This window comes from Brevundimonas sp. TSRC1-1 (genome assembly GCF_049898245.1).
Taxonomy (GTDB): domain Bacteria; phylum Pseudomonadota; class Alphaproteobacteria; order Caulobacterales; family Caulobacteraceae; genus Brevundimonas; species Brevundimonas mediterranea_A.
In genome coordinates this window covers 1-110895 of sequence record NZ_JAFCXI010000004.1, presented here as the reverse complement: position 1 = coordinate 110895, position 110895 = coordinate 1, and the positions used below count along the sequence as shown (strand labels likewise).

At 68.4% G+C, this 110895-nt stretch carries 107 protein-coding genes and 1 tRNA gene; 45 read left to right on the top strand and 63 right to left on the bottom strand.

Annotated features, from left to right (window positions below; genetic code table 11):
* Positions 1–749: 749 nt before the first annotated feature.
* Complete coding sequence (gene hslU / locus ACP7CK_RS14070; protein ID WP_426026429.1) at positions 750–2051, top strand: ATP-dependent protease ATPase subunit HslU; 1302 nt, start codon at positions 750–752, stop codon at positions 2049–2051.
* On the opposite strand, the gene ACP7CK_RS14065 is transcribed toward hslU, so the two are convergent.
* On the bottom strand, positions 2041–3345 hold the full coding sequence (locus ACP7CK_RS14065) for a YihY/virulence factor BrkB family protein (protein WP_426026428.1): 1305 nt from the start codon (positions 3343–3345) through the stop codon (positions 2041–2043). The two genes, hslU and ACP7CK_RS14065, sit on opposite strands and share 11 nt — an antisense overlap.
* Positions 3346–3438: 93 nt before the next feature.
* Here ACP7CK_RS14065 and prmC point away from each other — a divergent pair, with 93 nt between their 5' ends.
* Positions 3439–4353, top strand: coding sequence for a peptide chain release factor N(5)-glutamine methyltransferase (prmC, locus tag ACP7CK_RS14060; protein WP_154726881.1), 915 nt, complete (start codon positions 3439–3441; stop codon positions 4351–4353).
* A 217-nt stretch (positions 4354–4570) separates the two neighbouring features.
* Here the strand turns inward: prmC and ACP7CK_RS14055 are convergent, their stop codons facing one another.
* The 5 genes from ACP7CK_RS14055 to ACP7CK_RS14035 form a co-directional block, all read right to left on the bottom strand.
* A complete protein-coding gene (locus ACP7CK_RS14055; RefSeq protein WP_426026427.1) occupies positions 4571–4945 on the bottom strand; it encodes a GIY-YIG nuclease family protein in 375 nt (124 codons plus the stop codon).
* A gap of 825 nt (positions 4946–5770) precedes the next feature.
* Entirely contained in the window at positions 5771–6490 is a 720-nt protein-coding gene (locus ACP7CK_RS14050) for a hypothetical protein (RefSeq protein WP_426026426.1), read from the bottom strand.
* On the bottom strand, positions 6491–9079 hold the full coding sequence (gene clpB, locus ACP7CK_RS14045) for an ATP-dependent chaperone ClpB (protein WP_426026425.1): 2589 nt from the start codon (positions 9077–9079) through the stop codon (positions 6491–6493). It abuts the gene before it with no gap.
* Positions 9080–9281: 202 nt separating this feature from the next.
* A complete protein-coding gene (locus ACP7CK_RS14040; RefSeq protein ID WP_292150626.1) occupies positions 9282–9425 on the bottom strand; it encodes a hypothetical protein in 144 nt (47 codons plus the stop codon).
* A 29-nt stretch (positions 9426–9454) separates the two neighbouring features.
* Positions 9455–9925: a LysE family translocator gene (locus tag ACP7CK_RS14035; RefSeq protein WP_426026424.1), complete on the bottom strand. Its 471-nt coding sequence runs from the start codon at positions 9923–9925 to the stop codon at positions 9455–9457.
* Positions 9926–10048: 123 nt separating this feature from the next.
* Between ACP7CK_RS14035 and ACP7CK_RS14030 the strand changes: the two genes are divergently transcribed.
* A complete protein-coding gene (locus ACP7CK_RS14030; RefSeq protein WP_426026423.1) occupies positions 10049–11956 on the top strand; it encodes a BCCT family transporter in 1908 nt (635 codons plus the stop codon).
* 50 nt (positions 11957–12006) lie between these two features.
* A complete protein-coding gene (locus ACP7CK_RS14025; protein WP_426026422.1) occupies positions 12007–13653 on the top strand; it encodes a serine hydrolase in 1647 nt (548 codons plus the stop codon).
* 4 nt (positions 13654–13657) lie between these two features.
* Here the strand turns inward: ACP7CK_RS14025 and ACP7CK_RS14020 are convergent, their stop codons facing one another.
* The 3 genes from ACP7CK_RS14020 to ACP7CK_RS14010 all read right to left on the bottom strand — a co-directional run bounded on the left by ACP7CK_RS14020 (position 13658) and on the right by ACP7CK_RS14010 (position 16306).
* Complete coding sequence (locus ACP7CK_RS14020; RefSeq protein ID WP_426026421.1) at positions 13658–14401, bottom strand: DUF4893 domain-containing protein; 744 nt, start codon at positions 14399–14401, stop codon at positions 13658–13660.
* Between the two features lie 55 nt (positions 14402–14456).
* Positions 14457–15146, bottom strand: a complete 690-nt coding sequence (locus ACP7CK_RS14015) for a DUF4893 domain-containing protein (protein ID WP_426026420.1) — start codon at positions 15144–15146, stop codon at positions 14457–14459.
* A gap of 128 nt (positions 15147–15274) precedes the next feature.
* Positions 15275–16306 carry a DUF4167 domain-containing protein gene (locus ACP7CK_RS14010; RefSeq protein WP_426026419.1) on the bottom strand — a complete coding sequence of 344 codons (1032 nt, stop codon included), beginning with the start codon at positions 16304–16306 and terminating at the stop codon, positions 15275–15277.
* 355 nt (positions 16307–16661) lie between these two features.
* On the opposite strand from ACP7CK_RS14010, the gene ACP7CK_RS14005 reads away from it, so the two are divergent.
* Together ACP7CK_RS14005 and ACP7CK_RS14000 are read left to right on the top strand one after the other, a co-directional pair.
* Positions 16662–17885 (top strand): NAD-dependent epimerase/dehydratase family protein, encoded by a 1224-nt coding sequence (locus ACP7CK_RS14005; RefSeq protein WP_008259673.1) that lies wholly within the window; start codon positions 16662–16664, stop codon positions 17883–17885.
* Positions 17886–17893: 8 nt separating this feature from the next.
* A complete protein-coding gene (locus ACP7CK_RS14000; protein ID WP_426026418.1) occupies positions 17894–18805 on the top strand; it encodes an SDR family NAD(P)-dependent oxidoreductase in 912 nt (303 codons plus the stop codon).
* A gap of 65 nt (positions 18806–18870) precedes the next feature.
* On the opposite strand, the gene ACP7CK_RS13995 is transcribed toward ACP7CK_RS14000, so the two are convergent.
* From ACP7CK_RS13995 to ACP7CK_RS13975, 5 genes are all read right to left on the bottom strand, one after another.
* Positions 18871–19479, bottom strand: coding sequence for a DUF1134 domain-containing protein (locus tag ACP7CK_RS13995; RefSeq protein WP_292150166.1), 609 nt, complete (start codon positions 19477–19479; stop codon positions 18871–18873).
* A gap of 558 nt (positions 19480–20037) precedes the next feature.
* Positions 20038–22476 (bottom strand): phenylalanine--tRNA ligase subunit beta, encoded by a 2439-nt coding sequence (gene pheT, locus ACP7CK_RS13990; RefSeq protein WP_426026417.1) that lies wholly within the window; start codon positions 22474–22476, stop codon positions 20038–20040.
* Complete coding sequence (locus ACP7CK_RS13985; protein WP_154726387.1) at positions 22473–22862, bottom strand: hypothetical protein; 390 nt, start codon at positions 22860–22862, stop codon at positions 22473–22475. The genes pheT and ACP7CK_RS13985 overlap by 4 nt, the downstream gene beginning before the upstream one ends.
* Before the next feature lie 4 nt (positions 22863–22866).
* Positions 22867–23943 (bottom strand): phenylalanine--tRNA ligase subunit alpha, encoded by a 1077-nt coding sequence (gene pheS, locus ACP7CK_RS13980; protein WP_426026416.1) that lies wholly within the window; start codon positions 23941–23943, stop codon positions 22867–22869.
* A gap of 63 nt (positions 23944–24006) precedes the next feature.
* A complete protein-coding gene (locus ACP7CK_RS13975; protein WP_426026415.1) occupies positions 24007–24984 on the bottom strand; it encodes a polysaccharide deacetylase family protein in 978 nt (325 codons plus the stop codon).
* Positions 24985–25144: 160 nt separating this feature from the next.
* Between ACP7CK_RS13975 and ACP7CK_RS13970 the strand changes: the two genes are divergently transcribed.
* A complete protein-coding gene (locus ACP7CK_RS13970; protein ID WP_426026414.1) occupies positions 25145–26755 on the top strand; it encodes a response regulator in 1611 nt (536 codons plus the stop codon).
* A 106-nt stretch (positions 26756–26861) separates the two neighbouring features.
* On the opposite strand, the gene rplT is transcribed toward ACP7CK_RS13970, so the two are convergent.
* The 7 genes from rplT to ACP7CK_RS13935 form a co-directional block, all read right to left on the bottom strand.
* On the bottom strand, positions 26862–27215 hold the full coding sequence (gene rplT, locus ACP7CK_RS13965) for a 50S ribosomal protein L20 (RefSeq protein ID WP_008258832.1): 354 nt from the start codon (positions 27213–27215) through the stop codon (positions 26862–26864).
* Positions 27216–27269: 54 nt separating this feature from the next.
* Positions 27270–27467, bottom strand: coding sequence for a 50S ribosomal protein L35 (gene rpmI / locus ACP7CK_RS13960; protein WP_003166435.1), 198 nt, complete (start codon positions 27465–27467; stop codon positions 27270–27272).
* A 164-nt stretch (positions 27468–27631) separates the two neighbouring features.
* Positions 27632–28930, bottom strand: coding sequence for an MFS transporter (locus ACP7CK_RS13955; protein ID WP_426026413.1), 1299 nt, complete (start codon positions 28928–28930; stop codon positions 27632–27634).
* Between the two features lie 65 nt (positions 28931–28995).
* Complete coding sequence (locus tag ACP7CK_RS13950) at positions 28996–29175, bottom strand: alpha/beta hydrolase family protein (protein ID WP_426026412.1); 180 nt, start codon at positions 29173–29175, stop codon at positions 28996–28998.
* Between the two features lie 20 nt (positions 29176–29195).
* Positions 29196–30962, bottom strand: coding sequence for an alpha/beta fold hydrolase (locus tag ACP7CK_RS13945; RefSeq protein WP_426026411.1), 1767 nt, complete (start codon positions 30960–30962; stop codon positions 29196–29198).
* Between the two features lie 173 nt (positions 30963–31135).
* On the bottom strand, positions 31136–31657 hold the full coding sequence (infC, locus tag ACP7CK_RS13940) for a translation initiation factor IF-3 (RefSeq protein ID WP_035309352.1): 522 nt from the start codon (positions 31655–31657) through the stop codon (positions 31136–31138).
* Positions 31658–31781: 124 nt separating this feature from the next.
* Positions 31782–32744 (bottom strand): glycosyltransferase family 9 protein, encoded by a 963-nt coding sequence (locus tag ACP7CK_RS13935; protein WP_426026410.1) that lies wholly within the window; start codon positions 32742–32744, stop codon positions 31782–31784.
* A gap of 71 nt (positions 32745–32815) precedes the next feature.
* On the opposite strand from ACP7CK_RS13935, the gene ACP7CK_RS13930 reads away from it, so the two are divergent.
* Positions 32816–33556, top strand: a complete 741-nt coding sequence (locus tag ACP7CK_RS13930) for an alpha/beta fold hydrolase (protein WP_426026409.1) — start codon at positions 32816–32818, stop codon at positions 33554–33556.
* A gap of 65 nt (positions 33557–33621) precedes the next feature.
* Here ACP7CK_RS13930 and aguB read toward each other — a convergent pair whose 3' ends face one another.
* From aguB to ACP7CK_RS13905, 5 genes are all read right to left on the bottom strand, one after another.
* Positions 33622–34485 carry an N-carbamoylputrescine amidase gene (aguB, locus tag ACP7CK_RS13925; protein ID WP_426026408.1) on the bottom strand — a complete coding sequence of 288 codons (864 nt, stop codon included), beginning with the start codon at positions 34483–34485 and terminating at the stop codon, positions 33622–33624.
* Entirely contained in the window at positions 34482–35501 is a 1020-nt protein-coding gene (locus ACP7CK_RS13920) for an agmatine deiminase family protein (protein WP_426026407.1), read from the bottom strand. Before ACP7CK_RS13920 ends, aguB begins: the two co-directional genes overlap by 4 nt.
* Positions 35502–35661: 160 nt before the next feature.
* A complete protein-coding gene (locus ACP7CK_RS13915; RefSeq protein ID WP_426026406.1) occupies positions 35662–38022 on the bottom strand; it encodes a TonB-dependent receptor in 2361 nt (786 codons plus the stop codon).
* 181 nt (positions 38023–38203) lie between these two features.
* Positions 38204–39430, bottom strand: a complete 1227-nt coding sequence (locus ACP7CK_RS13910; RefSeq protein WP_426026405.1) for a capsular biosynthesis protein — start codon at positions 39428–39430, stop codon at positions 38204–38206.
* Positions 39431–39860: 430 nt separating this feature from the next.
* Positions 39861–41006, bottom strand: coding sequence for an outer membrane beta-barrel protein (locus tag ACP7CK_RS13905; protein WP_426026404.1), 1146 nt, complete (start codon positions 41004–41006; stop codon positions 39861–39863).
* Between the two features lie 285 nt (positions 41007–41291).
* Here ACP7CK_RS13905 and ACP7CK_RS13900 point away from each other — a divergent pair, with 285 nt between their 5' ends.
* Positions 41292–42494, top strand: coding sequence for an acetyl-CoA C-acyltransferase (locus tag ACP7CK_RS13900; RefSeq protein ID WP_426026403.1), 1203 nt, complete (start codon positions 41292–41294; stop codon positions 42492–42494).
* Positions 42495–42539: 45 nt separating this feature from the next.
* Here ACP7CK_RS13900 and ACP7CK_RS13895 read toward each other — a convergent pair whose 3' ends face one another.
* Genes ACP7CK_RS13895 through ACP7CK_RS13885 form a run of 3 tightly spaced genes read right to left on the bottom strand, consistent with a single transcriptional unit; the run spans position 42540 to position 44289 of the window.
* On the bottom strand, positions 42540–43127 hold the full coding sequence (locus tag ACP7CK_RS13895; protein WP_035310313.1) for a demethoxyubiquinone hydroxylase family protein: 588 nt from the start codon (positions 43125–43127) through the stop codon (positions 42540–42542).
* A gap of 4 nt (positions 43128–43131) precedes the next feature.
* The gene (locus ACP7CK_RS13890) at positions 43132–43674 is read right to left on the bottom strand and encodes a disulfide bond formation protein B (protein ID WP_426026402.1); all 543 of its coding nucleotides are present in this window, start codon (positions 43672–43674) and stop codon (positions 43132–43134) included.
* A gap of 39 nt (positions 43675–43713) precedes the next feature.
* The gene (locus tag ACP7CK_RS13885; RefSeq protein WP_008258849.1) at positions 43714–44289 is read right to left on the bottom strand and encodes a YqaA family protein; all 576 of its coding nucleotides are present in this window, start codon (positions 44287–44289) and stop codon (positions 43714–43716) included.
* Positions 44290–44397: 108 nt separating this feature from the next.
* Between ACP7CK_RS13885 and ACP7CK_RS13880 the strand changes: the two genes are divergently transcribed.
* Positions 44398–45033 (top strand): exopolysaccharide biosynthesis protein, encoded by a 636-nt coding sequence (locus tag ACP7CK_RS13880; RefSeq protein ID WP_372705586.1) that lies wholly within the window; start codon positions 44398–44400, stop codon positions 45031–45033.
* Positions 45034–45041: 8 nt separating this feature from the next.
* Here the strand turns inward: ACP7CK_RS13880 and ACP7CK_RS13875 are convergent, their stop codons facing one another.
* Entirely contained in the window at positions 45042–45380 is a 339-nt protein-coding gene (locus ACP7CK_RS13875) for a hypothetical protein (RefSeq protein ID WP_154726928.1), read from the bottom strand.
* A 138-nt stretch (positions 45381–45518) separates the two neighbouring features.
* Here ACP7CK_RS13875 and hppD point away from each other — a divergent pair, with 138 nt between their 5' ends.
* Together hppD and ACP7CK_RS13865 are read left to right on the top strand one after the other, a co-directional pair.
* Positions 45519–46631: a 4-hydroxyphenylpyruvate dioxygenase gene (gene hppD, locus ACP7CK_RS13870; RefSeq protein ID WP_426026668.1), complete on the top strand. Its 1113-nt coding sequence runs from the start codon at positions 45519–45521 to the stop codon at positions 46629–46631.
* The gene (locus ACP7CK_RS13865; protein WP_372705587.1) at positions 46632–46814 is read left to right on the top strand and encodes a hypothetical protein; all 183 of its coding nucleotides are present in this window, start codon (positions 46632–46634) and stop codon (positions 46812–46814) included.
* A 41-nt stretch (positions 46815–46855) separates the two neighbouring features.
* On the opposite strand, the gene ACP7CK_RS13860 is transcribed toward ACP7CK_RS13865, so the two are convergent.
* A complete protein-coding gene (locus tag ACP7CK_RS13860; protein WP_426026401.1) occupies positions 46856–47401 on the bottom strand; it encodes a GNAT family N-acetyltransferase in 546 nt (181 codons plus the stop codon).
* Between the two features lie 228 nt (positions 47402–47629).
* Here ACP7CK_RS13860 and ACP7CK_RS13855 point away from each other — a divergent pair, with 228 nt between their 5' ends.
* The 6 genes from ACP7CK_RS13855 (at position 47630) to ACP7CK_RS13830 (ending at position 51771) form a co-directional block, all read left to right on the top strand.
* Positions 47630–48631: an isoaspartyl peptidase/L-asparaginase family protein gene (locus ACP7CK_RS13855; RefSeq protein ID WP_426026400.1), complete on the top strand. Its 1002-nt coding sequence runs from the start codon at positions 47630–47632 to the stop codon at positions 48629–48631.
* Between the two features lie 212 nt (positions 48632–48843).
* A complete protein-coding gene (locus tag ACP7CK_RS13850) occupies positions 48844–49110 on the top strand; it encodes a hypothetical protein (RefSeq protein WP_267514499.1) in 267 nt (88 codons plus the stop codon).
* Between the two features lie 57 nt (positions 49111–49167).
* A complete protein-coding gene (locus ACP7CK_RS13845) occupies positions 49168–49887 on the top strand; it encodes a hypothetical protein (protein WP_426026399.1) in 720 nt (239 codons plus the stop codon).
* 46 nt (positions 49888–49933) lie between these two features.
* Entirely contained in the window at positions 49934–50953 is a 1020-nt protein-coding gene (locus ACP7CK_RS13840) for a fumarylacetoacetate hydrolase family protein (protein ID WP_426026398.1), read from the top strand.
* A 49-nt stretch (positions 50954–51002) separates the two neighbouring features.
* On the top strand, positions 51003–51539 hold the full coding sequence (locus ACP7CK_RS13835; RefSeq protein ID WP_426026397.1) for a DUF1453 domain-containing protein: 537 nt from the start codon (positions 51003–51005) through the stop codon (positions 51537–51539).
* Positions 51540–51686: 147 nt separating this feature from the next.
* Positions 51687–51771: transfer RNA gene (locus tag ACP7CK_RS13830), tRNA-Leu, on the top strand.
* Between the two features lie 202 nt (positions 51772–51973).
* Here the strand turns inward: ACP7CK_RS13830 and ACP7CK_RS13825 are convergent.
* Positions 51974–52825: an alpha/beta hydrolase gene (locus tag ACP7CK_RS13825; RefSeq protein ID WP_426026396.1), complete on the bottom strand. Its 852-nt coding sequence runs from the start codon at positions 52823–52825 to the stop codon at positions 51974–51976.
* A 63-nt stretch (positions 52826–52888) separates the two neighbouring features.
* Positions 52889–54925 carry an AsmA family protein gene (locus tag ACP7CK_RS13820; RefSeq protein ID WP_426026667.1) on the bottom strand — a complete coding sequence of 679 codons (2037 nt, stop codon included), beginning with the start codon at positions 54923–54925 and terminating at the stop codon, positions 52889–52891.
* Positions 54926–55123: 198 nt separating this feature from the next.
* On the opposite strand from ACP7CK_RS13820, the gene ACP7CK_RS13815 reads away from it, so the two are divergent.
* Positions 55124–55438, top strand: coding sequence for a hypothetical protein (locus ACP7CK_RS13815; RefSeq protein ID WP_008264222.1), 315 nt, complete (start codon positions 55124–55126; stop codon positions 55436–55438).
* Positions 55439–55496: 58 nt separating this feature from the next.
* Here ACP7CK_RS13815 and ACP7CK_RS13810 read toward each other — a convergent pair whose 3' ends face one another.
* A complete protein-coding gene (locus ACP7CK_RS13810) occupies positions 55497–57620 on the bottom strand; it encodes a prolyl oligopeptidase family serine peptidase (RefSeq protein WP_426026395.1) in 2124 nt (707 codons plus the stop codon).
* 111 nt (positions 57621–57731) lie between these two features.
* On the opposite strand from ACP7CK_RS13810, the gene ACP7CK_RS13805 reads away from it, so the two are divergent.
* The 10 genes from ACP7CK_RS13805 (at position 57732) to ACP7CK_RS13760 (ending at position 68726) form a co-directional block, all read left to right on the top strand.
* Positions 57732–57977, top strand: a complete 246-nt coding sequence (locus ACP7CK_RS13805) for a type II toxin-antitoxin system Phd/YefM family antitoxin (RefSeq protein ID WP_035309809.1) — start codon at positions 57732–57734, stop codon at positions 57975–57977.
* Positions 57974–58360, top strand: a complete 387-nt coding sequence (locus ACP7CK_RS13800) for a type II toxin-antitoxin system VapC family toxin (RefSeq protein ID WP_154726864.1) — start codon at positions 57974–57976, stop codon at positions 58358–58360. Before ACP7CK_RS13805 ends, ACP7CK_RS13800 begins: the two co-directional genes overlap by 4 nt.
* Before the next feature lie 40 nt (positions 58361–58400).
* Positions 58401–59255, top strand: a complete 855-nt coding sequence (locus ACP7CK_RS13795) for a GNAT family N-acetyltransferase (protein WP_426026394.1) — start codon at positions 58401–58403, stop codon at positions 59253–59255.
* Positions 59252–59710 carry a tRNA (adenosine(37)-N6)-threonylcarbamoyltransferase complex ATPase subunit type 1 TsaE gene (gene tsaE, locus ACP7CK_RS13790; RefSeq protein WP_426026393.1) on the top strand — a complete coding sequence of 153 codons (459 nt, stop codon included), beginning with the start codon at positions 59252–59254 and terminating at the stop codon, positions 59708–59710. Before ACP7CK_RS13795 ends, tsaE begins: the two co-directional genes overlap by 4 nt.
* The gene (amgK, locus tag ACP7CK_RS13785) at positions 59697–60794 is read left to right on the top strand and encodes an N-acetylmuramate/N-acetylglucosamine kinase AmgK (protein ID WP_426026392.1); all 1098 of its coding nucleotides are present in this window, start codon (positions 59697–59699) and stop codon (positions 60792–60794) included. Before tsaE ends, amgK begins: the two co-directional genes overlap by 14 nt.
* Positions 60791–61507: an N-acetylmuramate alpha-1-phosphate uridylyltransferase MurU gene (gene murU, locus ACP7CK_RS13780; protein ID WP_426026391.1), complete on the top strand. Its 717-nt coding sequence runs from the start codon at positions 60791–60793 to the stop codon at positions 61505–61507. Before amgK ends, murU begins: the two co-directional genes overlap by 4 nt.
* On the top strand, positions 61504–64599 hold the full coding sequence (addB, locus tag ACP7CK_RS13775; RefSeq protein WP_426026390.1) for a double-strand break repair protein AddB: 3096 nt from the start codon (positions 61504–61506) through the stop codon (positions 64597–64599). Before murU ends, addB begins: the two co-directional genes overlap by 4 nt.
* A complete protein-coding gene (addA, locus tag ACP7CK_RS13770) occupies positions 64596–68015 on the top strand; it encodes a double-strand break repair helicase AddA (RefSeq protein WP_426026389.1) in 3420 nt (1139 codons plus the stop codon). Before addB ends, addA begins: the two co-directional genes overlap by 4 nt.
* Positions 68016–68131: 116 nt before the next feature.
* A complete protein-coding gene (gene trxA / locus ACP7CK_RS13765) occupies positions 68132–68467 on the top strand; it encodes a thioredoxin (RefSeq protein ID WP_008259544.1) in 336 nt (111 codons plus the stop codon).
* Positions 68468–68540: 73 nt separating this feature from the next.
* Entirely contained in the window at positions 68541–68726 is a 186-nt protein-coding gene (locus ACP7CK_RS13760) for a hypothetical protein (protein WP_008258864.1), read from the top strand.
* 176 nt (positions 68727–68902) lie between these two features.
* On the opposite strand, the gene ACP7CK_RS13755 is transcribed toward ACP7CK_RS13760, so the two are convergent.
* From ACP7CK_RS13755 to ACP7CK_RS13700, 12 genes are all read right to left on the bottom strand, one after another.
* On the bottom strand, positions 68903–70189 hold the full coding sequence (locus tag ACP7CK_RS13755; protein ID WP_426026388.1) for a bifunctional folylpolyglutamate synthase/dihydrofolate synthase: 1287 nt from the start codon (positions 70187–70189) through the stop codon (positions 68903–68905).
* Between the two features lie 5 nt (positions 70190–70194).
* Positions 70195–71085: an acetyl-CoA carboxylase carboxyltransferase subunit beta gene (locus tag ACP7CK_RS13750; protein ID WP_008263130.1), complete on the bottom strand. Its 891-nt coding sequence runs from the start codon at positions 71083–71085 to the stop codon at positions 70195–70197.
* A gap of 10 nt (positions 71086–71095) precedes the next feature.
* Positions 71096–71938 carry a tryptophan synthase subunit alpha gene (gene trpA / locus ACP7CK_RS13745; RefSeq protein ID WP_426026387.1) on the bottom strand — a complete coding sequence of 281 codons (843 nt, stop codon included), beginning with the start codon at positions 71936–71938 and terminating at the stop codon, positions 71096–71098.
* Positions 71939–72239: 301 nt separating this feature from the next.
* Positions 72240–72704, bottom strand: coding sequence for a hypothetical protein (locus ACP7CK_RS13740; RefSeq protein WP_426026386.1), 465 nt, complete (start codon positions 72702–72704; stop codon positions 72240–72242).
* Positions 72701–73903: a tryptophan synthase subunit beta gene (gene trpB, locus ACP7CK_RS13735; RefSeq protein ID WP_426026666.1), complete on the bottom strand. Its 1203-nt coding sequence runs from the start codon at positions 73901–73903 to the stop codon at positions 72701–72703. The genes ACP7CK_RS13740 and trpB overlap by 4 nt, the downstream gene beginning before the upstream one ends.
* 77 nt (positions 73904–73980) lie before the next feature.
* A complete protein-coding gene (locus ACP7CK_RS13730; RefSeq protein WP_426026385.1) occupies positions 73981–74622 on the bottom strand; it encodes a phosphoribosylanthranilate isomerase in 642 nt (213 codons plus the stop codon).
* Positions 74619–75032: a type II toxin-antitoxin system VapC family toxin gene (locus ACP7CK_RS13725; protein WP_040349200.1), complete on the bottom strand. Its 414-nt coding sequence runs from the start codon at positions 75030–75032 to the stop codon at positions 74619–74621. The genes ACP7CK_RS13730 and ACP7CK_RS13725 overlap by 4 nt, the downstream gene beginning before the upstream one ends.
* Positions 75029–75292 (bottom strand): type II toxin-antitoxin system Phd/YefM family antitoxin, encoded by a 264-nt coding sequence (locus tag ACP7CK_RS13720; RefSeq protein WP_050771588.1) that lies wholly within the window; start codon positions 75290–75292, stop codon positions 75029–75031. Before ACP7CK_RS13720 ends, ACP7CK_RS13725 begins: the two co-directional genes overlap by 4 nt.
* A 27-nt stretch (positions 75293–75319) precedes the next feature.
* Positions 75320–76054: a pseudouridine synthase gene (locus tag ACP7CK_RS13715; protein WP_426026384.1), complete on the bottom strand. Its 735-nt coding sequence runs from the start codon at positions 76052–76054 to the stop codon at positions 75320–75322.
* A gap of 34 nt (positions 76055–76088) precedes the next feature.
* A complete protein-coding gene (locus ACP7CK_RS13710) occupies positions 76089–77000 on the bottom strand; it encodes a class I SAM-dependent methyltransferase (protein WP_426026383.1) in 912 nt (303 codons plus the stop codon).
* A gap of 47 nt (positions 77001–77047) precedes the next feature.
* Positions 77048–77848, bottom strand: a complete 801-nt coding sequence (locus ACP7CK_RS13705; RefSeq protein ID WP_426026382.1) for an undecaprenyl-diphosphate phosphatase — start codon at positions 77846–77848, stop codon at positions 77048–77050.
* Positions 77849–77886: 38 nt separating this feature from the next.
* Positions 77887–79059: a citrate/2-methylcitrate synthase gene (locus tag ACP7CK_RS13700; RefSeq protein ID WP_426026381.1), complete on the bottom strand. Its 1173-nt coding sequence runs from the start codon at positions 79057–79059 to the stop codon at positions 77887–77889.
* Between the two features lie 155 nt (positions 79060–79214).
* On the opposite strand from ACP7CK_RS13700, the gene ACP7CK_RS13695 reads away from it, so the two are divergent.
* Positions 79215–80240, top strand: coding sequence for a cation diffusion facilitator family transporter (locus tag ACP7CK_RS13695; RefSeq protein WP_426026380.1), 1026 nt, complete (start codon positions 79215–79217; stop codon positions 80238–80240).
* 60 nt (positions 80241–80300) lie between these two features.
* On the top strand, positions 80301–80987 hold the full coding sequence (locus tag ACP7CK_RS13690; protein ID WP_426026379.1) for a glutathione S-transferase family protein: 687 nt from the start codon (positions 80301–80303) through the stop codon (positions 80985–80987).
* A gap of 14 nt (positions 80988–81001) precedes the next feature.
* On the opposite strand, the gene ACP7CK_RS13685 is transcribed toward ACP7CK_RS13690, so the two are convergent.
* Positions 81002–81337, bottom strand: a complete 336-nt coding sequence (locus tag ACP7CK_RS13685; RefSeq protein WP_292150287.1) for a GIY-YIG nuclease family protein — start codon at positions 81335–81337, stop codon at positions 81002–81004.
* A gap of 58 nt (positions 81338–81395) precedes the next feature.
* On the opposite strand from ACP7CK_RS13685, the gene ACP7CK_RS13680 reads away from it, so the two are divergent.
* Both ACP7CK_RS13680 and queG read left to right on the top strand, forming a co-directional pair.
* Positions 81396–81938: a DUF2239 family protein gene (locus tag ACP7CK_RS13680; protein WP_426026378.1), complete on the top strand. Its 543-nt coding sequence runs from the start codon at positions 81396–81398 to the stop codon at positions 81936–81938.
* Positions 81939–82746: 808 nt separating this feature from the next.
* Entirely contained in the window at positions 82747–83862 is a 1116-nt protein-coding gene (queG, locus tag ACP7CK_RS13675) for a tRNA epoxyqueuosine(34) reductase QueG (protein ID WP_426026377.1), read from the top strand.
* Between the two features lie 33 nt (positions 83863–83895).
* Here the strand turns inward: queG and ACP7CK_RS13670 are convergent, their stop codons facing one another.
* Positions 83896–84411 carry an FKBP-type peptidyl-prolyl cis-trans isomerase gene (locus ACP7CK_RS13670; protein ID WP_426026376.1) on the bottom strand — a complete coding sequence of 172 codons (516 nt, stop codon included), beginning with the start codon at positions 84409–84411 and terminating at the stop codon, positions 83896–83898.
* Positions 84392–85594 (bottom strand): threonine ammonia-lyase, encoded by a 1203-nt coding sequence (locus tag ACP7CK_RS13665; RefSeq protein ID WP_035310878.1) that lies wholly within the window; start codon positions 85592–85594, stop codon positions 84392–84394. The genes ACP7CK_RS13670 and ACP7CK_RS13665 overlap by 20 nt, the downstream gene beginning before the upstream one ends.
* Before the next feature lie 215 nt (positions 85595–85809).
* Here ACP7CK_RS13665 and ACP7CK_RS13660 point away from each other — a divergent pair, with 215 nt between their 5' ends.
* From ACP7CK_RS13660 to ACP7CK_RS13650, 3 genes are all read left to right on the top strand, one after another.
* Complete coding sequence (locus ACP7CK_RS13660) at positions 85810–86331, top strand: hypothetical protein (protein ID WP_426026375.1); 522 nt, start codon at positions 85810–85812, stop codon at positions 86329–86331.
* Between the two features lie 102 nt (positions 86332–86433).
* The gene (locus ACP7CK_RS13655) at positions 86434–86946 is read left to right on the top strand and encodes a BA14K family protein (RefSeq protein WP_426026374.1); all 513 of its coding nucleotides are present in this window, start codon (positions 86434–86436) and stop codon (positions 86944–86946) included.
* A 129-nt stretch (positions 86947–87075) separates the two neighbouring features.
* Positions 87076–87270, top strand: a complete 195-nt coding sequence (locus tag ACP7CK_RS13650) for a hypothetical protein (RefSeq protein ID WP_035309794.1) — start codon at positions 87076–87078, stop codon at positions 87268–87270.
* A 19-nt stretch (positions 87271–87289) separates the two neighbouring features.
* Here ACP7CK_RS13650 and ACP7CK_RS13645 read toward each other — a convergent pair whose 3' ends face one another.
* The 3 genes from ACP7CK_RS13645 to rplU all read right to left on the bottom strand — a co-directional run bounded on the left by ACP7CK_RS13645 (position 87290) and on the right by rplU (position 88931).
* Entirely contained in the window at positions 87290–87823 is a 534-nt protein-coding gene (locus ACP7CK_RS13645; protein ID WP_035309793.1) for a GNAT family N-acetyltransferase, read from the bottom strand.
* 167 nt (positions 87824–87990) lie between these two features.
* Positions 87991–88278, bottom strand: a complete 288-nt coding sequence (gene rpmA, locus ACP7CK_RS13640) for a 50S ribosomal protein L27 (RefSeq protein ID WP_035309791.1) — start codon at positions 88276–88278, stop codon at positions 87991–87993.
* 98 nt (positions 88279–88376) lie between these two features.
* Positions 88377–88931, bottom strand: a complete 555-nt coding sequence (rplU, locus tag ACP7CK_RS13635; RefSeq protein WP_292150744.1) for a 50S ribosomal protein L21 — start codon at positions 88929–88931, stop codon at positions 88377–88379.
* A gap of 208 nt (positions 88932–89139) precedes the next feature.
* Here rplU and ACP7CK_RS13630 point away from each other — a divergent pair, with 208 nt between their 5' ends.
* On the top strand, positions 89140–90468 hold the full coding sequence (locus ACP7CK_RS13630; protein ID WP_426026373.1) for a class I SAM-dependent methyltransferase: 1329 nt from the start codon (positions 89140–89142) through the stop codon (positions 90466–90468).
* 5 nt (positions 90469–90473) lie between these two features.
* Here ACP7CK_RS13630 and ACP7CK_RS13625 read toward each other — a convergent pair whose 3' ends face one another.
* Both ACP7CK_RS13625 and ACP7CK_RS13620 read right to left on the bottom strand, forming a co-directional pair.
* Complete coding sequence (locus ACP7CK_RS13625) at positions 90474–91007, bottom strand: phosphoribosyltransferase (protein ID WP_426026372.1); 534 nt, start codon at positions 91005–91007, stop codon at positions 90474–90476.
* Positions 91000–92022, bottom strand: coding sequence for an MJ0042-type zinc finger domain-containing protein (locus ACP7CK_RS13620; RefSeq protein WP_372705608.1), 1023 nt, complete (start codon positions 92020–92022; stop codon positions 91000–91002). The genes ACP7CK_RS13625 and ACP7CK_RS13620 overlap by 8 nt, the downstream gene beginning before the upstream one ends.
* A 72-nt stretch (positions 92023–92094) precedes the next feature.
* Between ACP7CK_RS13620 and ACP7CK_RS13615 the strand changes: the two genes are divergently transcribed.
* Genes ACP7CK_RS13615 through ACP7CK_RS13595 form a run of 5 tightly spaced genes read left to right on the top strand, consistent with a single transcriptional unit; the run spans position 92095 to position 95879 of the window.
* The gene (locus ACP7CK_RS13615; protein ID WP_426026371.1) at positions 92095–92814 is read left to right on the top strand and encodes a cell division ATP-binding protein FtsE; all 720 of its coding nucleotides are present in this window, start codon (positions 92095–92097) and stop codon (positions 92812–92814) included.
* Positions 92811–93707, top strand: coding sequence for a cell division protein FtsX (locus ACP7CK_RS13610; protein ID WP_008258898.1), 897 nt, complete (start codon positions 92811–92813; stop codon positions 93705–93707). The genes ACP7CK_RS13615 and ACP7CK_RS13610 overlap by 4 nt, the downstream gene beginning before the upstream one ends.
* 2 nt (positions 93708–93709) lie before the next feature.
* Positions 93710–94336, top strand: coding sequence for a YdcF family protein (locus tag ACP7CK_RS13605; RefSeq protein ID WP_291753167.1), 627 nt, complete (start codon positions 93710–93712; stop codon positions 94334–94336).
* Positions 94337–95068 (top strand): lysophospholipid acyltransferase family protein, encoded by a 732-nt coding sequence (locus ACP7CK_RS13600; protein ID WP_426026370.1) that lies wholly within the window; start codon positions 94337–94339, stop codon positions 95066–95068.
* A gap of 25 nt (positions 95069–95093) precedes the next feature.
* The gene (locus tag ACP7CK_RS13595) at positions 95094–95879 is read left to right on the top strand and encodes a MipA/OmpV family protein (protein WP_426026369.1); all 786 of its coding nucleotides are present in this window, start codon (positions 95094–95096) and stop codon (positions 95877–95879) included.
* A gap of 278 nt (positions 95880–96157) precedes the next feature.
* Here ACP7CK_RS13595 and hisC read toward each other — a convergent pair whose 3' ends face one another.
* Genes hisC through ACP7CK_RS13570 form a run of 5 tightly spaced genes read right to left on the bottom strand, consistent with a single transcriptional unit; the run spans position 96158 to position 102431 of the window.
* A complete protein-coding gene (gene hisC, locus ACP7CK_RS13590) occupies positions 96158–97255 on the bottom strand; it encodes a histidinol-phosphate transaminase (protein ID WP_426026368.1) in 1098 nt (365 codons plus the stop codon).
* Positions 97256–97287: 32 nt separating this feature from the next.
* Entirely contained in the window at positions 97288–97974 is a 687-nt protein-coding gene (locus ACP7CK_RS13585) for a hypothetical protein (protein WP_426026367.1), read from the bottom strand.
* Positions 97974–99026 (bottom strand): DUF2125 domain-containing protein, encoded by a 1053-nt coding sequence (locus ACP7CK_RS13580; protein WP_426026366.1) that lies wholly within the window; start codon positions 99024–99026, stop codon positions 97974–97976. Before ACP7CK_RS13580 ends, ACP7CK_RS13585 begins: the two co-directional genes overlap by 1 nt.
* Before the next feature lie 56 nt (positions 99027–99082).
* Positions 99083–99556, bottom strand: coding sequence for a Cys-tRNA(Pro) deacylase (gene ybaK, locus ACP7CK_RS13575; RefSeq protein WP_426026365.1), 474 nt, complete (start codon positions 99554–99556; stop codon positions 99083–99085).
* Between the two features lies 1 nt (position 99557).
* Positions 99558–102431, bottom strand: a complete 2874-nt coding sequence (locus ACP7CK_RS13570; protein WP_426026364.1) for an ATP-dependent DNA helicase — start codon at positions 102429–102431, stop codon at positions 99558–99560.
* A 49-nt stretch (positions 102432–102480) separates the two neighbouring features.
* Here ACP7CK_RS13570 and ACP7CK_RS13565 point away from each other — a divergent pair, with 49 nt between their 5' ends.
* The 3 genes from ACP7CK_RS13565 (at position 102481) to ACP7CK_RS13555 (ending at position 107624) form a co-directional block, all read left to right on the top strand.
* Positions 102481–104985 carry a ligase-associated DNA damage response DEXH box helicase gene (locus ACP7CK_RS13565; RefSeq protein ID WP_426026363.1) on the top strand — a complete coding sequence of 835 codons (2505 nt, stop codon included), beginning with the start codon at positions 102481–102483 and terminating at the stop codon, positions 104983–104985.
* Positions 104982–105734 (top strand): ligase-associated DNA damage response endonuclease PdeM, encoded by a 753-nt coding sequence (gene pdeM, locus ACP7CK_RS13560; RefSeq protein ID WP_426026362.1) that lies wholly within the window; start codon positions 104982–104984, stop codon positions 105732–105734. Before ACP7CK_RS13565 ends, pdeM begins: the two co-directional genes overlap by 4 nt.
* A gap of 96 nt (positions 105735–105830) precedes the next feature.
* Entirely contained in the window at positions 105831–107624 is a 1794-nt protein-coding gene (locus ACP7CK_RS13555) for a hypothetical protein (protein ID WP_426026361.1), read from the top strand.
* 93 nt (positions 107625–107717) lie between these two features.
* Here ACP7CK_RS13555 and ACP7CK_RS13550 read toward each other — a convergent pair whose 3' ends face one another.
* The 4 genes from ACP7CK_RS13550 to ACP7CK_RS13535 all read right to left on the bottom strand — a co-directional run.
* Entirely contained in the window at positions 107718–108794 is a 1077-nt protein-coding gene (locus ACP7CK_RS13550; RefSeq protein WP_008262249.1) for a protein-glutamate methylesterase/protein-glutamine glutaminase, read from the bottom strand.
* Between the two features lie 4 nt (positions 108795–108798).
* Complete coding sequence (locus tag ACP7CK_RS13545) at positions 108799–109653, bottom strand: CheR family methyltransferase (RefSeq protein WP_426026360.1); 855 nt, start codon at positions 109651–109653, stop codon at positions 108799–108801.
* Positions 109654–109687: 34 nt separating this feature from the next.
* Positions 109688–110197: a chemotaxis protein CheW gene (locus ACP7CK_RS13540; RefSeq protein ID WP_035308074.1), complete on the bottom strand. Its 510-nt coding sequence runs from the start codon at positions 110195–110197 to the stop codon at positions 109688–109690.
* The coding region (locus ACP7CK_RS13535; protein WP_426026359.1) for a methyl-accepting chemotaxis protein at positions 110197–110895 on the bottom strand (699 nt) is incomplete at its 5' end. The genes ACP7CK_RS13540 and ACP7CK_RS13535, both read right to left, overlap by 1 nt.

The window sequence follows — 110895 nt, the reverse complement described above, 5'->3', positions numbered from 1 at the left end:
GGCAGTTGCTATGGGAGCCGCTGGCTCGGCAGCATGTGGCTGGCCGAGATGCGTGCGACAGACAAGGCGAGGCTGTCATTTTCGCGACAGGCCCAAGTTACCTCAACTCATCGCTCCAGGCAAAGTCGATGCGTTCTGGCAAGCCGATGTCCGCACTTCACCCTTTGCCGACCTTCAGCATATCCGCTTTCGGCGTCGGACGGTCTTTTCTACAATGATCTATCTCCGTCATTCAGGGGGAAAGTCGGGGAGCCCAGCAGCGCGCCAGTGGGCGACCCGAAGGCCGGCGCGGAGCAACCAACCTGTCGCGGACTCGATCGTCCAACGGCAGGGGCTAGAGGCGCACGAGGGGTTTCGGACCTCCGCCGTGCTCGCACGTCGGCGAAGACACCAGCCATCCTAATTCCGAAAATATGCTGTCGGCAAAACAACCGCCTGACTGAAAAGTCAGCTCCCAACCACCCGCCCGTTCCCGCGGGCCTATACTCCCGGCTGTCGGTAGCGAAAGGGAGGCCCGTTCATTGCACCATTGTACACGCAGCACGGTTTCGCGGGCGTAGTGCGACTTCCCCCGGCCCCGATTTCAGACAATTCATACTATTCAGACGCTGTTTTTTCGCCGCGCCGTCTGAAATCCTCCGCCGCCTCCGGGACAATCGACGAAGGGGGATGGAGTCTGGTCTCGCCCCGGAACGCCCCGTCGGCCCCGCCCCCTCCCGCTCGGCTTCCCGACCCCCTATCTGCATCCCATGACTGACCTCTCCCCCCGCGAAATCGTCTCCGAACTGGATCGCTATATCGTCGGCCAGGACGACGCCAAGCGCGCCGTGGCCGTGGCCCTGCGCAACCGCTGGCGTCGCAAGCGCGTGTCCGAGGATCTGCGTGATGAGGTGACGCCCAAGAATATCCTGATGATCGGCCCGACCGGCGTCGGCAAGACCGAGATCGCCCGGCGGCTGGCGCGGCTGGCCGGCTCGCCCTTCCTCAAGGTCGAGGCGACCAAGTTCACCGAGGTCGGCTATGTCGGCCGCGACGTCGATCAGATCATGCGCGACCTCGTCGAGAGCGCCCTGGTCATGGTGCGCGATCGCCGCCGCGGCGAGGTGCGGGCGCGGGCCGAGGGCGCGGCCGAGGACCGGATACTGGACGCCCTGGTCGGCCCCGGCGCCGGGCCGACGACGCGCGACAGCTTCAGGAAGAAGCTGCGGGCCGGCGATCTGGACGACAAGGAGATCGAGATCGCCCTGGCCGACACCGCCTCGCCGATCCAGGGGCTGGATATTCCCGGCGGCGGCGCCGTGGGCCTGCTGAACCTGTCGGAGATGCTGGGCAAGATGGGCGGCGGCCGGACCAAGACGGTCAAGCTGACCGTCCGCGACACCACCGCCCCCCTGATCGCCGAAGAGGGCGACAAGCTGCTGGATCAGGACAGCCTGACCAAGGAGGCCCTGATCCTGGCCGAGAACGAGGGGATCGTCTTCCTGGACGAGATCGACAAGGTGGCGGCGCGCCAGGGGGCCTCCGGCGCCGACGTCTCGCGCGAGGGGGTGCAGCGCGACCTGCTGCCCCTGATCGAGGGGACCACCGTCTCGACCAAATACGGGCCGGTGAAGACCGACCACGTGCTGTTCATCGCCTCGGGCGCCTTCCATGTCGCCAAGCCCTCGGACCTGCTGCCGGAGCTTCAGGGGCGGTTGCCGATCCGGGTCGAGCTGAAGGCCCTGACGCGCGACGACTTCAAGCGAATCCTGACCGAGCCCGAGGCCAATCTGATCCGTCAGAACCAGGCCCTGCTGGCCACCGAGGACGTGACCCTGACCTTCACCGACGACGCGATCGAGGCTCTGGCCGATGCGGCGGTGGCGGCCAACTCCGCCGTCGAGAACATCGGCGCGCGGCGGCTTCAGACCGTGCTGGAGCGGGTGCTGGAGGAGACCAGCTTCAAGGCCTCGGACCTGGCGGGCCAGACCGTGAACTTCGACGGGGCGGCGGTGCGCGACAAGCTGAGCCTCCTGACCAAGGACGTCGATCTGAGCCGGTTCATTCTTTAGCGGCGGCCTCGCGCTCGCGGCGGTCCCGGCGGCGCATCAGCCGGTCGGCGACCGCCTCGGCGTGGCGCTGGGTGAAGGCCAGGGCGGCGGGATTGCCGCGCTTGGCGCCGATGCTGTCGGCCACCTTGGCGCCCCGCTCGCCGATCGGCATGGCCTTGCCCGTGGTGGTGTCCAGGGCCGTCTGATGCTCGATCTCGGCGTTCAGCTCGGCCCCCATCAGGATCACCTGGACCGACAGCCAGGTCCACAGCAGGAAGCCCATCATGGCCGCCAGCGGGCCGTAGGAGTCGGTGCGGACGAAGTTGGTCAGGTACCAGCTGAACACGAACGAGACCGTCAGGCTGACCACCGCCGCGAAGATCGCCCCCGGCGTCAGCCAGCGCCAGCGCGCCTTCTGCCGGCACGGGCCGAACCGGTAGATCAGGGTCAGGGCGGCGACATAGCCGACCAGCAGCAGGGGCCAGCGCAACAGGGCCAGCAGGCCCCATTCCTCCTGCAGTCCGAACAGCCCCACCACCACCGGCACCCCCACCACCAGCAGCGAGCTGAACAGGACGGCGGCCACGGCCCCCAGGGTGAAGCCCATGCACAGCAGGTTGTAGCGGACGATATTGCGCCGCTCGACCTCATGATAGGCGATGTTCAGCCCGTAGAAGAGCACCTTGACCGCGCCGTTGGCCGTCCACAGCGACAGGGCCAGGGTCCAGATCAGGGTGAAGGTCAGCTGGCCGTTCGAGTTCGCGGCCAGCCGCTCCATCTCGCCGCCCAGGAAGGCGGCGATGCTGCTGGGCATGACGCCGTACAGGAACTGGAGCCGGCTCCAGGCGTCGGCCGGGTCGGCGAACAGGCCGTACAGGGTGACGAACGTCCCCAGCAGGGGAAACAGCGACAGCAGGGTGAAGAAGGTCACGCCCCCGGCGACGAAGCCGACCCGGTCGCCGAAGTAGGAGGCGCCGGTGCGCCACAGGATGTCGCTCCAGCCCTTGTGCGGGATCTGTTCGGGCCGTTTGGCCAGGCGGCCGCGACCGGGCTCCCTGAGGTCGTAGTCCTCGGGCGTCGGCGGGGCCGGCGGGGCGGGTTCGGGACGGGGCGGGCGCAGCTCCAGCCCGACCTTGTGGCCCTGGGTGTAGAGCAGATGGGCGGCGCCGGCGCCGGCGGCCAGGCCGCCCGCCGTCGCGGCCACGAATTTCCACAGGCGGCCCAGCCCCCCGGCAGGGCGCCCGCGCCGCGCCTGCGGCCGGGCGGCGATCAGGCGGCGAAGGGCGGCGGCGGCGGACGGCTTGGGCTTGGACATCAGGAGGCCAACGGCGAAGCTGGCGCGACGTTCCCGAGGCGCCGAAAATCGGCTGCGCTTGAAATCACGGCCGCGAAGGGCCAATCACCCGAAATGACCACCGAGCCCCTCTCCCCCAAGCCGTCCGACGGCGCCGCGACCCTGCTGACCGTGTGGAAGGCCGCCCAGGCCCGCCTGAAGGGCGGCCGCATCGACAGCCCCGCCATCGACGCCCGCCTGCTGCTGGAAGCCGCCGCCGGCGCCAGCCGCATGGACATTCTGACGGACCCCTACCGCGTCGTCACGCCCGAACAGCACACGGCCTATGAGGCCATGATCGACCGCCGCCTGAAGCGCGAGCCCGTGTCGCGCATCGTCGGCAAGAAGGGCTTCTGGAAGATCATGCTGAACGTCACCCCCGACGTCCTCAGCCCCCGCCCCGACACCGAGACCCTGATGGACGTGGCCATGCTGGCCTTCGCCAAAACCCAGGCCTTCAGCGCCATCGACCTGGGCACCGGCTCGGGCGCCATCCTGCTGGCCCTGCTGGCCGAGCGGCCGGCGGCCCACGGCGTGGGCACCGACATCTCGACCGAGGCCCTGGCCGTGGCCAAGGAGAACGCCGCCAACCTGGACCTGAACGACCGCGCCGCCTTCCTGCGCACCGAATGGGCGGCGGGCTTCGGCGACGCCAGCTTCGACCTGGTGCTGTCCAACCCCCCCTATATCCCCACCGACCATATCCCGACCCTGGACCCCGAGGTCCGCGACCACGACCCGCACCTGGCCCTGGACGGCGGCCCCGACGGGCTTCAGGCCTATCGCGACCTGGCCCCCGAGGTGAAGCGAATCCTCAAGCCCGGCGGCGTCTTCGCCGTCGAGATCGGCTGGGACCAGGGGCCCCAGGTCAAGGCCCTGTTCGAGGCCCAGGGCTTCGCCGACGTCAAGGTGATCAAGGACCTGGGCGAACGCGACCGCGTCGTCACCAACGGCCCGGACCCGAGGACCAATCCGATCCCGCAGGAGTGAGATTTCAGACTCGCACCGAAAAAACAGTGTCTGAATAGTCTGAATAGTCTGAAATCCGCCCTCCCGCCGACGCCGCCCGCCCGATGCGGAGGCGCGGCGTCATCATCCCACGGTTTCGAACCCTGGTAGGGAAACCGGCGTGAATTTTTGTCAGAGCTTTGAAAACCAACGGGTTCGTCGGCGGAATTAGGGGCGCTGGCGCCTGTGCGGCGTCCCGTTACCCTTCGGGCTGCGAAGCGGAACCGGGGAAGCCCTCATCCTCGACGGGCGGCGTCCAGCTCGGGTCATTGACCGGATACCAGCCCTCGGCCAGATCGCGCCAATCGGGGTTGGCGGCCTCGATCAGCTTCAGCTTCCAGTCCCGCAGCCACTTCTTGAGCCGTTTCTCGCGGCGAATGGCCTCCACCACCCAGGCGTGCTGCTCGAACCAGACCAGCCGCGTGCAGCCATAGGCCTTGCCGAAGCCGTCGAAGGCGCCGGTCCGATGCTTCCACACCCGCTCCGTCAGGTTCGCGGTCATGCCGACATAGAGCGTCCCGTTCCGCCCGCTGGCCATGATATAGGTGGCGATGAAGGTGCGATGGGTCGGCATTCGCACAACCTATACGACGTATGACCTTTCGTCATCCACGCCCCTCTCTCTTTCGTCATCCTCCGGCGCGCGTGAGCGCGAACCTGTCGCGAACCAGGTGTTCCCGCATCGTGCGGCGGAGAGATTTCGCCTGACGGCGCCGCTGGGTCCCCCGGTCTGCGCCGCGAAGACGCGGCTTGCCGGAGGATGACGAAAGGTGTGGGATTAAAGGGCCGTCATCCGGGCAACGAAATGCCCCGTGTCCGGTTCGAAGTACTCGATTATCCAAGCCGCCTTGCGCAACTCAGGCTTCCAGGGGTCTGCGTCCCCATAGCCGTGGCCAGGTTGGCCGGACACCAACACGACATCGATCCGCCCGCCCAGTTCATCGACCGCGCGCTGGACATGTCGCAAACGCTTTTTGAAGCCCGGTTTGTGATTCCAAGTGTCAATCGGCATTGCGTCATGACGGGTGTCAAACGCCCCCTCGCCTCGCCCCCACCTGATCTCGCGAGACCAAAGGGACAGGCAAACACCGTTTTCGCGCTCAGCGCTCCAATCCGTCCTAGGCGACGTGAGTTCATAGCCAAGGGCCGCAAAGGCGTATGTGAATTTCATTGACCCAGCCCTCTACCCGAAAGTGGATGCTATCCCGCGCAAATCATTTCGTCATCCTCCGGGCCGCGAAGCGGAACCGGGGGACCCAGCGGCGCGCGTGAGCGCGAACCTGTCGCGGACCAGGTGCTCCCGCATCGTGCGGCGGATGGATTTCGCCTTCGGCGCCGCTGGGTCCCCCGGTCTGCGCCGCGAAGACGCGGCTTGCCGGAGGATGACGAAAGGTTCAGGTCAAGAACGCACAGTCGCCTTAACATCCCCGAGAGGAACACCAACAAGGCGCGGGATCCATGACGCTATGGCGTCGAAGCGCGTGCTAAAGCCAACACTATTATGGCCGCTTGCAGTCTCCTCGCCAATGTAACCGCCAAACGCCCGCCAAGGCCCGGGGGTTCGCTGCCGCTTGATAACAGGCGCGCCTGAACAACACGAACCAGCGACTTCGCTTAGCTCGTAAAAGCACTCTCCCGTATAGACCGACACCGGCATCGGCTGACTGATCCGCCGCCGTACGTAACCTTTATTGTAGATTAGATCAGGCCTGACTGCATTAGCGGCGTCTTCCGCATTTCTTGCAGATGATCGGATCTCATGAGCGACACGCTCGGGGTATCCCCAAAGCTCATACTCACAAGACGCATTCTCCGATGCTACCGAGACTTCGATGATCGAGTGCCAACTTCCTTCTAGCTTGATTACAGCAACATCTTCGTTCGGATGCTGCTCGAAATCCAATACACGAATAGGAAAAAACCCATTTTCGGTTGCAAAAAGCGCCACGGGATCGTTTCCCGTAGCCAAATCGCGACACACGTGACCAGCGGTTACGGCAACACCATCGCCGCCTATGAAAAATGCGGTGCCGTTTAGTGTAAACAGGCCGTTCTCCACAGTTCCGATTGGGAACACGAAGTCCCTTACGCTTTGAGTTTTAATGTCTTGGGCAAACATCTAATGCACCTGCGCCTTCCCGATCTCCAACCCGCCCTCGCCGGCGGTGACGGCGATCACCCCGCCGTCCTCGATCTCGCCGGCCAGCAGTTTGCGCGCAATCGGGTCCACCAGCTCCTTCTGGATCACCCGCTTCAGCGGCCGCGCCCCATAGGCCGGGTCGTAGCCGCGGTCGGCCAGCCAGGCCAAAGCCGCGTCGTCCAGGGACAGGTTCAGGCGGCGGTCGGCCAGCAGTTTCTCGAACCGTGACAGCTGGATCCGCACGATGCCGCCCATCTGTTCGCGGCCCAGGCGGTGGAACAGGATGATCTCGTCGATCCGGTTCAGGAACTCGGGCCGGAAGTGGGCGCGGACGGCGTCCATGACGAAGGGTCGGACGGCCTCGACGTCGTCGCCCTCGCCCTGTTCGGCCAGATACTGGCTGCCCAGGTTGGAGGTCATGATGATCAGGGTGTTGCGGAAGTCGATGGTGCGGCCCTGACCGTCGGTCAGGCGGCCGTCGTCGAGCACCTGGAGAAGCACGTTGAAGACGTCGGGGTGGGCCTTTTCGACCTCGTCGAACAGGACGACCTGATAGGGGCGGCGGCGCACGGCCTCGGTCAGGGCGCCGCCCTCGTCATAGCCGACATAGCCGGGAGGGGCGCCGATCAGGCGGGAGACGCTGTGCTTCTCCATATATTCGGACATGTCGAGCCGGGTGATGGCCGCCTCGTCGTCGAACAGGAACTCGGCCAGGGCCTTGGTCAGTTCGGTCTTGCCCACGCCGGTCGGGCCCAGGAACAGGAAACTGCCCAGGGGACGGTTGGGGTCGTTCAGGCCGGCGCGGGCGCGGCGCACGGCGTCGGAGACGGCGGCCAGGGCCTCGTCCTGACCCACCACGCGGCCGCCCAGGGCCTCTTCCATCTTCAGCAGCTTCTCGCGCTCGCCCTCCAGCATCTTGTCGACCGGGACGCCGGTCCAGCGGCTGACGACGGCGGCGATCTGTTCGGCGTCGACGACTTCTGGCGTCAGGGGGCCCTTGCCGGAGGTTTCATTGGCCTCGGCCTCGGCCAGTTGTTTTTCGATCTGGGGGATCTGGCCGTAGGCGATTTCGGAGGCGCGGCCGAGGTCGCCGGCGCGTTGGGCGTTGGTCAGTTCCAGACGCAGGCGGTCCAGGGTTTCACGCAGCTGGGCGCCCTGGCCGACCTTGTCCTTTTCGGCCTTCCACTGGGTGGTCAGGTCGTCGGACTGGCCTTCCAGATCGGCGATCTCGTCCTCCAGCTTTTCCAGCCGGTGCTGGGAAGCCTGGTCGGTCTCCTTCTTCAGAGCCTCGCGCTCGATCTTCAGCTGGACCAGGCGGCGGTCGATCTCGTCCAGGGACTCGGGCTTGGAGTCCACGGCCATGCGCACGCGGCTGGCGGCCTCGTCGATCAGGTCGATGGCCTTGTCCGGCAGGAAGCGGTCGGTGATGTAGCGGTTCGACAGGGTGGCGGCGGCGACGATGGCGCTGTCGGAGATGCGGACCCCGTGGTGGACCTCGTACTTCTCCTTCAGGCCGCGCAGGATGGAGACCGTGTCCTCGACCGTCGGTTCGGAGACGAAGACCGGCTGGAAGCGGCGGGCCAGGGCGGCGTCCTTTTCGACGTGCTTCCTGTATTCATCCAGGGTGGTGGCGCCGACGCAGTGCAGTTCGCCGCGCGCAAGCGCCGGTTTCAGCAGGTTGGAGGCGTCCATGGCGCCGTCGCCCTTGCCGGCGCCGACCAGGGTGTGCATCTCGTCGATGAACAGGACGATGCCGCCCTCGGCCGCCGAGACCTCGGACAGGACGGCCTTCAGCCGTTCCTCGAACTCGCCCCGGTATTTGGCGCCGGCGATCAGGGAGCCCATGTCGAGGGCCATCACCGTCTTGTCGCGCAGGCTCTCGGGCACGTCGCCGTTGACGATGCGCAGGGCCAGGCCCTCGACGATGGCGGTCTTGCCCACGCCGGGTTCGCCGATCAGGACCGGGTTGTTCTTGGTGCGGCGGGCCAGGACCTGGATGGTGCGACGGATTTCCTCGTCGCGGCCGATGACCGGGTCGATCTTGCCGTCGCGGGCGGCCAGGGTCAGGTCGCGGGCGTAGCGTTTCAGGGCGTCATAACCGTCCTCGGCGGCGGCGCTGTCGGCGGTCTTGCCCTTGCGCACCTCGGCGATGGCGGCGTCCAGCTTGTCGGCGGTGGCGCCCGAGGCCTTCAGCACCTCGGCGGCGACCCCGCCCTCGCGCGCCAGGGCGGCCAGCAGGCGTTCGGTGGTGACGAAGGCGTCGCCGGCGGATTTCGAGGCTTCCTCGGCGGCGGCGAAGACGCGGGCGGTGTCGCCGTCCAGATAGAGCTGGCCCGAGCCGCCGGTGACCTGGGCGCGCTTCTTCAGCGCGGTCTCGGTGTCGGCCTCGGCGCGTTTGGCGTCGCCGCCGGCGGCGGTGATCAGGTTGCGGGCCAGGCCGTCGCGCTCCTCCAGCAGCACCTTCAACAGGTGTTCGGGGGCGAACTGCTGGTGGCGGCGGGCCAGGGCCAGAGACTGGGCGGACTGGACGGCCTGTTTGGCGCGGTCGGAGTAGAGATCGAGATTCATCGTGTCGTGTCCCCTCGTGAGGCGGAAATGGTCCGACGCGCCCTCTGGAGCAAGCGACGCGTCCGTTCGCCAGAGGAAGTGGGTGTGTTGAACCGGCCACACAAGAGCCCCCGACGGTCGAGGGTTCGCCTTGACCGGAATCAATTGCGGCGGCGCCGTCTGTCGTCCCTGGCCGACGGCCGGGCCGCAGACGCGAGCCGGCCTAGAGCCGCGTCTCCCAGGCCGTCCAGGCCGCGATCAGCACCAGCCCGCCCGCCATCAGGGCGCGGCCGCCTGCGCCCTGGTTGACGGCGCCCAAACGGCTCACGCGGGCTGCGGTGACGACGATCAGGCCGTGAATCGCCACGCTGACCGCCACATGCATCCCGCCCAGGGTCAGCGCCTGGGCAGGGCCGGGCCGTAGTCCTGACGCATGAAGCCCGGCAGCAGGGCGATATAGAACAGCGCCGCCTTCGGATTCAGCAGATTGGCGGTCAGGCCCCGCAGGAAAAGCGCTCGACGACGATCACGCGTCTGGGGCGCCGGGCGGGCCGGACCGCCCTCGCCCTTCCAGGCTTCCCAGGCGAGCCAGAACAGAAACCCCACGCCCGCCCACCGAATGGCCTGATACAGGGCCGGCCAGGCCAGCACGATCTCGGTCAGGCCGAAGGCGGCGGCCAGCATCCACAGGGTCAGGCCCAGGGTGATGCCCACCACGGCCGCCAGCCCCGCCGTGCGGCCCTGCGACAGGGACACCCGCGCCAGCCAGCCCATGTTGGGACCGGGCGTCAGCTCGATCAGGACGACCGCCGCCAGAAACGGCAGGATCACGCCTGGATCGACCGGCCCGTTCGTCAGAAATCCCATCCATGCCTCCGGCCCGAGGCCTAGGCCGCCTCGGGGGGCGGGTCCAATCGCGGGGCGTTCGCCGCCGGTCGCCTTCCGCGCGGCGGGGCTGGAACCTCCAGCTTCGCCATACGCTTTCAGCCGATGCTGAGATCCAAGATGAACCCGCGCGTCTTCTGGGGCGCGAGCGCCATAGCCGGGGCCCTGCTGCTGGTCGCCCTGGTCGCGCCCGGCGCCTCGGACCTGTTCTTCGGCCGCGCTCAGGCCTGGGTGATCGACACCTTCGGCTGGTTCTATGTCGCCTCGGTCGCCGGCTCCCTGGCGGTGGCGGCCTATCTGGCCCTGGGGCCGATGGGGCGGCTGAAGCTGGGGCCCGACGACGCCGAGCCCGACTTCCCCTATGTCTCCTGGCTGGCCATGCTGTTCGCCGCCGGCATGGGCATCGGTCTGATGTATTTCGCCGTCGCCGAGCCGATCCAGCATTACGCCGCCCCGCCCGAGGCCGCGCCCGGCACCCTGGACGCCGCGCGCGAGGCCATGGTCATCACCTTCACCCACTGGGGCGTCCACGCCTGGGCCGTCTATGCCATGGTGGGGCTGAGCCTGGCCTATTTCGCGCACCGCAAGGGGCTGCCGCTGACGCTGCGGTCCGGGCTGTCGCCGTTGCTGGGCAAGCGGATCAACGGGCCGATCGGCGACGCCGTCGACATCTTCGCCATCTGCGGCACCCTGTTCGGCATCGCCACCTCGCTGGGCCTGGGCGTGTCCCAGATCAACAGCGGCCTGAACTATCTGACCGGCCTGCCCAATACGCCCTGGATGCAGGTGGGGCTGATCGCCCTGGTCATGGCGGCGGCGACCGCCTCGGTCCTGACCGGGCTGGACAAGGGGGTGCGGCGCCTGTCGGAGCTGAACCTGGTCCTGGCCGTGCTGCTGATGCTGTTCGTGCTGGTGGTCGGGCCGACGGGCTTTCTGCTGAAGGCCCTGGTGCAGAATTTCGGCCTGTACCTGGACCATTTCTTCGTCCGCACCTTCAACCTCTACGCCTATGAGCCGCGCGGCTGGATGGCCAACTGGACCCTGTTCTACTGGGCCTGGTGGATCGCCTGGTCGCCGTTCGTCGGTATGTTCATCGCCCGAATCTCGCGCGGCCGGACAGTGCGGCAGTTCATCATCGGCGTGCTGCTGGTCCCGACCGGCTTCACCTTCCTGTGGATGACGGTGTTCGGAAACACGGCCATCAGCCTGGACATGGGCCAGGCGGCGGGCGCGATTTCGCAGGCGGTGCAGACCGATCTGTCGACCGCCATCTTCCACTTCCTGGAGAACCTGCCGGGGGCGGCGATCACCTCGACCCTGGCGGTGCTGCTGGTGGCGGTCTTCTTCGTCACCTCGGCCGACAGCGGGTCGCTGGTGATCGACACCATCGCCTCGGGCGGGGCGGACGACACGCCGCGCTGGCAGCGGGTCTACTGGTGCACGCTGGAGGGACTGACGGCGGCGGCCTTGCTGCTGGCGGGCGGGCTGAGCGCGCTCCAGGCCGCCACACTGATGGCCGCCCTGCCCTTCACCGTCATCATCATCCTGCTGTGTCTGGCCCTGATCCGGCAGATGAACGCCGACCTGAAGGGCGAGACGGTCGAGACCGAGACGCCGCCGCTGGGCGAGCGGTTGAAGCGGATCTTCGCCCCGGCCAGCCGCCGCGACATCGCCCGCCAGATGCAGCGTCACGGCGTCCCCGCCCTGACCGAGGTGCGCGAGGCCCTCGTCGCCGAAGGCCTGGACCAGAGCCGGGTCGAGGCGGACGAACAGGCGGTCTGGCTGGTCGTGCCCCACGCCGAGGGCCGCGACTTCCTGTACCGACTGGGCGCACGGTCGCGCCCCCTCCCCGCCATCACCCCCTTGGACGCGCCGGAGGGGCGCCGCGCCATCGAGTGGCGCATGACGGCCCAGACCGGAGAGGGGACCCGGCCGCGCGACGTGACCGGCTTCACCCGCCACCAGATCGTCGCCGACGTGCTGGACCATCTGCAGGCCTGGCGGCTGGTCTAGAGGGGAAAGGCGCGTTAGCGTCACGGCAGTCTTCGCCGGAGCCTTTCCTGATGTCCCTTCGCCTGTCGCGCCGTTCCCTGTTCGCTTCCGGAGGCGCGGCGGCGCTGGCGGCCCAAGCCGCCGGCGGTCCCGTCTGGGCGCTGGCGGCCAATGACGATGCGGGTCTGGCCGAGGCGGTGGACGCCTATGTGACCCAGGCCATGGCGGCCTGGCCCGACCAGCCGGCGTTGGGGATCGCCGTGGTCAAGGACGGAACGCCGGTGCTGACGCGCGGTTACGGCGTGAAGCTTCAGGGCAAGCCCGCCCGTGCGGACGAACACACCCTGTTCGCCATCGCGTCGAACACCAAGAACGTCACCGCCGCCGCCCTGGCCATCCTGGTCGACGAGGGCAAGGTGGCGTGGGACGCGCCCGTTCGCACCTATCTGCCCGGCTTCACCCTGTCGGACCCCTATATCGGCGAACACATCACGGTGCGCGACACCCTGAGCCACCGCGCCGGGTTCGGCCTGGGCGCCGGCGACCTGCTGTTCTGGCCCAACAGCGACCGGACCCGCGCCGAGGTCCTGGCCCAGGCCGCCTTCGTGCCCATCGAGGACGGGTTCCGGGCGCGCTATCACTATTGCAACCTGATGTTCGTGGTCGCCGGGGCGGTGATCGAGGCGGTGTCGGGCCTGACCTGGGAAGACTTCATCCAGACCCGCATCCTGGACCGGGTCGGCATGAGCGAGACCGTGCCCCTGGCGCGGCTGGCCGATCCGGCCAGGTCCGCCCTGCCCCATGGCCGGGTCGGACCGCCGCTGCGTTATCAGGGGGCGATGACGCCGATCGCAGACTCGATCGTCGAGGTGTGGAACTGGGATTCGGCGGCGGCGGCGGGCGGAATCTGCACCACCCCGACCGACTGGGCCAAGTGGATCGCCGTACGGCTGAACGACGGCCTGCTGCCCGACGGAACCCGGCTGTTCTCGGAAGCGGCGGCGCGCGAGATGTTCAAGCCGAACATCATCGTCGGAAGCTCGCCCGGACCGACGGCGGAACTGCCGAACCGGGCCATCGCCTCGACCTATGCGATGGGGTTGCAGGTTCAGGACTATCGCGGCGAGCGACTGATCAGCCACGGCGGCGGCTCGCCCGGCGGGATTTCGGCCACGGTGCTGATCCCCGGCCGCAAGACCGGTTTCAGCATCTTCTCGAACGCCGAGGAAAGCTTCCTGCTGCGCGCCCTGCGGTCGGGGATCGCCGACCTGTGCATGGGCAAGGTCGATGTGGACTGGATCGCGGACTCCAAACGGCTGGAGGCCGAGGGCAATGTGAAATCCATCGCCGCCGCCGCCGAGATCGACGCCAAACAGGCGGCGGGCGCGGCGCCGAGCATGCCGTTGGAGGCCTATGCCGGAACCTGGCGCGATCCTTGGTACGGCGACATCACCATCGTGCCGAAGACTCGCGGGAGGGGCCGCGACCGGAAGCCTGGCCTGTGGCTGACCTTCACCCACACCCCGGCGCTGCAAGGCTGGCTGGAACCCTATGACGGCGAAACCTTCCGCACCCGGTTCCCGGACAAGCGCGAGGAGGACGCCTTCGTCACCTTCAACATCCAGACCGCCAAGCCGGCCACGGCGACGATGAAGGGCGTGTCGCCCGACATCGACTTCTCCTACGACTACCAGGATCTGAAGCTGACGCGGGTCTAGCCGATCAGCGCGTGATCTCGACCAGCTCCAGCTTGGCGTCCTGCCTGGGCCAGGGCAGGACCAGCCGCCAGCGGTTCTGGCCGATCCGTTCCAGCACCCCGACCTGGTCGCGTGCGGTGTCTTGGCCATAGGCGGGCACGGTCTTCTGCGCCTCGCCCACGGCCTGGGCTCCGACATAGACCAGGCGACGATCCGTATCCGGATAAAGCAGGCCGCGCATCCGCTGCGCCCCGGCGGTCTTGGCCAGGATCAGATCGCCGCCGGGGGTCATCTCCACCGAACAGGCGGCCCAGGGCTGTTCGACAAAGGCGGCGCCCTGGCCCTCGGCGTGGCGTCCCAGCTTGATTGTGCGACAGCGGTAGTCGCCGGGCGCGGGCTGAAGCTGGCCCGTCTGGGCGGCGTTGGGATCGACCAGAGGCCCCAGGGCCTCGACCTGACGGGCGAAGCCGGCCGTTTCCGCCTCGGCGCGGCTCATGCGCCAGGCCTGATCGAGCCGCCCCAGCAGGCTGGCGTCCCCCGGCGTAGAGACGCTGCGCCAGTTGTCGGTCCCGCCCTGGACCCCGCCGGTCGGGGTCGCCGCCTGCTGTTCGGGCGTCGCCCGGGCGGGCGGCGCGGCGCGGGCCGGCACGCCTGCGGCGGGTTCGGAGACGGCGGGGGAAATCTCAGCCGCGCTGTTCGGGCTGTTTTCACCACAGGCTGCAAGGGCGGCGGTGGCGGCGAGGGCGAAGACGAGCGGGGTGCGGCGCATGATCGAGCTTCCGTGGGATACGCCCCCCTAACGGCCGAGCCGCCGCAAGGTTCAGTCAGCCGCCGCTGGCGGGGACCAGTTCGATCAGATCCAGATTGGACTCATACTGCGGCCAGGGCAGGACCAGCCGCCAGCGCGCCTCGCCGATCCGTTCCAGCACGGCGACCATGTCGCGGTCGGGATTGCGGCCGTAGGAGTTGGCGGCCGGCTCCTGGGCCAGGGCCATGGAGCCGAGCAGCAGCATGTGGCGGTCGTTCTCGGGGAACAACAGGCCCGACGGACGCTGCGACCCCGTCAATTTGGTGAACTTCAGGCCGCGCGAGGTCTGTTCGATGCGGCAGGCGAACCAGCCGTAGATCACATAGCCCAGACCATCCTCGCCGCCCTGGGAGCCCAGTTTGACGGTGCGGCAGCGGTAGTTTCCGGGCGGCGGCGCCACGTCGGCGCGGCCGGCCCTGGGATCGATCAGATCGCCCAGACTGTTCAGATCGCCGGATCCACGCTGGCGAGCCGCCTGTTGCAGGGCCAGGGTCCAGGCGGCGTCGCGACGCTGATACCGGTCGCGGTCCGCCGCGGTGATGACGCCGCGCCAGTCCATCAGCACCGCGCCGGAGCCGCCGGGCGGCGGCGGGGGCGGTGGAGGCGGCGGGGTCGAGGCGCAGGCCGCGACGGCGACCACGGCGGTCAGGGCGAGACCCCGGACGAGGGTGCGGACGGTCGGGCGAGACTGAACGAACTGACGCATCAAAGCTTCCCTTAACGCTGGTCGGGCCCGACGCTCTGGAGGGCCGGGCCTTATGGCGAAGTCGTCCCTTTAGGCGCCGTATGGGCGGCCGCCGTCAAGGCCGCACGCCCATCGGATCAGGGCGCGCCTCAGTCTTCGCCGTCGGCGACAGCCTCGACCTTGCGGCGCGGGGCGCGGCGACGCGGCGCGGCTTCGGCGTCCGCGGCCGCCTCGGCGGCGGGCGCGGGGGCGGACGAACGGGTCAGGAAGCCCGGCAGGGCGGTCGGGGCGTCGTCATCCGAGGCTGCGGCGGCGGCGGCCGGACGACGGGTGCGGCGAGCGGGCCGCTCCTCTGCGGCCGGACCCTCGACGGCAGGCGAGTCGACCACCGGCTCGGCGCGCTCGGCCACGGGCGCGGCGTCCTGCTTGACGCCGTCGGCGGCTTCGTCCGAACCTGCATTCTCCTGGCCTTCGAAGCGGCGGTTGCGTTCCTCGCGGCGACGCTCCCAGCGTTCGCGACGGCTCTCGCGGCGACCGCCCTCGCCCTCGGCGCGGGCCTCGCCGTCTTCGCGCGGCTCGCGGGGTTCCCGCGGCGGCTGAGCGTCGCGGTTCTGGTCGCGGTCGCGATCACGGTTCTGATCACGGTTTTGGGTCTGATCCCGGTCACGATCACGATCCCGGTCGCGATTCTGGGATGGGTCGCGGTCGCGGTTGAAATCGCGATCCCGGTTTTGGTCCCGGTCGTTGCGGTCGCGGTTCTGGGTCTGGTCGCGCTCGGCGCCGTCCTGGTTCTGACGGTCGGCGGCCTGCTGGGCGGCGACGAAGGCGGCGGCCTGGGCGCCGGATTCGTCCTCGAAATCGATGTCGAAGCCCTGGTTCGACTGTTCGCGCGCGGCGATGTCGGAGAAGGACCGCTGCGGCTGAAGCGCGCGCAGGACGCGGTAATAGTGTTCGGCGTGCTGCTGATAGTTTTCGGCCAGCACCCGGTCGCCGCCGGACGAGGCGTCGCGGGCGAGCTGCTGATAGCGCTCATACACGGTCTGGGCGTTGCCCCGGACCTTGATGTTTTCGGGGCCTTGCGAGTCCCACGAACGATTCGGATTGGCGCTGTTGGCGTTTGAGGCGCCCGCCTTGTTCCGATTGCGTCCGCGCTGACGCTTCATGCCCTTGAAATCTCTCATTCGCGCTACCGTGTGCAGGGATGGAGCCCAGGCCAGCGGCCGGGTCCGTCCGTTTCGTGGTTCCGTCTCGCTCGGGGCCGATCCCCGATTGTCGAACTGTCGGAATGCCTTGTCGCCCGCATGGTGCGCCGGTCCTTTCGGGACCGACCGTCATGATCGGCTCAAGCCGCGAACAGACGGGTGTAGGCCCGGAAAGCTGCGTTTGAGTGGGAGACGAAGGAGACTTAGCCTGTGCGCCGTCCCATTCCAAGGGGTTTTCGTCAAAGCGTCGCACCCCACGCCTAACAGCCCCGCTTTGCCGATGGCCCTCCGCTGGGCTAGGCATGACCTTTGCGACGACGACGAGGCTTTTTTCATGCGCGTTCTGGTTCTGGGCGGCGACGGTTTCTGCGGCTGGCCGACGGCCCTGCACCTGTCGGCCAAAGGTTGGGACGTGACCGTCGTCGACAACCTGAGCCGGCGCAACATCGACAACGAGCTGGAGGTCCAGTCCCTGACGCCGATCCGCACCATGGGCGAGCGGATCAAGGCCTGGAAAGAGGTGTCGGGCCGCGACATCGGCTTCGTCAACATGACGGTCGGCAAGGAGTTCGACCGGCTGGTCGCCCTGATCCGCGACCTGGCGCCCGACAGCGTGGTGCATTTCGCCGAACAGCGGGCGGCCCCCTATTCGATGAAGTCGGCGCGGCACAAGCTCTACACCGTCGACAACAACATCAACGCGACCAACCACCTGCTGGCCGCCATCGTCGAAAGCGGGCTGGACGTGCATCTGGCCCACCTGGGCACCATGGGGGTCTATGGCTACGGCACCGCCGGCCTGCGCATCCCCGAGGGCTATCTGAAGGTGACGGTGGACACCGACCACGGCCCCGCCGAACAGGAGATCCTGTTCCCGCCCAATCCGGGCAGCATCTATCACATGACCAAGACGCAGGACGCCCTGCTGTTCCAGTTCTACGCCCGCAACGACGCCTTGCGGATCACCGACCTGCACCAGGGCATCGTCTGGGGGACGCAGACGGTCGAGACCAAGCTGGACGAGCGGCTGATCAACCGGTTCGACTATGACGGCGACTATGGCACGGTGCTGAACCGATTCCTGATGCAGGCGGCGGTCGGCTATCCGCTGACGGTCCACGGATCGGGCGGCCAGACGCGGGCCTTCATCCATATCCAGGACACGGTGCGCTGCGTCGAACTGGCCCTGAAAAACCCGCCCAAGCGTGGCGATCGGGTCAAGATCCTGAACCAGATGACCGAAAGCCGCCGGGTCCGCGACCTGGCCGCCATGATCGCCGACAAGACCGGCGCCGTGGTCCACAACGTCGCCAATCCGCGCCAGGAGGCCGACGAGAACGACCTGGTCGTCGCCAACGACCAGTTTCGCGACCTGGGGCTGAAGCCCATCACCCTGGCCCAGGGCCTGATGGACGAGGTGACGGAGATCGCCCGCCACTACGCCGACCGGGCCGACCTGACGCGGGTGCCCTGTGTCTCCGCCTGGAACCAACGCCGGGCCGAGGCGCTGGAAAATGAAGCGCGGCCGTATGCGCCGCCCCAAGTCCTGTCTGCCTGAGTAGATCGATGCCCGACGCCGCCCCCGCTCCTTCGTCCGGCCGCGAGCCGTGCCTGCTGGTCTTCGGCGGCGGCTATCTGGGCCGGGCGGCGGCGCTGGAGGCGATCCGGCGCGGCGGGCGGGCCGTCGCCACCTCGCGCGACGCCGAACGCCGCCGGTCCCTGTCGGCCGAGGGGATCACGGCGATCGACCCCGCCGATCCCGAGGCCCTGAAGACCGCGCTGGAGGCCGCCACGGCGGTTCTGGTCACGGCCGCGCCCGACGCCCACGGCTGCCCCGGTCTGCGCGCCCTGGGGCCGGTGGCGTCCCAGGCCTGGCCCGACTGGATCGGATACGTCTCCTCGACCAGCGTCTATGGCGACCGGGCCGGGGGCTGGGTGTTCGAGGACGGACCGCTGAACGCCGCCAGCCTGGAGGGCGCGCGGCGGGTGCGGGTCGAGCGCGACTGGCTGGACGGCGGTCAGGGCATGGGGCTGACGGTGCAAATCTTCCGCCTGCCGGGCTTCTATGGCCCCGGCCGCAGCGTGGTCGAACGGCTGCGCGACGGGACGGCCAGACTGGTGCGCAAACCGGACCAGGTCTTCAACCGCATCCATGTGGACGATGTGGTCTCGGCCCTGTTCGCCTCGATGGACCGGCCGCGGCCCGGCGCCGCCTACAATCTGACCGACGACGAACCCGCCGCAGCCGATGTGGTGGTGGAATGGGCCGCCGCGAAAATGGGCCTGCCGCGCCCGCCCGAGATCGACTGGACCGACGACAGCGTCAGCGAGGCCATGCGGCGCTTCTATCTGGATTCCAAACGGGTCTCGAACGCCCTGGCCAAGGCGGAACTGGGCTGGCGTCCGAAATATCCGACCTGGCGCGAGGGGCTGGCGACGATGCTGGAGACGCCGCCGCCGTTGCGATTGGTGAGTTGATCACGCCGTCATCCTCGGGTCGAGCCCGAGGATGACGGGTGAATGCGGTCGCGCGCATAGCGCGCTTAAAACGGCAGCAGGTTGCGCTGACGGCTGTAGCTCATGGTGCCGACATTGGCGCCCAGACGCAGCCCGACGCCGGTGCGGATGGGGGCCAGGACGATGCCGTCGGCCTGCTGATAGTTCACGCCCAGGCCGGCGATCAGATAGGCCGAACCTTCGACCCCCGGATAGCGACGATAGATCATGTCGGGGTGATACAGGCCGTACACCAGGGTGAAGACCCGGCTGGCGTTGCCGCCCCAGTCCCAGCCGATCGAAGCCCCCTGCCAGAACACCTCCTGCGAGGCCGACAGGTCCTTCATATGCAAAGCGCCCCGCCCATAACGCGCGCCCACGACCACGGCGCCGGACCCTTCTTCGCCGGCGATATAGGCCGTGGGGCGGTCGCCCTGGTCGGCGAAGACCCGCTCGATGGCGCCGCCCACGACCTCGGCCGCGATGCCCAGCTCCTTGGACCCGGCCGCGACCAGTTCGTCGAAGCTGTAGGCCGGCGCCGTATTGTCCGAACGGATCGGATAATTCGGGTTGGCCGGAGCCGTGGCGCAGGCCCCGACGGACGAGGCGCCGGCGGCGGTGGCCAGGCCGGAAAGGATCAGTTGGCGGCGATGCATGGGGCGCTCCTAGAGGCGGCGAGGGACAGCCAGCGGGGACGCCGGGCTTTGTGACAGAGTCCCCGACCTTTGCGGCAGCCTTGCGGCTTCAAGGTTAACGGGGACTTACGGGGAGGGCCGCCTGCGGGAAGGTTAGGCCGGGAGACGCAACAGCTGGCCGGACAGCGTCCGCTTGGCTATCGTCGGTCTTATGCCCCCCAAGACGCCACGCCGAGCAGTTTCCCCGTGGATCACGGTTCCAGTCGGGATCGCCGTCATAATCACCCTCGCCTACTTTCTGAACCAGCCCGCAAGAACGAGGCTGGACGCCGCCCGGCGCGACCTCGCCGAGGCCGGCTACCCTGGCGCCCGTGTCAATCGGGCTCAGACACCGAGCAACATGCGTCGCTGCGGCGTCGGTCAGATTCGAAACAAGGGCTATGCCTATGATTGGAAGACAGACGCCCACAGCGGTGTTTTTTGCCAGCCTGAAGACGGCCGCCCGGTAAGCGTGCTTCTCGATCAATAGGCGGGAAACAGCCTACGGCGGTTATCCGAAGGCCGCCTCAATCCGCGAAACTACGCCCGCAGCCTGCCGCCCTGCTTCTCCACCGCCGCCACGATCTTGGCGGTCAGGGCTTCGATCTCGGCCTCGGCCAGGGTCGCCTCGCGCGGCTGGATCACGACTTCCAGGGCGACGGACTTGAAGCCGTCGTCCACGCCCTTGCCGCGATAGACGTCGAACACCCGGACATCGGCGATCAGGGCCTTGTCGGCGCCGGCCGTAGCCCGGACCAGATCGCCGACCGGCTTGGCGTCCTCGACCACGAAGGCGAAGTCGCGGGTCAGGGGCATGAAGGCCGACAGGTCGGCCGATCCCCGCGCCTTGCCCGACTTGCCACGCGGCTCGGGCACGGCGTCCAGCACGATCTCGAAGCCCAGCATCGGGCCGTCGGCGTCCAGCGCCTTCAGCACGCGCGGATGCAGTTCGCCGAACTCGACCATCACATTCTTCGGCCCCAGTTGCAGCCGGGCCGAACGGCCGGGATGCCACCAGTCGCGGTTCTGGCCCTGGGCCAGTTGCAACGAGGCGACCGGAGCGCCGATCTCTTCCAGCAGGGTGGTCAGATCGGCCTTCAGGGCGAACAGGGCGTCCTCACCGGCGCCTGCCCAGTGACGGGCGGCGTGTGGGGCGACCAGGGCGGCGATGACCGTGCGCTGATCCTTCGGGCCGTCGCCCAGATAGATGGGGCCGATCTCGAACAGGGCGGCGTCGTCGAAACCGCGCGCGGCGTTGCGCGCCGCCGCCTGGATCAGGTTCGGCAGGGCCGAGGGGCGCATGCAGTCCAGATCGGCCGCAATCGGGTTCTCCAGCACCAGCCGGTCATCCCCGCCGCCGAACAGGGCCGCGGTCGATTGCTTGGTGAAGGACCAGGTGACGGCCTCGGCGTAGCCCAGAGCGGCAAGGGCGCGACGCGCCGTGCGGACGCGGGCCTGGCGCGGACTCAGCACCCCGCCGGCGGGACGGGCGACCTCGGGCAGGGGCGTGTCGGGCAGGCTGTCGAAACCCTCGATCCGCGCGACTTCTTCGACCAGATCGGCCCGGCCCTCGACGTCGCGCCGCCACGACGGCGGGGTCACGGTCCAGGGTTCGGCCTGACCGGCTGGGGCGGCCGTGACGAGGAAGCCGAGCTGGCCCAGGATGGTGCCGATCCGGTCGTCGTCCAGGTCCATGCCCGTCAGGCGCTTCACATAGGCGGGGTCGAAGGCGAAGGGCGCCGGGCTGGCCGGGGGTGCGCCGACGAAGACGATCTCAGACGGTTCGCCGCCGCACAGGTCCAGGATCAGGCGGGTGGCCAGCTCCAAGCCGGGCGTGACCGAGACCGGATCGACGCCGCGCGCGAACCGGTACTGGGCGTCGGAATGGATGCCGAGCGCACGGCCGGTCTGGGCGATCACCAGCGGATCGAACCAGGCGCTTTCGATGAAGACGTCGGTCGTGGTTTCGTCGCAGCCGGTGCTTTCGCCGCCCATGACGCCGCCCAAGCCGATGGGGCGCTCGCCCCCGGCGTCGGCGATGACGCAGTCGGCGGCGGAGGCCGTATAGGTCTTGCCGTCCAGGGCGATCAGATGCTCGGGCTCGCCGCCCTCGATATGGGCGGTCCCGGCCGAGACCTGTCCGCCGCGCACCACGATCTCGGTCCCGACCAGCTTGGCCACGTCATAGACGTGCAGCGGGCGGGCGCGGTCATAGGCGATCAGATTGGTCACATCGACCAGCCGATTATGGGATTTGACGCCGATGGCGGTCAGGCGTTTCTGCAGCCAGGCCGGCGACGGCCCGTTCTTGACGCCCCGGATCACCCGGCCGGCGAAGACCGGACACATCTCGGGCGCATCCAGCCGCACGGTGATCGGCGACGGGAAGGCCCCGCGCACCACGGCGATGTCGAAATGCTTCAGCTTGCCGACGCTGGCGGCGGCCAGATCCCGCGCGATGCCGGCGACGCCCAGCCAGTCGGGCCGGTTCGGCGTCACTTCGAAGTCGATGACCGGCTCGGCGCCGAACAGGCCGGCGACCGGGGTTCCGACCGGGATTTCCGGCGGCAGTTCCTGGATGCCGTCGCTCTCATCCGCCAGCTCCAGCTCCGAGGCCGAGCACAGCATGCCGTTCGACACCACGCCGCGCACGGGCTTCTCGACCAGGGTCACGCCCAGGCCGGGCACATAGGCGCCGATGGGGGCGTAGATGGTGGTCAGGCCCGCCCGTGCGTTCGGCGCGCCGCAGACGATCTCTTTCACGCCATCGACCGTCTCGACCTGACAGACCTGCAGCCGGTCGGCGTTGGGGTGACGTTCGGCCGACAGGATCCTGGCCACGGTGAAGGGCGCCAGCTTGGCGGCGGGGTCGAGAACCTCCTCGACCTCCAGCCCGGCCATGGTCATGGCCTCGGCGATCTGATGGACGTCGGCCTCGGTCTCGAGGTGATCCTTGAGCCAGGAAAGGGTGAACTTCATGCTGCGGCCCCGCCCAGACCGGCGATCATCTCGTCAAGGAAGCTCTGCGGCCCGGTAAAACCGACGCCCAGGAAGCGGCAGCGAATGAATTTGCAGTCCCTGATCGCGACCGTGCCGGTCACCCGCTCGGAGCCTACGGGCTTGAGCATCAGGCTGCGAGGGTCGCCCTGAGCGTCGCCCATATTGCAGCCGTCGAAGTTGCAGCCCGACAGGGGAAGCAGGACGGCGGGGCCTTCAATCAGGCATTCGATGAAGGTCCGGCCCTCGATATTCGCATGGCCGGCGCGGCGGGTTTCCAGAAACAGCTGCGGCAGCCAGATCGAACCGTTGCGATATTCCGGCCCGGGGCCGATGGCGTCGAGGGTGATGGCGTGTGTATCGGTCATTATATCAGCTCAGGCCCGAGGCCGGATTGGGGGCGGCGAAGGCCGAGAAGCCGTAGTGGGCCAGCCAGCGCGTATCGGCGTCGAACATGGGGCGCAGGTCCGGCACGCCGTATTTCAGCATGGCCAGGCGATCCACCCCCATGCCGAAGGCGAAGCCCTGATATTCGTCCGGGTCGATGCCGCAGTTCCGCAGCACATTGGGATGCACCATCCCGCAGCCCAGGATCTCCAGCCAGTCGTCGCCGGTGTTGAACACCAGTTTCCCGCCCGACCGGTCACAGCGAATATCCATCTCCGCCGAGGGCTCGGTGAAGGGGAAGTGATGCGGCCGGAACCGCGCCTGAACCTCGTCCAGCTCGAAGAAGCGGGCGATGAAGGTCTGAAGCGTCGTCTTCAGGTGGCCCATATGGATGTCGCGGTCGATCACCAGGCCTTCGATCTGGTGGAACATCGGCGTGTGGGTGGCGTCCGAGTCCTTACGGAAGGTGCGACCCGGCGCGATGATGCGGATCGGCGGCGTCTGGCTCATCATGGTGCGGACCTGCACCGGCGAGGTGTGGGTGCGCAGCACCTTGCGCTCGCCCGTCTCGGGATCGGGCTTCAGGAAGAAGGTGTCGTGCATCTCCCGCGCCGGATGCTTAGGCGGGAAGTTCAGGGCGGTGAAATTGTGGAAGTCGTCCTCGATGTCCGGACCTTCCGCCACGGCGAAGCCCATTTCGGCGAACAGGGCGATCATCTCGTCCATCACCTGCATGGTCGGGTGGACCCCGCCCTTGCGACGCGGCCGGGCCGGCAGGGTCAGGTCGACGCGCTCGGCCTGAAGCCGCGCGTCCAGTTCGGCGGCCTCCAGTTCGGCCTTCTTGGCGGCGATGGCGGCGGACACGCGGTCGCGCAGGCCGTTGATCATCGGCCCCTGTTCGCGGCGTTCGTCGGGGCTCATGGCCCCCATCCCCTTCAGCAGCCCGGAGACGGAGCCGGACTTGCCCAGGGCGGCGACGCGCACCTCTTCGAGGGCGGCGACGCTCTCTGCGCCGCCGATGGCGTTGATCAGGTCGAGTTCGAGTGTGGCGAGATCGGTCATTTGGCCCGTGCATTAGCGGGCCGGGGCGCGTTCGTCACCCTTGAAGGCGCGCGGCAGGACTGATCAGGGCGCGGAGGCGATGGCGGCAAGCTGGTCGGCCGGCGCCTTGTTCGCCGCGACGATCCAGGCGGGCGGTTCCGGCTCCCAGCGGATGGGCCTTCCCTCGGTGCTGGTCCAGCGGTGCAGCCAGGAGATCCCGTTGGCACGGACATAGCGATCTTCATGAGCATAAATCGGGTCCGACAGGGCCTGTTCCAGCGTCACGAACCGGTAGCCGCGCGCCAGATAAAGGGCGTGGATCCGCGGATAATAGGCCTGGTTCAAGCTGTTGGCGTGCAGCAACAGGATCTGGGCCGGCTCGCGCCCGCCGGTCAGCTCGGCGCTATAGGGTTCGAAGAAGTCCAGCACCGTGGTCATATGGGCCACATAGGCCTCGCCGATCCGCCGTTTCAGCGCCTCGTCGCCCAGTTGCTCGGCCTTGCGATAGACGTCGCCGAACATCCAGTCGTTGTTGTCGATCGTGACGGGGGCGACCGTATAGCCGCGCTGGGCCAGGCCGGCGGCGATGGCGTCATGCTTCTCCTGGGTCTCTCCGGTGAACAGATAGGGATGACGGAACCAGCGCAGGGTCCGCCCGCGCGTCTCCAGCGCGGCGCGCGTGGTCGGGGCGCCGGCGTCCACATCGGCCAGATAGGCCTCGGCCGTCTTACGGTGGATATTGATGTGGCTGAAGCTGTGGTTGCCCAGATCCAGCCCCCCGTCCAGCCAGACGCCCAAGGCTGTCGGCAGGGTCGAGACGCGGGTCGGTTCGCACACCCTGCCCTCGTTGACGAAGGCCGTCCCCTGCGTGTCCAGCGGCTTCAGCATGGCCACGAGATCCGTGGTCAGCCGCATCAGTTCGGCGGGATCGCACAGCGCCGTCTCCGACGCCTGATAGGGCAGGTCGTCGAAGGTCACGGCGATGCGGCGGTCCTGAGCCGCCGCCGGGAAGGCCAGGGCGGCGACCGCCGCAAGACCGCAGATCAGGATACGTATCGCCATGAGGCCAGACTAGTCCGGACTTCCGCGCATGGGAACCGGCGCTGTTATCGTCCGTTCACGGATCAACTGTCCGCAACGCGCCGCGAAAGGTTCATGATCGGCAAAGCGGTTGTTAAATATCACTGGTTAAGCCCGCCCTCGTGGACATAAGGGGGGCCGAATGCCGCTGATCGGTGATTTCGTTGAGTTGATCGCGCCGGTGGCTCCGTCCACGCCGGGCGCCGAGGTGTTCGAACGTTTCCAGACCGAGCCGAACACCCTGGCCCTGGCCGTCGTGAACGATGACGGGCGCCCGGTCGGCATCATCGAGCGCAACGCCTTCACCCTGCGCATGGCGGCCGAGTTCGGGCGCGCCCTTTACGCCAAGAAGCCGGCCGAGAGCCTGATGGATCGCAACGCCCCCATTGCGGAGGCCAGGACCAGCGCCGAGGCCTTCTTTCAGGCCTATGGCGCGGCGGAACTGGGCGCCCTGCTGGGCGGCTTCATCGTCGTGGCCGAGGGACGTTATGTCGGCGTCGGCACGGCTCTGCAGGTCGTCCAGGCCGGCGCCGCCCTGCACCGCCAGCGGGCCGAGGAAATGGGGGCCCTGGCGCGGGACCTGGCCATAGCCGAGGCCGAAGCCGTCGCCTCCAGCCGCGCCAAGTCCGAATTCCTGGCCGTCATGAGCCATGAGATCCGCACGCCGTTGAACGGGGTCCTGGGCGTCGCCGCCCTGATGGAGCGGAAGCTCGAACAGGAAGAGCTTCGCCCCTACGTCCGCACCGTCATCGATTCCGGCCAGAGCCTGCTGCGGCTGCTGACCGACGCCCTGGACATGTCGCGCGCCTCGGCCGGGATGCTGACCCTGGAGGAAGAACCGCTGGACCTGTCCGCCGTCGCCTTCGACATCGACGCTCTGTGGCGGCCGCGCGCCGAGGAGAAGGGCCTGAACCTGACCGTCCGCACCGACCTCGAGGCCGGTCCCTGGGTCCTGGCGGACGGGATGCGGGTGAAACAGCTGCTGAACAACCTGGTCGGAAACGCCCTGAAATTCACCCAGACCGGCGGCGTGGCCGCCACCCTGGTCAGCCGCAGTTCCGACACGGGCCTGAGCGTCGAACTGACCGTGGACGACAGCGGCCCCGGCGTGCCGGAGGCGGCGGCCGCGACCATCTTCGACCCCTTCAATATCGGCAAGGCCGGACGCGAGGGCGCCGGCGCCGGACTGGGGCTGGCCATCTGCCGTCAGATCGCCGAACGGATGGGCGGCGGCATCAGCCTGGGCGTCTCGCCGATGGGCGGGGCGCGGTTCCAGGTCCGGCTGCCGCTGAGCGCCTGCGCCGCCGACGCGGGGGCCGTCGGTCCGGTCATGGCCGAGCCGACGCCGCACGAAACCCTGCATGTGCTGGTGGTCGACGACAACGCCACCAACCGCTTCGTCGCCGCCAAGCTGCTGGAGATGTTCGGCTGCACCGCCGAAATGGCCGAGAACGGCCAGGAGGCGCTGGACGCCGTCCAGGCTCGCCCGTTCGATCTCGCCCTGATGGACATCAAGATGCCGGTGATGGACGGGGTCGCCGCCACCCGCGCCATCCGCGCCCTGTCCGGCCCGGCCTCGCGCCTGCCGATCCTGGCCCTGACCGCCAACGCCGAGGAAGGCGACGAGCTGGACTATATCGCCGCCGGCATGAACGGCGTGGCCCAGAAGCCGATCCAGCCCGACGCCCTGCTGAACGCCATCCGCCTGGTGCTGGCGGCGGCTCAGACCGCCCCCGTGCCGCAAGCCGCCTGAGTCCGCCCCGAACCGGGCTTGAGGCCTGAAACGAAGAACGCCCGCCCCGGAAGACCGGAGCGGGCGTTGATCTTTTCGAACGCGGACGGGCCTTGGCCCGGCGCCCTTAGGCCAGGGCGGCGCGAACCTTGTCGGCCACGGCCTTGAAGCCCGCACCGTCGGCGGCGATCGAGGCCAGGACCTTGCGGTCCAGTTCGATGCCAGCCTTGTTCAGGCCGTTGATGAACTGGCTGTAGGTGAAGCCTTCGATACGCGCGGCGGCGTTGATGCGCTGGATCCACAGGGCGCGGAAGTTGCGCTTCTTGGCGCGACGGTCGCGATAGGCGTATTGCCCGGCGCGATCGACGGCGGCCTTGGCCGTGCGGATCGTATTCTTGCGGCGGCCGGAGAAGCCCTTGGCCTGCTCCAGAACCTTCTTGTGCTTGGCGTGCGAAGTTACGCCACGTTTAACGCGAGCCATGTCGCTATTCCTTCAAATTCTTTGGGTTGAGATCTGTCGTACAGCGCGCGCCGATCAGGCGTACGGCATGTAGGACTTGATCTTCTTGGCGTCGGCGTCGGCCATGACCGAGGTGCCGCGGTTCTGGCGGATGTATTTCGAGTTGTGGCTGATCAAGCGGTGACGCTTGCCCGCAACCCCGGCCTTGACCTTGCCAGTGGCCGTGAATTTGAAGCGCTTCTTGGCGCCCGACTTCGTCTTCAGTTTCGGCATTTCGATCTCCTTGTTGGAGGGGCTACCGTCCTTCGGACTACTTGAGCCCGTTGGATGAGGTGTCTCTCCAGAGTTATGAACCGCCTAGGCATGCCTGTTCGCCCGGCGGTTCGGTACGCGAAGGCGCGGCTTGTAAGCGAAGACGCCGGCCGACGCAAGATGAGTCAGGACAAGGACGTGGCGGGCGCTTCTGCAGCGACCTGACCCCGGCGGATCGCCCGCCCGGCGTTGATCGCCATCACCGCCGCCGGGATGGTCAGCAGGGCCCCGACCAGGAAGGGCCAGTCGTGCCCCAGGCCCGAGAACAGCGCCCCGGCCACCATGGGTCCGAAGATCCGCGCCACCGAGCTGGAGGCCATGTTCAGGCCCAGCATGGCGCCCTGCCGGTCGGGCGGAGAGGCGCGGCTGATCATGGCCGAGATATTGGGCATGGCCAGGGACATGCCGCAGGCGCCGACGGTCATGACCAGGGGAATGACCCAGCCCTGGACCAGGGGGATCATCAGGCCGCCCAGCTCCAGCCGGGTCGCGGGGAACCAGGCGACCGGCGCCAGGACCTGAAGCACCAGCGAGGCGCCGAACAGCAGCATCCCCGTCGCCAGCACCCGCGCCTCGCCGAACCGCCGCGCCAGACGCCCGGCGAAGAAGCCCTGGTTCAGCGTGGATATCACGCCGACGATCATGAAGCTGAGCCCCACCTCGCGCGCGCCCCAGGCGTAGCGGCTCTCGGACCACAGGCCGAACACGCTCTCCATCGCCGAAAAGCCGGCCATATAGACCAGGGTCACGACCAGGACCCGCGACACCACCGGATTTGTCCGCGCGTCCTTCAGCCCCGCCAGGAAGGGCGGACGCGCCGCCGCAGGATCGGCCCTGGCCCGGCTCTCGCGCAGGAAGACGATCACCCCGACCGCCGCCAGGGCCGCCAGGGCCGCAGCCAGGAAGATCGGCAGTTGATAGCCCAGCCGTCCCAGCTGCGGCTGGGTCAGCAGGCCGCCCAGCCCCGGCCCGACGATAAAGCCCAGGCCGAAGGCCGCGCCGATCAGCCCCATCCGCCCCGCCCGCTGCTCCGGCGGCGTGACGTCGGCGACATAGCCCTGGACGGTCGAGATATTGCCCGCCCCCAGTCCGGTGAACAGGCGCACCGCGATGGCCAGCCAGATATTGGGCACGAAGGCCAGCATCAGATAGCCGACGGCATTGGCCGCCAGCGTCGCCAGCAGGACGGGCTTGCGCCCGATCCGATCCGACAGCCGCCCCCAGAAGGGTTCGGCGAAGAACTGGCCCAGCGAATAGGCCGAGAACATCAGGGTGATCTGCCAGGCCTCGGCCTTCAGGCTCTGGGCGAAGAAGGGCAACAGCGGCACCACCAGGCCGAACCCGACCAGATTGATGAACACCACCGAGAACAGGACCGCCAGGGCAGGCGCGCGAACGGCGGGAGGCGAAGGCGTCTGGATCATGTCCCACGCTTAGCGCGACGCTTGGTCCGCGAGAAGCGCCCTCGCGTCGCCGCCCACTCGACCGCTCAGTTCGGCCCGACGGGGTTGTTCGCTTCCAGAAACCGCACCGTCTCGCGCAGCATCTGCTGGCGGGTGTCGGCGCGCGACAGCCAGTGGTCCTCGCCCTGCAGTTCGATGAACTCCACCGGCTTGCCGGCCCGGCGCATGGCCTCGGCCATGACCCGGCTCTGTTCGATGGGCACCACCGTGTCGTCCTTGCCGTGAATCAGCAGCAGGGCCGGTCGACCGTCTCGGCCAGCCGGGCCGGCGACAGGGCGTCCAGCGCCCGGTCGTTCAGTCGCGCCGCCCCCATGAACCGGTTCCAGTAGCGCACCGTCTGGCTGTCGTTGCGGCCCTCCTGCCGCGCCTCCCAGTTGACCATGCGGCGCAGGTCCGACACCCCGGCGACGGCCACGCCGCAGCGATAGACCCCGGCGTCCAGCGTCAGGCCCGCCATGGCCGCATAGCCGCCGTAGCTGGCGCCGACGATACAGACCCGTTCGGGATCGATGATCCCCTCGGCCGCCAGCCAGCGCACCCCGTCCGACAGATCGGTCTGCATCTTGCGGCCCCATTCGCCGTAGCCCGCTTCCAGGAAGGCCAGGCCATAGCCGGTGGACCCCCGGAAATTGGCCTGAAGCACCGCATAGCCCCGTGAGGCCAGGGCCTGGGCCCACCAGTCGAAGCCGGCCTCGTCCTGCGACGCCGGCCCGCCGTGCGCCAGCACGATCAAGGGCAGGCCAGACGGCGCCTCAACCCCCGGCGGCAGGGTCAGATAGCCGGGAATGTCCAGCCCGTCGGCCGCCGCATAGTGGATCGGACGCATCTCGCCGACCAGATCGGTCGGTATGGTCGGATAGGCTTCGGCCAGAACATCGGCCTTGCCACGCGTGAAGTCGACCAGTTGGTACAGCCCCGGCTCCCCGATGTCGTTGAACACGACGATCAGATTCTGCGCGTCATTCCAGGATGTCAGCACCGGTCTCTTGCCAGCGAAAGCCCGCTCGATGGCGCCCCACCGCCGCGCCGCAGCCGGATCGACGAACTCATAGTGCGTGCCGTCCTCCTCCATGCGACCGCCGCCGACCAACAGGCGCGTGCGCGGATGATGGACCAGGAAATCGGGATGATGCTCGAACGGCAACCGGCTCCATTCGCCGGTGTCCACATTGACCTCGAACAAGACGTCGGCCGTCTCCGAATCCTCGTCCTCGGCGGCCAGATCCGGCCGGTCCGCGCCGACGATGATCGTACGCGGCGTCCGCCCCATGCCCATAAGGCTGGGCGTATCAACCGGCGCGTCCACCGCCCAGGACTCGCTGAACCCATGCCCCTTGGGCAATCGCAGCGACCACCGCCCGCCGCGCTCGACATAGCGGGCCATGGCGATCACCTTGCCGTCGCCGTCCAGCACATAGTCCTCGATCTCGCGATCCATGGATTCCACCGACCGCCCGCGGCCGGTGGTCAGGTTGATCCGGTGCAGGTCGATCTGGCCGGTGGTGATATTGAACCCCCGCGCGAACAGGGTCGGCCCCTCTTCGGTCCGGCGGATCGAAGCCGGGCCGATCAGAACGGCCAGGACGTCCGGCGTACGATCCAGCACCTGAACCAGTTTCTTCTTCTCGAGGTCCAGCACCTGACCGAAGAACAACTCCCGGCGCGACACGCCCAGCAACGGGATGCCTTGCGTCTGCGAGGTCACGACCAGCACATGCCCCTCGCCGATCCAGCGCAGATCGCGAACCTTGGCGTCGCCGATGGCCGCGGCGAACAGATGCTCCCCTGTGGTCATCCGCGTCACCGCGATGGCGCGGATTTCGCCCACGACAGTGATCCGGGCGATCAGATCGCCGCTCGGCGAAACCTCCATGTATTCGACCGCCGGCGTGGCGCTGTAAGCCTCCAGGGGCGGCGGCGGCGAGGGTTCAGCAGCGTCCGGCTGAATCCGCGCCGCCGCACTGCCTCCGCACAGAACCATCGCGATCGCCACGGCGACCGCCTTCCCCACCGAACTCAACACCACGCACGTCCTCCCCCGAGTCGAACCTCCTTTTCGGACGCCCCGCCCGCAAGTTGCAAGAGGTCCGCGCCCCACGCGCAAAAAAAAGAAAGCCCCGACCGGGTCCGGTCGGGGCTTTCCAGATCAGCGATGGATCGTGCCGATCAGCGCGGCGCCAGGATCATGATCATCTGGCGGCCTTCCATCTTGGGCGCGAACTCGACCTTGGCGATTTCATCGAAATCGGCCTGGACCTTGTTCAGCAGCTTCATGCCCAGTTCGGGGTGGGCCATTTCACGGCCGCGGAAGCGCAGCGTGACCTTGACCTTGTCGCCCTCGTCGAAGAAGCGGTGCATGGCCTTGGCCTTCACCTCATAATCGTGGGTGTCGATGTTCGGACGGAGCTTGATCTCCTTCAGCTCCACGACCTTCTGGCGCTTGCGCTGCTCGGCCTTCTTCTTCTGTTCCTGGAAACGGTGCTTGCCGTAATCGAGGATCTTGGCCACCGGCGGTTCGGAGGTGGAGACGATCTCGACCAGGTCCATCCCGGCTTCTTCGGCGGCTTCGAGCGCGGAAGAGGTGGGCATGACGCCCTGTTTCTCACCGTTCTGATCAATGAGCAGAACGCGAGGGGCGCGGATATCCTGGTTCATACGCGGCCCGTCTTTCACGGGTGGCGCTTGCATGGGACGGCGAATGGGCGTCGTTTCCTTATGTGGTCAAAGAAGGCGTGTGTCGTGATGAGCGAATGTACGCGGCTGTCGCCACGTTCCCCTCATGACGGCAATATGCGCCCAGAAGCCCGGTTTTTCAAGGCTTGGCGGGCGTTTCGGCGATATAGGCGTCGTGCAGCGCCAGCACCGCTTCGAAGACATGATCGACGCTCAGAGCCTCGATGGGGGCGAACTCCCCGCGCGTCTCGTTCGAGGCCGCCGTGCGCGTCTTCGGCCCCCAGGGACCATACAGCCACCATTCCGTCGGCCCGAACAGGCCCAGCGTCGGTCGCCCCAGCGCCGCCGACACGTGCATCAGGCCGGAGTCATTGCCGACGAACAGATCGGCCCGGTCGATGGCGGCGGCCGAAGCCAGGATGTCGCCCTTGCCCACGAAGTCGATCCCGCGCGCGCCTGCGGCCACCAGCGCCGGCGTCGCCGGCGGCCGGTCGCCCAGCCCGCCCACGGGCATGAAGCGCCAGCCGTCGAAACGCGGCTCGGCCTTCAGCTTCTCGACCAGGGCGCCCCAGCGGTCTGCGGGCCAGCTCTTGCCCGGCTGGTGCGCGATGGGGGCCAGGGCGATGATGGGACCAGGGCCGGCGCCGCCCGCCAGCTGCGGATCGATGACGGCGGCGGCTTCGGCCCGCGCCTGATCGTCCAGGAAGATTTCAGGGTCCAGCGGCGTCGGCGATCCCATCAGCCGCGACACCATCTCGACCTTGCGCAGCCCCGTCTCCCACGAGCGGTTATAGACGACGCGTCGCTTGGCCGGGATCAGATAGGCCAAGGCCGAGCCCCGGATGTCGACGACCAGATCCCAGCGGGTCGAACGCACCTGTTTCCACAGATCGACCCAGTGTCCGGCCCTCTTCTTCTTGTCGAGCACGATGGTGCGCACGACGCCGGGCGCATTGCGGAAGAAGGGCGCGGGCGGCCGGCCGCAGGCGACGGTGATCTGCGCGCCCGGAACCTGACGTGAAATCTCGCGGATCACGCCCGAGGAGATGACGCAGTCGCCGATGCGATTGGAGGTGACGAACAGGACCTGGGGTGCGGACATGGGCCTGTGTTCCGCCATCGCGCGGCGCGGTCAAGGGTGACGGCGAAGGAAAGTCCGGGCAGAACGCCCCCATGACCGACATCCAGCACCTGTCCCGCCCCGACGGCGAAACCCTGGCCTTCAAACGCATCGAGGGCGGCGGCCCGACCGTCGTCTGGGTCGGCGGCTTCCGCTCCGACATGGAGGGGACCAAGGCCCTGGCCCTGGACGCGGCGGCGCACGACCGCGGCTGGAGTTTCGTCCGCTACGACCATTTCGCCCACGGCCAGTCCTCCGGCGACTGGCGCCGGGCCACCATCGGCCGCTGGCGCGAGGATGCGGTCGCCCTGATCGACAGCCTGTCCGGCCCGATCATCCCGGTCGGCTCGTCTATGGGCGGCTGGGTCGCCCTGCTGGCGGCCCTGGCGCGGCCGGAACGGATCAAGGGCCTGGTCCTGGTCAATCCGGCCCAGGACTTCACCGAACGGCTGATGTGGCCCGGCCTGGCCGATCACGAGCGCCAGGCCATCCTGCGCGAGGGCGAGACCCTGATCGTCGAGGCGGGCCTGGGCGAATACGTCCTGACCCGACGCATGTTCGAGGAGGCGCGCGACTGGCTGCTGCTGGACGGCGTCATCGACATCGCCGCCCCGGTCCACATCCTCCAGGGCCGCGCCGACGACGTGGTCCCCTGGCGCCATCAGGTCGAACTAATCGAGCGGCTGAAGGGCGGCGACGTGCGCCTGGACTTGATCGACGGCGGCGACCACCGGCTTTCGACGCCGGCGGACCTCGACCGGCTGGTGGCGGCGGTGGAGGGGATGCGGGGCTAAGCCCCCCCCGCGCCCCCTCGCTTCGTCACCCTCGGGCTTGACCCGAGGATGACGAAGGTTTGTGGCTACTTCCCCCCCGTCAACACCCCATACAGATCCGTCCGCCGATCGCGGAAGAAGCCCCAGGCGGCGCGATACTTGTCCAGTTCATCCAGGTCGAAGCGGTGCACCAGCACCCCCTCCTCCTCGGCGCCCAGGCTCTCGACCAGATCGCCCTGCTGATCGGCGATGAAGGAATGGCCGTAGAAGGTCTGGCCGACCTCGGTCACGCTCTCATGCCCGATCCGGTTGGCCCCGACGACGGGAACCGCGTTGGACACGGCGTGCCCCTGCATGGCGCGCCGCCACGGCTGGGCCGTATGCAGGGTCGCGTCATGCGGCTCGGTGCCGATGGCGGTCGGATACATCAGCACGTCGGCGCCCATCAGCATCATCGCGCGCGCGGCTTCCGGGAACCACTGGTCCCAGCAGATGCCGACCCCGACCTTGCCGAAGCGCGTCTTCCAGACCTTGAAGCCCGTATCTCCCGGCCGAAAATAATACTTCTCCTGATAGCCGGGACCGTCGGGAATATGGCTCTTGCGATAGACGCCCAGCGCCTCGCCGTCCGCGTCCAGCATGACCAGCGAATTGTAATACTGCGGCCCGTCCTTCTCGAAGATCGAGACCGGAATGGCCACGCCCAGTTCCCTGGCCACCGGCGCCATGGCCGTGACGCACGGATGCTCGCGCCATTCATAGGCCTGGCTGAACCAGTGCTCCTCCTGCGACACGCAGAAATACGGCCCCTGGAACAGTTCCGACGGCAGGATCACCTGCGCGCCCTTGCCCGCCGCCTCGCGCACGAGGTCGATCGTCTTGGCGATGTTCGCCTGCATGTCCTCGCCATAAGAGGTCTGGATGCCGGCGACTGTGATGGTGCGGGTCATGCGGGCTCCTGCTGGGAGATGCAGTGGAACGAGCCGCCGCCGGTCAGGATGGCCTTGGACGGCAGCGGAATGATCTCGCGATCAGGGAAGGCGTCCTTCAACGCTTTGCACGCCATATCGGCTGCAGCGTCGTCGCCGTAGGTGGGCACCACCACGGCGCCGTTGGCGATCAGGAAGTTCATGTGGCTGGCCGGAATCGGGCGTTCGTCCTCGTCCAGCACCAGGCCCGGAGACGGGATTCGCAGTACACGGAGCTTACGCCCTGCCGCGTCGGTCATGCCCGACAGATCGCGCGCCGTGGCGTCATAGACCTCGGCGTTGGGGTCGTTCCGCCCCCAGGCGATGGGACAGGCCACGACGCCCGGCGCGACGAAGCGGGCCAGGTTGTCCACGTGTCCGTCTGTGTGGTCGTTCAACAGGCCGTCGCCCAGCCAAAGAACCGCCTTGGCGCCAATGGCCGTCTCCAGCGCGGCGGTCGCGACCGCCTCGTCCTGGTTCCAGGCCGGGTTGCGGTTCGGGTTCAGCAGGCACTGGCGGGTGGTCAGCACCGTCCCCTCCCCGTCATGATCCAGCGACCCGCCCTCCATGACGAAGTCGTTCCACGTCAGCGCCACGCCCGCATGTTCGCCGATCTGACCGGCGACCCGTTCGTCGCCCGGCATGTCATATTTCCCGCCCCAGCCGTTGAACTTGAACGCCGCCGCCGTCTTCGACCCCTCGCCGAAGATCGGCCCGGTGTCGCGCAGCCAGATGTCGCCGAACTCGCCCGGCACGACTTCGACATTCTCGACCCCGGCGAAGCGCGCCCGGGCGTCCGCCAGCACCTCGGCCTTGCCGACCATAAGCTTGACCTGTTCACGCCCCGGCCCGGCCAGGGCCCGCACCAGCCCCTCGACCTCGTCCTGCGCCTGTTCCAGCGCCTCGAACCAGTATTCGGCATGGCTGGGCCAGCCCACCCACATGGCGCGGTGCGGAGCCCACTCGGCAGGAATGGCGGCGGAGATGGGAGCGGTCATCGGCGGGCAGGTCCTGTCTGGGGTCCAACGGAGCGGGCGGGCGACCCGCGAGCCGCGCCATATGGCCCCAACCGCCCCCGACTTCAACGGCGGGCTTTACGCAAAGAAAAAGGGCGGCCCGCGAACGGACCGCCCTTCGTCGTTTCAGTCTGGCTAAGCCTTAGAAGGCGGCGCGCAGGGTCACCATCGCCGTGCGCGGGGCGCCCAGCTGATAGCTGGCCGTGCCCGTGGTCGAGGTGGAGATGTCAGCCAGGTATTCCGTGTCGAACAGGTTGATCACGTTGAACTGGATGTACGAAGACCCGTTGCCGACGCTCGCCAGGTTGTAGCGGACGTCGAGATCGAAGGTCGTGTAGCCGGGAGCCACTTCGGTGTTGACGTCGTTCGAGAAGCGGTCGCCGACGCGCTTGCCCTGCAACCCCAGATCGAACGGACCGACGGTATAGGCGACCCGCATGCCATACTGCCACTCCGGCGTTTCAACCAGTTGATTGCCGGCGGTTTGGATGAAGACCGGCACGCCGTTGACGACGCCGTTGGGCAGATTGCTCTTAACTTCGCTGTCCGTGTAGGTCACCGAGCCGGTGATGTTGAACTTCTCGAACGGCGACCAGCCGAGTTGGCCGTCGAAGCCCTGAAGCGTCACATCACCGACGTTGCGGGTCAGGAACAGGTTCGCCGCCTCATCAAAGGTGCGCACGATGCGGTTCGAATAGTCCGTCTTCCACACGGCGATCGAGCCGAGCAGGCCCGGAGCCTGGTAGCGATAGCCGATGTCGTAAGACTTGGTGCGCTCGGGCTCGGGGTTCACGTCGACCTTGTCGTACAGGTCGTCCGTCCGCGGCGCAGAGAAGCCCTCGGCATAGCTGGCATAGACCGAGTTGTTATCGGCGAAGCGCCAAGTCACGCCGCCGTTCGGCAGGACCGCATCATAGCTCTTGCTGAACGAACGGGGCTTGCCGTAGCTGTTCGACGCGCTGCTGTTCATCGACGAGGCCGGGAAGGTGACCAAATCCGTGCCGGCGACCGGCGTGCCGACTTGGGTGGTGCAGTAGGCGTTGAAGGTGTCGCGCTGGTAGCAGTAGTTGTTCAGCTCACGGTCGAAGTAGGGCGCACGAACGCCCAGGTCCAAGCTGATCGCGTCGTTGAAGAAGTTGCCGCGATATTCGGCGGCGATCTGGTTCAGCTTGGCGTAGGACAGACGATCCCGACGACGGAGGATGGTGCCGTCGTCGAGCTTGACCGGCGTGCCGTTACGGCCGGCGAAGGGGTCTTCCGGCTTGCCGTTGGCGTCGATGTAACCGAACTGGCCCGTCTGACGGTGACGACCATTGTCGTAGGTGTAGGCGACGCGCAGACGGTTGTTGTCGTTGATGTCCCAGATCAGCGAGCTGGTCAGGGCGTAACGGTGCGTGTTGGTGATGTTCGGGCGGAACAGGGTGACGCGCGTGGCGCCGTTGATCACGCCGTCGCGGTTCAGATCAGCGCCGGCTGCGGAAGAGTTGCCGATCAGCTGCGGATCCGTCTCGCTCATCGTCTGAGTGCCGCCGCCGTGCGCCAGAACATACTGGAAGGACGGGTCGATCGTCAGGACCAGATTGTCACGCAGCGTGAAGCGCGAGGCGCCACGGATGTTGCCCGTGTTCGACGGATTGATGTTCACCAGGGTGGACGGCAGCGAGTTGCCCGAGTTGTAAGCGACGCCGTCGTTGAACTGTTGCAGCGTCTTACGGGCGATGAAGCTGTTGCGGTTCTCGTTGTAGTTGGCGGTCAGCGACAGGAAGTCGCCGTTGTCTCCAAGCGCCTGGTAAATACGGCCGTTGTACTGGGTCTTATCGACGCCGCCGGCGCCGATGAAGTGGTCATATTGGGTTTTCGACGCCGAGAACCAGGCGGTCGTGCCCCAGGGCCCGAAAGCGCCAGTGTCCACCAGGCCGAAGAAGCGACGATAGCCGGTTTCGCCGATCGAGGGCTGCAGCATGAAGCCGAACTTCTCTTCCGGACGACGCGTGGAATAGTTCACGGTGCCGCCCGTCGCCGAAGCAGTCGGGCTGTCAACGTCGGTCGTGCCGAGGTTGACCGTCGCGCGGCTGATCAGTTCCGGATCCAGCTGCTGGTTCGAATAGATGGCGTAGTTGCCGGTGTCGTTCAGCGGAACGCCGTCCTGGGTCAGCGAAATGCGCGCCGAGTCGAAACCGCGGATCGTCAGATCGCCGCCGGACGAACCGAAGGCGTCATTGTTGGTGAAGTTCACGCCGGGCAGCAGGTTGATCGAGTTCAGGATCGTTTGGCCGGGAGCCTGGGTCGAAATATATTCTTCGGTCACGGACGCCCGCGACTTGGACACGGTTTCAGCCACGATAGCGCCGTCGATGTTGCGCGGGCCGCGCTGACCAGTGACGACGATATCGCCCAGTTCGGCGGCTTCCGTGCCGGTCGATTGTGCGGAGGCGGCGCCGGCGCCGGCCAGCGTGCCGACGATGGCGGTGGTCGCCCAGAAGAGGCGCTTGCGGTTGATCATTGCATCTATCCCCAGATGAAGGCCGGACAGGCCCCTAAAGGCGACAGGCGGGGTCGCCTGCCGAAATCTGGCCCCATCTACGTCGGGTGTTGCAATGTCAGGCGACAGTTATATGACAGCGATATGACAAGGCCCAGCTGTGGCCCCTTCGCAACATTCATGCCGCCCTACGGGGGATTGCTTAGAAAATCCGCTCAAACATGTCGGCGACGCCTTGCGCTGTCCGCCCGATCGCCCGGGGTTCATGGAAATTGCCGTTCACCTGGCTCTGGGCGATCACATGGGCGCGGAATCGGGTGAACAGGGCCGTATCCGGCGCCTGGGGCGCCGACCAGAAGTCGTCCAGCGCCTGCTGGTCGGTCAATCCGTCGAAGTCGAAGAAGGCGTCGCCCAGAACCTTGACCGGCGTATGGAAGCCCAGGGCGGACAGGGCGGCGCTGGAATTGTTCACCACCATGCCCTGAGAGGCGCGACACAACTGGGCCAGATTTCCGCCATCGATGAAATCGACCCGGCCTTGCAGACCGCGCTCTATGACGAGACGCCGCGTCACCGCCGAAAGATCGATCAGACCCGGATCCAGCGGATGGTTCTTCACCACCAGCCGCGCGTTCCGTGGCGCATGGGCCGCAAAACTGGTCATGACCTCGGCGAGGAAGGCGGTGTTGTCGGCGTATCGCGAATAGCGAAGCAGTTGCGCGTCGCCTTCACGCTGGAGACAGACGATGAAGAATTCGCCCCGCGCGGCGATGACATCGACGTCGTTCTCCGACGCACGCCGCATAGCCAGGCCCAGATAGCGCCGCACATGGCCCAGGCACTGGCTCAGGGGCGAGGCCGTGTAATGGTTGGCGTGCAGCGGAAACAGGAAGGCGCCCAGCGTCTGGGCCAGATGGTAGGCGGTTATGTTGACCACATGGTGAGGCAGAATCCGGCCCACGGGGACAGGATCCGGCAGGACGGGTTCCGGCGCGGGATAGCCGTCGCGAAAACGGGGAAGGCCGCTGGACGCATTGACGCCGTTCAACTCGACCGTGATCCAGTCTGGGCGGAAATATCCATTCTCGAGCACCCAGACGCGGGCATCGAGCGCTTCGGTCGCCGACAGGACCGCGCGATTATAGGGGCCGCCTTCGCCAAACAGGAGGAGATCGGTGAAATCGGCCGCCACCTCCGCCAACCGTTCGGCCCAGACTTCCGCTGCGGCCTTGAACACCACGCCGCCGGCGCGGCGCCAATTCATGGCGTCGCCGGCGTTGAAAATCATCCGCTGAACCGTCGCGCCCCGCGCCTCCAACGTCCGCGCCAGAGCGACGCCGAATCCGCCGAACGGCGCCGACACGATCAGGAATCGTCGGCCGGACAGGCTTTGACTGTGGTGACGGACGCCGACAGGCAGGATGGTCACCTCGCCGCCGTACGCAGGCGTCGGGGGCGGTGCGCGAAGCCGCGATTGGACGGTCGGGGGGCTGTCCGCCCGAAGCCGGTACCGCCGCCGTCGGCGTCCCGTGACCTGTCGATGCGACTGGCGAAGATCAACCATTTTACAGATCCCCAATGCGCTTCAAGCGGCGCGACGGGTCAAGGAACGACTCTTCGCCGATGCAATCGGGGCGTTTGGCGGAGACTGTGAGCATTGGGCTTTATCTCGCTCGCTCCAGAGGTCGGATCAACCCAAATTCCATAATGCGGCGCGATTTCGACCAACCGTTACCGTCTCTCCACATAGAAAAACCGCCATCCTCTAACGAAGACGACGGTTTCTGATCCGTCCGATAGACGTACCTCAATGTCCCGCGCCCCCGACCCGACTTTCGTCGGGCCGGAGGTCATAGGTCTTAGAAGTTGATGTCGATCGTCGCGCGACGGTTGAGCGGCTCACGCACGCCGTCAGCGGTCGGCTTGGCCAGGGCGGTTTCACCCTTGGCGTCCAGGGCGATGACGCCGCCGTTGACGCCTTGGGCGACCAGGGCGTCCGCGACGGTGCGCGAACGACGGTTCGACAGGCCGAGGTTATAGGCGGCCGAGCCCGAGGTGTCGGTGTAGCCGACGATCAGGACGCGCGTCGGACGACCCGACTTGGCGTAGGAGGCGGCCTGGCTGACCACCGAACGGGCCTCCGTCGTCAGGTCCGAGCGATCCCAGTCGAAGTAGACGACGAACTGGCGAGCGACCGGAGCCTGGGCCACCGGAGCCGGGGGCGGCGGCGGGGGCGGGGGAGGCGGGGGGGGCGGAGGCGGCGGGGGGGGCGGGGGCGGTGCAGCTTCTTCAGCGCCGAAGCTGTAACGCAGACCCAGGGTCACGGTGTGCGACTGATCGTAGTCGCCGTCCCACTCGCCGAACGAAGTCCCGCCCACCGTGGTCGAGGCGAACGAAGCGTCGCCCGTCAGATAGCGGTAGGTCAGGTCGATATTGGTGCGGTCGCCCACAGCCCAGGCCAGACCGGCGATCGCCTGAGCGGCGAACTTGGTCGAGTCGTCATCGGCGGTGAAGGTGGCGCCGCGGTTGGCGCGCAGGTTGCCGTTGGTGTCGGTGGTGACGCGGTTCACGCCGGCGCCGAGACCGACGAAGGGACGGATGCCCCAGGCTTCATAGCCGAAATCATAGATGACATTGGCCATCAGGGTGGCCGACTCGATGTCGCCTTCCGGAGAGAAGCAGCCGCCGGTCGCCGGGGTCAGGTTGCACAGGCCCTGGGTGCCGGAGACGGCGCGCACGGTGCCGATGTCGCCCGAGCGGTAGCCGCCTTCGAGTTCAACGCGCCAGTTGGGGTTGAAGCGATAGCCGAGACGGGCGAAAGCCGCCCAGCCGTCGTTCACTTCATAGTTCCAGTTGGCGCCCGTCGTCGACGATTCGGCGTTGATGTCGTCGATCATGTGGTAACCGGCGTCGATCGCGCCGTACCAACCGTTCGGTTCCGCCGAGGCCGCGCCAGCTGCGAACAGCCCTGCGACGGCGACGGAGGCGAGAAGTTTGAGCTTCATAGCTTCCTCAATCTGTAAAATGCCTGAAGCCGAGCTGCTGCCCGACGTTCCCGAGCCAAACGGCATCGCTGGCCGGTTGTTCCGCCCGCCTGAGATGAATGTGGCGACTGTGGCGCCGTTTCAACACAATGAGCGAACGAGGGTCGGGAAACCGCGCCTCTCGTGCCGTGTCCCGGCTTGCGTTGACGCCACGTGAGGGGCCTAAGTTCGTCGCAGAGGAAACCGTTCTGGTCCAAGTCGCGCGTAAGGCGCGACAGGCCCGCCCAACACAGAAGGATCTCCGTCATGCGCGAAGCCGTCATCGTCTCCACCGCCCGCACTCCCATCGGCCGGGCCTATCGCGGGGCCTTCAACGACACCCAGGCCCAGCAGCTGGGCGCCCATGCGGTGAAACACGCGGTCCAGCGCGCCGGCGTCGATCCGGCCGAGATCGAGGACGTGATCATGGGCGCGGCCCTGCAACAGGGTTCGACCGGCACCAACGTCGCCCGCCAGATCGCCCTGGCCGCCGGCCTGCCCTCTTCGGTTCCGGGCATGAGTCTGGACCGCCAGTGCGCCTCGGGCCTGATGGGCATCGCCACGGCGGCCAAACAGGTGATGTTCGACCAGCAGAAAATGGCGGTCGGCGGCGGGCTCGAAAGCATCTCCCTGGTCCAGAACCAGTACATGAACCTGTACCGGGCCAAGGACGAGGCCCTGCTGAAGCTGGCGCCCCACATGTATATGTCGATGCTGGAGACGGCCGAGGTCGTGGCCCGCCGCTATGACATCAGCCGCGACCGCCAGGACGAATACGCGCTTCAGTCCCAGCAGCGCACGGCGGCGGCCCAGGCGGCAGGCCGGCTCGACGCCGAGATCGTGCCCATGACCACCACCATGCTGGTTACGGACAAGGCGACCGGCGAGACCACCTCCCGGGAGATCACCCTGTCGAAGGACGAGGGCAACCGGCCTGAAACCACCCTGGAGGGGCTGAAGACCCTGAAGCCGGTCTTCGGCGGCGGCGAGGAGGTCCAGCAGGGCGAATATATCACCGCCGGCAACGCCTCCCAGCTGTCGGACGGCGCCTCGGCCTGCGTCATCATGGAGGCCGGCGAAGCGGTGAAGCGCAATCTCCAGCCGCTCGGCGCCTATCGCGGCATGGCGGTTGCGGGGGTCGAACCCGACGAGATGGGCATAGGCCCGGTCTACGCCGTGCCCAAACTGCTGAAACGTCACGGCCTGACGGTCGACGACATCGGCATCTGGGAGCTGAACGAGGCCTTCGCCGTCCAGGTCCTCTACTGCCGCGACACCCTGGGAATCCCGGACGAACTGCTGAACGTCTCGGGCGGCGCCATCTCCATCGGCCACCCCTACGGCATGTCCGGCGCCCGCATGACCGGCCACGTCCTGATCGAGGGCAAGCGGCGCGGCGCAAAATACGGCGTCGTCACCATGTGCATCGGCGGCGGCATGGGCGCGGCGGGGCTATTCGAGATCTTCTGAGGTTCCCGTCTCCTCCCTGTCGCGTAGCGATGGGGGAGGAGACGTCTAAACCTTCTCGCTGACCTTGATCGCCACCCGGCAGCCGGCCTTGATCACCCCGCTCAGCAGCCGATAGGCCGGGGCTTCGCGGCTGCCGTGTTCGATGGCGTGATCGTGGTGGGCCAGTTCCTCGTCGCGGAACTGTTTCAGTTCGGCGGCCAGCGCGGGATCGCGCTCGCCGATCTCGGCGATCTGTTCGGCATAGTGTTTCTCGATCACGCTCTCGACCGCCTCGGTGCAGGCGTGCGCCGCCTTCTCGCCCATCAGGGCCGTGCCCGCGCCCAGGGCCGAGGCCGCGATCCGCCACAGCGGCGTCATCGCCGTGGGCCGCACCCGGCGCTCGTTCAGCAGCCGCTCGAACCGGGCCAGGTGCACGGCCTCCTGATCCTGCATCTCGCCCAGGTCGCGCACCATGCCGCCGTGCGCCTTGCGGCCCTCGAACACGGCCTTCTGGGCGCGATAGATCAGGACCGCCGCATATTCGCCGGCGTGATCGACCCGCAGGATCTCATCCATCCGCGCCTTGTCGGCGCCGCGGCCTGGCCGGGGCAGAGGGGGACGAGGCCGGGAGTCGGGGGTCGCCGCGTCGGTCATGGCGTCAGGCCTTTTCGATCCGGGGGGCGCGGGCGTCCTTGGGGCGTTTGGCCGCCAGCAGGCTGAACCCCGCCAACGCGAGGGAGAGGAGGGCGTTCCAGCCGGCCATGGACAGGCCCAGCCAGCTCCAGGCCACGGAATCGCACATGGCCACCCTCTGGGCCGGCCCTGTGCCGAGCGCCAGGGCGGTCAGGCTTTCCAGATCGACGCCGCCCCCGCCCATGCAGGTCGCGGGCAGGCTCCACCACTTGTACTCGCCGCCCATGTGGAAGACGGCGGTGACGGCGCCGGTGGCGAAGACGGCGGCCAGCAGGAAGGCGGCGATCCGGGGCGTGCCGCGCCGGCTGCCGCTCAGCAAGGTCCAGGCGGTGGCCACCGCCGCCACGGCGACCGCGCCCCAATAGACCTCGCGCTGTTTGAGGCAGAGGTTGCAGGGCGCCAGGCCCGCGAACCGCTCGAAGGCGTGGGCCGCGCCCAGCATGGCCAGCGACGCGGCCAGGGCGAAGGCGGTCCACCAACGGGTCATCAGGCGATAGATGTCTCTCATCGTGCAGCGGTCTTAACCCGCCAAGGCGTCGCCGTCGACTTACAGAAGCTTCAGCATCACGATCAGGGCGATCAACACCACCAGGCCGATCCCGGACCACAGCGCCAGGCGTTTCTCGACCTGGGCCAGCATGGCCGCGCCCCAGCGCTTCAGGATCCAGGCCTCGAGGAAGAACCGGCCGCCCCGGGTCACGACCGACGCCCCCATGAAGACCGGGAAACTGAAGGCCGCCAGGCCTGAGGCGATGGTCACCAGCTTGTAGGGAATGGGGGTCAACCCCTTGATCAGTATGACCCACAGCCCCCACTGGGCGAACCATTGGCGGAAATGATCCAGCCCGTCCGAATGGCCGAGAACCCGAAGGATCGCCAGGCCGAGATCGGTCAGGAAATAGCCGATGGCGTAGCCGAGAATCCCGCCCAGGACAGAGGCCAGGGTGCAGACCCCGGCGTAAAAATAAGCCTTCTCCGGCCGGGCCAGGATCATCGGCGCCAGCATCACGTCGGGCGGGATGGGGAAGAAGGAACTCTCGGCGAAGGCGACCATGGCCAGGGCGGGCGTCGCGTGGCGGCCTCGCGCCAGATTGAAGACGCCGTCATAGAGCTTGCGAAGCATGGAAATCCCCTGGCAGGGGCGACGCCCTAGCAAGACCTGCGTCCGACGTCACGCGCCGCGACATCGAAGCCCTCGCCGTCCGTTCCCGACGCCTCTAAAGGAGGCGGCATGACCCTCCCCTCTCCGTCCGGCCACGCCGACGACGTCAGCCACGACATCGCTCGCCTGTTGCGTCGGCTGTCCGACGACGGGGGCGAGGCCGGCCTGACCCTGGAAGAAATTCGCGACCGCCTGGACGAGCGCGCCTATGGGCTGCTGATCCTGCTGCTGTCGATTCCCTGCCTGGTCCCCGGCCTTTACGGCGTGCCCCAGGTGGTCGGGGTGGCCGTCATCCTGCTGGCCGGCCAGATGCTGGTGGGCCGGGAAGAGCCCTGGCTGCCGCGCTGGCTGCTGAAGCTGCGCGCCAGGGGTTCGTGGCTCAAGGCCATGGCCGATTTCGCCGAGTCGAAACTGGGCTGGATCGACCGGTTCTCCCGCCCCCGCCTGCGTCGCTTCGCCGATGGACCGGGCGAGAAGCTGGCGGCGGTCTTCATGATCCTGGCCACCCTGACCATCGTCCTGCCGATGACCAACACCATCCCCTCCGTGGCCCTGGCGCTTCTGTCGGTCGGCCTGATCCAGCGCGACGGCCTGTTCGTGATCGCCGGCGCGGCGGTGACGACGGCCTGGCTGACGCTCCTGGGCGTGGTGGCGACCGGCCTGCTGCTGGGCGCCGAATGGGCGACGCGGCTTCTGCCGGGCTGACCCCCTTCTTAAACGGAGGCGGGTTTTGGCAGTGCGATCCGGACGCCCATCCACAACAGGGCGCCGATAGCCGATATTCCGGCGTTGATGACCAGTCCGACGACCAGAAGAAACAGGAGAACGCCGACCGCCTGCACAGGCGAAGTGGCCGGAGCGCCGTTCATGAAGAACAGACCAGGCGACAGAAATGCGAGAAGTAGTCCCAACAGGGCCATCAGCACCTGAAACGTCGCCGCCACCGTGAATGTGACCAGGAACAGTCCGCCAAACGGTGCGCGTTTTAGATAGTCCATGTCTGTCTCCCCCAATGGCCACCCATCTGACACGCCAGGATTGCGGATGTCCATCAGAACTCCCTCCCCCATCACGACCCCGTGGGACCGCCTTGGCTCTGTCGTCATCCGCGACTAGGTTCCGCGCCAATCGGCGGCCCCTTTCGGTTAAGCCCGCCACAGAAGCTACGCGGGAGACGCGCCATGAACGACATGACCCCCACCTCTGATCAGGCCCCTGCCCAGACGACGGCGGAACAGATCAACCTGGAAAACCCCCTCGGCGTCGACGGATTCGAATTCGTCGAATTCACCGGCCCGGAACCCAAGGCGATGATTACGCGCCTTGAACTGATGGGCTTCACCCAGACCCACGTGAACCCGAAGACCGACGTCGTACGCCTGAAACAGGGCGACATCTCCTTCCTGGTCCACCGCACGCCCAACGGTCAGGCCCAAGCCTTCGCCGCCGACCACGGCCCCTCGGCCAACGGCATGGCCTTCCGCACCAGCGACGCCAAGGCCGCCTACGAGGGCGCGCTGGAACGCGGCGCCGTGGCGGCGACCGATGCGAACGGCGGGGCGCTGGGCGACTATCCCTATATCCTCCAGGGCATCGGCGGTTCGCTGCTGTACGTCATCGACCAGTATGGCGACGCCGGCTCGCTGTATGACGCCTGGGACGAGATCGAGGGTTGGGAAGAGGCCGAGCGCAAGAACTCCATGGGTCTCGAGATCCTCGACCACCTGACCCACAATGTCCGTCGCGGCCAGATGCGGACCTGGTCGGGCTTCTATGGCTCGGTGTTCAATTTCGAAGAGCAGAAGTATTTCGACATCAAGGGCAAGGCGACCGGCCTGTTCTCGCAGGCCATGATCGCGCCCGACCGCGCCATCCGCATCCCCCTGAACGAAAGCCAGGACGACAATTCCCAGATCGAGGAATTCCTGCATCGCTACAACGGCGAGGGCATCCAGCACATCGCCCTGACCACCGAGAACATCTTCGAGACGGTCGAGGCCATGCGCGCGCGCGGCGTCGATTTCCAGGACACGATCGAGACCTATTTCGAGCTGATCGACAAACGCCTGCCCAACCATGGCGAGGACGTGGAGCGGATGCGCAAGAACCGCATCCTGATCGACGGTTCGGACGAGGAGGGCCTGCTGCTGCAGATCTTCACCCAGGACACCTTTGGCCCGATCTTCTTCGAGATCATCCAGCGCAAGGGCAACGAAGGCTTCGGCAACGGCAATTTCCAGGCCCTGTTCGACTCCATCGAACTGGACCAGATCCGTCGCGGCGTCATCAAGGTCGACGCCTGAATGCGGATGCGGCCGCCGACCTGGCTGCCCTGGCTCGGCCCGGTCCTCGCGGCCGGCGCCGGGGGCGGGGTCGGCTACTGGCTGGAAATCGGCTTCTGGCCGACCCTCGCCGTCGCCCTGGTCTGCGGCTTCGCCCCGATCATCGCCTACCGCCTGTGGAAGCGACTGCATCACAGGCGGTAGGCCTGTGCGGAGACGGGCGGAAAGCGCTCCCCCCGATCGGCTCAGGGTTCCGACCCTGCCGTCCGCATGATCTTCTCGAACTGGAACGCATCCCCGTCTCCGGGAAGGTCGTCCTGCGCCCCGGGATGATTGGGATCGGGGTGATATCTGTTGAAAAACTCGATGATCCGGAAGCCGCACTTGTTGACGTAGAAGTGGATGTTTCGCTTCTCGAAATACGGGGTGTGCGTCTGCCAGGCGATCGTCTCGGGAAAGCGCTCCTCGATGGCGCGCCAGGCCTTGAGGCCCAGCCCCCGCCCCTCCTCGCCAATCTTCAGAAAAAACAGGTCGAGAGAGTTACGATGGGTCACGGGGTCGATTGTGACGACGGCGCCGCCGACCTTCCGGCCATCGCACACGATGCGCAGAACCACGGCGCCAGGCGCCCTGGCGGCGCCGTCCAACACCTCGTCCGGGGGAATCGGCTCATCCGGCTCGTTGCCGAACTCATCGACGACCGCGACGGCGAACGCGGCCTGCAACTCGGTCTTGAAGATCGCGAACTCGGCGGGATCGGAGTCGGCAAGAGTGACGGTTTCGCTGGTCATCGGGGAGCCATACACGGCACAGGCCTGCAATTGGAGCCCGCCGGGGGTCGAGGCGGACGCGCGGCGAGGGCCTGATTTCGACGGTTTTCCAACACCCCTGCCAAACCGGGCTATACTCCCGTCTGCGTTTCCCGAGGCGAAAGAGGTATGTCCATGTCATCCAGACGATACGCACACTTCCGCCACGCGTTCTTAGTCGTTTTCGCGGTTTTCGGACTCTCAAACCCTGTGCTGGCCCAGACCCCCGCGGCCCCCCGCTGGTCTCTCGCCATCCACGGCGGCGCCGGGACCATCGAGCGCGACCACATGACCCCGGCTCAGGACGCCGCCTATCGCGCCGCCCTGCAACGGGCGCTGGACGCCGGATCGGCGGTCCTGTCACAGGGCGGCTCGGCGCTGGACGCCGTCCAGGCCGCCGTTCAGGTCATGGAGGACGATCCCCTGTTCAACGCCGGGCGGGGCGCCGTCTTCACCGCGGCCGGCCGCAACGAGCTGGACGCCGCCGTCATGAACGGGGCGGACCTGACCGCCGGCGCCGTCGCCGGGCTGACCACCACCCGCCACCCGGTCGCCGCCGCCCGCGCCGTGATGGAACAGTCGCCCCACGTCATGCTGATCGGCCCCGGCGCCGACGCCTTCGCCGCCCAGGCCGGGCTGGAACAGGTCGATCCGGCCTTCTTCTTCACCGAACGCCGCTGGCAGGGCCTGATCAAGGCCCTGACCGAGGCCGGCTTGCCCCTGCCCGCCCGTCCCGCCGACGTATCGACGCCGGGAGCCCAGGCCGCCGTCGCCCCGCCGCTGAACGAGAGGAAGTTCGGCACCGTCGGCGCCGTGGCCCTGGACAGTCGGGGCCGCCTCGCCGCCGCCACCTCGACCGGCGGCATGACCGCCAAACGCTGGGGCCGGGTGGGCGACGTGCCGATCATCGGCGCCGGAACCTACGCCTCCAACGCCGACGGCTGCGCCGTCTCGGCGACCGGCTCGGGCGAGTATTTCATCCGCTCCACCGTGGCCCGCGACATCTGTCGCCGCACCGCCGACGGCGCGACCGTCCAGGCGGCGGCCGAAGCCGAGATCGCCGACGTCGGCTCAATCGGCGGCGACGGCGGCGTCATCGTCATGGGTCTGACCGGCGCCCCGGCCTTCGCCATGAACACCTCGGGCATGTATCGGGGGGCGGTGTCCTCGAATACGCCGCCCCACGTCGCTATCTATGCCGACGAAGACTGACCTCCTCTTTCGTCATCCTCCGACAAGCCGCGCAGCGGCGCAGATCGGGGGACCCAGCGGCGCGCGCGAGCGCGAACCTGTCGCGGACTCGCCCCTTAGCGTTCTTGCGGCGGATGGATTTCGCCTCCGGCGCCGCTGGGTCCCCCGGTTCCGCTTCGCGGCCCGGAGGATGACGAAAGCAAAAAGCCGTTCCCTCCTGTAAGACTGACCCCATGACCCCGACCGACGACGAACTGACCAAGATGGCCGAGGAAGAGCTGGACGCCGCCTGCGCCATGCCCTTTGTCGAGCTGAAGAAGATCACCCCCTGGGGCGACTCCTATGTCGGCTTCGCCCCGTCCGGCCGCGAGGTCGAGGTGGAGCGCCGCTATCTGTGGGCGGTCGAACCCGCAGGCGGGGTGGTCGTCGAGGTCGAGGTGCGCGACCCCGCCGCCCGCGCCGGCGCCGAGGCCAAGGCCCTGCTCACCGAACATCGTTAACCTTTCACTTGGCCCAGCTTCGCCGCTGCGGCATGATGTGGCGAGTGGGGGATGACAATGCTGCCGACACAAACCGACTTTCCCGCCGAGGTTGTTGCGACGCCCGTGATCTGGGACGGCGCGACCGCGTTCATCCTTTCGATCCTGAGCGCCGTGGCGGCGGCCGTCATTGCGAACTGGCTGGGCGTCAACGGAGAGCGCCGGCGACAGGAAGTCGTCCTGGTCACGATCATCAAGCGCAAGTACGAGATCATTCTGCAAGCGTCAGAACGCGCCATTCGCGCGGTCGGCGACGGAGAGCCGGCGGCGCGAGAGCTTGTGGCGACCGTCCGTCGCGAACTGGGATTTGTTCTGACCATCTGTTCTGGTCTTCCGCTCAAGAAGCTGGATGACGCGCTGGAGGGCAAGGCGGCCGACAAGCCCAAGCCGAAGCCCCCGGAACCGAGCCCGCCCCCTGTGCGACCGGTCCCGATCAGCTACAAGCTGGAAGAGGCGAAGGTTCTCACGTCCGGCCTCTGCGGAACGGGCGTCGAGGACGGCTATGTCGTGACGGAGGCCGCGCCGCCCCCTCCGCCCGCGCCCCCGCCCTGCCCGTCCCCCCAGGAGCTTGTGGCGGCCCATCGCATCCAGATCCGACAAGCGGTCGAGGCGTTCCACATTTACTGGAGCGATCGCGCCAGCCGGATTTCAGAACTCTCGGCCCTCCAGCGCGCCTTCGCAACGACCCTGCCGCCCAAGGTGGAAAAGGACGACGCCCCGCCCCTCCCCCGTCACTGACCGCCCCTCTGTTCCCCCCGGCGCGAAATCGGTCTAGGCCTTGGGCATGAAACTCGCCTCGCTCAAGCACGGCCGCGACGGCCGCCTCGTGGTCGTCTCGCAGGACCTGCACTGGTTCACCGACGCCTTCCTGATCGCCCCCACCCTCCAGGCCGCGCTGGACGACTGGGACCGCTGCGGCCCCCGGCTCCATGCCCTGGCCGAGAGCCTCGAGCACGAGGCCGTGCCGCGCGGCCGTTTCCACGAACGCGACGCCGCCTCCCCCCTGCCCCGCGCCTATCAGTGGGCTGACGGCTCGGCCTATGTGAATCACGTCGAGCTGGTGCGCCGCGCCCGGGGCGCCGAGATGCCCGCCAGCTTCTGGACCGATCCCCTGATGTACCAGGGCGGCTCCGACGGCTTCCTGGCGCCCCGCGATCCCATCCCCCTGGCCGACCCCGCCTGGGGCTGCGATCTTGAGGCCGAGATCGTGGTGGTCGTCGGCGACGTGCCCCAGGGCGCGACGCGCGACGAAGCCCTGGCCGCCATCCGCCTGGTCGGCCTGGTCAACGACGTGTCGCTTCGCAACCTGATCCCGGCCGAACTGGCCAAGGGTTTCGGCTTTGTCCAGTCCAAGCCCGCCAGCGCCCTCTCGCCCGTCTTCGTGACGCCGGATGCGCTGGGCGACCGCTTCAGGGACGGCAAGCTGCACGGCGAACTGACCGTCCAGCTGAACGGCCAGCCCTTCGGCCGCGCCGACGCGGGCGTGGACATGACCTTCGACTTCGGGACCCTGATCGCCCATCTGGCCAAGACCCGCTCGCTGTCGGCCGGGACGATCATCGGTTCAGGCACGGTCTCCAACCGCGACGCCGACGGCGGCCCCGGCAAGCCGGTCGCCGAGGGCGGCCTGGGCTATTCCTGCATCGCCGAGGTCCGCACGGTCGAGACGATCCTGCGCGGCGCCGCCGAGACCCCCTTCCTGGCCCATGGCGACACGGTCCGGATCGAGATGATGGACGACCAGCATCGTTCGATCTTCGGGGCCATCGAGCAGACGGTGGAGCCGCTTCCGCGCGACGCCTGACCACGCCAGATTGACCGATGTCGGCCTCGGGGGAGGCCTGGAGAACGACATGCCGCCCGAGAAACTCATACCGCTGCTGGTCTTCCCGGCCGTGCTGGTCCTGGTGCTGCTGAAGAACCGGCGCAAGCGGCCGTTGAAGCCGCAGTTCCTGTGGATCATGCCCGCCATCGTCGTGCCCCTGATCGGGCTCGGCATCTGGGGCTCGACCTATAGTCCTCGCGCCGTCCACGCGCCGTTCGGCCCCGGCGCCTGGGCCGTGCTGGCCATCGGCGCCGTCCTGGGCGGCCTGGCCGGCTGGTATCGCGGCAAGACCGTCACCATAGAGAAGGAGCCGGACGGTTCGCTGATGGCCCAGGCTTCGCCGCTGGGCCTGATCCTGCTGGTCGTGCTGTTCGCGGGCCGCGCCGGCCTGCGCGACCTGATCGAGACCCACGCCGCCGACTGGCGTCTGAACGCCATGGCCGTCACCGACGCCTTCCTGGTCTTCGCCATGGGACTGATCGTCCTGCAGCGGGTCGAGATGTACATCCGCGCCCGACGGGTGCTGGCCGGCGGGACCGACAGCCATGTGGAGGTGGCGGCCTGATCGGGCCCCATCATTGCAGCGATCCCGAAATCCGCCTGCGGCGCTCGGCTGCGCCCCGCACAGGACGGCCGTCCGCGTAAACTTCATGATGCGGTGAAGACCCTCTGGACCCGGCTCATGCCCTTGTGGCATGAGACCGGCTCCGCTGCGGGCGTGGTGGAATTGGTAGACGCGCTGGACTCAAAATCCAGTTCCGAAAGGAGTGCCGGTTCGACCCCGGCCGCCCGCACCATCCTTCCTGTCGGTGAGTCTTCCCGCCGCCATATGGCGCGGAAACGAAGACGGCCCGCCCCGGAGCCAGCAGGTTCGGCACGCGTGGGCGCCGGAGCCAGACAGGTTCGGAACGGGCCGTGAATGATCGGTACGAATACTAAAATCCGACCAGCCGACATATTGGCATTAAGTCGCATTCTTGAAAAGTCCCCGCTCGGCGATCAGCCCAGTTCGCGGTGGAAGAAGCCGGTCACATCGGCCAGAATCGTCGCCTTCTTGCGGAACAGGGGCGAGAAGGTCGCGATCAGGTCGGCGTGGTCCAGACCCGGATAGAGCTTCGCCTCAGACCGACCGCCGACCGCTTTCATTCTCTGGTCCAGAACGGTCGTGTCCTCGGCGTGAACCACGACGTCGGCCGTGCCGTGACCCAGCCAGATCGGCGGCGCGTCGGGGCGCACGAAGGTGACGGGCTGGGTCAGGGTCGGATCGGGGGCGCGGCCGAAGGCGTTCCGGGACGCCCCCACGTCGAACGGCAGGAAATCATAGGGGCCCGCCAGACCCGCCGCCGCCCTGATCAGTCCAGGGCGGTCGACCGCCTGCATATAGCGGCGGTCCAGACTGATCATCAGGGCCAGATGGGCGCCGGCCGAATGGCCCAACACCCCCACTCGTTCCGGATCGCCGCCATAGGCTGCGGCGACATCCGCCGCCTTGGCCGTGGCGACGGCGGCGTCTTCGATGAAGGCCGGAAAGACCACCTGGGGCACGACGCGGTAATCGGGCAGGGCCACGACGAACCCCTGGGCGGCCAGGGCCTGGGCCGCCCAGCCATAGAGGTCGCGCGACCCTGAATCCCAGCCGCCGCCATAGAAGAAGACGAGGACCGGATAGGTCCCCGGCGCGGTCGGGGCGTACAGGTCCAGCCTCTGGCGGGGATCATCGCCATAGGCGATGTCGCGCGCCACCCGTCGCACGCCCCCGTCCCTCGGCCCCAGACTGTTGAGCAGGCCCAGGGGTGAACAGGCGGCCGCCATCAGGCCCGCAATGGGCGCCAACAGGCCGCGCCGGGTCATGCGATACAGTCCATGGCTTCCAATACGTCGTCGCCCCTCGCTCGGCCCAGACCCTTCGCAGATTTATCGCGCCCCGGCGATCAGCCGGCCGCAGTTCGCATCCTCGGCCAGGCCCGGATCGACGAAGGCGAACAGGGCCGTGACCGGCGCCACCACCGCGCTCAGAAGACCGGCGACCCCGCCCTGGCCGACCAGGGCGCGGACATCGACGCCGACCTGGGGGGCGGTCAAGGCCCCTTTGACCGTGATGGGCGCCCAGACCCGCAGCAGGCGCGGCTTCTTGGATTCGCCATCCACACGCAGGTCCAGGGTTTCGGCCCCCAGGTCGATCGTGCCTGTGCCCTGGGCCAGAACCACATCCGTATCGATGACCAGGGTCTTGACCGTCGCCGCGCCGCCCCGCACGTCGAAATCGGCGACGGCGCACCGGATCTGGGCCGTGGACTGGTCTCCGCGCAACAGTTTCAGCAGGCCGGCGCTGGCGTTGATGCCCAGCAGTTCGGCGAAGGCCGACCGCATCTGACCGTCGGGCACCACAAGGCTGAGCGAGCCCTTGGACGCCGCTGCGAAATCATGGATCGAGGCGCCGGGTCCTTCCAGCCGCGCACGGCCCAGAGCGCGCCCGGTCAGGGGCGCAGTTCCGTCGCGCGCGGGAATGATGGATTCCAGCGGATAGCCGGCCAGACGGAAATCGACGACGCTGTAGGGGATGTCGCGCGTCGCATTGATCCGGGCCGTGCCGTTCAGTTCGCCCCGATTGAAGTTGAAACTGACGGGATCGAGATCAAGGACGCCGTCCTTCAGTTCCGCGCCCAGGTTCACCGCCCGCACATCCAGGTCATTGGCCTTCACCGCGACCGCCCGATAGCTCAGGCTTCCGTCCATCGCCCGCAGCCGCTCGGTCTGCAGCGGCGCGTCGGGCAGCAGCTTGCCGCCGACGGCCACGGGCGCCTCGGTATTGGATCCCGCCGCATTCGTCACGGTCCGGGCGCCCAGGACGGCGGCCAGGTCGTCGATGTCGAGGCGGCGCGACGTCAGTTCCGCATCGACCCGCAACCGTTTCGCCGCATCGACCCGCACATCGCCGGACAGGTCCGAGGCCCCGACCCGGCCGTCGAAATCACTGAAGGTCCAGATATTCTCGTTCCGCTTCAACGCGCCCTTCAGCCGATAGGGCGGGGTGTTGGGCAGGGCGACCCCCGTCAGCAGATACAGGTCCGACAGGTCGCGCCCCTGCAAGCTCAGGGTGGCGTCGAACCGGCCCAGGTCGAACGGCCGCGTCACGGCCCCCTTGGCGGTCAGGCTGGAGCCCGCGCCGCTGACGCTCGCCTCGAAGTCATAGGGTCGATCACGACGGATATTGATGAAAGGGCCGCCCCGGACGCGGAGCGTCAGCGGCGAGCCATTGACCTCGCCCTCGCCGTCCAGCACGAAACCGGCGTCGTCACCCTGCCCCTCGCGCGCATCGACCGTCGCCTCCAGTTTCAGACCGCGTCTCCGCTCGTCGAAGACCAGGCTGCCGTCGGTGATGACCAGCTGCTGGATGACCGGCAGTTTCATCCCCTCGCCCGTGTCGGGCCTTTCGGGGTTCAGGTCCCAGCTGTTGCGGCCGTCCTTGTCGGTGATCAGCACCAGCCGGGGGCGGGTGAAGCTGAGCAACGGCATTTCGATCTGGCCGGCGAACAGTTTGCGCAGCCGCACCGAGGCGCGGATTTCGTCCACATCGGCCGTATCGCGATCCCGCGCCCACTCCGGCCCGCCGATCTTGAGACCCCGCACCACCGCCGAAGGCGTCCAGCTGAACAGATGGACGTCCAGGTCGCCCTGAAGCGCAATGTCGCGATCATACGCCGCCGAGGCCCAGCGTCCGATGGGTTCGCGCACCATGTTCCAGTCGAACAGGATCAGAGCCAGAACGGCCAGGCCGATCAGAAGAAGGCCGACGCTCCCCGCCCAGGCCTCGGCGCGACCGGGCCGTCGGACGGCGGCGTACACCGGGTCATTCCGCCGCACCCAATCGTGAAAGCTTCGCGCGCGAGCCACAGCCGGATCTATGCCCCTGCGACGCAGGTCCGACCACAATTCGTTCCACTTCAGCATCTTGGCCAAACAATCGGCTCCGTGAGCCAGACAGAACGCGCAAGTCGCGGTTTGGAGCCGCCCGGTCCCCTCCGACCTCTCCCGGCCTAAAATTTTGTCAGTTATGCGCTCAGTTGTCGCAAAAACTTTACAACGCGAAAATTCGGCGCATATTTCATCAGAGCCCTGATCTTAATTCAGGCCACAGGAGGATGCCCGATGACCCGCTCAATGACCCGATTTGCATCGCCCGCGCTGGTTCTCGCCGCCATTGCGGCGACCGCGACCCCCAGCCTGGCCGAGACGTCCAAGCCGCAGCGCGCCGAATCCCAACAGATCGTCATGATCTGCGCGACCGATGCGGCCACCCGTCGCGCCTACCAGCGCGAGTTCGGCGTTCAGCCGGTCTTCGTCAGCGCGCGCGAAACCTTGAACGCCCGCTCGAACGGCGAAACCTGGTCCACGCCGCGCTGCATGACGGCGCGCGAATACGCCCGTCTGAACCAACTGGCCGAGACCCGCGCAGGTCTCTAACGAAAAAGGGCGCGGCCTTGCGGCTGCGCCCTTCCTTCGTTTCTGCGGCGCCCCGGCCCTATTGGGCGGGGGTCAGATACTTGTTCAGCCAGCCGAACACCTCATTGTGCCATTGCAGGCTGTTGGCCGGCTTCAGCACCCAGTGGTTCTCGTTCGGGAAGACGATCAGGCGGCTGTCGATTCCCCGGCGCTGCAGCGCCGTATAGGTGGACAGGCCCTGGGCCGTCGGAATGCGGAAGTCGTGGTCGCCCTGCACCACCAGCATCGGCGTCTTCCAGTTCTCGACATGGTTGGCGGGGTTGAACTTCTGATAGCCTTCCGGCTTGTCCCACGGCGTGCCGCCGTATTCCCACTCGGTGAACCACAGCTCCTCGGTCGAATAGCCCATGCCGAAGGTGTCGAAGACGCCGTCGTGGTTGACCAGGCATTTGAAGGCGTTCGACCAGTTGCCGGCGATCCAGTTGATCATATAGCCGCCGTACGAGGCACCCAGGGCGCAGGCGTTGGAACCGTCCAGGAAGCCGTACTTCTGCTGCGCGGCGGCCCAGCCCTTTTGCAGATCCTCCAGCGGCCGGTCGCCCCAGTGCTGGCTGATGGCGTCGGTGAAGGCCTGGCCGTAGCCGGTCGAGCCGTGGAAATCGATCATCACCACCGCATAGCCTGCCCCGGCGTAGGTCTCGAGGTTCCAGCGATACGACCAGCCGTCCCCGAACGAGCCCTGGGGCCCGCCGTGGATCAGGAAGGCGACCGGATATTTCTTCCCTTCCTCATAGCCGACCGGCTTGATGACGTAGCCGTGGACCGTCTCGTTGTTCCAGCCGGGGAAGCTGAACTGCTCGTATTCGCCGAAGGCCTTGGCGTCGAAGGCCGGGTTGGCCTGGGTCAGGCGACGCGGCATTTCACGACCCAGATAGGTCTTGAAATACAGATCGCTGGGTGACTTCAGACTGTCCTGGGCGAAGACGAAGCCCGACGGCGTCTGCTGGAAGGCCGAGACATGGCCGGGGCCGGTGACCGGGGTGACGACGCCGTTGCGCGTGTCCACGGCGAACAGCCTGGTCGAACCCACGTCGCCGGCGGTCGTGTACAGGGTCTGGCCGTCGCGCGACCATTGCAGGGTGTCGGCCGAACGGTCCCAGTTCGACGCGATCTCGCGCTTCTGGCCCGATTGCACATCCATCAGCACGATCTGATAGCGATCGGCCTCGAAGCCCGGACGCGCCATGGCGCGATAGGCCAGGGTGCGGCCGTCCGGCGAAAACACCGGCCCCGCGTCCCAGGCCGGATTGTCCTGGGTCAGGTTGGTGAAGGTCCCGTCGCCGGTCAGGCCGTTGGTCTTCCACAGGTCGAAATTGGTGCTCCACGGCTCGGTCTTGCCGGCCAGGCGCGCCGAGAAGACGATGGAATCGCCGGCAGGAGTGAAGACGAAGTCGCTCTCGTCGCCGAACGGCTTGGACGGAGTGTCGCCGTCGAAGCCCTTGGTCACCCAGGCCGGAGTTCCGGTCGCCTGACCGTTGCGACCGATCGACTGGACGAACAGATGGTTCTGGGTGTGGTCGTTCCACGTATCCCAGTGGCGGACGAACATCCGGTCATAGACCTGGCCGGTTGTTTTCCGCTCGGCCATGGCCTTGCCCATCTCGACCGAGGCGTCCAGATCGGCCGCGTCCGGATAGACGGCCAGGGACACGGCCACCTTGTCGCCCGAGGGGCTGATCCGATAGGCGTTCACGTCCAGCGGCAGATTGGTCACCTGCACCGGCGTCGCCGTGGGCGAGGCCACGCGCCAGACCTGGCTGGCGCCCGACTTGCCCGACAGGAAATACAGATTGCCGTCCCCGCCCCAGCGGGCGGTGTTGGCGCCCTGGTCCGAGATAGCCAGTCGGCGCGGCGCCACGTCCGGCGTCTCCAGATCCAGCATCCACAGGCTGCCGGCGCGGCGGTTGGCCTCTACATCCGTCGTCGTCACCGAATAGACGACGTAGCGCCCGTCCGGCGACACCTGCGGATCCCCCAGCCGGTTGGCCGTGATCATATCCTTATAGGTGAAGGCGTCAGGCGTCGCGGGCGCAGCCGGAACCGGCGCGGGCGGAACCTGGGCCAGGGCCGGAGCGGCGCTCATCAGGGCGCCCGACAAGGCAATTCCCGCGCAGGCGGCGGACAAGAGAGAACGGTGGCGCATGGGGCATTCCTCGCAAAACTTGCAGCGGCGAGGCGTAGCACCACCGTTCGCCGGGCGAAAGTTGCTGACAGCTCAGAAGTTAGCTAAGTTACTTGGACCAAGGAGCGCGACATGACCACTGTCACCGTCCACCACGCCAAGACCCATCTCTCCAAACTGATCGCCGCCGCCGAACGCGGCGAAGAGGTCGTCATTGCGCGCGGCGACAAGCCCGCAGTACGGATTGTGCCCTTCCAGCCGGCGGCCAAGCCCGAGCGCAAGCCGGGTCGGCTGAAGGGCCTCGTCGCCATGGATGATCGTTTCTTCGACCCCCTGCCGGAAGACGAACTGCGTCTGTGGGAGGGCCGAGGCGAATGAGGCTGCTGCTCGACACCCACGCCCTCATCTGGTGGATGTCGGGGGAAGCCGGGCTCAGCCGCGCCGCAGAGGCCGCGATAAGGGACGGCGACGCCCATGTCTTCGTCAGCGCTGTGTCAGCCTATGAGATCGCCCTGAAACACGGCATGGGCCGACTGCCCAAGGCTGGGCTGCTGGCCGAACGGTTCGAGGCCGAGGTCGATCTCGAAGGTTTTGACATCCTGCCGATCACCGCCCGCGAGGCGTCCCACGCCGGCCGGCTGGACCATACGCACCGCGACCCGTTCGACCGGCTGCTGATCGCCCAGGGCCTGATCAACAACCTGACGCTCGTCTCCAATGAACAGGTGTTCGACAGCTTCGGCGTGGCGCGCCTCTGGTAGGCTTGCTCCCTTTCGCCGAACCGGCGACAAGCGGACGTCCATGAATTCCGCCGCCCTTCCCGTCCGCCGCTCGCCCCATATCGTCGATGTCCTCATCGCCGAGCGCGCCCCGCGTCTGACCGCCTCTCCCTTCTGGCCGGTCGTGCGGCCGGCCCTGTATTCCGTGCTGAACTACAGGGCGGCGGTGCGGATGGCCGACGCCATCCAGAACCTGTCAGGCGCCGAAACCCTGGACTATGTCTCGGACCTGCTGAACCTGAAGGTCTCCACCGCCCATCTGGACCGTTTGCCCGCGACCGGCCGGTGCGTCGTGGTCGCCAATCATCCCACCGGCATCGCCGACGGGGTGGCGGTCTATGACGCCGTCCGACAGCGCCGCCCCGACGCCATCTTCTTCGCCAACGCCGACGCCCTGCGCGTCTCGCCGCGACTGGCCGAGACAGTGATCCCCGTCGAATGGGTTCACGACAAGCGCACCCGCGAAAAGACCCGCGCCACCCTGAACGCCGCCAAGGAGGCCTTCGAGGCCGAACGCTGCGTCGTCATGTTCCCCGCCGGCCGTCTGGCCCGCGAGCAGAACGGCGTCCTGACCGATCCCGAATGGGCGCCCACCGCCGCCTCCCTGGCGCGCAAATATGGCGCTCCGGTCATTCCCATGCACGTGACCGGCCCCTACAGCCGGCTGTTCCACCTGTTCGACAAGATCTCGCAGGAACTGCGCGACGTGACCCTGTTCCACGAACTGCTGAACAAGGCGGGCAAGCCCTTCGGCGTCGTGGTCGGTCAGCCGATCCCGCCCGAACGCCTGGACGTGGACGCCGTCAAGGCCACCCTGGCCCTGAAACAGTTCACCGAACGGACCCTGGCCGCCGATCCCGACGCGGTGTTCCCATGAAGATCGAACTTCCCGACGCCGAGGCCACTACTCGTCTGGGCCACGCCATCGCCCCTCTTCTCGCGCCGGGCGACAGCCTGCTGCTGTACGGGCCGCTGGGCATGGGCAAGTCGACCCTGGCGCGCGGCCTGATCCGCGCCCTGACCACGCCGGACGAGGACGTGCCCAGCCCGACCTTCACCCTGGTTCAGTTCTACGAGAGCGACCCGCCCGTCGCCCATTTCGACCTCTATCGCCTGACCCGGCCGGAGGAGGCGTTCGAGATCGGCCTGGACGAGACCCTGGACGAGGGCTGCGCCATCATCGAATGGCCCGAGCGTCTGGGCGAGGCGCCCGAGCGGTTCCTGGGGCCGGACCGGCTGGTCATCGAAATTTCCGAACACGGCGACGGCCGTGTTGCGACCGTTTCCGGCGCAGGCCGGTGGGAAGACCTGATCGACCATGTCCGTTTCTGACCGCGAACAGCTTCGCCTCGACTTCCTGGCCTCCGCCGGCCTGGCCCAGGCCGCCCGCGCCCCCTTGCCCGGCGACGCCTCGACGCGGCGCTACGAGCGGCTGACCCCGGCCGACGGCCCCAGCCTGATGCTGATGGACCAGGCCCCGGCGGCCGAAAGCCCCCCCGCCGACCCGGCCTGGACGCCGCAGCAGCGTCAGGCCGCCGGCTGGAACGCCGTCGCCCGTCTGTCGGCCGGACGGATAGAGGCCTTCGCCGCCGTCGCCGCCCATCTGAAGGCGCTGGGCCTGTCCGCCCCTGAAATCCCGGCCCTGGACGCCCCCAACGGCCTGGCGGTGCTGGAGGATTTCGGCGACACCCTGTTCGCCCGGGTGATCGAGGACGGCGCCGACGAGACGCCGCTGTATCTGACCGCCATCGAGGCCCTGGCCGCCCTGCACGACGCCGGAAACCCGCCGCAGACCCTGCACGGCCCCGGCGGCGACTGGCCCCTGCTGACCTATGACGAGACGGCGCTTCAGGGCGGGGCCGACCTGTTCGTCGAATGGCTGCCCCGTCTGGACGACCGCGTCGCCTTCGACGCCGCCGCCGCGATGGCGTGGCGCGAGGCCTGGGCGCCCCTGGTCGCCTCGGGCGCAGGCGGCGCCTCGGTCATGGCCCACCGCGACTATCACGCCGAGAACCTGATCTGGCTGCCCGAGCGCGACGGCCCCGCCCGCGTCGGCATGATCGACTTCCAGGACGCGGTGCGCGCCCACCCGTCCTGGGACCTGCACTCCCTGCTTCAGGACGCCCGCCGCGACGTCTCGCCGGCGCTGGAGGCCGAGGCCCTGGACCGCTATTTCGCCCTGCGCCCCCAGGTCGACCGCGCCGCATTCATGGCCGACTACGCCGGGCTCGCCGCCCTGAACGAGGCGCGGATCATCGGCATCTTCGCCCGGCTGATCGCCCGCGACGGCAAGCCCCGTTACCGCCAGTTCCTACCGCGCATGTGGCGGCATCTGAACGCCAATCTGGAACAGCCGGCCCTGGCGCCCGTCGCCCGCTGGTTCGACCGCCATGTCCCCGCCGAGGTGCGCGCATGACCGCTCCCAAGACCGCAATGGTGCTGGCCGCCGGCCTGGGCACCCGGATGCGCCCCCTGACCGACGACCGGCCCAAGGCCCTGGTCGAGGTCGGCGGCCGCGCCCTGATCGACCATGTGCTGGACCGGCTGGCGGACGCGGGAGTCGAGACGGCCGTGGTCAATGTCCACTGGTTCGCCGATCGGCTGGAGGGTCATCTGACCGCGCGCGGACGCGCCCCCGAGATACTCATCTCCGACGAACGGGCCGAACTGCTGGAAACCGGCGGCGGTCTGAAGAAGGCCCGCCCCCTGCTGGGCGACGATCCGATCTTCGTCGCCAATATCGACAGCGTCTGGATCGACCGTGGCGACGCCCTGACCGATCTGATCCGTCTGTGGAACCCGGAGACCATGGACGCCGCCCTGCTGCTGGCCCGCCGCGAGGGCTCCATCGGCTTCGAGGGCGACGGCGACTTCTTCCTGGCCGAGGACGGAGAACTGACCTTCCGCGGCGACGCCCCGTCCGCCCCCTTCGCCTATATGGGCGTGCACATCACCCGCCCCGGCTATGCCGACCACGGCCCCGACGGCCCCTTCTCCCTCAGCCCCCTGTGGCGTCGGTCCGCCGCCGAGGGGCGCCTGTTCGGCTGCGTCCTGGACGGCGACTGGATGCACGTCGGCGATCCCCAGGCGCGGGATCAGGCCGAGGCGAAACTGGCGGGAGACGCGTGAGCGCCTTCGGTCCCTTCGCCGCGTCCAGCCCCCGCTGGTACGCCGTCCCCGCCCACCGGCCCTTCCTTGAAGACCTGGCCGCCGGCGTCCTGGCCTGGCTGGGCGATCTGCCGCCCGAGACCCTGTCCGACGCCACCATCCTGCTGCCGAACCGTCGCGCCGCCCGCGCCTTCACCGGCGCCCTGTCGAAACTCTCGCAGGGCCGCCCCATCCTGCTGCCCCAGGTCCGGCCGCTGGGCGATCTGGAGGAGGACGAGCCCCCCTTCACCCCCGGCGCCCTCGGCCTCGACCTGCCGCCCGCCATCCCCGCCCTGACCCGCCGGTTCGAGATGGCGCGGATGATCGTCGAACAGTTCGACAACAGCCTGACGCCGATGCGCGCCCTGGACTTGGCGGACGCGCTCGGCGGCTTCCTCGATTCCTGCCAGCTGGAAGAGGTCCAGAACCCCGAACGGATCGCCACACTGGTGGACGGCGAAATGGCCGAACACTGGGAACGGTCAGCCGAGTTCCTGGGTCTCGCCGTCACCGCCTGGCCCAAACGCCTGGCCGAATTGGGCCTGGTCGATCCCGCCTGGCGCCGCGCCACCCTGCTGCGCCGCCTTGCTGAACTCTGGGACCACACCCCCCCGGCCCAGGCCGTCATCGCCGCCGGTTCGACCGGCACCGTCCCCGCCGCCGGCGACGTGCTGATGGCCGTGGCCAGGGCGCCGCTGGGCTGCGTCGTCCTGCCCGGCCTCGATCTCGATCTGGACGCGGCGGTCTGGGACCGGCTGGACGAACAGCATCCGCAAAGCGCGATGAAACGACTGCTGGACCGGGTCGAGGTCGCCCGCGCCGATGTCCGCCCCTGGTTCGCCCCGTCCCAGCCCCCTGCCGCCCTCGCCCGTGGCCAGGCCCGCCAGCGCCTGGTCAACGAGGCCCTGCGCCCCGCCGAGGCCACCGACGACTGGCGCCGCGCCATCCGCGACCTTCGCTCGACCGCCGCCGCGCGCGGCGAAGCCCGCGACCCCATCGCCGAAGGTCTGCAAGGCCTGTCCCTGCTCACCGTCCGCGCCGAGGAAGAGGCCGCCGCCGCCATCGCCCTGATGATGCGCGAGACGCTGGAAACGCCCAATCCTGATGGAACGGGTCGCACCTGCGCGCTCGTCACGCCCGACCAGGCCCTGGGCCGCCGCGTCGCCGCCCGGCTGGAACGCTGGGGCGTCATCCCGGATTCGTCTGCCGGCGTCCCCCTGTCGCGTCTGCCCGCCGGCGCCCTGGTCGATCTGTGCGCCCGCTGGATCGCCGATCCGGTCCAGCCCCATCTGCTGCTGGCGATCGTCAAACATCCGTTGGTCCGGTTCGACCTGGGCGACGCCCCTCAAGCCGCCGCCGTCGCCGCGCTGGAGGAACACGCCCTGCGCGGTCCTCGCCCGCGCGACTTCGCCGCGATCCGCCGTCGCCTGCTCGAGGCGGTCGAACCCGACCGGCGCGGCAAGGCCCCGCCCGAGTGGAAACGGGAACGCCTGTCGGCCGCCACCCGCCTTGTCGAGCGTCTGCAAACCGCCATCGAGGCCGCGACCGCCGTCTTCTTGCCCCAGACCGAGCGAAATGGGGCCGACCTGAACGCCGCCGCCTCGGCCTTTACACGCCTTATCGAGACCCTGGCCGGCCAGGACGCCTGGGCCGGTCCCGACGGCGAGGCCGCCGCCGCCCTTCTGTCCGGCCTGATCGAGGGCGGGGCCTCGCTGGGCCGCATCGACCAGACCGACCTGGCCGAGCTGACCACGTCCCTGGTGCGCGAGACCGTCGTCCGCACCGGGGGCGCGACCCATCCGTCGCTGCGGATCCTCGGGGCCATCGAGGCGCGGCTGGTGCGCGCCGACCGGATGATCCTGGCCGGGCTGGAAGAAGGCGTCTGGCCCCAGGCCGCCCCGACCGACCCCTTCCTGTCGCGTCCGATGCGCAAGGCCCTGGGCCTGCCCCCGCCCGAACGCCGCCTGGGCCAGACGGCCCAGGACTTCGTCCAGGCCGCCTGCGCCGACGAGGTCATCCTGGTCCACAGCGAACGGCGCGGCGGCCAGCCGGCCGTGCGGTCCCGCTGGCTGTGGCGGCTGGAGATGCTGACCCGCGGCGCCCATTCCGCCGAGACGCCGATCGAACTGCCCCGCCCCCGCACCGTCCTGGACTGGACCCGCGCCCTGGACGCCCCTCCGCCCGGCCCGCCGCGCTTCGCCAAACGGCCCGAGCCGCGCCCGCCGGTGCATCGCCGCCCCCGCAGCCTCTATGTCACCCGCATCGAACGCTGGGTGCGCGATCCCTACGCCATCTACGCCCTGTGGGTGCTGGGGCTGGAGGCGATGGAGCGTCCCGGCGCTTCTGCCGAAGCGCTCGCCCGTGGCGACGCCGTCCACGCCGCCATCGAACGGTTGACCCTGGACTGGCCCGACGACCTGCCCGACGACTGCGAAGCCGTCCTGCACGACCATCTACTGCGTGAACTGGGCGCACGGGGGTTCGAGGATGCGGCCATGGCGCGCGAGGCGCCGCTCGCCCGCAACTGCGCCCGCTGGCTGACCGATTTCGAGCGCCGCCGCCGCGCGCGGGGCATCGACATCCTGGTCGAGCAACAGGGGACCATGACCTTCGACGCCCCCGCCGGCCCCTTCACCGTCAAGGCCTTCGCCGACCGGATCGAGCTGGCCTCGGACGGAGCGGCGGTGATGGACTTCAAGACCGGCGCCGCTCCATCCGCCAAACAGGTCAAGTCCGGCTTCGCCCCGCAACTGACCCTGACCGCCGCCATCCTGGCCGACGGCGGGTTCGAACGCACCAATGGCCCGGTCACGCCCGACGAACTGACCTATGTCCGGGTGGTCGGGCGCAAGACGGCGGGCGAGGTCATCACCCGCGCCTCAGGCGCCGAGGCCGCCGACCTGGCCCAGGCGGCGCTGGACGGGCTGAAGCGCCGCGTCGCCCGCTTCGACGACGAGAACACGCCTTACGTCTCCTGGGCCGCCCCCCAGTTCATGGGCAACCAGGGCGGCAACTACGATCACCTGGCCCGCGTCTGGGAATGGTCGGTGATCGGCGACGGGGACGAAGAATGAGCGTGTCCCCCCAGATCGTCGCGGCCGACCCGCGCCTGACCGTCTTCGTCACCGCCAACGCCGGCTCGGGCAAGACCACCACCCTGGTCAACCGGGTGGCGCGGCTGTTGCTGGACCAGGTCGATCCCGGCGCCATCCTGTGCGTCACCTACACCAAGGCCGCCGCCGCCGAGATGCAGGCCCGGCTGTTCGACCAGCTGGGCGGCTGGGCCGTGCTGGACGACGCCGCCCTGTCGCGCGAGCTGGCCCGGCTGGACGACGGCGATCCGCAGACCCTCGACCACGCCGCCCTGTCGCGCGCCCGCAAACTGTTCGCCCGCGCCCTGGAGACGCCCGGCGGGCTGAAGATCCAGACCCTTCACGCCTTCTGCGAAAAACTGCTGCGTCGTTTTCCGCTGGAAGCCGGGGTCTCGCCCCGTTTCACGGTTCTGGAAGATCAGGCCGCGACCGCCCTCAGCCATGCCGCGCGCGAGGACCTGGCCCGCGCCGCCGTCGCCGACCCGGACGGTCCCATCGGCCAGGCCTACAGCCATTTCGCCGTCGAGCTGGACTGGCGGATGTTCCAGGCCCTGCTGTCGATGATGGAGGCCAGGCGCGCCGATCTGCTGGACTATATCGACCGCGCCGAGGCGGGGACCGCGCCCGACCCCTACGCCCTCGCCGGCGCTGAGGCGGGCCGCAGCCCGGAAGACCTGGAGCGGGATTTCGTCGCCTGGATCGACCCCGCCGAATGGAACCGCATGGCCGAGGCCATGGAGACCGGCTCGACCAACGACCGCAAGATCGCCGACGCCATGAGCGTCGCCGCCCCGCCCCACGCCGGCTTCGCCGCCCTGGCGGGCGTCTTCTGCACCCAGGCGGGCGAGCCGCGAAAGAGCATGGGCACCAGGTCGGCGCCGCAAGGAGCGGTCGGCTGGCTGCTGGACCTCCAGACCAAATATCTCGCCGCCCGCGACGCCCTGAGGAAGGCCAAGGTCGCCGACGACACGGTCAAGGTCCTGACCCTGGCCCGCGCCCACGCCGCCTTCTACGAGGCCGCCAAGGCCCAGCGCGGCGCGCTCGACTTCCCCGATCTGGTCGCCCGCGCCGCCGCCCTTCTGACCCGCAGCGGGGCCGCCGCCTGGGTGCTGTACAAGCTGGACGGCGGGGTCGATCACGTCCTGATCGACGAGGCCCAGGACACCGCCCCCGACCAGTGGGCCATCGTCCGCGCCCTGACCGGAGAGTTCTACTCGGGCCAGACGTCAGGCCGCACCGTCTTCGCCGTCGGCGACGAGAAACAGTCGATCTACTCCTTCCAGGGGGCCCGGCCGGAGCGGCTGCGCCAGGAACGGGCCGACTTCCTGGCCCTGGCCGAGGGCGCCGGCGAGCCCTTCGCCGGGCCGGAGCTGAACACCTCCTACCGCTCGACCGAGGAGGTGCTGGCCTTTGTCGACGCCGTCTTCGCCGATCCCGACCGCACCCGCGCCCTGACCGGACCCCAGGGCGACATCGCCCGTCACATCCCCGCCCGCATCGGCCAGCACGGGGCGGTGGACCTGTGGCCCCTGTTCCTCGACGAGCCCGCGCCCGAGACCGACGCCTGGGATGATCCGGTCGATCAGGAGAGCGCCGGCAGCGCCAGGAAACGTTTGGCCCGCGACCTGGCTCGCGAAATCCGCCGCCAGGTCGAAAGCGGCCTGGCCGTCTTCGACAGCCGCACCCGCGACCTGCGCCCCGCCGGCTACGGCGACTATATCGTTCTGGTCCGCCGCCGCGACGCCACCTTCGAAGAGATCATTCGCGCCCTGAAGACCGAGGGCGTCCCCGTCGCCGGGGCCGACCGGCTGAAGCTGTCCAGCCATATCGTCTTCGACGACCTGATCGCCCTGGCCCGATTTGCTCTCTTCCCCGACGACGACCTGTCCCTGGCCGAGGTGCTGCGCAGCCCCCTGTGCGACGTGGACGAGGACGGCCTCTACGCCCTGGCCGGCCGTGAGAACCGCAAGGCCGGCCAGCTGTGGCGCGACCTGCGCGACCGGGCGCACGAACGCCCCGAATGGGCCCGCGCCCGCGACGCGCTCCAGGCCGCCGTCGATGCACGGGGCGGCGATCCCTTCGCCTTCTTCTCCCAGGCCCTGAACCGGGTGGACGACACGGGTCGCTCCGGCCGCGCCCGCATCCTGGCCCGGCTGGGCCGCGAGGCGGAAGAAGCCATAGACGAGACCCTGAACCAGGTCCTGGCGGCCGAGAACCGCGGCGCGATCGACCTGGAGACCTGCCTGGCCCAACTGGAAGCCGCCGACGTCGAGGTGAAACGCGAACTGGAGGGGGCGCGCGGCGAGGTCCGCGTCATGACCGTCCACGGCGCCAAGGGGTTGGAGGCGCCCATCGTCATCCTGCCCGACACCACGATGAAGGCGAAGGCTCAAGGCCCTTCCCTGATGCCCGCCGTCACCGATGAAGGTGAAGGCGAGGCCTGGCTGATGGCGCCCGGATCGGCCAAGGACGACTGCCCCGCCTCGGCCGACGCCCGCGCGGCGCGCCAGGCCCGCACCGACGACGAGACCCTGCGCCTGCTCTATGTGGCCCTGACCCGCGCGCGGGACCGCGTCATCGTGATGGGCCGCGCCTCCAGCCGGGGCGCCGAACCCGGCAGTTGGTGGTCGGTGATCGAGGAGACCTTCGACCGGCTGGGGGATCAGGTGCGCGAGGTCGAGAACGGCGTCCGCCGCTTCGGCGTCGCCCCCGAACATCGCCCGACGCAGGCCGCCCAAGACCGCACGACCGCAGCCCTGCCCGCCTGGGCAGCCACACCGCCCCCCGCCGACGCCGCCGCCCGCTTCGCCGCGCCGTCGCGGATGGAGGGCTCGATCCGCATCCCCGCCCCCTCGCCCCTGGCGCGCAGCGCGGCCGGCGGCGCATCGCTGGGCCGGTTCCGGCGCGGCGACCTGATCCACCGGCTGCTGGAGCGCCTGCCCGAGATCGCGCCCGCCGACCGCCCCGACGCCGCGCGCCGCCTTCTGGCGCGCGAGACCGATCTGGATGAGGCCCAGCGCGCCGAAATGATCGCCGCCGCCTTCTCGGTGCTGGACGACGCCCGCTTCGCCCCCGTCTTCGGCCCCGGCTCCCGCGCCGAAGTCGCCCTGACGGGCGCCCTTCCTGGCCCGTCCAGCGTGGCGATCAACGGCCGCATCGACCGGCTTGTGGTCACGCCCGACCGGGTGCTGGTCATTGACTACAAGACCAACCGCCCCGCCCCCGACGCCCTGGACCGGGTCGATCCCGCCTATGTCTTGCAGGCCGCCGTCTATGTCGCCGTGCTGAAACGCCTCTACCCCGACCGCCCGGTCGAGGCCGCCCTGGTCTGGACCGATGGCCCCAAACTGATGCCGATCCCGCAGGCCATGCTGGACGCGGCGTTGGCGAACAGTTGAATTGCCCGCGATTCGCTCCCACATCTGCCTCCGAACCCGGACGCTCCGGCCAACATCAACATGCGCTCAAGCAGCGAGGCCCGCGGGCCGAGCGATAGCGCCCCAGGGAGCCATTCATGGCGACTGTAAAAGTCACGGACGAAAGCTTCGACGCCGACGTTCTGAAATCCTCCACCCCCGTCCTGGTGGACTTCTGGGCCGAATGGTGCGGCCCCTGCAAACAGATCGGCCCGGCGCTGGAACAGATCGCCGACGAACTGGGCGGGCAGGTCACCGTGGCCAAGATCAATATCGACGACAGTCCCATGACCCCGTCCAAGCTCGGCGTGAAGGGCATCCCCACCCTGATGCTGTTCAAGGACGGCCAGATGACCTCGATGAAGGTCGGCGCCATGCCCAAGGGTAAGATCGTCGAATGGCTGGCCGAGGCCGGCGTCAAGGCCGACGCCTGATCGTCTCGCTCCATTGAAGATCAAGCGCCCGCTGGTTCCGACCGGCGGGCGTTTTTCATGCTAGGAGGGTCTCATGAGCGACGAAGACACACCGATCCCGGCTGACGACATCCCCGGCGAAACCCCCGTCCAGCGCGCCCTGCGCCTGAAGAAGGCGGCGCTCGACGCCCGTCCCCAGGCCCCGCGCGGCGGCCGGTTCCAGCGCGAACAGAACGCCCGCATCGCCGCCGGCAAGTCCCGCCCCTGGATGAGCAAGTAAGACAGCACACCAGACTCTCCCTCCCCCTGCGGGGGAGGGGGGGGAGGCGTAGCCGGAGCCGGGTGGGAACGGCAGGGCGACGCATCACAAGTCAGATCAGTGCGCTTTTGCCTTGCCGCCCCCACCCCGTCGCTGCGCGACGCCCCTCCCCCGCAGGGGGAGGGAGAAGTCGGCGCTTACTCCGGCCAGGTCTCGCGGCTGGCCCCCAGCACCTCGCCGGCCAGATATAGCGACCCGCAGATCGCCACCCGCCCCGCGCCGAACCGCAGCGCCAGGTCCAGCGCCTCGCCGACCGATCCGGCCTGCGTCGCCGCCAGCCCGTGCCCGCGCGCCACGGCCGCCAGGGCCGCCGGCTCGGCCGCCGCCCCGTCGAAGCCGACGGTGAAGACCGTTGCGCCCGTGTCCTTCAAGGCGGCGAAGAAACCACCCGCGTCCTTGTTCGCCAGCATGCCGCAGATCAGGGCCAGCGGACGCGGCGCCCGCGTCTGACGCTCGGCCAGAAACGCCGCCAGCGCCCGCCCGGCGTGGGGATTATGCCCCCCGTCCAGCCACAGTTCGGCGTCGGCCGCCTTGGCCGCCTCGCCATACGGACCGGCCGAAATCCTCTGCAGCCGCGCGGGCCAGCGCACGGCCTTCAGCCCCTGCGCGATCGCCGCCTCGGGCAGGTCCAGCTCCAGGGCCGCCGCCACGGCGACGCCCGCATTGTCGATCTGGTGCGCGCCCGCCAGGCCCGGCGCCGGCAGGTCCAGGAACCGTTCCTGGTTCTGGAACACCATCCCGCCCCGCTCGGCCCAGGCGTCGAAATCCACGCCCATGACCGTCAGCGGCGCATGGACCGCCTGGGCGGCGCGTTCGATGGCGGCCATGGCCGCCTCCTGCTGGCGTGCGATCACGCCCGGCGCCCCCGCCTTCAGCACACCGGCCTTCTCCGCTGCGATCCCGGCCAGGTCCGTGCCCAGGAACTCCGCATGGTCGTAGTCGACCGGGGCGATCACGCTCAGCAGCGGCCGTTCGATCACATTGGTGGCGTCCAGCACCCCGCCCAGTCCGACCTCGACGATGGCCAGGTCGGCCGGCGTCTCGGCCATGGCCAGGAAGGCGGCGGCTGTGGTGCTCTCGAACACCGTCGCCTCGATGCCCGTTTCGGCCATCGCGGCCTCGATCCGGTCCAGCACGGCGTTCAGCGCATCGTCCTCGATCAGCCGACCCGCCAGCCGGATTCGCTCGTTGAACCGCACCAGATGGGGGGAGGTGTAGGCGTGCACCCTCAGCCCCGCCGCCTCGGCGATGGCCCGGATCATCGCGACCGTGGAGCCCTTGCCGTTCGTCCCCGCCACATGAACCACCGGCGGCAGTCTGTGCTGCGGATCGCCCAGCGCCGCGCACAGGGCCTTCATCCGATCCAGCGACAGATCGATCCTCTGCGGATGTCGCGCGCGCAGCCGCTCGGAAATCGGGTCCAAGGCCGTCAGGCCGCCTGGCGGTTTCCGCCCATCAGCATGGACAGGATCTGGCCCAGGACGCGCGGCAGGTCGGCGCGCACGACCACCCGGTCAACCATGCCCTTTTCCTGCAGATATTCGGCGCGCTGGAAGCCCGGCGGCAGTTTCTCGCGGATGGTGGCCTCGATCACGCGCGGACCGGCGAAGCCGATCAGGGCGCCCGGTTCGGCCAGATGCACGTCGCCCAGCATGGCGTAGGAGGCGGTCACGCCGCCCGTCGTCGGATCGGTCAGGACCACGGCGTAGGGCAGGGTCGCGGCCTTCAGCTCCTGGATGGCCAGGGTGGTGCGCGCCATCTGCATCAGCGACAGGGCGCCTTCCTGCATCCGCGCCCCGCCGGCGGCGGTGAAACAGACCATCGGAACCTTGCGGGCCACGGCCTCGCGCGCCGCCTTGATGAAGGCCTCGCCCGCCGCCATGCCCAGCGACCCGCCCATGAAGGTGAAGTCCTGGACGATCACCACAGCTTCCTGGCCGCCGACGACGCCATAGCCGATGGCCATGGTGTCCTTGCGCCCCGCCGCCTTGCGCGCGGCGCTCAGCCGGTCCTTGTACGGCTTGCCGTCCGAGAATTTCAGCGGGTCTTCCGGCACGTCCGGCGTGTCGATGGACTCATACTGACCGCCGTCGAACGTAGCCTTCAGCCGCGTCGGCGCGTCGATCCGCATATGGCGGCCCGACGGCGTGACCCACAGCGAGGCCTCCAGATCCGAGCGATACAGCATCTCGCCGGTGTCGGGGTCCTTGACCCACAGATTGTCGGGGGTGTCGCGGCGCGAAACGATCTTGCGGACGCCGGGCGCGAAACGGCTGAGCCAGCCGCCGCGTTTTTCCTGGGGTTTGTTCTTGTCGACCATGGGCGGGCTCTTAGACGGTTTCCGTCAGGGATGCACCAGTGCGCACGGACCGAACCGCATCGCCCAGCGCCTTGACCCGGGCCAGAACGCGCGGCGCAGCCGGTTCCCCGGCCTCCAACGCCGCCGCCACCTCGTCCACCAGGGCCGACCCGACCACCACCGCATCGGCCACCCGCGCGATCTCGGCCGCCCGCTCCGGCGTCTTGACCCCGAACCCGACCGCGACCGGCAGGCCCGAGGCCTTGCGCACCCGCTCCACCGCCGGCGCCACCACCTCGGCGTTCGCCTCCTTGACACCCGTGACACCCGCAACGGCGACATAATAGACGAAGCCCGAGGTGCCCTGGACCACGATCTTCAGCCGTTCGTCGTCCGAGGTCGGCGTCGCCAGACGGATCAGCGAGATCGAGACCTTGTCCAGCGCTTCGATCAGCGGCCCGGCCTCTTCGGGCGGACAGTCGACCACGATCAACCCGTCTATGCCGCAGTCGGCCGCATAGGCGGCGAAGGCGTCATAGCCCAGACTCTCGATCGGATTCAGATAGCCCATCAGCACGATCGGCGTGGCGTCGTCGCCTTTGCGGAATTCCTTGGCCAGATCCATGGTCGAACGCAGACCGAATCCGGCCGCCAGCCCCCGGATCGCCGCCCGCTGGATCGGCGGTCCCTCGGCCATCGGATCGCTGAACGGAAAGCCCAGTTCGATGATGTCGGCCCCGGCGGCGGGCAGGCCCTTCAGGATCGCCAGCGCCTCCTCACGCGACGGATCGCCCCCCATCACATAGGGGATGAAGGCCGCACGGCCCTCGGCCTTCAGCGCGGCGAAACTGGCGTCGATACGGGCGGTGGTCATTTAGTTACCTGACAGGATTTTCGCGGGGTCTCTACGGAGGCTGCGAACCATTGGAAGTCTTCGATTGGATAGCATTGAGAGCCGTATGCGACACCAGGCGCTGATGGGATCAGGTGTCGGTCACACACCATCTGATCGCGGACATGTGCACGTTCGATAGTTCGCACATTTCCATCCTTGCCACAGGCGACCAGATCAGCCGATCGGGCGACAATCTGGGTCACAACTTCCACCGACTTTTCAGTCGGTGACGACGCACAAGAACTTAGCAAAGCCACCAAACCGAGGATGACAATGCGGTTCATTGGGGCCGTGCAGGAACCTGACCGGCCGGCGGCGTCGCAGCGGCAGTCGCGCACACGTCGCCCGGGATGGTGGCGAAGCCCAGATAGGCGGGCAGTTCGGCGACGGCGGTCTTGGAGGTGTCGTAGAAGGCGACCATCTGCATGCCGTCGCAGCCGCCGGCCTCGCGGCGCTTGACGAAGACCACGCGGTTCTCGTCGCCGCCCGCCGCCAGCCAGCCCTTGGTCGCCAGATCGGCGATATAGGCGTCGGCCAGGGCGCCGACCTCCCCCAGGGGCGCGGTGACGCACCAAGCGCGGCCGGCCAGATTGTTCAGCCCGCCGCAATCGGCCGACAGTTCCGCGCCCGGCAGCAAGCCGACATCGGCCGGCTGGCCTTGAGCGGCCAGGGGCGCAGGCGCCTGGGCCTGAACGGCGGTCGAAAGGCTCAGGACGGCGGTCGCCGCCAGAAAGCTGCGGATCACAGTTCCACTCCCAGATGTTTGGCGACCTGGAAGATGTCCTTGTCCCCCCGGCCCGACATCAGCAGGACGATATCGCCGCCCTTGCCGACTTCGCGCGCCACTTCGCCCGTCCGCGCCAGGGCGTGGGCCGGTTCCAGCGCCGGAATAATGCCTTCCAGCTTCGAGCACAGCTGGAACGCCTCCAGCGCCTCATTGTCCGTCGCCGAGCGATACTCGGCCCGGCCGATGTCGTGCAGCCAGGCGTGTTCCGGCCCGATGCCCGGATAGTCCAGACCGGCCGAGATCGAATGGCCCTCGACGATGTTTCCGTCCTCGTCCTGCAAGAGATAGGTCCGGTTGCCGTGCAACACGCCCGACCGCCCGCCCTTCAGCGACGCCGCATGGTCCGGCGTATCCAGCCCGTGACCCGCCGCCTCGACGCCGATCAGCCGCACGGTCGCGTCGTCGATGAAGGGGTGGAAGGCGCCGATGGCGTTCGACCCGCCGCCGATACAGGCCACGACGGCCTCGGGCAGCTTGCCCATCCGGGCCATCGACTGGGTCTTGATCTCCTTGCCGATCACCGACTGGAAGTCGCGCACCATGGCCGGATAGGGGTGCGGACCCGCCGCCGTGCCGATGATGTAATAGGTGTCCGAGACATTGGTCACCCAGTCGCGCATCGCCTCGTTCATCGCGTCCTTCAGGGTCGCGGCGCCGGCCGTGACCGAGAAGACTTCCGAGCCGAGCAGACGCATGCGGAACACGTTCGGCTGCTGCCGCTCGACATCCACCGCGCCCATATAGACGGTGCAAGGCAGGCCGAACCGCGCCGACACGGTGGCCGAGGCCACGCCGTGCTGACCCGCGCCGGTCTCGGCGATGATCCGGGTCTTGCCCATGCGGCGGGCCAGCAGGATCTGGCCCATGCAATTATTGATCTTGTGCGCGCCCGTATGGTTCAGGTCCTCGCGCTTCAGCCAGATCCGCGCCCCGCCGAAATGCTCGGTCAGGCGTTCGGCGAAATACAGCGGGCTCTCGCGCCCGACATAATGGGTCAGGAAACCGTCCAGCTCGGCCTGGAAACTGGGGTCCGCCTTGGCCGCCTTATAGGCCGCGTCCAGCTCGTGGATCAGCGGCATCAGGGTCTCGGCCACGAACTGCCCGCCATAGGGCCCGAACCGGCCCTGCGCGTCCGGCCAGGCGTAGGCGTTGGACAACGGCTGGCCAGTGGGTAGGGCTTGGATGGGGGTTTGAGCGTTCACGAGTCCAACTTTCACGCAGGGAGGCGTCGTAATTACGACCGGCGCGCGTTTTGGATGAAGGCCGCGATCCGGTCGGCGTCCTTAACACCCGGCGCGCTTTCGACGCCAGAGGACACATCCACCATCGGCGCCCCGGTGATCCTCAGCGCCTCGGCCACATTATCGGGATTCAGCCCCCCCGCCAGGAACCAGTCATGGCGGAACGCCCGGTCCGCCAACAGGGTCCAGTCGAAGCTGTGCCCCACCCCGCCCGGCAGAACCGAACCCTCGGGCGGCTTGGCGTCGAACATCAGGTGATCGGCGTGATAATCCCATTCGTCGGCGGCGAAGAAGTCGTCGCCATGCCGGATCGGCAGGGCCTTGATCACCCCCGCCCCGGTCAGGGCCCGAACGCCTTCCGCCCTCGCCGGCGTCTCGGATCCGTGCAGTTGCACGAAATCCGGCCTCAGCGTCCGCGCGATCTCTTCCAGCAGGGCGTCGTCCGGATCGACCGTCACCGCCACGATCTTCGCCCGCCCCCGCGCCCGCTCGAACAGACGCGCCGCGGCTTCCGGCGCCAGATGGCGTGGGCTTTTGGGAAACACCACCGCCCCCACGAAATCCGCCCCGCCGTCCAGGGCGGCGTCCAGGGTGTCGGCGGTCGTCAGGCCGCAGATTTTGATAGCCGTCGTCATGGGATCACGACTTCTAGGCCGAGGTCGCAGGCCACTGCCGCCATATCCGCATCCAAGGTGGCGACGACGCAATCATTCCGCGCCGCGATCGCCAGATGCAAGGCGTCCGGCGCGCGCAGCCTTGCATCACTCCGAACCATCACACGCGCCTCCACGATGTCGCCGTCGATCACCGACAGAACTGTGCGCGTCTTCAACCACTGATCCAACTGCCGTTCCAAGGCGCGACGGTCCTTGTCGAGCAGATGTCGCATACGGCTCTTCACCGCGAGGGCTGAAGAAAACTCACTCAACGCCCAGCTGCTAAGCACGAAATCATCGACACCGGCGATCCAATCCAAAGCACGTGGCGTGTGCTTATCGGCGTGGAAAAGGGACACCAGGACGCTGGTGTCGAGATAGAGAGTCAAATCTCTTCATCCCGCATACGCCGGACCAGGGTGACGGAGTCCATGGGCGCTTCCGATTTGATGCGCACCTTTTCCAACCAGGCCATGTCGATGGGGCCGGATGTCGGGACGGCCGCCTTAGCAGGCTCAAGCCGCGCGACGGGGACGCCGCGCCGCGTGATGGTCACGGCCTCGCCCGCCAGCATGCGATCCAGCAGCTTGGGCAGGTTGTTCTTGGCTTCGGCGACGGAATAGCTGGACATGGCCATCAAGATAGCCATCTGGCGTCAAAAGTCCACAATCTCGGCTCAGACGAAGATCGACGCAATCTCCTCCGGCGTCAGCAACCGCCACTGTCCGGGCGCCAGGTCAGCCGGCAGGACCAGCCCGCCCAGCCGTTCGCGGTGCAGGGTCTCGACGTGGTTGCCGGCGGCGGCGAACATGCGGCGCACCTGGTGATAGCGGCCCTCCGTCACCGTCAGCAGGGCCTCGGTCGGGGACACCACCTCCAGCACGGCGGGCGCCAGCGGCTTGTCCTCGCCCTCCAGCACCAGTTCGCCCGAGGCGAACAGCGCCCCTTCCGTTCCCGTCAGCGGCCGCGCCAGCCCGGCGCGATAGACCTTGGCCACATGGCGTTTGGGACTGATCACCCGGTGCAGCAGATCCCCGTCGTCGGTCAGCAGCAACAGGCCCGTGGTCTGCTTGTCCAGCCGTCCGATGGTCGAGATGGCCGGATCGCGCGCGCGCCACCGTCCCGGCAGGATGTCATAGACCAGCGCCCCCTCTTCCTTGTGCGAACAGGTCATGCCCAGCGGCTTGTTCAGCAGGATCACCAGACCCTGCACCGGATCCAGCGGCTCGCCGTCGATCTCCATCCGCGTCGGCAGGTCGCGCGTCACCGGGATCCGCCTGGACACATCCGTCAGGTCCGCCCCGTCCAGCACGATCCCTCCGGCCTTGGCCATCCGCGCCATCTCGGCCCGCGAGCCATAGCCCATCGACCCCAGCAGACGGTCGACGCGGGAGGTGGGGACTTTTTTCATGCGCTATCGCCCCTCGGGCTGCTTGAGCGCGGACTCACTTCACCGCCTCGAACAGCTTGTACCCGCCCGCATCCGCGACCAGCCGCACCCGATTGAACGCCGTATTCAGCTCGGCCTCATACGGCAGATGCCGGTTGGCCACGATCCAGGCCACACCGCCCTTCTTCAGCAGTTCGGCGGCCTTCCTGATAAAGGCCTGGCCCAGCCGGCGATCCTCGGCCCCGCCGTCGTGGAAGGGCGGATTGCTGACGACGAAGTTCAGTTCGACGTCTGCGGCCATCGTCCGCACATCGGCCCATTCGACGCTCGCGCGGGGGTCTTCGACATTCTTCCGCGCCGCCTCGACGGCCCGGCGGTCCAGGTCGATCAGCCGCAGCGACGTCACCGCCGCCGACCGCAGGGCCACCGTCGCCAGCGCGCCATAGCCGCAGCCCAGATCGACGCCCGCCCCCTTCGGCGCCGGCATATGCTGGGCCAGCAGGGCCGAGCCCGCGTCGATCCGATCCCAGGCGAAAATCCCCGGCTGCGACCAGGCCTCCAGCCCCGGCACGATCCGCGCCGCCCCCTCGGCTATGGCTTCATCGATCCCGGTCAGGGTCTCGGGCTTGATCACAATACAGCGGCGGTGGTGCGCCTTGGCCGTCTCGCCCACCTCGACGCCGAAGCCAGTCAGTTCCTTCTTCAGCCGCGACCCGCCCTTGTCCTTCAGGGCCATCACGTCCAGCCGCCCCCCGACCTTCAGCGCCCTCAGCGCCAGGGCCAGGGCGTAGCGCCGCTCCAGCACGCCGGGCGGGGCGTAGATCATGATGTCGTCGACCGAGCCTTCGGCCACGCTCTCCAGCGCGGTCGAGCCGGGGATTAGAGGCGAGGTCTGGATCGCGGCGCCCGCTCCAGTGCTGGGAGGATCGAAGACGACCGGCGGTCGGCCGTAAAGAAGCGTGGTCATGCCCGCCCCTTAGAGGCAGACGCTGCAATTCGCCAGCGTCGCGGGACTCAGAACCCCGCCTGCAACAGCGCCAGACCGACCACTCCAACCACGATCCGCCACCAGGCGAAGGGGCCGAACCCGTGTTTGGACACGAAGTCCAGCAGGAACCGCACCACCACCAGCGCCGTCAGGAAGGCGGTGACGAAGCCCACCACGATCAGGCCGACGTCGCTGAAATCCAGCGTCTTGTGGTTCTTCAGCAGGTCATAGGCCACCGCCGCCCCCATGGTGGGCAGGGCCAGGAAGAAGCTGAACTCGGCCGCCGACCGCTTGTCGGTCTTCAGCAGCAGGCCGCCGGCGATGGTGGCGCCGGATCGCGACACGCCGGGGATCATGGCCAGGCACTGGAACAGGCCGATCAGGAAATAGACCCGCATCGGATAGGCGTTCGCGTCCAGCCACTGCGGCCGCTTGTCCATCCGGTCCAGCAGCAGCAGGAGGATCCCGCCGACGATCAGGGCGACGCAGATCACCTGCGGCGTCTCGAACAGCACGTCCTTTATAAAGCCATAGGCCATAAAACCGATCACCACCGCCGGCGCGAACGCGACCAGCAGACCGATCAGGAACCGCCGCGCCTCGACATCAAAGGGCCAGCGCGTCGCCAGGGTCCACAGCCGTTTGAAATAGACGCTGACGATGGCCAGCAGGGCGCCCAGTTGGATGACGATCTCGAACGTCTTGCCCGAGCTCTGAAAGCCCATGAAATGGCCGAGCAGAAGCATGTGGCCGGTGGAGGACACCGGTATGAACTCGGTCAGTCCTTCGACCAGACCGAGAATGATCGCTGCAAGCCAGTCAGACATGATATCCCCGTGGGGCCGGCCCGCCTGACCGAAAAACGTCAGTGGGAGCCCGGCTCGGGCCCCACATAGCGCAATCTCGCCCGGATAGGCGAGCCGTCCGCCGCCTGATCCACAGCATGGGCCAGAAGGCCGATCAGACGCCCCAGCATCAACAGGTCCCCCGCCCCCGTCGGACCCAGGTCCAGTCGGCGCGCCGTCAGGGCCAGGGCCAGACCGAAGCCCGGCGGCAGTCCGCCCGCCGCCTCGCCCTCGGTCCAGACCGCCTTCAGGTCCGCCGTCAGGTCCGCCGCATCCAACAGGGCGGGGGCGCGCGGATCGACCCGGCCGAATTCCGTATCCGCCGCGAAGCCCGGCGCGCACCCCTTCAGCCCGATCCAGCGCCGCGCCGCGCCGATCGGATCGCGCCGCGCCTCGCCGACATAGGCCACGACATCGTCGATTTCCGTCAGCGGCGTCCCCCCCAGGGTGGTCGCGCCCGCCAGAACGGCGCCGGCCAGGGGCGCGCCCCCGCCCGCCGCCGCCCGCGTCGCTAGGACCGCGTCGTCCAGGCCGGCGTCGGCGCCCAGCACCAGGGCGCGACGGATCAGATGACTGTCGCGTTCGGCCGCCTTGAAGCCGCGCGCCAGCCGCTGGTGAAGATAAAGGCGGGGTCCCGGCCCGGAGACGCTGTCCACCACCTCGCTCAGCAGAGAGGCGGCCTCGCGCTTGAGGCTGACGGGGTCATGGGTCCGAAGCGCCCGGTCCTCGATGGCGCGGCGGCCCAGCACGGCCAGGACCCGCCTCTGGGTCGATCCGCCGACGATGGGGTCGATGCGAGGCTTCAGATCGGCGAAGGGATTGGTCTCGCGGGCGTCCCACAGGGCGCGCGCCGCCGTCTCTATGGTCGCGGTCTCCGCCAGTTGCACCGCGTCCAGACCGCGATAGAACAGCCGACCGTCGGCGATCAGCGACACCGAGGACTGGATGTCCGCCTCGCCCCGCGCCGCCGCCCCCATGACCGGCGCCCGCACTTCGGGGCCGTCCGCCTCGGCGCCGCCCTCGCCGCACAGCCGCGCCACGTCGGAGACGGCGTACAGACTGCGTCGGGGATCGGTGGGGTCGGGTCGGGCGGCGATCCGGCCGCGACTGACATAGGCGTACAGGGTCTGGGCCTTGACCCCAAGCCGGGTCAGGGCCTCGCTCCGCGCGATCCAGCGTTCGTCAGCGCTCATGTCGTCCCCACGACTGATGCCCATCAACTATGTACGGCGTTCGACATAGCGCCGTTGTGTGTCCTTAACGCTAACGCACGCCGCAATCCAAAGGAGGCGCTCGAATTAGGGCCTGCGGTTGGCATTCCGCCACGATTGCGCGACAAGAGGCGGGAATGACGTCGCCCGCTCCTCCTCCCGCACCCGCGCCCCTTGAAGACGCTCATCTGGCCACTCGCCGCATCACGCGACTGTCGGTCGGGGTCGCTCTGGTGCTGATCGTGCTGAAGGCCTTTGCGTTGGGCGCCTCCGGTTCGGTCTCCATCCTGGCGACGCTGACGGATTCGGTGCTGGATCTGGTCGCCTCGCTGGCGACCTTCTTCGCCGTGCGCTGGGCCGCCACACCGGCGGACGAGGATCATCGCTACGGCCACGGCAAGGGCGAGGCCCTAGCCGCCATGGTCCAGGCCGGTCTGGTCTTCGCCTCCGCCATCTTCATCGGGTGGGAGGGGATTCAGCGCATCTTCGATCCGCGTCCCGTCACCTCCGGCGGCTGGGCGACCGGGGTGGTGATCGTCTCCATCGCCATCACCGCCTGGCTGGTCTGGATGCAGACCCGGGCCCTTAAGAAGACCGGCTCCATGGCCGTCGCCGGTGATCGCGCCCACTACGCCGCCGACCTGGCCGCCAATCTGGTGGTGCTGATCGGGGTGATCTCGGGCGCCTTCCTGGGGGCGCCCGGCCTGGACGCCGCCGCCGGCCTGGTGGTCGCCGTCTGGCTGTTCTGGGGGGCGACCGGCATGTTGAAGGCCGCCGCCGACCATCTGCTGGACCGCGCCGTGCCCGAGACGGACCGCGCCGCCGTCATCCACGCCGTCCTCGCCGACCCGCGCATCTCAGGCGTCCACCAGTTGCGCACCCGCATGGCGGGCCAGGTGATGATGGTTCAGATGCACGTCGATCTGGACCCCGACCTGACGCTGGACGCCGCCCACGCCATCGTGGTGGAAGCCGAGACCCGGGTGCTCAGCCACTTTCCCGCCGCCGACATCCTGATTCACGCCGATCCGCGCGGCCGGGTCTGCCCGCCCTCTGCCGACACGCCGCCGCTCGCCGCACCCGATGCGTCGGTATCGACAGCTGACGCCGAACCACGCACCGCCGCCCCCACGACCGCCCCGCCCAAAGGCCCCTGGTCCTGATCCTGTCCTGATCGCGATCCGGTAAATGGACATTAACGGGTGTCGGCGCATCAAGCGGCGATGTCCGAGTCCACCGTCCTGTTCCATTTCGCCTTCCAGCCCGCCTCGCGCGCCGCGCGTCTGGCTCTGGGCGAGGCGCGTATCGAATGGACCGACACCCCGGTCCGACCGTGGGAGGACGACTGTCCGGTCAACGATTTCAACCCCTCGGGCCTGCCGCCTGTCGTCCAGACCACGGATCGCGGCCGCCCCCTGACCCTGTGCGAACTGCCCGCCGTCCTGGGCTGGATCGAGGATCAGCAGAAGGCCCCCCTGCTTCTGTCCGCCGACCCCACCGAACGGGCCGAGGCGCGCCGCCTGACCGGCTGGTTCGAGCGCCGCTTCACCGATGAAGTCGACGCCGTCCTCCTGCACGAGCGGATGGAGAAACCCCTGCTCAAGCTGGGCCCGCCCGAGGCCCGCGCCCTGCGCCACGGCCGCGACGCCCTGAAATCCCACCTCGCCATGCTGGAAGACCTGGTCGCCGCCCGCGACTGGCTGGCCGGCCGCCGCCTCAGCCAGGCCGACCTGATCGCCGCCGCACACCTGTCGGTGCTCGACTATTTCGGCGAGGTCCAGTGGGCCAACTGGCCGTCGCTGAAGACCTGGTACTCCAAACTCAAATCCCGTCCCTGCTTCCGCCCCCTGCTGGCCGACCGCTTCGTCGGCGTGCCGCCGTCGGCCTGGTACGCGGACCTGGATTTCTAAAAAGCTCGCCCCCTCTACAACGCCTCCGCACCCAACCGCGCGATCCACAGCTTCGCCCGGCTGACCAGTTCGTCCTTGCGACGAAGGTCCGAGATATCCTCCGGCAAGCGATCCAGCTGCTCGAAGCGGAAATCCTCGGGCGCGTGCGCCTTCCACGCCGCCTGAAGCGACCGGTACGGACTGCCGCCGTGGCGCAGCGCGAACCACATCCCGTTCTGTTCGGTGTCGATGTGGCGGCTCTTGCCGACCCAGACCTGTCCCGTCGCGCTGCAGATCACGGCATAGATCCCGGCGATGGTGGGCCGCTCCTTGTATGCGGCGATCAGGCTCTTGCGATTTGTCTGGGTCATGGCGCTCTCTTATTTATCCGGGTATAAACATGACAGCTAATTTTATCCGGGTAAATACATGAGCGACGAAGATCGCGATCTGGTGCTGTTCGACGGCCCCAACCGCATCGCCAGAGGCTCGGACGCCGCTGTCGTGGCCGCTTTCCGCAAGGCCCTGGCGGCCTCGCCTCAGGCCGCGCTGCGCGTGTTCGATCTGGCGACCGGCCGCCCGGTCGACCTGGACCTCCGCGAGAGGGAAGCGGCTCCGGCTCCCAAGCGCGGTCGCCCGCGCCTAGGCGTCGCCGCGCGCGAGGTCACGCTGCTGCCTCGCCACTGGGACTGGCTGGCCGCCCAGCCCGGCGGCGCCTCGGCCGCCCTGCGACGTCTGGTGGACCAGGCCCGCAAGACCGGCGCGGACGACGACGCGCGGCGGCGCCGCACCGACGCCGCCTATGGCTTCATGGTCGAGATGGCCGGCGACGCCCCCGATTTCGAAGAGGCCAGCCGCGCCCTGTTCGCCGGCGATCGCGCCAGGCTCGCCGCCCTGATCGCGCCTTGGCCTACAGACATCCACGCCCAGATTCTGGAACTGTTCGACGGCGAGGCTTCATTGACCGAGTGACGACGCGGCCTTTCCCTACCCTGCGGGGGAGGGAAAGGCCGCGCAAGGACCGGGTGGAGCCAGCGAAGCAAGGCTCACCGTCACATAACAGTGAAACTGCTTCGCTAAGGTCTATGCGATTTTAGTTGTGAGGATGGAATGCAGTTTGGAAAAGTTCTTCCACTATCGGCCTTGCTGCCCGTAGTTTGTGCGTGTTCGACAGGCGTAGGCAATTTCGAACAACCAAGCCTCAACGAACCGCATGCTACGCTCATGTTCTCGCGGGATTCGGGAGGATCGATCTCTCGTCAGTTTGTTCCAGTCTTCAAGTATTATGACAATCCCGAATGTAATGACCACGGCCAGCCTAGCGGGCTAGCTGGGCTGGCATTCGATGCGCCGCGAGAAGTTTCGGTACGCATCCCCTCGCGTAGCGCAGCTTTCCTGCAGGGCGCTACTATCACGGTAAATACGACTTACGTCCCAGTAACTGGCCCTACCTCAAAGCTCAGCAACTGCATTACGCTAACTTCCTTCATGCCCCAGAGTGGTGCGAGCTATGCCGTCCGTCACATACGAACGGCCGATGGTTGCGCGCTAGAAATTAAGAATACGTCCACTGGTCAGCGTCCTCCAGACGCTGTCAATCTGCCTTTGACTGCTTGGTGTCACTATCTGACCCGCGAACCAACTGGAGGCGACAATGCAACCCCGCCCCCACCACCTGTGGCTGGCAGTCTTTAGAGCTCACACGTAGGACACGTTGGTATAATCTTACTCCGCTTCAGGAAGCGCGAGGATGTAGATAGTTTGTGCTATCCCCCGCCCCGTGTCCGACCGCCTGAAAACCTTCATCCGCCAGCGCGCGGCCGAGCTCGGCTTCGACGTCTGCCGCTTCGCCTCGGCCGCCGACGCCTGGCCGGCGGGCGAGCGGCTGCGGCATTTCGTGGACGAGGGCCGGCATGGCGACATGGAGTGGATGGAAACGACCCTGGACCGCCGCCAGCACCCCACCGCCATGTGGGACGAGGCGAAGACCGCCATCGTCCTGGGCATGAACTACGGCCCCGACGACAACCCGCTGGACCAGCTGGCCGACCGTTCCGCCGCCTATATCTCGGTCTATGCGCGGGGCGACGACTATCATGAGGTCATCAAGGGTCGGCTGAAACAGCTGGCGGGCCAGATCGCGGCCCGCAACGGCGCCGACATCAAGGCCTTCGTCGACACCGCCCCCCTGATGGAAAAGCCCCTGGCCCAGCGCGCCGGCCTGGGCTGGCAGGGCAAACACACCAATCTGCTCAGCCGCACCCACGGCAACTGGCTGTTCTTGGGCACGATCCTGACCGCCGCCGAGATCGAACCGGACGCGGCCGAGACCGAACACTGCGGCCGCTGCACCGCCTGTCTGGACGCCTGTCCGACCAAGGCCTTCCCCGCCCCGTTCCAGCTCGACGCCCGGCGTTGCCTCTCCTACCTGACCATCGAGTTCGCCGACCCTTGGCCGGTCGAATTCCGCACCCTGACCGGGTCGCGCATCTATGGCTGCGACGACTGTCTGGCCGTCTGTCCGTGGAACAAGTTCGCCCAGGAAGCCCGCGAGATCCGGCTGGCGCCCCGCCCCGCCTTCCAAAGCCCGCGCCTGGCCGACCTGCTGGCGCTGGACGATCCCGCCTTCCGCGCCCTGTTCACCAAGAGCCCGGTCAAGCGGATCGGCCGCGACCGGTTCCTGAGGAACGTCCTCTATGCGGTCGGCAACTCCAACGACACGGCCCTGATCGCCCCGACGCAAGCCCTGCTGGCCGACCCCGCCGCCCTGGTGCGCGGCGCCGCCGTCTGGGCCCTGTCGCGTCTGATGGCCCCCGCCGACTTCGCCGTCCTGCGTCAGGCGACGAAAGAGACCGACCCCCAGGTTCTGCGCGAATGGCAGGGCCTGAGCGCCTAATTCTGCGCAAGCGGCCTCGCGCAGAAGACGGGATCACCCCATCGCCGTCCCTGCGCCGGATCCGCCGCCCGGAACCTTGGCCACGTCCAGCAGCTTCAGCCGGAAGATCAGCACCGAATTTGCCGGGATCTTGGGGCTGCTCCGCTCGCCATAGCCCAGCTCGGGCGGCACATAGAGCAGCCATTCGTCGCCGACGCGCATCTTCTGCAGCGCCTCGGTCCAGCCCTTGACCACTTCCTCGGGCGTGAACACCGCCGGCGCGCCGCGCGCGAACGAGCTGTCGAACACGCTGTTGTCGACCAGCTTGCCCTCGTAATCGACCTTGACCAGGTCGTTGCGGTCCGGGCTGACGCCGCCCGCCGGACCCGCCTGGACCACCCGGTACTGCAGCCCGCTCGGCAGGGTCTCGACGCCCTCCTCACCGGCGTTCTTCTCCATGAAGGCGGCGGCTTCGGCCTTGCCCGCGTTCGGATCGACCGGTTCCGACCGGCCACAGCCGACCAGCATTAGAACGGCGACGACGGCCGCCCTACCCCATCCGAAGTTCATAGCCGCGTTCCTTCAAGGCCTCGCCGATCTCGTCGGCGTGGGCGCTATCGCGCGTTTCGACCATGATGTCGAACTCGGCGCCCTTGGCCGGCACGTCCAGGGCCAGGCGGTTGTGGACCACGTCGATGATATTGCCGCCCAGGCCCCCGATCACCGCCGCCATTGCCGACAACATGCCCGGCCGGTCGTCGCCCAGGATCCGGTAAACCAGCAACCTCCGTTCACGGACCATCTCGCGATTCAGCACCACGGCCAGCATCCGCGCATCGATATTGCCGCCGCACAGCTCCAGCCCGACCTTCATCCCCTTGAATCGCTCGGGATAGGCCAGCAGGGCCGCCAGACCGCCGGCGCCTGCCCCCTCCGCCACCGTCTTCTCATAGGTGACGTAAGAGGCCACCGCCCGTTCGAAGTCCGCCTCCTCGCAGACGAAGACCTCGTCCACCAAGGGGTTCGCCAGGGCGAAGGGGATGTCGCCCACCGCCTTGATGGCGATGCCCTCGGCGATGGTCTGGCCGGTGCAGACCGGCGGCTTGCCGGCTCGCCGGGCCGTGAAGGACGGATAGCGCGCTGCCTCGACCCCGAACACCTTGATGTCCGGTTTCATCGCCTTGGCCGCGATGGCGCAGCCGGCGATCAGCCCGCCCCCGCCGATGGGGATCAGCAGGGCCTCCAGATCCGGCGCGTCCTCCAGGAACTCGATGGCGCAGACCCCCTGGCCCGCCACGATCCCCTCGTCGTCGAAGGCCGAGACGAAGACATAGCCCTTCTCCGCCTCCAGCCGTTTGGCGGCCTCGGTCGAGCCGGTGAAGTCCAGCCCCTCGATCACCACCGTGGCCCCGTGGGACCGGGTGCCGTTGATCTTGGCGAAGGGGGTCCCCTCCGGCATCACGATGGTCACCGGCACCCCCAGCCGTCCGCCATGATAGGCCAGGGCCTGGGCGTGGTTCCCGGCGCTGGCCGCCACCACCCCGCGCTTGCGCTCTTCCGGCGTCAGCATCAGCAGCCGGTTCAACGCCCCGCGCTCCTTGAAGCTGCCGGTGAAGTGCAGATTGTCGAACTTCACCCAGACCTCGGCCCCGGTCAGCTGCGACAGCTTGCGGGAATGGCGGGTGGGGGTGCGGTCCACTTGACCGGCGATTCGGCCCTGAGCAGCCTGGATATCGGCGAAGGTGACGGTCATGATCGGATTCCACTCTGCCGCCGGGCGATCGCTCGACGAATTTTCTCGCGCTTCTTTCGCGCTTTGTCGGTTCCCGGTCCAGAGGGCGCAACCTTGACCGTGGCAGTCGCGTTGTCGCTCGTGCGATAGATGGACCGTCGCACCCCCGCGACCGGTCCACGATCATTTCTGGCCCCGCCTCCCCCAGGGCGGTCCGGATTTCCGGAGGAAGCCCCATGTCGATCCGTTCCCTGAAGCCCGCCGCCCTGGTCCTGGGTCTGGCTGCCGCCGCCCTGTCGGCCTGCGCCCCCACCACCTTCCCGACCGGCGCCCCCGTCGGCGGCCCCGCCGCCTTCAACACCGCGGACTTCGCCTGGTCGGAACGCTCGGGCCAGGCCGCTATCGAAGGCCGCGTCACCTATGCTCAGGACGGCAAGGCCTACGCCTGCGTCGCCTCGGCCGGCCTGACGCCCGACACTCCCTACACCCGCGCCCGCTTCCGCACCCTGTACGGCTCGACCGAGCGGGCCGCCGTGCCGGCCGCCGTGGTCCGCGCCCGCACCGTGCCGGACGCCAACGCCAACTACAGCGGCTTCGTCCGGGACACGCGCTGCGAAAACGGCCGTTTCCGGTTCAGCGGCCTGCCCGACGGCGGCTGGTTCCTGATCGTCCCGGTCCGGACAGGCGACGAAGCCCCCCTGGTGCTGATGCGCCGCGTTGACACCCGGGGCGGCCGTGTCGTCAATGTCGCCCTGTAACACCGGCCTGTAGCACCGGCCTGTAAGTCGTCGTTCGATACAGTAGGCGTCATCCAAGCGTTCCCATCCGCCCGGCCCGGACGGCCGTACTGGGGATTAACCATGAAACTCGCTCTGATCGCCGCCGTCGCCGCGGCCCTGTCCACCGCCCCGGCTGTGGCTCAGACCGGGCACGACGCCCCGCCCCGCTATGATCATCCCCGTGACGGGGCGTATCAGGGGCGGGACGCCTATCGTCCCCATGGACGCAACCAGACCTATGGTTCCGGCGCTCGATACGACTTCAACGGCCAGACGGACCGGCCCGGCGACTATCGCTGCGACGCCTATTGGGACGCCGCCCGCACCGACTGCGGCGCCGCCTGGCGCGACCAGCGGCCGACCTATGCGCGGCGCTATCGCTCCGCCGACTATGGCTACAGCTATTCCAGCGGCCCCGGCGTCTATCCCGGCGCCTATGGCCGGCCGGACCTGGTCTATCCCGGCGGGGGCTCGGCCTATGGCCATGATCGAGACGCCCGCCGGGTGGATTGGTGCCGCAGCGTCTATCGCTCCTACGACCCGGCCAGCGGCTATTATCGCACCTATGACGGCCGGCTCGTCTTCTGCGGCTGACCGAGGTCGCGACGCCTCTAAAGCGTCCGCGCCTCACGAAGATGCGACCCCGGTAACGCGGATCGCCATCTTCTGACCACTCCGACCCCGGACAGATCCCTGCTCAAGAGACAGTCGGGGAGCGCCTTCTTGTCCCAGCACAACATCATCGGGTCCGAGGCCTTTACCCGAGGCCCCATGATCCTGATCCGCAAATACCGCGCCGGCGGCGCACGGCGCCGTCGTGCGCGCACGGCCACGGCCTTCGTCGCCGGGGCCGTGGCCATGCTGGTCGCCGGCCTGGTCGGAGCCGCCGCCGTCTTCGGCCCCAGCCTGGCGGGCTGATTGGGCTAGGGCTGGCCGCTCAGGCCAGCCACACCATCATCCGCGTCTCGATCTCGGCGCGCCGTGCCCGGCTCCAGGCCCGGCGGGTCTCGCCCGTGTAGAGAAAGCCGGACTTCTCCAGCACCCGGCCCGAGGCGGGATTGTCGGCGAAATGCCCGGCCACCAGGGCGCGTCGCCGCCACTTGCGGCTGGCCCAGACCAGGGCGGCGTCCAGGGCCTCAGTGGCGAAGCCCCGCCCCCAGTAGTCGCGCCCAATCCAGTATCCCGCCTCCGGAACCCGATCCTCGCTCTCGAACAGGCCGATGACCCCGACGGGGCCGGCCGCCTCATGTTCAATGACGAAGGTGTTGGCCCGCGCAGGATCCTGCGACGCGACTTGAAGCACGAAGTCGTCGGCGTCCTCGACCCGGAACGGATGCGGCATCCGCTTGGTCATGCGCGCGATGTCCAGATCATTGGCAAGGGCGGCGATGCGCGGCGCGTCCTGGGGCGCGGGCGCGCGCAGCACCAGACGCCGCGTCTCGACGATGGGGGAGGTTTCGATGACGCACATGACAGTCGCCTCTTCGTAAGGACCGCCACCTTGGAGGGCTCGGGCGGGCTACGAGGCGGGGAAACGCAAACGGGGAGCCTGGTGATCCAGACTCCCCGCGGAATATCTTCCCTGGTCCGGATCGGCTGCTTTCAGGAGCAACGCGATCCGGAGTGTTCCAGACTGCGTTACTCGGCCGCCATAGCCTGGGCGGCGTCGTCGTTGGCCGCGAGGACCGACACATAGCATCGGCCGCCGGCTTTCTTGGTGAATTTCACCGCGCCGTGGGTCAGGGCGAACAGGGTATGGTCGCGGCCCATGCCGATGTTCTCACCCGGATGGAAGGTGGTGCCGCGCTGGCGCACGATGATGTTGCCGGCCAGCACGCGCTCGCCGCCGAACTTCTTCACGCCCAGGCGCTTCGACTCGGAGTCGCGACCGTTACGCGACGAACCACCGGATTTCTTGTGAGCCATCTTGCCGCTCCGTCTCTTCTTGGTGCGCTACCGGCCTTTCGGCCTACTTGAGCGCGTCCGTGATACCGTTTGGCGCGGTGAAGCGCCGGTGAAATGTCTTAGGCTTCGTCGCCGGCGGCTTCAGCCTTGGGCGCGGCCTTCTTCTTGGCCGGGGCCTTCTTGGCGGGAGCCGAGCTCTCGACCACGACGCCCTTGACCTCGGCGCCGTCCACGTCGGTCACGACCGTCTCGATCGAACCCAGCGCGGAGGTCGCGCCGCGGGTGGCCAGGTTGCGGGCCCGCAGGTTGATCTCGGCCTTGGTCGTCAGATCGACCTTGCCGTCCCACTTGGCGGTCTCGCCGGCGCCTTCGATGCCGGTGATGCGCAGGACCGATTCCATCTGGCGGTGGCCGTTGGTGCGGCGATAGCCCTGACGACGGGTCTTCTTGAAGATCTTGATCTTCTCACCCTTGCGGGTTTCGACCAGGGTGGCGCCGACGAAGGCGCCGTCGATCAGGGGAGCGCCCAGGGTCACGCCCTTGTCGCCGCCCAGCATCAGGACGCTGTCGAACTTCAGCTCCGAGCCGGCATCGCCATCGAGCTTTTCGACGACAATCGTATCGCCCGGTTGGACCCGGTACTGCTTGCCGCCGGTCTTGATCACCGCGTACATGTTGAAGCCTCAGCGCAAACGCAAAAATGAATACGCCCTCCGGAGAGACCCCCGGGGGCGAAGAGCGGCGACATATACGGAAGGGCGTCTCGGAGTCAACGCTGCACACGGCGGAAATTCAAGCGTCGCAGCATTTCACCCCGTCATCTAGCGCCGTTCGATCAATCCGGTAAGGTCATAACCTTAATGAAATCGGGGGCTCCATCACATGAACACCGTCGCTACACGCGGCCGGGATCCGCGCATTGCGGCCGCCCGGCGGATTGCGGCCGAAGTCTCCACCCATCTTCAGGCCGACCTGTCGCTACGGCTTTGGAACGGCGAGGTCATCCCGCTGGGACCTGCGGCGCGTGACGACATCCAGATCGTCATCGCCCGCCCCTCTACGGTGCGGCGGCTGCTCCTAAAACCCGGCCTTATGACCCTGTTCGAGCTGTTCGCGTCAGGCGACCTGCGGGTTGAGGGCGGAAGCCCGCTGGAAGCCGCCGACCGCTGGGACCACGGCCGCGCCGTCCATCTGAGCAAACGGCTCGACAAAGGACGCATCCTGCGCGCAGCCCTGCATTTCCTGACAAAGAACGATGATCTGGGCGCGTGCGAACTGCCCGCCTGGGACGCAACCGGGGACGACGGCGTGGGCCGAGACCGGACGGGGCGGCGCGATCAGGATTTCATCCAGTTCCACTATGATGTCGGCAACGACTTCTACGCCCTCTTCCTCGATCCAGAGATGGTCTATTCCAGCGCCTACTTCCCAGACCATCAAGCCAGCCTGGAAACCGCTCAGCGCGAGAAACTGGACCGGATCTGCCGGAAGCTGAGGCTCCAGCCCGGCCAGACCTTGCTCGATGTCGGGTGCGGTTGGGGCGGCCTGTCATGCTGGGCCGCCGCGAACTATGGCGTCCAAGTCCATGGTGTGACTCTGTCCCAAGCCCAGCTCGACTTCGCCCGCGCCAAAGTCAATCGGTTGGGCCTACAAGACCGCGTCACCTTGGAGCTGAAGGACTATCGCGAAGTCGACGCGGTCGAGGCCTATGACGCCATCGCCCAGGTCGAAATGTTCGAACACGCCGGCTTCGCCAACCACGAACGCCATTTCAACCAGATGCGGCGAGTGCTGAAGCCCGGCGGCCTATATTTCCACCAAGCCTCGGTGCGGCGCGGCGGCAAGGGGATGATCAAGCCGACCCCCACGACCAAGGTGATCACGCGCTTCATCTTCCCAGGCGGAGAACTGGACACGATAGGCATGACAGTCACCAATATGGGCCGACTAGGATTCGAAGTTCTGGACGTCGAAGACATGCGCGAGCATTTCGAGTTGACGCTGCGTGAATGGACAGCCCGACTCTATTCCCGTCGTGAAGAAGCTTACGCTCTGGCGGGCGAAGCGCGGTCGCGGCTGTGGATGATCTATTTCGCCCTGTTCGCCAAAGGCTTCGAACGCGGCGGCACGCTGGTCTACCAGACCGTGGCCCAGAAGCGACGCGCCGGTAAGTCGGGCTTGCCGCTGGATCGCGCCTCTCTCTATCGCTGAGATCTCTAATCCAGCGCGCAGATGTCCGGAAGGCCACGCAATCCGCCGGCGTTGTCCAGTCCGTAGCCCACCAGGAAACGGTCCGGGGCCTCCCAGCCGACGAAGTCCGGCTCGGGGGCGCGCGGCGCGGGCCAGGGCTTGCGGGCGAAGACGCAGGTCAGGACCTCTGAGGCCCCGGTCTCGCGCGCGATCCGTCCCGCCTCGGCCAGGGACAGGCCGGTGTCGAACACATCGTCCAGGATCAGCACGCGCCGCCCGGCGATGGGCCGCTGGAACGGGGCGTAGACGTCGATCTTGCCCCGGCTGGTCTTGTCGTCGCCGTAAGAGGCCAGCCACAGGGCGTCGAACCGGACATTACGGCCCAGTCGCGACAGGGCGCGGGTCAGGTCGGCGGCGAACCACAGACCGCCGGTCAGCAGAACGGCGGCGACGGTGTCGTCGTCGATGACGGGGGCGATGCGCGCGGCCAGGTCCGCCACGACGCGGGCGATGTCGGCCTCGGCCAGCAGGACGGTCGGCTTGGGGGAGGGATCAGCCATGCGAGGCGGATACCGCCTCGCCGTGCCCGTTGTCCACCACGCGAATCGGACGGGCCTCGATCGGCGCCTGGGCGTTGCGCGCGGCGACGCCCGGCGCGACCGCCGATCTCAGGCCGTTGGAGGCGGGCGCAAGCTCCGCATGAGCGTTCGCCGGCGCATGACCGCCGCCCGTTTCGGCGGGCGCGTGATCGGGCTCGTGGGCAGGAGCAGCATGAGGAGCCGCCTGAGGCGCAGCATGATCTTCGCCGTGATCCGCCGCCGGCGCCGCTTCGGCGGGCGCGGCGTGAGCGGCGGCCGGCTTGGCGTGAGGCGCGTCGGGCGTCACGAAATTGACCCCGATGTCGGCCGCATGACCGCCGGGATCGGGGATCAGGACGGCGAAGCCCTGGACCTTGCCGGGCAGGACGGGGGCGGCGTCGATGGCGACGATCCTGAACCCGACCTCTGCGCCATGCTCGTCCAGCAGGGCGACCCGGACGGGCGGGGCCACGATCTCGGCGTCGCGCACATTGCGCAGCGCGCCGGACACCAGAACCATGCCGGGATGATTGGGAACCTCCTTGGCCGTCATCGCCTCGAAGTCCAGGCCGACCGGGTTCACCGGCGTCCCGACTGCGGCATAGGCGGCGGCGGCGCGCGGGAAGGCCTCGACCACCTCGACCCGGAACAGGAAGGCCGAGACGATCAGGCCGACAAAGGCGCTGGCCAGGCCCGCCCACACCACGCCATGGGTGGCGGCGCGGCGCAGACGGCGCTGCTGTTCGGCGCGGGCGCGAAAGGCCTTGGGCAGTTCCGGCGCCGGGGTCTCGGCCAGGCTGGCGGGCTCGGGCGCGGGTTCCGGCTCGGGCGTGGAGATGACGCGCGGTTCGGGCGCGACGCTCAGTTCCAGCGGTTCGTCGCTGGTCGCGCGCCAGACTTCGCCGCACGATTTGCAGCGCACCTTGCGCCCGTTCGCGCCCACGGCGTCGTCGGGAATGAAATAGCTGGTGGCGCAGGCGGGGCAGGTCAGTATCATGTGGCTGACTGCGAGGCTGTCGCCCCCTCCTGTAAGGCGCGATTTCGCGCCCTGTCCCTGAAACAAATCTCAATGCCGTCCTCGCCACCCAGCGCCGTCGATTCCGCCCCTGTGACCGAGACCGTCCGCCTGTCGGGCGTGGGTTTCGGCTATGCGGACGCGCCCGACGTGCTGCGAGACGTTAACCTCATTCTGACGCGAGGCTCTTTCCACTTCCTTACCGGACCGTCCGGCGCCGGAAAGTCTTCGCTTCTGCGGCTTCTAACCCTGGTGGATCGGCCGACCACGGGGACCATTCGCCTGTTCGGCGCCGATGTGTCCGACATCGACCGGCGCGACATCCCGGCCTTTCGCCGCCGCATGGGGGTGGTGTTCCAGGATTTCCGCCTGCTGGACCACCTGCCCGCCTTCGACAACGCCGCCCTGCCCCTGCGGCTGGCGGGCGGGCACGAAGCCGACTACGCCGCCGATGTGGAGGAAATGCTGAAATGGGTCGGCCTGGGCCGCCGGATGGACGCCCGCCCCCCGGCCCTGTCCGGGGGCGAGAAACAGCGGCTGGCCATCGCCCGCGCCGTCATCACCCGCCCCGGCCTGATCGTCGCCGACGAACCGACCGGCAGCGTGGACGCCGTCATGGCCGAGAAACTGCTGCGCCTGTTCCAGTCGCTGAACCGGCTGGGCGCCACCGTCCTGATCGCCAGCCATGACCAGGCCCTGGCCGAGCGCTCGGGCGCCCAGGTCCTGCGGCTCGACCAGGGCCGGCTGACCGAAGCCGCCCGAGCCGCCGCATGATCCGCCTGTCCGACTTCCGGCTTTCACGGGGACGTCCCGGCCTGCTGCCCCCGGCGGCCGCCGGCGAGCCCTGGCTGATGACCGTCATCGCCGTCCTGTGCTTCCTGGCCTGTCTGGCCGCCGTCGCCGCCTCGGCCGCCGACCGCGCCGCCCACGGCTGGGCGCGTCAGCTCGGGTCCGAGGCGACGGTGCAGGTCCGCCCCCGCGTCGGCGAGACCGGCGACACCGCCGCCGCCCGCGCCGCCGAGACCCTGTCCGGCGTCGCCGGGGTCGAGGAGGCGGCGGCCCTGGATCGCAAGGCGGCCGAGGATCTGCTGCGGCCCTGGCTGGGCGACGCCGTCCTGCCCGACCTGCCCCTGCCCCATCTGGTCACGGTGCGGCTGAACCCGAACGCCCCCGCCAGCGCGGTCAGCCTCAGCCGCGCACTGGCCGAGGCCGGGCTGGACGCCACGGTCGACGACCACAGCCTTTGGCGCGGCGAGGTCGAACGTTCGGCCGCCCTGATCACGGCCCTGGCCGGCGCCGCCTTCCTGGCCACCGCCTTCGCCGCCGCCGCCGCCATCGCCTACGCCACCCGCGCCGGCCTGGCCGCCGGGCGCGGGGTGATCGAGACCCTGAGCCTGAACGGCGCGACCGACGGCCGCATCGCCTGGCTGTTTCAGCGCCGCTTCGCCCTGATCGCAGCCGGGGCCGGGGCCATTGGGGCGGGACTGGCGGGGCTGCTCCTGGCCTTCCTGCGGTTCCTGGGCGGATCGGACGGTCTGACCCAGGCCCTGCCCGTGACCTGGGGCGACCTGCTGCTGCTCTCGCCATGTCCGCTGCTGGCGGCTACGGTGGCGCTTGTCGCGGCCAGATTCGCCGCCATGCAGGTTCTGGGTTCAGGTCGGGGGTAGGGATGAGACTGCTCGTCGTCATCGGCATTGTCGCCCTGATCTGGCTGGTCGGCCTGTTCGCCTTCGCCCATCGGGTGCGCGAACTGACGCCCGCCGAGGATCCCGCCCCGGCCGACGCCATCGTGGCCCTGACCGGCCCCTCGGCCGAACGGGTCAACGCCGCCATCCGCCTGCTGGAGCAGGGCAAGGGCCAGCGCGTGCTGATCTCGGGCGTCAATCGCGAGGTCCGCCGTCGCGAGCTGCGTGAGCTGACGCCGGGCTCCAGCCGTCTGTTCAACTGCTGCGTCGATCTGGGCTTCGAGGCCGAGGACACCGTCGGCAACGCCCAGGAAATCGCGGCCTGGGCCCGGTCCAAGGGCTATGACGACCTGATCGTCGTCACCTCCGACTATCATATGCCGCGCTCGCTGGTGGAGATCCGAGGCCAGCTGCCGGGCGTGAAACTGACCCCCTACGCTGTCTCGACCCCGTCGCTGGACAATCGGCACTGGTGGCGCGCGACGGTGACGGCGCGGCGCATGACGCTGGAATATATGAAATATCTCGCCGCCCTGGGCCGCGAGGGGATTCGCCGCCTCAGCCGCGTCGCCCCCGCGTCCGAACCCTCCGCCGAAAAGGCCCCTGCCTAAGTGAACATCCTGCGTTCCCTGCTCTTCACCGCCTGGCTCTATCTGTCGATGCCGATCGTCGCCGTCGGCCTGTCGCCCATCCTGCTTGCGCCGCACCGTTATGTGCAGGGCGTCTGCAAATTGTGGGCGAAGATCGTGCTGTTCGGCCTGCGCTGGATCGCGGGGGTCAAGGTCGAGGTGCGGGGGCTGGAGCACGCCCCGTCGGGCGCCGCCCTGATCGCGTCGAAACACCAGGGGATGCTGGACATCGTCGCCCTGCTGGCCGTCCTGCCCGACGCCTGTTTCGTGATGAAGAAGGAGCTGATGCCCCTGCCCTTCTTCGGCTGGTTCGCCTGGAAGGCCAAGATGATCGCCGTCGACCGCGCCGGCCACGCCAAGGCGCTGAAGGACATGACCCGCCAGGCCCGCGAGCGCCTGTCCGAAGGCCGCCAGATCGTCATCTTCCCCGAGGGCACGCGCAATGATCCCGGCGTCCCCGGCGACTACAAGCCCGGCGTCGCCGCCATCTACCGGGATCTGGAAGGCCCCTGCTGGCCGGTCGCCACCAACTCCGGCGTCCACTGGCCGGCCCATGGATTCCGCCGCTATCCGGGCAAGGTGGTGTTCGAATTCCTGGAGCCGATCCCCGCCGGCCTGAAGCGCGGGGCGATGATGGCGTTGCTGGAAAGTCGCATAGAGACGGCATCTGCGGCCCTGCTGGAGCCAAAGGCCCAGCTCGAACGTATGGACTGACCTATTCCGTACGAGAAAGCTCCAAATGTCCTTGCGCACCCTGGCCCTGACAGCCGCCGCCGCAACCGCCTTCGCCGGCTCAGCCCTTGCCCAGTCCCAGCCCTATGAGCAGATGCGCCCGGCGCCCGACGGCTGGACCGTCGATCTCGGCGTCGGCGCCCTCTACAGCAAGGACAGCGGCGGCGACACGGGCTCCGAGACCCGGGTCGTGCCCTGGGTCTCCGCCAATTACCGCGACGTCGTCTATCTGAGCGCCATCGACGGTCTGGGCTGGAACGCGATCAAGACCGACGATTTCCGCGCCGGCCTGCAACTGCGTCCGCGCTTCTCGCCCGAAGACATCGAGGGTCTGGACCTGGATCGTCCCGACTTCGGCGCCGACGTGGCCGCCTACGCCTTCAAACGCCTGCCCGGCAATATCGTGGTCGGCGGCCGGGTCAGCCGCGACGTGACGGACGTCAGCGAGGGCACGGAATACTACGCCTCAGTCGGCCATCAGCGCGTGACGCCGGTCGGCCTGATGAATGTCTCGGTCTACGCCCGCGGCGGCGACGCCAAGCTGGCCGACGCCTACTACGGCGTCAGCGCCGCCGAGGCCGCCCGCAACGGCATCGACGCCTATTCGCCGGGCAGCGGCCTGCAAGGCGCGGGCGCCAGCCTGTTCCTGCTGGTCCCGATCAACGACAAATGGGGCGCCGGCGCCCTGGTCAACTATGAACGCCGCCTGGGCGACGTGGCCGACAGCCCCCTGTCGCAGGAAGACGACACCCTCCGCACGGGCGTCTTCTTCGCCCGCCGCTTCGGCGGCTGATCCGCGTCAGCCTCCCGAGTTGTGATGCTCTCGCCAAGCCCGCCGGGCTTGGCGTACATCCTTTTCGCTCGTGTGAGGGTCTAGGTTGCACCCAAGGAACTGACCGCGCTCCACCTTGCTGTCGGATGTCTGAATAGGCGGCCCCTCAAGCACGAGGCCGCCCAGGGCTTCGCATCGCTGAGCCGGGTCAGTGGGCAGCGGCGGCAAGGGCGTGGCGCAGGCGGACACGCTCAGCACGATCACTCCACCCAACACCCCGACCGACCGCAAGCCCATGCTTATTGCGCCGCAAACTCGCTCAGCGCATCGATCACGGCCCGGTTCTGGTCTTCCGTCCCGATGGTGATGCGCAAGGCCTGAGGCAGGCCGTAGCCGCCGACTGGCCGCACGATGATCCCTTTGCCGTTCAGATAATCATTGGCGGCGGCGGCCCGTTCGGCCCCGTCGAACACGACCAGCACGAAGTTTCCGGCGCTGGGCAGGACCTCAAGGCCAAACCCGCGCAGGGCCTGGGTCAGGCGCGGCTTCCAATTCGACACCAGCTCACGCGAGGCCGTCTGGTGCGCCTCGTCGAACAGAGCGGCGGTCGCCGCCTCCAGCCCCGGCACCGAGACGTTGAACGGAAGGCGGATGCGGTCGATGGCTTCGGCCACCTTCAGCGGCGCATAGCCGAAGCCGATGCGCAAACCGCCGAGGCCGTGGATCTTGGAGAAGGTGCGGGTCACGACGATGTTTTCCGCCGCCTTGGCCAGGGGGAAGGCGGTCTCCCAGTCGGCCTCGGTCACATATTCGGCATAGGCTTCATCGACCACCAGGATCACATGAGCCGGCAGGGCGGCGTGCAGGCGGCGGATCTCCTCGCCGGTGTTGTAGCTGCCGGTCGGGTTCGAAGGGTTGGAGACATAGACGATCTTGGTCCGGTCATCGACCTGGGCCAGCAGCGCGTCGACCTCGGCCTTGAAGTTCGGCTCGGGCGCCAGCTTGACCTGGGCCTCGCAGCCCAGGGCGCTGATCCGATAGGCCAGGAAGCCATACTGGCCGCAGACGATATTGTCGCCCGCCGTCAGATAGGTCTGGTTCAGCAGGGCGAAGACCTCGTCCGAGCCATTGCCGAAGATCAGCCGCTCGGGCTCCAGCCCGTGCTTGTCCGCCACCGCATCGCGCAACTTGGTCGCCCGACCGTCCGGGTAGATGTGGATCGACTTGATCGCGGCCTCATAGGCGGCGCGCGCCTTTTCCCCGGCCCCCAGCATGTTCTCATTGGAAGACAGCTTCATCGGCTCGGCGACGCCGGCGATGGACGACTTGCCGCCGACATAGGGGGCGATGTCGAGGATGCCGGGCTTTGCCTGGGGTCCTTGGGGCGCGTCGGTCATGGGAAGCCTTGAACTCGGAAGATGAGGGGAAGTCAGAAGACGGGCGCGGCGCCGATGACGCCGGTCAGGCGGCCGGGGGCCGCGCTCAGCCGTCCGTCCTCGGCCTGCACATAGCCTGCCAATAGGAACAGCTTCAAGCCGCCCGCCGCCGCCAGGGGTTCGGCGGCCAGTCCGGCCTCGCCCAGGGCCTCGACGATCCTGGCGTCGGACAAGCCGCTGTCAGTGACCCAGAAGCTGCGGTCGTCGCCCGTCGGGCCCGAGACGGCCTTCGACACCAGGACCGCCTGGGGCCGGGCGTCACGGTCGTCCGGCAGGGCGGCGACGATCCTCAGGTCCGGCCGGGCCAGCAGGCGCCCCCACCAGGGCCGATCGGACGACAGGTCGATCAGGGCGCGCCCGCCGCCCTCGACCGCCTTCAGCGCCGCGTCGGCCGACAGGGGCCGGACGCCCAGGCCGTAGCGGTCAGCCGCCAGGATCTGGGCCATGCCGCCGCTCGCCGTCAGCGCCGGCCCGGCCGCCGCCTCGATCCGTCCCCAGACCGCCTTGAGCGCGGCGGCTTCGGCCGGACCGGCGTCCGCCAGCAGGCCGCGCAGGACGATGACCGAGGCGTCGAACCGGTCCGCCATCCCGGCGGCGACACGGGCGCGCACCGCCGCCGCCACCGCCTGGTCCAACCCCAGCAGGTCCTCGTCCGGCGAAGCCGCTTCCAGCAGCCCCATCAGAACAGCTTGGGGGCCGGGGCCAGGGGGAAGGGTCCCAGCCAGGTCCGACCGTCGCGGAACACCAGGGTCAGGGCCACATCCTCACGCCCCGCCGCATCCGCCGCCCCCGCAGCAGCGGCGACTCCAGCCGCCCCTACCCGGTTCACCGCCCCCTGGCGCGACTCCAACAGGCCCGACAGGGCCGGCAAGGGCTTTTGCGATTGCAGGGCCACCTGGCCGACCAGGCGCCCGTCCGCATCGGCCCGCAGCACGTCGCTGCTCAGAGTGGCGCGACTGTCGCCGGCCTGCAGATCGCCGCGCAGATTGCGGAAGGTCCCGCCGCCCTGGGTCCATTGGGAAAACACCCCGGCCGCATCCCCGACCTTCAGCAGGTCGGCCCGGCCGACGGTGGCCTCCAGCTGGGTGGTCAGTTGGCCGTCCTGGGCGAAGCCCTCGACCGGTCCGTCGCGGCGTCCCTGGCCGTCCACCAGCCGGAACATCACGTCGATGGCGTCGCTCGGGGCGGTCGCGCCTTCCAGATGGGGCCGCGAATAGAATTCGATCCGTGCGGCCCGGGCGATGGGGAAGGGCTCGCCGTCGGGATGGACGGTGAAGATCGGATTGACCAGTTCCAGCGCCAGATTGGGCCAGCGCTGGTCGATGCCGCTGGCGCTCATGCGGATGGCGTCGCCGTTGATGGCGACCTTGCCCTTGCCGGCCCGGGTCAGGACCAGACCTTCGGGCGCGACCACGACCCATTTGGTCGGCTGATAGGCGTTGGCCTCGGCGTTCAGCTCCGGCGCGGATATGGCGTGACCGGACGGGGCGGCGATCGTCACATGGGTCAGTTTCACATTGGCGCGGAAGGGCCAGCCGACGATCCGCTTGTCGGCGTAGCGCACGTCCCAGCCCTGTTGGCGCAGGGCGGCCGACTGGGCCTCAAGGCCGGCGTCGATCTGGCGCGTCAGATAGAACCACCAGCCGGTCCAGGCGGCCAGGGCGATCAGCACGATGATGAAGGGGGCGTAGAGGCCCGCACGGCTGGGTCGCTGGGTCGGTGCGTCGGTCATTCAAACTCCGGGGTCGAGACGGCTATAGCCCAAGGAAGGACGACCGCCCAAGGCGTTCAGGCCGTGATGTCGACCAGCCTGGCCCCCGCCGCCCGGGCCGCCGCTTCGGGCGCGATCCCCAGCAACAGCCCGCGCTGGCCGCCGTTGATCAGGATCTGATCAAACAGAACGGCCGTCTCGTCCATCACCGTCGGTACGGTCTTGCGCTGCCCAAAGGGGCTGACGCCGCCGACCTTGTAGCCGGTCAACCGTTCCGCATCGACGGGCTTCATCATCTGCGCCGACTTGCCGCCGATGGCCGCCGCCAGCTTCTTCATGCTGATCTCGCAGTCGGACGGCGCGATGACGCAGGCAGGCGCGCCGTCGACCAGGGTCATCAGGGTCTTGAACACCTGTTCCGGGGCTTTTCCTACAGCCTGGGCCGCCTGCAACCCCACGCGCGGCGCGTCGGGATCATAGTCATAGGCGAACAGTTCGAAGGCGACCCCGGCCTTGGTCAGGGCGACGGTCGCGGGCGTGGTCTTCGACATCTCAGATCGTCGTCTCTGGGTTCAGAAAACTGCGGGTCAGCGCCACGGCGTCAGCCAGACCCATGCGCTGGACCTCCGTGCCCGGCGGCAGGCTGGCGAACAGGCGGGTGGGGGTGGCCGCGTCCAGCATCACGAAGACCCCCTTGTCGTCGCCGCGCCGGATCAGCCGCCCGAAGGCCTGGGCGATCCGGGCGCGGGCCAGGGCGTCGTCATAGCCTCTCCCTTGCGAGAACTGGCCGCCCAGCCGTTCGCGCCGCGCCTTGTGCAGCAGATCCGGGCGGGGCCAGGGCACGCGGTCGAAGGCCAGAACCCGCAGCGACCGACCCGGCACATCCACCCCGTCGCGCACGGCGTCCGTGCCCAAGAGGCACGAGTTCTCCTCGACCCGGAACATGTCGACCAGGGCCCCGACCTCCAGCGGATCGACGTGCTGGGCGTACAGGGGCACGCCGGCCTTCGCCAGATCCGGGCCGAGCCGCTCATAGACCGCCTTCAACCGGCGGATGGCGGTGAACAGGCCCAGCCCTCCGCCCCCGGCGGCCAGGAAAAGTTCGCGCATCGCCGCCGCCGTCTGGCGCGGATCGTCCTTGACCAGGTCGTTGACGACGATGACCCGGCTGTTGGACGCATAGTCGAAGGGGCTCTCGACCTTCAGGGTGCGCGGCGGCTCGATCAGCCGGGCCGAGCCGGTGCGCAGACGCGCGAGGTCGAACGGGTCTTCCTGCAAGGGGTCGGACAGGGTGGCCGAGGTCACCAGCACCCCGTGCGCCGGCACGATCACGGCGGCTTCCAGCGGCACGGTCGGGTCGATCCAGTGACGGCGCAAGGCCACGTCATGGATGCGGCCGAACGCCGTCTCGGCCGACAGCCAGTCGACGAAGTCGGGATCGGGCTGGTCTCCGCCGTCCTCCAGCGCCGCCAGCATGGACCGCCAGCCCGGCAGGGTCATGCGCGCCCGCCTGTCCAGCCCGCGCAACGCCCCCTCGATCCGCGACCGCTGCGCCCCGTCCAGCTCGGCCGCCTCGTCGTCGAGAATGTCTTCCAGATGCCGCGACAGGGCCAGCAGCGGCGCTTCCAACGCGGCCAGGGCCTGGGCGGCCGCGCGGGCGGTCTCGGCCACCGGATCGGTCACCGGCTTCAGCGCGCACTCCATGCCGAACTCCGGCCCGCCGTATGTGTTGGCCTCGGCTGTGCGCGCCCGCAACTGATCCAGGGCGGCGGCCAGGAAGGCCTCGATCGGCCCGATGGGATTGACCTCGCCCGAGGCCGGGGCGACCCGACCCGACACACCCTCGCCCGGCAGCGCCGCCGAAGCGCGGATGGCGTCCTGCAAGGCCTTCAGCGCCGCATCATTGTCCCCGACCATGTCGCCCAGCCGCTGCTCCAGACCGCGACCGCGCCGGCCTCGCCCTTCCGGACCGCGGATCCAGCGACGCAGCTCGGCCGCTTCCTGCCCCGAAAGACAGGCGGAAAAGGCGCTGTCGGCGGCGTCGAACAGGTGGTGGCCCTCGTCAAAGACGATGCGTTTCAGGGCCGCCGTCTCGCCGTCCTGCTTCTGGCCCCGGGCCGAGCGCGCGCCGTCGAACGCCGCCTGGGTCAGGACCAGGGCGTGGTTGGCGATGACCAGGTCCGCGCGGCGGCTGGCGCGAATGGTCTTTTCGACGAAACAGCTGCGATAGTGGGGGCAGGCGGCGTGGACGCATTCGCCGCGCCGGTCCACCAGATTGGCCGCCCCCGCCGCATGGGCGGCGGGCATGGCGAACAGGCCCGGCAGCCAGCCGGGAAAGTCGCCGCCCGTCATGTCCCCGTCGCGCGTGTGCACGGCCCAGCGTCCCGCCAGCGCCAGGCCGACCAGGTCGCCGTTCCCCAGCTGGGCCGCCTGGACCATGTCCTGCAGGTTCAGGACGCACAGATAGTTCTCGCGCCCCTTGCGGATCACCGCCTTCTTCTTGCGCTCTTCCGGGTCGGGCCACAGGGCATGGCTCTCGCGGTCGATCTGGCGTTGCAGGGCGCGGGTGTAGGTCGAGATCCACGCCGCTCCCTGGTTCCGTTCGGCCCACAGGGAGGCGGGCGCCAGATAGCCCAGGGTCTTGCCCGTGCCCGTGCCCGCCTCGGCCAGCAGCATGCGGGGGCGGCCCTCCTCGTTGCGCGGCGAAAAGGCGAAGGCGGCCTCGGCGGCATAGTCCGACTGGGTCGGCCGCGTCTCGTCCAGACCCGAGGCCTGAAGCAGTTTCGCCAGCCGGATCCGCGCGCTCTCGCTATCGACCGGGGCCGACCCCGCCTCGCCGCGCGCGGCCTCGTCCTCCCACTCCGTCAGACGGGTCCAGACGTCCAGGCCCGAACCGCGATGCTGACGCGCGCGCACCCCGCCGTCCTTCAGCGCCTGCACCACCCGGTCGCCCCAGGCCCAGCCGGCGCGCTGCAGGGTCAGGGCCAGGACATAGGCGGCCTCGCGTTCCGGATAGGCGGGGGCCGCCAGTTCACGCAACAGCACGGCCGCCGCCTCGCGCAACACCGCCGCCTGCGCCTCGGGCGACTTCGGCTCCGCCAGACCCAGCGACAGGGCCAGCCCCGTCGGCGACGGGGCGCAGAATCGCGCCGGCCGCACGAAGGCGTACAGCTCCAGCACATCCATCAGTTCGCCCGACCGAGGCGGCGGCGTCAGCCCCAGCCGCCGCGCCGTCAGCGACGCATGGGCCACCAGCACCGGCCCGCCGGTGAAGAACCCCTCGGCCGCCCCCCGCCCGATCTTGCGCGCCCCCGCCTCGTCGCAGACCGCCCCCGCCCCCGGCGGGGTGGCGAGCGCCGGCGGCAGGTCGAGCCAGGGTTCGGCGCCGGTCAGGCGGGATTCAGCGATGACGGATTCGTCGGACACAGCCGATAGATAGCGACGTCGGGGCTGAAACGGAACGGGAACATGCTATATGCCGTTCGTGACGACCGCCGCCGTTCCCGCAACGCTTCCGCCGCTGTTCGCCGACTGGTTCGCCGGGCGCGGCTGGTCGCCCCGGCGTCATCAGCTGGAAATGGTCGCAGCAGGTCAGTCCGGCCGGCACGCCCTGCTGGTCGCGCCGACCGGCGGGGGCAAGACCTTGGCCGGCTTCCTGCCCAGCCTGATCGAGCTCGCCGAACGGGGGCCAAGGCCGCAGCACGGGCCGGGGTCGGGCGTGCATACCCTGTATCTGTCGCCGCTGAAGGCGCTGACCACCGACGTCGAACGCAATCTGACGACCCCGATCCGCGAGATTGGGCTGAACATCCACGTCGAGACCCGCACCGGCGACACCAAACAGTCCAAGCGCCAGCGTCAGCGCGACTTCCCGCCCGACATCCTGCTGACCACGCCCGAACAGCTGGCCCTGTTCTGCGCCTGGGAGGGCGCCCGATCGTATTTCGCCGACCTGAAATGCGTCGTTCTGGACGAAGTGCACGCCATTTGGAGCGGCAAACGGGGCGATCTGCTGTCGCTGGGACTGGGGCGGTTACAACAGTTTTCGCCGGGCATGCGGCGGGTCGGGCTGAGCGCGACGATCGAAGATCCGGATCTGATCCGGGGGTGGCTCAGCCCCACCCCCGCCGTCGAGGATGTGGCCCTGGTCCGAGGCGACCCCGGCGCCCCGGCCGTGATCGACGTGCTGATCTCCGAGGGCAAGGTCCCCTGGGCGGGCCACACCGGCCGCCACGCCATCCCGGAAGTCTACGCCGCTATCCAGCGCGCGGGCCTGGCCCTGATCTTCGTCAACACCCGCTGGCAGTCGGAGTTCGTTTTCCAGCAACTGTGGGCGATCAACGACGACAATCTGCCCATCGGCCTGCACCACGGCTCCCTGGCGGCCGAACAGAGGCGCAAGATCGAGGCGGCCATGGCGCGCGGCGACCTCAGGGCCGTGGTCTGCACCTCGACCCTCGACCTCGGCATTGACTGGGGCGACGTCGACCTGGTCATCCAGATGGCGGCGCCCAAGGGCTCCAGCCGTCTGGTCCAGCGGATCGGCCGCGCCAACCACCGGCTGGACGAGCCGTCGCGCGCCCTTCTGGTGCCCGCCAGCCGGTTCGAGATGCTGGAATGCCAGGCGGCCCGCGAAGCGGTGGCCGACAACGCCTTCGACTGGGAGCCGATCCATATCGGCACGCTGGATGCGCTGGCCCAGCACGTCATGGGCGTCGCCTGTTCCGAAGCCTTCGACATGCAGGCCCTGTATGACGAAATCACCGGCTGCGGCCCCTATCGCGACCTGGCGTGGGAGCAGTTCGAGGAGGTGGTCGATTTCGTCGCCACCGGCGGATACGCGCTGCGCACCTATGATCGGTTCGCCCGTATCGTCCGCACCCCGGACGGCCGCTGGAAGGCCCGCACCAAGGATATCGCCCAGCGCCACCGGATGAATGTCGGCGCCATCGTCTCGGCGGGAACCCTGAACGTGCGCGTGGCGGGCCGTCGCGGCGGCGCCTCGCGCCAGTTGGTCGCCGGCCGCAAGGTGGGCGAGGCCGAGGAATGGTATTTCGAACAGCTGACGCCCGGCGACACCTTCCTGTTCGCGGGCCAGGTCTGGGCGTTTCAGGGCATTGTCGGGACCGACGCCCTGGTCACCCACGCCAATGACAAGGAACCGAAGATCCCCTCCTGGGGCGGGTCCAAATTCCCGCTGTCCACCTCTCTGGCCGACCGGGTGCGGACCATGGTGCAGGACCCGGACCACTGGCGCGTCCTGCCGCCGGACGTGCAGGAATGGCTGGCGCTTCAGGCCGAGCGATCCGCCATCCCCGACGCCGAATCCATGCTGGTCGAGACCTTTCCGCGCGGCAGTCGGCATTTCCTGGTCGCCTATCCGTTCGAGGGCAATCTGGCCCACACCACGCTTTGCATGCTGTTGACGCGACGGCTGGACCGGCTGGGCGTCGGCCCCCTGGGCTTTGTCGTCACCGACTATTCTCTGGCCATCTGGTCCATCAAACCCATGGACCAGATCGACCTGGACGCCCTGTTCCAGTCCGACATGCTGGGCGACGACCTGGAAGCCTGGCTGGAGGAAAGCTTCATGATGAAGCGGTCCTTCCGCAATTGCGCCCTGATCTCGGGCCTGATCGAGCGCCGCCAGCCGGGCGCCGAGAAGACCGGGCGTCAGGTCACCTTCTCCACCGACCTGATCTACGACGTGCTGCGCCGCCACCAGCCCGACCATCTGCTGCTGAAGACCGCCCGCGCCGACGCCGCCTCCGGCCTGCTGGACGTGGCGCGGCTGGGCCAGATGTTGGCGCGGATCGAGGGCCGCATCCGGCATCAGGCCCTGACCCGTCCCTCGCCCTTCTGCGTGCCGGTCCTGGTCCAGATCGGGCGCGAACGGGTCGGCGGCGACGCTGCGGAGATGATCCTGGACGAGAGCGCCGAACATCTGATCGCCGAAGTCATGGACGAGGACGCGCCATGAACGCCGCCCTGCGCCAGACCCTGTCCCCCGCGCGCAAGCCCTGCGGTTCGTTGCGCGTTCAGATCGCGGGCGAGACCTGCGTACTGCGCTGTTCGGGCGCCCTGTGGCTCCCGGCCCATCGCGCCCTGATCGCCGCTGACCTGCACCTGGAGAAGGGTTCGGCCTTCGCCGCGCGCGGCCAGATGCTGCCGCCCTACGACAGCCGCGCCACCCTGGACCAGCTGGAGACCGAGATCGCCGACCTCGACCCCGGCCTTGTCGTGTTGTTGGGCGACAGCTTCCATGACGCCCGGGCCATCGGACGGATGGCGGATGAGGACCGGTCGCGGCTGGACCGGTTGGCGAGCGGCCGAAACTGGCTGTGGCTGGAAGGCAATCACGACCACAAGGCCCTGGCCGACGACGCCCGGACCGAGGCGTCCCTGCCCGGCCGGATCGTGGGCGACATGGCCCTGGGCGCCCTGCGCCTGACCCACGAGCCCGAGCCCCGAACGCCGGGGGACGACCGCCAGGGCGAGGTCGCCGGCCACCTGCACCCCGCCGCCCGCGTCGTCGCCTACGGCCGCGGCGTGCGTCGTCCCTGTTTCGTCACCGACGGATCGCGCCTGATCCTGCCCGCTTTCGGCGCCTTCACCGGCGGGCTGAACGTGCGCGACCCCGTCATCGCCGGCCTGTTTGCCACAGAGCCCCTGACGGCCGTCCTGGGCCGCGACAAGGTTCACGCCATCGCCTGGGATCGCCTGCCCTGATCTCTTCCGCCCAGCGCAGAAATTCGAGTCGGCGTTTACGGTCGGTTTTCCTGTGCCGCGTAACCTGGGTTCATGACTCTCAGAATGAGACCCAGCATGCAGGCGCAAGCGCAGCCTTTCGATCCCGCAGCGACCGCCGACGCCGTCGTCGATTCAGGCGTTGATTCCGCCCCCCCCTTCTTCGCGCCCGTCGTCGCTTCTGACGTCACGGATCAGCTCGAAGCGGCGCGCGCCCTGGTCGAGAGCCGTTTTTCCGATGCGGGCGAACGCCTGGCCGGATCGCTCGAAATGGTCGGCCGGCTGATCGAGGCGCTCGACCGGCTGGGCCTGACGCTGAACGTCGAATCGGTCTCGCACACCAGCAACGAGTTGCTGTCGACGGCGGAAAGCCTGAACGCCCTGCCCCTTACGCAGAAACGGCGGGTGGCGGATCTGGATCAGTTGAAGACCGCCGGCGCCCTGCTGGAGGCCGATATAGACGTGATGCGCACCACGCTGCGCTATCTGCGCGCCTTCGCCCTGAACGTGAAGATCACGGCCGGCGCGACCATCCGGGCCGCAGACGAGTTCGCCGGCTTCGCCGAGCGGATGTGTGAACAGTTGGACTTCGGCGTGTCGCAACTGGATCAGCTGGCCGAGGAGCTTACGCGGCTCGCACGCCAACTGGACGGCGCCCTGACCTTCGAAGAGGGGCTGGGCGGCAAGTACAAGGAGCTGATTCCGGCGGTGCCGGACAAGCTGGCGCTCGACGCCGAGACGCTCCGCGTGAACCACGCCCGCATCGCCGAGGTCGCCGCCTCGGTCGCCGCCATCGCACGCGATATCCAGATGAAGGTCGGCAAGGCCCTGATGGCCCTGCAGATCGGGGACATCACCCGCCAGCGGATCGAACACGTCCAGCTGGGCATCCAGGTCGCGGCCCGCACGGTTCGCGAGGCGGACCTGTCGCCCGAGGCGCGCGACCGGGCCGAACGCCGCCTGCTGCACATGGTCGCCGACCAGATGGCGGACATCGCCACCGATTTCGAGGCCGAAGCGGCCAAGGTCGTCCACAGCCTGTCCGGCATGGCCCAGGACACCAAACAGATCATGGTCATCCACGGCCTGTCCGACGGCGGGGGCGACCTGCGCGACCTCGAGATCAGTCTGGGTCGGGCCGGTCTGTTGATCGATGATGTCACAGCGGCCATGACCAACGCCCAGCGCATCAGCGGCGAGACCGTCTCGGCGGTCGAGGCCCTGGCCCGACGGGTGGACGCCATCCAGAAGGTCAAACGCGACATCCAGCAGATGGCGATCAACAGCAGCCTGCGCTGCAATCGTCTGGGGGAAATCGGCAAGCCCCTGAGCGTCATCGCCATCGAGCTGAGCAGCCACGCCAGCCATCTGGAAGACGCCGCCGATCAGACCCTGGGTTCCCTGACCGCCCTGGCCGGCCTGGCCAACGGGATGGAGACCACCCAACCCGGCGACGCGCACGTGGACGCCGGACGGCTGAACGGGGTGCAGAGTCAGTTGCGCCGCGCCGCCGACGTGGTCGAGAACGATCTGGTCGGTCTGGGCGCCCATGGCGAGGCCACCGCCCGGTCGCTGGCCCTGGCCGCCGACCAGCTGGGCCTGAAGGAAGACCTGGGCGACGCCCTGCACACCGCCGCCATCGCCCTGGCCGAGGCCGCCGGACCGGTGGTCGAGGACCTGACCGATATCGCCGGAGTGGTGGACGCCGCCATGACCGAAATCGGGCGCTGCTACACCATGGCGCGCGAGCGGACGGTCCACGCGGCCCATGCGGTCTTTACCGAGACCGACAAGACCGACGAGGCGACGACGACGGAAACAGCCGGTGAAACGGCCGCCGCCGAGGACGAATTCGACGACCTTCTGTTCTGATCCGGGCGGGGGTCGGGCGCGATAGGCGCAGGCCTCGCCCCGTCCGTCTGCCTGCCTGTCTGTCTGTCTGTCCGCGGGGCCGCCGGGCCGCCGTCAGCGAGACCGATCGACGTTCATGATCTCGCGGGCGATATGCTCCAGCGCCGTGACCTTCTGGGCGGCGCCGCGTGCAATGGCTTCCTTGGGCATGCCGAAGACGATCGAGGTCGCCTCGTCCTGCGCCACGGTGACGGCCCCGGCCTCCTTGAGCTCCAGCAGGCCGCGTGCGCCGTCATCGCCCATGCCGGTCATGATCACGCCCATGGCGTTGCGTCCGGCCGCCCGAGCGGCGGAGCGGAACAGGACGTCGACGGAGGGGCGGTGGCGCGACACGGGCGGCCCGTCCTTGATCGCCACCTGATAGCGGGCGCCGTGGCGTTCTAGCAGCATGTGCTTGTCGCCCGGCGCGATCAGGACGTGGCCGCGCAGGACCGGATCGCCGTTCTGAGCCTCCTTGACCTCGACCTCGCACAGGCTGTTGAGCCGTTTGGCGAAGGCGGCGGTGAAGCCCGCCGGCATGTGCTGGACGATGACGATGCCGGGCGCATTGGCCGGCAGCGCCTGCAACACCTCGCGCAGCGCCTCGGTCCCGCCTGTCGAGGCGCCCAGACAGGCCACCATCTCCGTCGTGCGCGCCATGGCGGCCCCGGTCGGGGGCGGCAGCATGGCGTCAGCCGTCAGCTTGGTTCCGGGATCCAGCGTCCGCGTCGTCGTTCGCCTTGCGCCCAGCCGGGCGCGCGCCGCAGCCTTGACCACATCGCGGATGCGATCCGCGCTCTCGGCCAGATGGTCCGCCGCCCCGATGCGCGGCTTCAGTATGATGTCGACCGCGCCGGCCTCCAGCGCCTGCATCAGGGTCTCGGATCCGGCCTCGGTCAGGGACGAGCACATGACGACCGGGATCGGCCGCTGGGCCATCAGCTTGCGCAGGAAGGTGATGCCGTCCATGCGCGGCATCTCCACGTCCAGGGTGATGACGTCGGGCACGTCCTCGGCGATGCGGCGCGCGGCGACGAAGGGGTCGGAGGCCACGCCCATGACCTCGATGCCGGGGTCGGCGGACAGGACGTCGACCAGAGTCTGGCGCACACTGGCCGAGTCGTCGATGACCAGAACGCGGACCTTGGGCATGGGATCAGGTCTTTCGGAAAATGGTGTTGGCGACAGTCACCAGAGGCAGTTCGATGCCGGTGATGCTCTCGGAATGGCCGATAAACAGATAGCCGCCGCGCTTCAGCCGGTCGCACAGCCGTTTCAGAACCTTGGCCTGGGTCTGTTTATCGAAATAGATCATAACGTTACGACACATGATCATATCGAACGGATCGCCGACCGAATAGGTCTCATCCATCAGATTGACCCGCGCCAGCGACAGTTTCGCCCGCAGCGACGGATGGATACGGCCCTCGCGCCGTCCGCTGTTGCGTGCGGTCATGACCCAGCGCCGCATTTCGGCGGGGACCGGGGTCAGCATCTCGTTCGGATAAACGCCGCGCAGCGCGGTTTCCAGCACATCGGTGGACAGGTCCGTGCCCAGGATCTGATAGTCGGGGCCGCCCTGTTCATCGGCGAATTTCTGCATGACCATGGCCATGGTGTAGGGCTCGGCGCCCATCGAGCAGGCGGCGCTCCAGGCCCGGATCCGCCGCATCCCGGCCGCCTTGAACTCGGGCAGCACGTGGGACGTCATATAGTCGAAATGGCGGGGTTCGCGGAAGAAGTCGGTCTTGTTGGTCGTCACCGCGTCGATCAGGAAGACGGACTCGGCCTCTAGCCCGTCCTCCTTGAACAGATAGTCGCAATAGTCGTCGAAGGTCGCATAGCCCGTGCTGCGCAGACGGCGGCGCAGCCGCCCCTCCAGCATGGTCCGCTTGGACGACGGCATCTTGATGCCGCTGTAGTCGTAGATATAGGCCGCCATCCGCTCGAAATTGCGGGCGCTGATCTGATCGACGGGAGGCGAGGACTGTTCCAGCGCGGCGTGGGACAAGGCGATGCTCTTTCTGAGAAACCGGCGGCGACCGTCAGGCCGCGCGATCGACGTCGGGGAAGGACGCCAGAGAGACGGTGTCGGTGCTGGACAGCAGTCGGGGCAGGTCGATCAGGACGACGAAGCCGTCCTCGCGCCGCACCACGCCCGAGATATAGTCCGAGCGCCACTTGATCCCGATGTCGGGCGACGGCTCGATCTGGTCGGCGCTGAAGACCGCCACCTCGAACACCCGGTCCGCCACCAGGCCCAGGCTGAGCACCCGGTCCTCCAGCGGAATGTCCAGCACCAGGATCCGGGTGTTCAGCGTCGGCTCGGTCGGCGCCATGCCCAGGCGGATCCGAAGATCCGCCGTGGGAACCCCCTGCCCCCGCACGTCCGTCAGGCCCAGAAGATAGTCCGGACTGTTGGGAATGCGCGAGGGCGCCTGATAGGTCAGGATCTCCCGCACCAGGCCGACCGGAGCGGCGAAGAGTTCATCGCCCAGGCCGAAGGTCACATATTGCCCCTCAGAGGCGCCTTGCCCCTTGGCGGTTTCGGACATCAGGCGCTCTCCCGGAAGTCCATGTCCTCGTCGTCCGCGCCGCCGACCGCCATGTCCAGGGCGAAGCCCTTGGCGCGGGCCTGCTGGGCGTGGACGGCGGGCTTGGCCGGCGCAGCCTTGGGCGTCGGGCGGGCCGCCGGCTTGGCCGGGGCCTTGAAGCTCGAGGCGCGGGCCGGAGCCCGGGCCGGAGCGCGGGCGCCGCTGCGGCCGCCGGTCGTGTCGGTGCGGAAGAAGGCGATCGAGGTCTGCAGTTCCTCGGCCTGGGCCGCCAGCTCCTCGGAGGTGGCCGACATCTGCTCGGACGCGCCGGCGTTCTGCTGGGTCACCTTGTCCAGCTGCTGGATGGCCTCGTTGATCTGGCTGGCGCCGACGTCCTGCTCGCGGCAGGCGGCGCTGATCTCGGACACCAGTTCGGCGGTCTTGCGGATGTCCGGCACCAGGCGTTGCAGCATCTCGCCGGCTTCCTGGGCCGCCTTGACCGTGTCGCCCGACACGGCGCCGATTTCGGCGGCGGCCGTCTGGCTGCGTTCGGCCAGTTTGCGCACTTCCGAGGCGACGACGGCGAAGCCCTTGCCGTGCTCCCCGGCGCGGGCGGCCTCGACCGCCGCGTTCAGGGCCAGCAGGTCGGTCTGACGCGCGATCTCCTGCACGATGCCGATCTTGTCGGCGATGGTGCGCATGGCGTCCACCGCCCGGTT

Excerpts from the sequence above, each read along its gene's own strand:
- hslU (WP_426026429.1), top strand. The coding sequence starts at position 750 with ATGACTGACCTCTCCCCCCGCGAAATCGTCTCCGAACTGGATCGCTAT.
- ACP7CK_RS14065 (WP_426026428.1), bottom strand. The coding sequence starts at position 3,345 with ATGTCCAAGCCCAAGCCGTCCGCCGCCGCCGCCCTTCGCCGCCTGATC.
- prmC (WP_154726881.1), top strand. The coding sequence starts at position 3,439 with ATGACCACCGAGCCCCTCTCCCCCAAGCCGTCCGACGGCGCCGCGACC.
- ACP7CK_RS14055 (WP_426026427.1), bottom strand. The coding sequence starts at position 4,945 with ATGCCGACCCATCGCACCTTCATCGCCACCTATATCATGGCCAGCGGG.
- ACP7CK_RS14050 (WP_426026426.1), bottom strand. The coding sequence starts at position 6,490 with ATGTTTGCCCAAGACATTAAAACTCAAAGCGTAAGGGACTTCGTGTTC.
- clpB (WP_426026425.1), bottom strand. The coding sequence starts at position 9,079 with ATGAATCTCGATCTCTACTCCGACCGCGCCAAACAGGCCGTCCAGTCC.
- ACP7CK_RS14035 (WP_426026424.1), bottom strand. The coding sequence starts at position 9,925 with ATGGGATTTCTGACGAACGGGCCGGTCGATCCAGGCGTGATCCTGCCG.
- ACP7CK_RS14030 (WP_426026423.1), top strand. The coding sequence starts at position 10,049 with ATGCTGAGATCCAAGATGAACCCGCGCGTCTTCTGGGGCGCGAGCGCC.
- ACP7CK_RS14025 (WP_426026422.1), top strand. The coding sequence starts at position 12,007 with ATGTCCCTTCGCCTGTCGCGCCGTTCCCTGTTCGCTTCCGGAGGCGCG.
- ACP7CK_RS14020 (WP_426026421.1), bottom strand. The coding sequence starts at position 14,401 with ATGCGCCGCACCCCGCTCGTCTTCGCCCTCGCCGCCACCGCCGCCCTT.
- ACP7CK_RS14015 (WP_426026420.1), bottom strand. The coding sequence starts at position 15,146 with ATGCGTCAGTTCGTTCAGTCTCGCCCGACCGTCCGCACCCTCGTCCGG.
- ACP7CK_RS14010 (WP_426026419.1), bottom strand. The coding sequence starts at position 16,306 with ATGAGAGATTTCAAGGGCATGAAGCGTCAGCGCGGACGCAATCGGAAC.
- ACP7CK_RS14005 (WP_008259673.1), top strand. The coding sequence starts at position 16,662 with ATGCGCGTTCTGGTTCTGGGCGGCGACGGTTTCTGCGGCTGGCCGACG.
- ACP7CK_RS14000 (WP_426026418.1), top strand. The coding sequence starts at position 17,894 with ATGCCCGACGCCGCCCCCGCTCCTTCGTCCGGCCGCGAGCCGTGCCTG.
- ACP7CK_RS13995 (WP_292150166.1), bottom strand. The coding sequence starts at position 19,479 with ATGCATCGCCGCCAACTGATCCTTTCCGGCCTGGCCACCGCCGCCGGC.
- pheT (WP_426026417.1), bottom strand. The coding sequence starts at position 22,476 with ATGAAGTTCACCCTTTCCTGGCTCAAGGATCACCTCGAGACCGAGGCC.
- ACP7CK_RS13985 (WP_154726387.1), bottom strand. The coding sequence starts at position 22,862 with ATGACCGATACACACGCCATCACCCTCGACGCCATCGGCCCCGGGCCG.
- pheS (WP_426026416.1), bottom strand. The coding sequence starts at position 23,943 with ATGACCGATCTCGCCACACTCGAACTCGACCTGATCAACGCCATCGGC.
- ACP7CK_RS13975 (WP_426026415.1), bottom strand. The coding sequence starts at position 24,984 with ATGGCGATACGTATCCTGATCTGCGGTCTTGCGGCGGTCGCCGCCCTG.
- ACP7CK_RS13970 (WP_426026414.1), top strand. The coding sequence starts at position 25,145 with ATGCCGCTGATCGGTGATTTCGTTGAGTTGATCGCGCCGGTGGCTCCG.
- rplT (WP_008258832.1), bottom strand. The coding sequence starts at position 27,215 with ATGGCTCGCGTTAAACGTGGCGTAACTTCGCACGCCAAGCACAAGAAG.
- rpmI (WP_003166435.1), bottom strand. The coding sequence starts at position 27,467 with ATGCCGAAACTGAAGACGAAGTCGGGCGCCAAGAAGCGCTTCAAATTC.
- ACP7CK_RS13955 (WP_426026413.1), bottom strand. The coding sequence starts at position 28,930 with ATGATCCAGACGCCTTCGCCTCCCGCCGTTCGCGCGCCTGCCCTGGCG.
- infC (WP_035309352.1), bottom strand. The coding sequence starts at position 31,657 with ATGCAAGCGCCACCCGTGAAAGACGGGCCGCGTATGAACCAGGATATC.
- ACP7CK_RS13935 (WP_426026410.1), bottom strand. The coding sequence starts at position 32,744 with ATGTCCGCACCCCAGGTCCTGTTCGTCACCTCCAATCGCATCGGCGAC.
- ACP7CK_RS13930 (WP_426026409.1), top strand. The coding sequence starts at position 32,816 with ATGACCGACATCCAGCACCTGTCCCGCCCCGACGGCGAAACCCTGGCC.
- aguB (WP_426026408.1), bottom strand. The coding sequence starts at position 34,485 with ATGACCCGCACCATCACAGTCGCCGGCATCCAGACCTCTTATGGCGAG.
- ACP7CK_RS13920 (WP_426026407.1), bottom strand. The coding sequence starts at position 35,501 with ATGACCGCTCCCATCTCCGCCGCCATTCCTGCCGAGTGGGCTCCGCAC.
- ACP7CK_RS13915 (WP_426026406.1), bottom strand. The coding sequence starts at position 38,022 with ATGATCAACCGCAAGCGCCTCTTCTGGGCGACCACCGCCATCGTCGGC.
- ACP7CK_RS13905 (WP_426026404.1), bottom strand. The coding sequence starts at position 41,006 with ATGAAGCTCAAACTTCTCGCCTCCGTCGCCGTCGCAGGGCTGTTCGCA.
- ACP7CK_RS13900 (WP_426026403.1), top strand. The coding sequence starts at position 41,292 with ATGCGCGAAGCCGTCATCGTCTCCACCGCCCGCACTCCCATCGGCCGG.
- ACP7CK_RS13895 (WP_035310313.1), bottom strand. The coding sequence starts at position 43,127 with ATGACCGACGCGGCGACCCCCGACTCCCGGCCTCGTCCCCCTCTGCCC.
- ACP7CK_RS13890 (WP_426026402.1), bottom strand. The coding sequence starts at position 43,674 with ATGAGAGACATCTATCGCCTGATGACCCGTTGGTGGACCGCCTTCGCC.
- ACP7CK_RS13885 (WP_008258849.1), bottom strand. The coding sequence starts at position 44,289 with ATGCTTCGCAAGCTCTATGACGGCGTCTTCAATCTGGCGCGAGGCCGC.
- ACP7CK_RS13880 (WP_372705586.1), top strand. The coding sequence starts at position 44,398 with ATGACCCTCCCCTCTCCGTCCGGCCACGCCGACGACGTCAGCCACGAC.
- ACP7CK_RS13875 (WP_154726928.1), bottom strand. The coding sequence starts at position 45,380 with ATGGACATCCGCAATCCTGGCGTGTCAGATGGGTGGCCATTGGGGGAG.
- hppD (WP_426026668.1), top strand. The coding sequence starts at position 45,519 with ATGACCCCCACCTCTGATCAGGCCCCTGCCCAGACGACGGCGGAACAG.
- ACP7CK_RS13865 (WP_372705587.1), top strand. The coding sequence starts at position 46,632 with ATGCGGATGCGGCCGCCGACCTGGCTGCCCTGGCTCGGCCCGGTCCTC.
- ACP7CK_RS13860 (WP_426026401.1), bottom strand. The coding sequence starts at position 47,401 with ATGACCAGCGAAACCGTCACTCTTGCCGACTCCGATCCCGCCGAGTTC.
- ACP7CK_RS13850 (WP_267514499.1), top strand. The coding sequence starts at position 48,844 with ATGACCCCGACCGACGACGAACTGACCAAGATGGCCGAGGAAGAGCTG.
- ACP7CK_RS13845 (WP_426026399.1), top strand. The coding sequence starts at position 49,168 with ATGCTGCCGACACAAACCGACTTTCCCGCCGAGGTTGTTGCGACGCCC.
- ACP7CK_RS13840 (WP_426026398.1), top strand. The coding sequence starts at position 49,934 with ATGAAACTCGCCTCGCTCAAGCACGGCCGCGACGGCCGCCTCGTGGTC.
- ACP7CK_RS13835 (WP_426026397.1), top strand. The coding sequence starts at position 51,003 with ATGCCGCCCGAGAAACTCATACCGCTGCTGGTCTTCCCGGCCGTGCTG.
- ACP7CK_RS13825 (WP_426026396.1), bottom strand. The coding sequence starts at position 52,825 with ATGACCCGGCGCGGCCTGTTGGCGCCCATTGCGGGCCTGATGGCGGCC.
- ACP7CK_RS13820 (WP_426026667.1), bottom strand. The coding sequence starts at position 54,925 with ATGCTGAAGTGGAACGAATTGTGGTCGGACCTGCGTCGCAGGGGCATA.
- ACP7CK_RS13815 (WP_008264222.1), top strand. The coding sequence starts at position 55,124 with ATGACCCGCTCAATGACCCGATTTGCATCGCCCGCGCTGGTTCTCGCC.
- ACP7CK_RS13810 (WP_426026395.1), bottom strand. The coding sequence starts at position 57,620 with ATGCGCCACCGTTCTCTCTTGTCCGCCGCCTGCGCGGGAATTGCCTTG.
- ACP7CK_RS13805 (WP_035309809.1), top strand. The coding sequence starts at position 57,732 with ATGACCACTGTCACCGTCCACCACGCCAAGACCCATCTCTCCAAACTG.
- ACP7CK_RS13800 (WP_154726864.1), top strand. The coding sequence starts at position 57,974 with ATGAGGCTGCTGCTCGACACCCACGCCCTCATCTGGTGGATGTCGGGG.
- ACP7CK_RS13795 (WP_426026394.1), top strand. The coding sequence starts at position 58,401 with ATGAATTCCGCCGCCCTTCCCGTCCGCCGCTCGCCCCATATCGTCGAT.
- tsaE (WP_426026393.1), top strand. The coding sequence starts at position 59,252 with ATGAAGATCGAACTTCCCGACGCCGAGGCCACTACTCGTCTGGGCCAC.
- amgK (WP_426026392.1), top strand. The coding sequence starts at position 59,697 with ATGTCCGTTTCTGACCGCGAACAGCTTCGCCTCGACTTCCTGGCCTCC.
- murU (WP_426026391.1), top strand. The coding sequence starts at position 60,791 with ATGACCGCTCCCAAGACCGCAATGGTGCTGGCCGCCGGCCTGGGCACC.
- addA (WP_426026389.1), top strand. The coding sequence starts at position 64,596 with ATGAGCGTGTCCCCCCAGATCGTCGCGGCCGACCCGCGCCTGACCGTC.
- trxA (WP_008259544.1), top strand. The coding sequence starts at position 68,132 with ATGGCGACTGTAAAAGTCACGGACGAAAGCTTCGACGCCGACGTTCTG.
- ACP7CK_RS13760 (WP_008258864.1), top strand. The coding sequence starts at position 68,541 with ATGAGCGACGAAGACACACCGATCCCGGCTGACGACATCCCCGGCGAA.
- ACP7CK_RS13750 (WP_008263130.1), bottom strand. The coding sequence starts at position 71,085 with ATGGTCGACAAGAACAAACCCCAGGAAAAACGCGGCGGCTGGCTCAGC.
- trpA (WP_426026387.1), bottom strand. The coding sequence starts at position 71,938 with ATGACCACCGCCCGTATCGACGCCAGTTTCGCCGCGCTGAAGGCCGAG.
- ACP7CK_RS13730 (WP_426026385.1), bottom strand. The coding sequence starts at position 74,622 with ATGACGACGGCTATCAAAATCTGCGGCCTGACGACCGCCGACACCCTG.
- ACP7CK_RS13720 (WP_050771588.1), bottom strand. The coding sequence starts at position 75,292 with ATGGCTATCTTGATGGCCATGTCCAGCTATTCCGTCGCCGAAGCCAAG.
- ACP7CK_RS13715 (WP_426026384.1), bottom strand. The coding sequence starts at position 76,054 with ATGAAAAAAGTCCCCACCTCCCGCGTCGACCGTCTGCTGGGGTCGATG.
- ACP7CK_RS13710 (WP_426026383.1), bottom strand. The coding sequence starts at position 77,000 with ATGACCACGCTTCTTTACGGCCGACCGCCGGTCGTCTTCGATCCTCCC.
- ACP7CK_RS13705 (WP_426026382.1), bottom strand. The coding sequence starts at position 77,848 with ATGTCTGACTGGCTTGCAGCGATCATTCTCGGTCTGGTCGAAGGACTG.
- ACP7CK_RS13700 (WP_426026381.1), bottom strand. The coding sequence starts at position 79,059 with ATGAGCGCTGACGAACGCTGGATCGCGCGGAGCGAGGCCCTGACCCGG.
- ACP7CK_RS13695 (WP_426026380.1), top strand. The coding sequence starts at position 79,215 with ATGACGTCGCCCGCTCCTCCTCCCGCACCCGCGCCCCTTGAAGACGCT.
- ACP7CK_RS13690 (WP_426026379.1), top strand. The coding sequence starts at position 80,301 with ATGTCCGAGTCCACCGTCCTGTTCCATTTCGCCTTCCAGCCCGCCTCG.
- ACP7CK_RS13685 (WP_292150287.1), bottom strand. The coding sequence starts at position 81,337 with ATGACCCAGACAAATCGCAAGAGCCTGATCGCCGCATACAAGGAGCGG.
- ACP7CK_RS13680 (WP_426026378.1), top strand. The coding sequence starts at position 81,396 with ATGAGCGACGAAGATCGCGATCTGGTGCTGTTCGACGGCCCCAACCGC.
- ACP7CK_RS13670 (WP_426026376.1), bottom strand. The coding sequence starts at position 84,411 with ATGAACTTCGGATGGGGTAGGGCGGCCGTCGTCGCCGTTCTAATGCTG.
- ACP7CK_RS13665 (WP_035310878.1), bottom strand. The coding sequence starts at position 85,594 with ATGACCGTCACCTTCGCCGATATCCAGGCTGCTCAGGGCCGAATCGCC.
- ACP7CK_RS13660 (WP_426026375.1), top strand. The coding sequence starts at position 85,810 with ATGTCGATCCGTTCCCTGAAGCCCGCCGCCCTGGTCCTGGGTCTGGCT.
- ACP7CK_RS13655 (WP_426026374.1), top strand. The coding sequence starts at position 86,434 with ATGAAACTCGCTCTGATCGCCGCCGTCGCCGCGGCCCTGTCCACCGCC.
- ACP7CK_RS13645 (WP_035309793.1), bottom strand. The coding sequence starts at position 87,823 with ATGTGCGTCATCGAAACCTCCCCCATCGTCGAGACGCGGCGTCTGGTG.
- rpmA (WP_035309791.1), bottom strand. The coding sequence starts at position 88,278 with ATGGCTCACAAGAAATCCGGTGGTTCGTCGCGTAACGGTCGCGACTCC.
- rplU (WP_292150744.1), bottom strand. The coding sequence starts at position 88,931 with ATGTACGCGGTGATCAAGACCGGCGGCAAGCAGTACCGGGTCCAACCG.
- ACP7CK_RS13630 (WP_426026373.1), top strand. The coding sequence starts at position 89,140 with ATGAACACCGTCGCTACACGCGGCCGGGATCCGCGCATTGCGGCCGCC.
- ACP7CK_RS13625 (WP_426026372.1), bottom strand. The coding sequence starts at position 91,007 with ATGGCTGATCCCTCCCCCAAGCCGACCGTCCTGCTGGCCGAGGCCGAC.
- ACP7CK_RS13620 (WP_372705608.1), bottom strand. The coding sequence starts at position 92,022 with ATGATACTGACCTGCCCCGCCTGCGCCACCAGCTATTTCATTCCCGAC.
- ACP7CK_RS13615 (WP_426026371.1), top strand. The coding sequence starts at position 92,095 with ATGCCGTCCTCGCCACCCAGCGCCGTCGATTCCGCCCCTGTGACCGAG.
- ACP7CK_RS13610 (WP_008258898.1), top strand. The coding sequence starts at position 92,811 with ATGATCCGCCTGTCCGACTTCCGGCTTTCACGGGGACGTCCCGGCCTG.
- ACP7CK_RS13605 (WP_291753167.1), top strand. The coding sequence starts at position 93,710 with ATGAGACTGCTCGTCGTCATCGGCATTGTCGCCCTGATCTGGCTGGTC.
- ACP7CK_RS13595 (WP_426026369.1), top strand. The coding sequence starts at position 95,094 with ATGTCCTTGCGCACCCTGGCCCTGACAGCCGCCGCCGCAACCGCCTTC.
- hisC (WP_426026368.1), bottom strand. The coding sequence starts at position 97,255 with ATGACCGACGCGCCCCAAGGACCCCAGGCAAAGCCCGGCATCCTCGAC.
- ACP7CK_RS13585 (WP_426026367.1), bottom strand. The coding sequence starts at position 97,974 with ATGGGGCTGCTGGAAGCGGCTTCGCCGGACGAGGACCTGCTGGGGTTG.
- ACP7CK_RS13580 (WP_426026366.1), bottom strand. The coding sequence starts at position 99,026 with ATGACCGACGCACCGACCCAGCGACCCAGCCGTGCGGGCCTCTACGCC.
- ybaK (WP_426026365.1), bottom strand. The coding sequence starts at position 99,556 with ATGTCGAAGACCACGCCCGCGACCGTCGCCCTGACCAAGGCCGGGGTC.
- ACP7CK_RS13565 (WP_426026363.1), top strand. The coding sequence starts at position 102,481 with ATGCCGTTCGTGACGACCGCCGCCGTTCCCGCAACGCTTCCGCCGCTG.
- pdeM (WP_426026362.1), top strand. The coding sequence starts at position 104,982 with ATGAACGCCGCCCTGCGCCAGACCCTGTCCCCCGCGCGCAAGCCCTGC.
- ACP7CK_RS13555 (WP_426026361.1), top strand. The coding sequence starts at position 105,831 with ATGCAGGCGCAAGCGCAGCCTTTCGATCCCGCAGCGACCGCCGACGCC.
- ACP7CK_RS13550 (WP_008262249.1), bottom strand. The coding sequence starts at position 108,794 with ATGCCCAAGGTCCGCGTTCTGGTCATCGACGACTCGGCCAGTGTGCGC.
- ACP7CK_RS13540 (WP_035308074.1), bottom strand. The coding sequence starts at position 110,197 with ATGTCCGAAACCGCCAAGGGGCAAGGCGCCTCTGAGGGGCAATATGTG.